Annotated in this window: 72 protein-coding genes (1 of these 72 running past the window's edge); 28 read left to right on the top strand and 44 right to left on the bottom strand. The window is 42.3% G+C overall.

Annotated features, from left to right (window positions below; all coding sequences use genetic code 11):
- From B2746_RS12045 to B2746_RS12030, 4 genes are all read right to left on the bottom strand, one after another.
- On the bottom strand, positions 1 to 761 hold a 761-nt coding region (locus tag B2746_RS12045), incomplete at its 3' end, for a hypothetical protein (RefSeq protein ID WP_290794053.1).
- Positions 762 to 871: 110 nt separating this feature from the next.
- On the bottom strand, positions 872 to 1,261 hold the full coding sequence (locus B2746_RS12040; protein ID WP_290794051.1) for a RidA family protein: 390 nt from the start codon (positions 1,259 to 1,261) through the stop codon (positions 872 to 874).
- 112 nt (positions 1,262 to 1,373) lie between these two features.
- Positions 1,374 to 1,937, bottom strand: a complete 564-nt coding sequence (locus B2746_RS12035; protein ID WP_290794049.1) for a Crp/Fnr family transcriptional regulator — start codon at positions 1,935 to 1,937, stop codon at positions 1,374 to 1,376.
- Between the two features lie 9 nt (positions 1,938 to 1,946).
- Positions 1,947 to 2,822 (bottom strand): LysR family transcriptional regulator, encoded by an 876-nt coding sequence (locus B2746_RS12030; RefSeq protein WP_290794048.1) that lies wholly within the window; start codon positions 2,820 to 2,822, stop codon positions 1,947 to 1,949.
- A gap of 88 nt (positions 2,823 to 2,910) precedes the next feature.
- Here B2746_RS12030 and B2746_RS12025 point away from each other — a divergent pair, with 88 nt between their 5' ends.
- The 4 genes from B2746_RS12025 to B2746_RS12010 all read left to right on the top strand — a co-directional run bounded on the left by B2746_RS12025 (position 2,911) and on the right by B2746_RS12010 (position 5,793).
- Positions 2,911 to 3,783 (top strand): alpha/beta fold hydrolase, encoded by an 873-nt coding sequence (locus B2746_RS12025; RefSeq protein ID WP_290794046.1) that lies wholly within the window; start codon positions 2,911 to 2,913, stop codon positions 3,781 to 3,783.
- A gap of 29 nt (positions 3,784 to 3,812) precedes the next feature.
- Complete coding sequence (locus B2746_RS12020; RefSeq protein ID WP_290794043.1) at positions 3,813 to 4,073, top strand: Crp/Fnr family transcriptional regulator; 261 nt, start codon at positions 3,813 to 3,815, stop codon at positions 4,071 to 4,073.
- Between the two features lie 436 nt (positions 4,074 to 4,509).
- Positions 4,510 to 4,794, top strand: coding sequence for a GNAT family N-acetyltransferase (locus tag B2746_RS12015; RefSeq protein ID WP_290794040.1), 285 nt, complete (start codon positions 4,510 to 4,512; stop codon positions 4,792 to 4,794).
- Positions 4,795 to 4,806: 12 nt separating this feature from the next.
- Positions 4,807 to 5,793, top strand: coding sequence for a prolyl oligopeptidase family serine peptidase (locus tag B2746_RS12010; protein ID WP_290794037.1), 987 nt, complete (start codon positions 4,807 to 4,809; stop codon positions 5,791 to 5,793).
- Here the strand turns inward: B2746_RS12010 and B2746_RS12005 are convergent.
- The 4 genes from B2746_RS12005 to B2746_RS11990 all read right to left on the bottom strand — a co-directional run bounded on the left by B2746_RS12005 (position 5,773) and on the right by B2746_RS11990 (position 10,109).
- The gene (locus B2746_RS12005; RefSeq protein ID WP_290794034.1) at positions 5,773 to 7,638 is read right to left on the bottom strand and encodes a beta-N-acetylhexosaminidase; all 1,866 of its coding nucleotides are present in this window, start codon (positions 7,636 to 7,638) and stop codon (positions 5,773 to 5,775) included. The two genes, B2746_RS12010 and B2746_RS12005, sit on opposite strands and share 21 nt — an antisense overlap.
- 1 nt (position 7,639) lies before the next feature.
- A complete protein-coding gene (locus B2746_RS12000) occupies positions 7,640 to 8,512 on the bottom strand; it encodes a helix-turn-helix domain-containing protein (RefSeq protein ID WP_290794032.1) in 873 nt (290 codons plus the stop codon).
- 14 nt (positions 8,513 to 8,526) lie between these two features.
- The gene (locus B2746_RS11995; protein WP_290794031.1) at positions 8,527 to 9,435 is read right to left on the bottom strand and encodes an alpha/beta fold hydrolase; all 909 of its coding nucleotides are present in this window, start codon (positions 9,433 to 9,435) and stop codon (positions 8,527 to 8,529) included.
- Positions 9,436 to 9,560: 125 nt separating this feature from the next.
- Positions 9,561 to 10,109: a type II toxin-antitoxin system HicA family toxin gene (locus B2746_RS11990; RefSeq protein WP_290794027.1), complete on the bottom strand. Its 549-nt coding sequence runs from the start codon at positions 10,107 to 10,109 to the stop codon at positions 9,561 to 9,563.
- A gap of 128 nt (positions 10,110 to 10,237) precedes the next feature.
- On the opposite strand from B2746_RS11990, the gene B2746_RS11985 reads away from it, so the two are divergent.
- Positions 10,238 to 10,837: a hypothetical protein gene (locus B2746_RS11985; RefSeq protein ID WP_290794024.1), complete on the top strand. Its 600-nt coding sequence runs from the start codon at positions 10,238 to 10,240 to the stop codon at positions 10,835 to 10,837.
- Between the two features lie 22 nt (positions 10,838 to 10,859).
- On the opposite strand, the gene B2746_RS11980 is transcribed toward B2746_RS11985, so the two are convergent.
- Complete coding sequence (locus B2746_RS11980; RefSeq protein WP_290794021.1) at positions 10,860 to 11,141, bottom strand: chaperone modulator CbpM; 282 nt, start codon at positions 11,139 to 11,141, stop codon at positions 10,860 to 10,862.
- Between the two features lie 7 nt (positions 11,142 to 11,148).
- Positions 11,149 to 12,033, bottom strand: a complete 885-nt coding sequence (locus B2746_RS11975) for a J domain-containing protein (RefSeq protein WP_290794018.1) — start codon at positions 12,031 to 12,033, stop codon at positions 11,149 to 11,151.
- Between the two features lie 168 nt (positions 12,034 to 12,201).
- On the opposite strand from B2746_RS11975, the gene B2746_RS11970 reads away from it, so the two are divergent.
- From B2746_RS11970 to B2746_RS11950, 5 genes are all read left to right on the top strand, one after another.
- Positions 12,202 to 12,723, top strand: a complete 522-nt coding sequence (locus B2746_RS11970) for an RNA polymerase sigma factor (RefSeq protein WP_290794016.1) — start codon at positions 12,202 to 12,204, stop codon at positions 12,721 to 12,723.
- A 92-nt stretch (positions 12,724 to 12,815) separates the two neighbouring features.
- Complete coding sequence (locus B2746_RS11965) at positions 12,816 to 13,634, top strand: FecR family protein (RefSeq protein WP_290794013.1); 819 nt, start codon at positions 12,816 to 12,818, stop codon at positions 13,632 to 13,634.
- A gap of 95 nt (positions 13,635 to 13,729) precedes the next feature.
- Positions 13,730 to 17,137 (top strand): SusC/RagA family TonB-linked outer membrane protein, encoded by a 3,408-nt coding sequence (locus B2746_RS11960; RefSeq protein WP_290794010.1) that lies wholly within the window; start codon positions 13,730 to 13,732, stop codon positions 17,135 to 17,137.
- Between the two features lie 10 nt (positions 17,138 to 17,147).
- Entirely contained in the window at positions 17,148 to 18,584 is a 1,437-nt protein-coding gene (locus tag B2746_RS11955; protein WP_290794007.1) for a SusD/RagB family nutrient-binding outer membrane lipoprotein, read from the top strand.
- Positions 18,585 to 18,594: 10 nt separating this feature from the next.
- Positions 18,595 to 20,673 (top strand): hypothetical protein, encoded by a 2,079-nt coding sequence (locus tag B2746_RS11950; RefSeq protein WP_290794005.1) that lies wholly within the window; start codon positions 18,595 to 18,597, stop codon positions 20,671 to 20,673.
- Positions 20,674 to 20,697: 24 nt separating this feature from the next.
- Here the strand turns inward: B2746_RS11950 and B2746_RS11945 are convergent, their stop codons facing one another.
- On the bottom strand, positions 20,698 to 21,249 hold the full coding sequence (locus B2746_RS11945; protein WP_290794002.1) for a dihydrofolate reductase family protein: 552 nt from the start codon (positions 21,247 to 21,249) through the stop codon (positions 20,698 to 20,700).
- Between the two features lie 65 nt (positions 21,250 to 21,314).
- A complete protein-coding gene (locus tag B2746_RS11940) occupies positions 21,315 to 21,821 on the bottom strand; it encodes a helix-turn-helix domain-containing protein (protein ID WP_290793999.1) in 507 nt (168 codons plus the stop codon).
- A gap of 19 nt (positions 21,822 to 21,840) precedes the next feature.
- Here B2746_RS11940 and B2746_RS11935 point away from each other — a divergent pair, with 19 nt between their 5' ends.
- Positions 21,841 to 22,008: a hypothetical protein gene (locus B2746_RS11935; RefSeq protein WP_290793997.1), complete on the top strand. Its 168-nt coding sequence runs from the start codon at positions 21,841 to 21,843 to the stop codon at positions 22,006 to 22,008.
- A 134-nt stretch (positions 22,009 to 22,142) separates the two neighbouring features.
- On the opposite strand, the gene B2746_RS11930 is transcribed toward B2746_RS11935, so the two are convergent.
- The 4 genes from B2746_RS11930 to B2746_RS11915 all read right to left on the bottom strand — a co-directional run bounded on the left by B2746_RS11930 (position 22,143) and on the right by B2746_RS11915 (position 31,797).
- Positions 22,143 to 24,488, bottom strand: coding sequence for a hypothetical protein (locus B2746_RS11930; RefSeq protein WP_290793995.1), 2,346 nt, complete (start codon positions 24,486 to 24,488; stop codon positions 22,143 to 22,145).
- Positions 24,489 to 24,505: 17 nt separating this feature from the next.
- Positions 24,506 to 26,770, bottom strand: a complete 2,265-nt coding sequence (locus B2746_RS11925) for a hypothetical protein (protein WP_290793992.1) — start codon at positions 26,768 to 26,770, stop codon at positions 24,506 to 24,508.
- Between the two features lie 63 nt (positions 26,771 to 26,833).
- Positions 26,834 to 28,651: a RagB/SusD family nutrient uptake outer membrane protein gene (locus B2746_RS11920; protein ID WP_290793989.1), complete on the bottom strand. Its 1,818-nt coding sequence runs from the start codon at positions 28,649 to 28,651 to the stop codon at positions 26,834 to 26,836.
- A 20-nt stretch (positions 28,652 to 28,671) separates the two neighbouring features.
- Positions 28,672 to 31,797, bottom strand: a complete 3,126-nt coding sequence (locus B2746_RS11915) for a SusC/RagA family TonB-linked outer membrane protein (RefSeq protein ID WP_290793986.1) — start codon at positions 31,795 to 31,797, stop codon at positions 28,672 to 28,674.
- A gap of 397 nt (positions 31,798 to 32,194) precedes the next feature.
- On the opposite strand from B2746_RS11915, the gene B2746_RS11910 reads away from it, so the two are divergent.
- A complete protein-coding gene (locus B2746_RS11910) occupies positions 32,195 to 32,878 on the top strand; it encodes an AraC family transcriptional regulator (protein ID WP_290793983.1) in 684 nt (227 codons plus the stop codon).
- A 7-nt stretch (positions 32,879 to 32,885) separates the two neighbouring features.
- On the opposite strand, the gene B2746_RS11905 is transcribed toward B2746_RS11910, so the two are convergent.
- From B2746_RS11905 to B2746_RS11875, 7 genes are all read right to left on the bottom strand, one after another.
- On the bottom strand, positions 32,886 to 33,272 hold the full coding sequence (locus B2746_RS11905; protein ID WP_290793981.1) for an L-rhamnose mutarotase: 387 nt from the start codon (positions 33,270 to 33,272) through the stop codon (positions 32,886 to 32,888).
- A 49-nt stretch (positions 33,273 to 33,321) separates the two neighbouring features.
- The gene (locus B2746_RS11900; protein WP_290793980.1) at positions 33,322 to 34,887 is read right to left on the bottom strand and encodes a sodium:solute symporter family transporter; all 1,566 of its coding nucleotides are present in this window, start codon (positions 34,885 to 34,887) and stop codon (positions 33,322 to 33,324) included.
- A 20-nt stretch (positions 34,888 to 34,907) separates the two neighbouring features.
- Complete coding sequence (locus tag B2746_RS11895; protein WP_290793977.1) at positions 34,908 to 36,080, bottom strand: mandelate racemase/muconate lactonizing enzyme family protein; 1,173 nt, start codon at positions 36,078 to 36,080, stop codon at positions 34,908 to 34,910.
- 1 nt (position 36,081) lies between these two features.
- Complete coding sequence (locus B2746_RS11890) at positions 36,082 to 36,999, bottom strand: aldo/keto reductase (RefSeq protein WP_290793974.1); 918 nt, start codon at positions 36,997 to 36,999, stop codon at positions 36,082 to 36,084.
- A 98-nt stretch (positions 37,000 to 37,097) separates the two neighbouring features.
- Positions 37,098 to 38,009 carry an alkaline phosphatase family protein gene (locus B2746_RS11885; RefSeq protein ID WP_290793971.1) on the bottom strand — a complete coding sequence of 304 codons (912 nt, stop codon included), beginning with the start codon at positions 38,007 to 38,009 and terminating at the stop codon, positions 37,098 to 37,100.
- 12 nt (positions 38,010 to 38,021) lie between these two features.
- Positions 38,022 to 39,257 carry an MFS transporter gene (locus tag B2746_RS11880; protein ID WP_290793968.1) on the bottom strand — a complete coding sequence of 412 codons (1,236 nt, stop codon included), beginning with the start codon at positions 39,255 to 39,257 and terminating at the stop codon, positions 38,022 to 38,024.
- A 5-nt stretch (positions 39,258 to 39,262) separates the two neighbouring features.
- On the bottom strand, positions 39,263 to 40,369 hold the full coding sequence (locus B2746_RS11875; protein ID WP_290793965.1) for a zinc-binding dehydrogenase: 1,107 nt from the start codon (positions 40,367 to 40,369) through the stop codon (positions 39,263 to 39,265).
- Positions 40,370 to 40,511: 142 nt separating this feature from the next.
- Between B2746_RS11875 and B2746_RS11870 the strand changes: the two genes are divergently transcribed.
- From B2746_RS11870 to B2746_RS11860, 3 genes are read left to right on the top strand one after another with little or no spacing between them, the layout of a single operon-like run.
- Complete coding sequence (locus B2746_RS11870; protein WP_290793962.1) at positions 40,512 to 41,117, top strand: helix-turn-helix domain-containing protein; 606 nt, start codon at positions 40,512 to 40,514, stop codon at positions 41,115 to 41,117.
- Between the two features lie 14 nt (positions 41,118 to 41,131).
- Complete coding sequence (locus B2746_RS11865) at positions 41,132 to 41,911, top strand: metallophosphoesterase family protein (RefSeq protein ID WP_290793959.1); 780 nt, start codon at positions 41,132 to 41,134, stop codon at positions 41,909 to 41,911.
- Between the two features lie 39 nt (positions 41,912 to 41,950).
- On the top strand, positions 41,951 to 42,121 hold the full coding sequence (locus B2746_RS11860) for a hypothetical protein (protein ID WP_290793956.1): 171 nt from the start codon (positions 41,951 to 41,953) through the stop codon (positions 42,119 to 42,121).
- Here B2746_RS11860 and B2746_RS11855 read toward each other — a convergent pair.
- Positions 42,118 to 43,728 (bottom strand): serine hydrolase domain-containing protein, encoded by a 1,611-nt coding sequence (locus B2746_RS11855; protein ID WP_290793955.1) that lies wholly within the window; start codon positions 43,726 to 43,728, stop codon positions 42,118 to 42,120. The two genes, B2746_RS11860 and B2746_RS11855, sit on opposite strands and share 4 nt — an antisense overlap.
- A 116-nt stretch (positions 43,729 to 43,844) precedes the next feature.
- Between B2746_RS11855 and B2746_RS11850 the strand changes: the two genes are divergently transcribed.
- On the top strand, positions 43,845 to 44,417 hold the full coding sequence (locus B2746_RS11850) for a hypothetical protein (protein ID WP_290793952.1): 573 nt from the start codon (positions 43,845 to 43,847) through the stop codon (positions 44,415 to 44,417).
- On the opposite strand, the gene B2746_RS11845 is transcribed toward B2746_RS11850, so the two are convergent.
- The 3 genes from B2746_RS11845 to B2746_RS11835 all read right to left on the bottom strand — a co-directional run bounded on the left by B2746_RS11845 (position 44,414) and on the right by B2746_RS11835 (position 48,542).
- Positions 44,414 to 44,803 (bottom strand): DUF1398 domain-containing protein, encoded by a 390-nt coding sequence (locus B2746_RS11845; protein ID WP_290793949.1) that lies wholly within the window; start codon positions 44,801 to 44,803, stop codon positions 44,414 to 44,416. The genes B2746_RS11850 and B2746_RS11845 overlap by 4 nt on opposite strands.
- Positions 44,804 to 44,952: 149 nt before the next feature.
- On the bottom strand, positions 44,953 to 47,487 hold the full coding sequence (locus B2746_RS11840; RefSeq protein ID WP_290793946.1) for an alpha/beta hydrolase-fold protein: 2,535 nt from the start codon (positions 47,485 to 47,487) through the stop codon (positions 44,953 to 44,955).
- Positions 47,488 to 47,600: 113 nt separating this feature from the next.
- The gene (locus tag B2746_RS11835) at positions 47,601 to 48,542 is read right to left on the bottom strand and encodes a hydroxypyruvate isomerase family protein (protein WP_290793943.1); all 942 of its coding nucleotides are present in this window, start codon (positions 48,540 to 48,542) and stop codon (positions 47,601 to 47,603) included.
- 53 nt (positions 48,543 to 48,595) lie between these two features.
- Here B2746_RS11835 and B2746_RS11830 point away from each other — a divergent pair, with 53 nt between their 5' ends.
- From B2746_RS11830 to B2746_RS11810, 5 genes are all read left to right on the top strand, one after another.
- Entirely contained in the window at positions 48,596 to 49,627 is a 1,032-nt protein-coding gene (locus B2746_RS11830; RefSeq protein ID WP_290793940.1) for an FAD:protein FMN transferase, read from the top strand.
- Positions 49,628 to 49,662: 35 nt separating this feature from the next.
- Entirely contained in the window at positions 49,663 to 50,625 is a 963-nt protein-coding gene (locus tag B2746_RS11825; protein WP_290793937.1) for a formylglycine-generating enzyme family protein, read from the top strand.
- A 64-nt stretch (positions 50,626 to 50,689) separates the two neighbouring features.
- On the top strand, positions 50,690 to 52,024 hold the full coding sequence (locus tag B2746_RS11820) for a Gfo/Idh/MocA family protein (protein ID WP_290793934.1): 1,335 nt from the start codon (positions 50,690 to 50,692) through the stop codon (positions 52,022 to 52,024).
- A 295-nt stretch (positions 52,025 to 52,319) separates the two neighbouring features.
- Positions 52,320 to 53,936 (top strand): amidase, encoded by a 1,617-nt coding sequence (locus B2746_RS11815; protein WP_290793931.1) that lies wholly within the window; start codon positions 52,320 to 52,322, stop codon positions 53,934 to 53,936.
- Positions 53,937 to 53,957: 21 nt separating this feature from the next.
- Entirely contained in the window at positions 53,958 to 56,456 is a 2,499-nt protein-coding gene (locus tag B2746_RS11810) for a cation-translocating P-type ATPase (RefSeq protein WP_290793930.1), read from the top strand.
- Here B2746_RS11810 and B2746_RS11805 read toward each other — a convergent pair.
- Positions 56,425 to 58,743, bottom strand: a complete 2,319-nt coding sequence (locus tag B2746_RS11805; protein WP_290793927.1) for a PAS domain S-box protein — start codon at positions 58,741 to 58,743, stop codon at positions 56,425 to 56,427. The two genes, B2746_RS11810 and B2746_RS11805, sit on opposite strands and share 32 nt — an antisense overlap.
- Before the next feature lie 102 nt (positions 58,744 to 58,845).
- Here B2746_RS11805 and B2746_RS11800 point away from each other — a divergent pair, with 102 nt between their 5' ends.
- Together B2746_RS11800 and B2746_RS11795 are read left to right on the top strand one after the other, a co-directional pair.
- Positions 58,846 to 59,403 carry a LemA family protein gene (locus B2746_RS11800; protein ID WP_290793924.1) on the top strand — a complete coding sequence of 186 codons (558 nt, stop codon included), beginning with the start codon at positions 58,846 to 58,848 and terminating at the stop codon, positions 59,401 to 59,403.
- A gap of 11 nt (positions 59,404 to 59,414) precedes the next feature.
- Positions 59,415 to 61,553, top strand: coding sequence for a DUF2207 domain-containing protein (locus B2746_RS11795; RefSeq protein WP_290793922.1), 2,139 nt, complete (start codon positions 59,415 to 59,417; stop codon positions 61,551 to 61,553).
- A gap of 17 nt (positions 61,554 to 61,570) precedes the next feature.
- On the opposite strand, the gene rluF is transcribed toward B2746_RS11795, so the two are convergent.
- From rluF to B2746_RS11735, 12 genes are all read right to left on the bottom strand, one after another.
- Entirely contained in the window at positions 61,571 to 62,563 is a 993-nt protein-coding gene (rluF, locus tag B2746_RS11790) for a 23S rRNA pseudouridine(2604) synthase RluF (protein ID WP_290793919.1), read from the bottom strand.
- A gap of 4 nt (positions 62,564 to 62,567) precedes the next feature.
- A complete protein-coding gene (gene rnr, locus B2746_RS11785) occupies positions 62,568 to 64,628 on the bottom strand; it encodes a ribonuclease R (RefSeq protein WP_290793916.1) in 2,061 nt (686 codons plus the stop codon).
- A 13-nt stretch (positions 64,629 to 64,641) separates the two neighbouring features.
- Entirely contained in the window at positions 64,642 to 65,718 is a 1,077-nt protein-coding gene (gene lpxK / locus B2746_RS11780; protein WP_290793913.1) for a tetraacyldisaccharide 4'-kinase, read from the bottom strand.
- Complete coding sequence (locus tag B2746_RS11775; RefSeq protein WP_290793911.1) at positions 65,708 to 66,280, bottom strand: 5-formyltetrahydrofolate cyclo-ligase; 573 nt, start codon at positions 66,278 to 66,280, stop codon at positions 65,708 to 65,710. Before B2746_RS11775 ends, lpxK begins: the two co-directional genes overlap by 11 nt.
- A 3-nt stretch (positions 66,281 to 66,283) precedes the next feature.
- Positions 66,284 to 66,826 (bottom strand): RsmD family RNA methyltransferase, encoded by a 543-nt coding sequence (locus B2746_RS11770; RefSeq protein WP_290793909.1) that lies wholly within the window; start codon positions 66,824 to 66,826, stop codon positions 66,284 to 66,286.
- Positions 66,814 to 67,659, bottom strand: coding sequence for a DUF3822 family protein (locus B2746_RS11765; RefSeq protein ID WP_290793906.1), 846 nt, complete (start codon positions 67,657 to 67,659; stop codon positions 66,814 to 66,816). Before B2746_RS11765 ends, B2746_RS11770 begins: the two co-directional genes overlap by 13 nt.
- 34 nt (positions 67,660 to 67,693) lie before the next feature.
- The gene (locus B2746_RS11760; protein WP_290793904.1) at positions 67,694 to 68,455 is read right to left on the bottom strand and encodes a hypothetical protein; all 762 of its coding nucleotides are present in this window, start codon (positions 68,453 to 68,455) and stop codon (positions 67,694 to 67,696) included.
- A gap of 3 nt (positions 68,456 to 68,458) precedes the next feature.
- Entirely contained in the window at positions 68,459 to 68,845 is a 387-nt protein-coding gene (locus B2746_RS11755; protein ID WP_290793902.1) for a dihydroneopterin aldolase, read from the bottom strand.
- A 36-nt stretch (positions 68,846 to 68,881) separates the two neighbouring features.
- Positions 68,882 to 69,835, bottom strand: coding sequence for a thioredoxin-disulfide reductase (trxB, locus tag B2746_RS11750; RefSeq protein WP_290793899.1), 954 nt, complete (start codon positions 69,833 to 69,835; stop codon positions 68,882 to 68,884).
- A 66-nt stretch (positions 69,836 to 69,901) separates the two neighbouring features.
- On the bottom strand, positions 69,902 to 70,753 hold the full coding sequence (locus B2746_RS11745; RefSeq protein ID WP_290793897.1) for a DUF4249 domain-containing protein: 852 nt from the start codon (positions 70,751 to 70,753) through the stop codon (positions 69,902 to 69,904).
- A gap of 163 nt (positions 70,754 to 70,916) precedes the next feature.
- Complete coding sequence (locus B2746_RS11740) at positions 70,917 to 71,774, bottom strand: sigma-70 family RNA polymerase sigma factor (protein ID WP_039132713.1); 858 nt, start codon at positions 71,772 to 71,774, stop codon at positions 70,917 to 70,919.
- Positions 71,775 to 72,010: 236 nt separating this feature from the next.
- Positions 72,011 to 73,186: an AIR synthase related protein gene (locus B2746_RS11735; protein ID WP_290793890.1), complete on the bottom strand. Its 1,176-nt coding sequence runs from the start codon at positions 73,184 to 73,186 to the stop codon at positions 72,011 to 72,013.
- Positions 73,187 to 73,393: 207 nt separating this feature from the next.
- On the opposite strand from B2746_RS11735, the gene B2746_RS11730 reads away from it, so the two are divergent.
- Positions 73,394 to 74,521: a bifunctional riboflavin kinase/FAD synthetase gene (locus tag B2746_RS11730; protein ID WP_290793887.1), complete on the top strand. Its 1,128-nt coding sequence runs from the start codon at positions 73,394 to 73,396 to the stop codon at positions 74,519 to 74,521.
- Here B2746_RS11730 and holA read toward each other — a convergent pair.
- Complete coding sequence (gene holA, locus B2746_RS11725) at positions 74,514 to 75,509, bottom strand: DNA polymerase III subunit delta (RefSeq protein ID WP_290793884.1); 996 nt, start codon at positions 75,507 to 75,509, stop codon at positions 74,514 to 74,516. The two genes, B2746_RS11730 and holA, sit on opposite strands and share 8 nt — an antisense overlap.
- A 210-nt stretch (positions 75,510 to 75,719) precedes the next feature.
- On the opposite strand from holA, the gene B2746_RS11720 reads away from it, so the two are divergent.
- Positions 75,720 to 76,694 (top strand): hypothetical protein, encoded by a 975-nt coding sequence (locus B2746_RS11720; protein WP_290793882.1) that lies wholly within the window; start codon positions 75,720 to 75,722, stop codon positions 76,692 to 76,694.
- Between the two features lie 148 nt (positions 76,695 to 76,842).
- Here B2746_RS11720 and B2746_RS11715 read toward each other — a convergent pair whose 3' ends face one another.
- Both B2746_RS11715 and B2746_RS11710 read right to left on the bottom strand, forming a co-directional pair.
- Positions 76,843 to 77,358, bottom strand: a complete 516-nt coding sequence (locus B2746_RS11715; protein WP_290793878.1) for a hypothetical protein — start codon at positions 77,356 to 77,358, stop codon at positions 76,843 to 76,845.
- A 174-nt stretch (positions 77,359 to 77,532) separates the two neighbouring features.
- Complete coding sequence (locus tag B2746_RS11710) at positions 77,533 to 81,015, bottom strand: hypothetical protein (protein ID WP_290793876.1); 3,483 nt, start codon at positions 81,013 to 81,015, stop codon at positions 77,533 to 77,535.
- A 93-nt stretch (positions 81,016 to 81,108) separates the two neighbouring features.
- Here B2746_RS11710 and B2746_RS11705 point away from each other — a divergent pair, with 93 nt between their 5' ends.
- Positions 81,109 to 81,930, top strand: a complete 822-nt coding sequence (locus B2746_RS11705; RefSeq protein WP_290793873.1) for a hypothetical protein — start codon at positions 81,109 to 81,111, stop codon at positions 81,928 to 81,930.
- Here B2746_RS11705 and B2746_RS11700 read toward each other — a convergent pair whose 3' ends face one another.
- Positions 81,931 to 83,571: an ABC-F family ATP-binding cassette domain-containing protein gene (locus tag B2746_RS11700; RefSeq protein ID WP_290793870.1), complete on the bottom strand. Its 1,641-nt coding sequence runs from the start codon at positions 83,569 to 83,571 to the stop codon at positions 81,931 to 81,933.
- A gap of 157 nt (positions 83,572 to 83,728) precedes the next feature.
- On the opposite strand from B2746_RS11700, the gene B2746_RS11695 reads away from it, so the two are divergent.
- A complete protein-coding gene (locus B2746_RS11695; protein ID WP_290793867.1) occupies positions 83,729 to 84,571 on the top strand; it encodes a hypothetical protein in 843 nt (280 codons plus the stop codon).
- 96 nt (positions 84,572 to 84,667) lie between these two features.
- Positions 84,668 to 84,886, top strand: the 5' portion of a protein-coding gene (locus tag B2746_RS11690; protein WP_290793864.1) for a YdcH family protein. It continues 18 nt past the right edge of the window; the window shows 219 of its 237 coding nt (coding positions 1–219); its start codon is at positions 84,668 to 84,670; its stop codon lies beyond the right edge, outside the window.

Genomic DNA, 84,886 nt, shown 5'->3' with positions numbered 1-84,886 from the left:
CCTCCTATCACCGAGCTGGCCTGCGGATTAAACCAGATGGCTTTATAATCGTTCCGGAAATAATGCAAACTGAATCCAAAAACATCCTGTGCTACCGGTTTGGCTTCCGTAGTATCCGTTCCGTTGGTTAAACTGCCTCCCATGGCGGGGTTAATACCTTTCAACCAACCCTGCAGGGTATAGGCATGATCCAGCCCCTGCACATTGAGCTTACCCAAAATAGTGCGGGCAAGTGGTCCATGCGCATAGTATTCATACACTGCTTCCCGCTGAGGAAAGAGCAATAACATGATGCTATCCCTTCCGCTGTACACCTGGGTGAGGCGATTCTCCGCGTCGTATTCGTAGCGGTGGTAATAGGCATCGGGTTTACCGGGCTGGTAACTGACCTGATTTACTTTACCGCTGATCAGGTCGTAGTTATACGCTATTTTTTTGTAGCGGTTATCCGGATTGGCCGGAAAATTATTCATGGCATTTTTGATACCGGCCGAAGAACCAAAATCCTGCACAATGGTATCCACATTACCCTGGATATCATAGGTATAATAAGTAGCGGAAGCCGGATTGGTTTGGGTTGCCAGATTAATGACCTGAGTATAACTAACCCGATTGCGCAGGTTTTTCTGTTTCAGGTTAGTTTGAACAAGGGAAAGCGGCAGATCATAAACCGTTTGCGTAATCTGGTTCCGGCTATTGGCCGCTGCATTTATCCAGATTTCCAGACTGGTCGTAATAGAAAAGTGTATAATGATACTCATTAACAATACTGGTATCTCTGAACTGCTTGGTGACAGTGAGGGCCAGGTCCCAATAGGCTTTCAGGAAATCAGCCAGTTTTGCTCAACGATGGCATCTTAATTGGCATCTTTCATTTTACCACAGTTGCTTCCAGTTCCACTTTCAACGTTTCAAATAAACGCGGAACCTCCAGCAGGGTGGTAACCTGTTTAATCTGGTGCTTTGCTATCCAGTCTTGAAAAATGGGAAAATGCGGCCATAACTCTTCCGTTGATGTAGTGTAAATGGTTAGCCTTGCTATACCACTGCATGCATAACCGGATGTTGTAATAACTTTTTCCAGATTAGCAATCGCCTGCAGGAGTTGCGATTTCATATCTTCTTTACTGGAGACGCCGTTTTCGTCCACTGCTGCCTGTCCCGCGCAATACAAGGTGCTGGTGGCATTTTTAATTTCTACCGCCTGCACATAACTGCGCTCATCCTGCCATTTCCATGGATTAATTATTCTTTTTTCCATTGTACTAGTTTTAGATGTGAATTTTAAATAATAGTACAAAGGTAAATTTCAATACCCGATTCATCTGTTGACAGAGCGCACTGTTATGGAGTGATCTGGATCACTCCCCTATTCAAAGAGAAATTCTGCTGAGCGTTTCTCTTGAAACACCTAAATAAGCTGCTAATTGAGCTTTCGGTACACGTTGTACTAATGTAGGGTACCGTTCAAGCAATTGACGATAGCGTTCGCTGGTATTGGAAGTAAGTGTTGATAAAATTCGCTTTTGTGCAGCTATGAATCCAAAATAGGCTTTCTCCAGAAAAAAATGCTCTATTTTGGGCAATGTTCTGCACAGGGTTTTATAACCTTCCAGCGTAATATACAAGAGATCCGTATCCTCCAAACAAATAAGCGACAGGGTGGTATGCTGCTGCGTATAGAAGGCTTCGAAATCCGACTCCCACCAATCTTCCATAGCAAATCCGATGATGTGTTCACGTGCATCTGTATCCGTATACACTAATTTTAATAATCCCTTACAGATGAAGTAATGCTTGGTTAAAGGTTCTCCTTCCTGGAACACAAACTGCCCCTTTTTGTAGGACCGCGCTGTAAAGAAAGAGGCGATCAACTCAACTTCCTCCTCTGTCAGCGGTATAATTTTCTCTATATGATTTCTTAAAGCATCAAACATCACAATAAGTTAGTCTTTTTTCTTTTTATCCGTAAAAAGGCTGAGGAATGCTTTCAATACAGGAGAGGACAAATTATCTTTCCTGTAAATCAAAATAGTTTTAATGCCCCCTATAGCGGCCGGCAGTGGAAAGGTTTTTATTTTTCTTTTGCTGTAGAATGCGGTTATTATTTGATTGGGTAAAAAACTAAACCCAATACCTGCTTCAATAAAATTTACAACGCCCTCCATGGAATTCATGGCTGTTTTATGGTAATTGGATATGCCTTTACCAGCCAGCCAGGTTTCCAAACGAGATCTGAAAAAACAACCCTGATCAAAAACGATTACTTTGAGTTGCTCCTGTTTGAGCACTGTTTCAAGGCTTCTTACCCCTGCTGGCACAACCGCAACTAGTTGTTCATCCATAATATGAATCTGTTGCAATTCATCCATATGAACTGGTGCAGGAACAAAGGCTGCATCCAATTTATAATTCAGCACGTCCGTAATCAGGTTATCGCGCATGGCAGAGGTCAGATCAAGCTCAATCGATGGAAACCGATCGGCCAACTGGTTAACCAGTCCGGGCCCCTTAAGCGCCATCGTGGTTTCCAGAAAACCGATCTTAAGCCGGCCTTTAACCGTATCCGGATTTCCAATAGTGGACCTGGCTTCTTCCAGTAAATTATTGATTTGCCGGGAATATTTTAGCAGGGTTTCTCCCGCACTGGTAAGTTCTACTTTACGGGAGCTGCGTATAAACAAGGCAGCGCCAAATTCCTCTTCAAGGCTTTTAATTCTTGCCGTTACATTTGACTGTACCGTAAACATGGCTTCTGCAGCTTTGGTGAAATTACCATGCAATGCCACTGCTTCAAACAGTTTTAAATCGGTCGTATTCATCAATCACTATTAATGATGTTTATCATTATTTCAAATCATTTACAAAGATACTAAAAGCTGATACATTTGTTTCCTAAAAGCAAAACAAATGAAAGAAGCAGTTAAAATCTTTTACCGCAAACTGAATGCGGCGGGTCACCAGCTCTTTTATCGTGAATCAGGCCCCATTGATGCCCCTGTATTATTATTGCTGCACGGGTATCCGACCTCCTCCCATATGTTTCGTAACCTGATTCCGATTCTGAATAAGCAATACCATGTAATTGCGCCCGATTTGCCCGGATTTGGTTATTCAGACGCTCCGGATAGAAAAAACTTTGAATACACCTTTGCCAATCTTACCAATGTTTTGCAGGCATTTATAGATGCACTAAAGCTGAAAAGATTTGCGGTTTATGTGTTTGATTACGGGGCACCTACCGGTTATCGGCTGATGCTTGCAAACCCTGAGAAAATTACCGGATTCATTTCTCAAAACGGAAACGCTTATACAGAAGGACTTGGTTCGGCATGGGATCCGGTAAAAAAGTATTGGGAAAGTAATTCGTTGGAGGATCGAAATGCATTAAGGGGATTTGTAACCGAGGAGGAACTCAGGTTTCAATACTATACCGGCGTACCGGATGCTGAACTGATTGCACCGGAAACCTATACGCTGGATCAATATTTTCTTGACCGACCCGACTCCGATGAAAAACAACTTGATCTGATTGGTGATTATAAAAATAATATAGCCCTGTATCCGGCATTTCAGGAATATTTTAGGAAATATCAACCCCCTGCCCTGATTGTTTGGGGAAATAAGGATCCGTATTTTTTACCCGCTGGTGCTGAAGCATATAAGAAAGATCTTCCGAATGCAAGGATCAGGTTCTATGATACCGGTCATTTTGCACTGGAAACACATGAAGAGGAAATAGGGAATGATATACTTGAATTTATGGCAGGTCTTTCAAAATAAACTAGATTTGACCATCCTTTATTGCAGGTATGCATCCCTTATTTGACTATATAAATACTTACGTTACAACTTCACTCACGGAAGAGGAGTTCAGGATTTTCAGGAGCCATTTTGTTCCGAAGAAGATCAGAAAAAAACAATACCTGTTGCAGGAAGGTGAAATCTGCCGCTACTTCGCATTTATTATAAAAGGTGCGATGCGTCAATTTTATCTGGATGATAAGGGGGTTGAACATGTAATCAATTTATACATCGAAAACTGGTGGGCTGGCGACCGGGGAAGACTGTGAAGTACTGCTTATAACCCACGAAAACACCACCAAACTCTGCAAACAGTTTCCTGCTTTCAATGAATTATTGCTAAAACTTGATGAACGAAATAATATCGCGAATCAAAAAAGGATAACTTCTTCTATTAGCATGACGGCAGAAAAAAGATACCGCTACTTTGTTGAAAGCTTCCCCTATTTTGTTGACCGCTTTCCACAACATATCATCGCTTCCTATCTTGGCATTACAAAGGATACACTCAGTAGAGTGCTTAAGAAAGCAAGGATTAAAACATAGCTATTTGTCTATGGTTTTTATCGTCATTTGTCATCGTTTCAAAGCGAGCGCCTGACCTAGTTTTGTGCTAAATAAATAAAAACGATGTCAGCTAAGCCCAAAAAAGGGATTGATGGAATTGAAGTAAAACCTTAAATTGAATCAAAGTTTTCAGAAAAAATGGAAGTACTTATTAAAGAAGACGGCAGCAAGGGGTTTGCCATGGCAAGAGAAAACAGTAAGCGGGCCGGCATAATGACCTATTCCATCACCAGTCCGGAATTGATCATCATCGACCATACGGAAGTGGAACCAGCCTTTGAAGGGAAAGGAGTAGGCAAAGTACTGCTTTACAAAATCGTTGAAATGGCCAGGGAGAAAAATATCAAAATTATTCCCCTATGTCCGTATGCAGCAAGCATGTTTAAAAAACTGGATGATATAAAGGATGTTTTAAAAGCATAAATCAATTCCACCATGAAAGGAATCCACCGGGCATTTCTTCTATTGGTTTTCTGCGCTGTTGGCCAGCAGGCAAGCAGCCAGCAAACAGCGCAGAAATTTGTACAGGAAACGCAGTACCTCTTATACCTGCCATCCAACTACGAAGCCGACACTTCTTCCAAATGGCCCCTGGTGATATTTTTACATGGTTCAGGTGAAAGCGGCACAGACCTGAACAAGGTAAAAATGCACGGTCCCCCCAAACTGGTGGAGCAGGGCAAAAGTTTCCCTTTCATCCTTGTGTCTCCGCAGGCAACCAACGGATGGCAGCCAACGGTACTGGCAGCTATGATACGTGATATCAAAACAAAGCTGCGGGTGGATCCGGATCGCGTTTATCTTACCGGATTAAGCATGGGCGGATTCGGCACCTGGGAATTAGCCATGAAATACCCGGAAGAGTTTGCAGCCATTGCCCCCATTTGCGGAGGTGGCGACACGGCTAAAATTTATCGCCTGCAGTATATGCCTGTTTGGAATTTTCACGGAGCCAAAGACAATGCCGTACCTCTCTCCGCTTCAGAAAAAATGATGAGCGCCCTGAAGCGCTATAACAAAGATGCAAAATTCACTATCTATCCGGAAGCCGGCCATGACAGCTGGACGGCAACTTATACCAACGATAGTTTTTACACCTGGCTGCTGGGTCAAAAAAGATTTAAGTTCACCGAAACAATCCAACCGGCTGCCCAACTAAAAAAATATGAGGGCGAGTTTCTAAGCAATGAAAACGATACGCTGGTGTTTTTCCTAAAAGGAGATTCACTGATGCTAAATACCCGTAAAGGAAGCAATCAGGTTATGCATATGAAAAACTACAAAGACGAGATCTTCTATTTTAATGAATCCTCTCCCGCACAAATTCGTTTTTCCAGAAACCGAAAAGGTGTGGTTGATCGCTTTATTTATGAAGGAGAGGATTTGGTGGTTTTTCCGAAGCTAAAATCCCGCAGGAACTAATACCGACTGCACACTGATTTTTCCGACGGGTTTATTGTTTTCAAAAACCACGGCTTTTACCGTTCCGGGTAAAGACAATTGAAAGGGTTCAGTATACAGTGGCGAGGATATGGTGGGCTCATTACCATCTGTGGTATATCGGATTTCAGGCTGATAACTTTGTGTACGCAGACTGATCGTTGCCGTGTTGGAAACAGTATCCAGTTCCACTTTCTGCCAAACATGTTTAGCACTGCGTGAATAGTTGATTCCAGCTTCCTCATAACGCTTATACTGCGCTTCCATTCGTTTGGTGAAATTCTCCCAATCCTTGCGGACTGCCGGTGTCCATGCCAGCTCCGCCAATGCCGCCAGTCTCGGGAATGCCATGTACTCCACTTTCTCCGGCGTATGAATAAACTCTGACCAGATATTGGCCTGTACCCCCCTGATAAATTTTCGTTCTGCCGCACTTAATTCAGCAGGTACGGGTTCGTAGGAATAAACTTTCTCCAAAGTGAGCATGCCGCCAATAGCCACCGGTTCCAGATAAGGCTCCCCCTGATAGTAATCGAAATACATGAAATCAGTGGGCGACATAACCACTGTATGTTTTTGTTTGGCGGCCTCAATGCCACCCTGAATGCCGCGCCACGACATTACCGCTGCATTGGGTGCCAATCCGCCTTCCAGAATTTCATCCCATCCAATAATATTTTTCTCTTTGGAAAGCAGAAATTTTTCAATGCGTTTGATAAAATAAGACTGCAATTCATGTTCATCTTTCAAACTGTCTGCCTGGATTCTGGCCTGACATTTCGGGCATTCTTTCCAGCGTTTTTTGGGAGCTTCATCACCACCGATATGAATCATTTTTCCGGGAAAAAGTTCTGCAACTTCGCTTAAAATGCCTTCGAGAAACTCAAAGGTCTGCTCGTTTCCGGCACAAAAGATATCATCCTGAATACCCCATTGAACGGGCATTTTAAAAGGCCCGCCGGTACAGGATAATTCAGGATAAGCTGCCAGCACTGCCAGTGTATGTCCGGGCATTTCCACTTCCGGTACTACGGTAATAAAACGTTCCGCCGCATATTGCACAATGTCGCGGATCTGTTCCTGCGTATAATATCCTCCATGCGGGGAATGGTTTATCTGGCGTTCGGGTGAATGATCGAACTGGGTACCTGCTCGCCAGGAACTGATTTCGTTGAGCTTTGGATATTTTTTGCTTTCAATACGCCATCCGTGATCTTCTGTCAGATGCCAGTGAAAGGTATTCAACTTGTGCATTGCCATGTAATCCAGGAATTTTTTGATAAAATCCACCGAATAGAAAATGCGTCCGCAATCAAGCATGGAGCCCCTCCATTCGAAACGGGGTTTATCACTGATTTGCACCAGCGGAATACTCATCATGGGCAGTTTTTTCTGAACCTCCGGTTTAATCAGCTGATACAGGGTTTGTGTGCCATAAAATAAACCGGCTGCAGTTTTTGCTTTAATGGCAACCTGGGCTTTATCAGCAGTTAGCGTATAACCTTCCTTTCCCAGAGAATCGGGCACCTGCATTATCCCGATAAAAATCATATTATACAGGGGTTGAATTGCCGGAACCACCTGTAACTGCAATCCCGATTTGGCTTTGATATAAGCAGCCAGGCGATCTGCCATTGCCACTACCTGACTATCTTTTCCGGCGTATCCGATTCGCGTGGATTCGGTGATCATATATTGTCCGGCATTTACTTTTACAGAAGAAGGCTGCGGAACCAGGGCCGTTTCTGTTGGAGCTACTGTTTGAGCGGATAACTGCAGCATTACTGCAGCTAAGACAACCATTGTCATCCAAAAATTCTTAACCATACTACCTTTTAAAATTGAGTAAGGCCGAATTTAGAAATTTACTCCGGTATCCAGAAGGGGTTTCGCCTGTTTTTTGAACAAACAGGCGACTGAAATAAGCAGGATCTTCATAGCCCAGTTCATACCCGATTTCCTTTGCTGTGAGGGTTGTATGTACCAATAGCCGCTTTGCCTCCAGCAGGATTCGGTCTTTGATTACATCGTTGGGCTGCGGCAGGTTGAGCCGTTTGAATTTATGCGTGATGGTTTTGGGTGCCATAAAGAGCAGTTCTGCATAATCGGCAACGTTGTGTTTCTGTTTGAAATGCTGGTCTACCAGAATGGTAAATTTTCTGAAGAATTCCAACTCGCTGTTTTGAGCAACCAATTCCTTATTGAGGTGTTGCCCCTTCCAGAGCCGGGTGGCCTTGATAAAAAGTTGTTTGAGATAGGTCCGCAACATTTCTTCCAGCGAAACATCTTTTAACCGAAACTCTTCCGCTATCTGCTCAAAAATATAGGATATGGAAGGAGCCAGCTGTTTATTCAAAACCACTTCCGGCATATTCTGGCTGTTATTGAAAAGCAACCCATCGCAGGCTACTTCCTTATCATGAATTTGTATACAATAAAAATCGCGGTTATAGTAAATCATGTAGCCGGTTTCCTCCCCTGCTTTTAGCAGCTCCAGGTATTGATTGGGGGCAACAAAAAACAGAGAAGGATCTTTGGTGGTGTAGGCTGCCATATCCACTTTGAGTTTATAACCGGAAGGAAGAAACAAGACTTTTATATATTGTTTGAAGGCTGCACTGTTTAACTGCTCCATCGACTCTTTTTCTACTGGCAACAAGCCCAATACCTTCAACTCACTTTGAAATAATTGATCCGTCATAATGATTTAAACTACTAACTTCTGGCAAATTTTTCCAGTTCAGTATTAAATTTCTCTGCTTCTTCCACAAAAAGCGCATGACCGCTGTTTTCAAATTTCACGATATAGGAATTCCGGATTCCTTGATGGAGTTGTTCAGCCAGCACATACGGCACCAGCTTATCCTGGGTTCCCTGGAAGATCGCTACAGGAATGGTAATTTTCGAAAGCTCGGGACGCAGATCCAAATTGCTCAGGGCAGTTATGGACTGGGTAATAGCATAAGGCCATGCCTGCAGGTTGATCGATTCCAACCATTTCTCCTGGTTTTTGGTGATACCACCTTCTTTGGCTGGGAAAGCAGCTCCAAATCCGGCAATAAGGTCCTGGCGATTGGTTTGGGTAGCTTTAATCAAACCTTCTGCATCTGCGTCCGAAACACCGTATGGATAGTCGGAACGCTGTTTCCAGGAAGGCGCTGCAGCAGCAAAGAGGGCGAGTTTACTTATATGCGCCGCCTTGTATTTGGTGATATAGTGCAATACCACTGCTCCTCCCATGGAGAACCCACCCAGGGTAGCATCTTTAATCTGAAGCTTCTCCAGCACTACTTTGATATCGTCAGAGAAAACATCGAAATTGTATTTTCCATACGGCCGGGAGGATGCTCCAAATCCGCGTAAGCTGATGCCGATCACCCGAAATCCTTTGGCGGCCAGGGACTGGTACTGGTATTCATACATGGCATCACTGAGGGGCCAGCCGTGGATCAGCACGATGGGGGTACCATCACCGATATCGGTAACATGGAGCTTCACTCCTTTCTCTACTTCAATGAATTCTGCCCGTCCGGCTGATGCTGGTACTCTTTTCCCCTGTGCATAAATTGCAGTTGTTCCGATTAGGGCGATTAATAAGCCGATTAATTTGATTCCTGTTTTCATTTTTTGATTGTTTATTTGTTTGTATTAATTCAACAATGCAAAGATGAAACAGGAACAGTCCTTCTGGAATGGATAAAGGTGGACGGGAATTGCACTTTTTTCCCTACTCCATATTTATGGGGGTATTAGACATGTTTGGAACTAAGTTTTACAGACTTTAATTTTGTTGCTAACTCCCTTATAGCAACTTCAATTTTAGCAACCTGTTCTTTTGATGGCAGCTTATGTCCTGAAGAATATTGCCTGATCAAACTTGGATTGATGCCAGCAATTTCTGCTATTTTAGATTGATTCAGAAAGTTGAATTCTTCGAAAAAAAAAGTAAGATCATAGGCATATTCAAATATCACTTCCTCCAAACTTTCAAATTCTTTTATAGAGCCACGAATTTTTGATTCAAGAGCAGAAATATTTTTTGCTGAATCAACAATCAGATTACCTTCTACAGTTACCCGCCCCCACAATTTATCGCCATCTTTTTCAATAATCAATTGGTATTTTCTTGGTTTTGACATAATATTTATTAAACTTTTTGAATTAATGTCGCCCCCGTGGATTGGCAATGTAACCTTTCCTGTTTTCACAGGATGAATCAATTGAAGATGACTTCCTTTCTGAACTTTTTTTACCCAACCATCATCCTGAAGTTGTTTTAATAATTCCTTAACTTTCATCACATTCCATTTCGCTTACACCTTGAAATTATCGTAAGCAAACATAGGTAACTTATTTGTTACCTACAAATAAATACATAAACTTGATTACTCCTACAGATTTCGCATACCAACAGACAAAAAATATAATGCAGGGAAAAGCTTCGATTCAATCGGAGTTTTTACCCCTAGCTAAATTCATTAATGAGAGTTTTAATGTCCGAACAATCAATATTCTATACGACAGAACCGAAAATGGAAATCATGCCCGCTTCAATATCTGTTTCGAAACGGAATCCGAAAAGCAGCAATTCAATTCAACTGATGGAAGCTTTAGTTTTGATCGCCTAAAGCAGAATCGGATAGCAGAAAAATATCGAGCAATAACAGGTTCAGCCGAACCGGTTTGGGTCTTTTTCAGTGCTTTTGAGCCCATAGCTAAAACAGAAGCCAATGAAAGCATTTCTTCTTCAAAAATCATCCAACTCAAAAAGGAATTAAATCATCCGGATCTTTGGGAAATTTCAAGACTCTTTGCGTATACTACCTTCTTTGTTTATACAGATGAACAACTCAAAGAATACAGTAAGAGTTCAGTTAGAAAAATTTGGGCTGACAGATATTTCGAACTCCTTGAACCCCACGATGAGTTTGGTTACTTTAATCGCGAAACCTTTTCCATTTTAATGGACAGCAAAGAAAATCTGGATAAAAATTACCAGGGTAATTGGTACTATTATTATAAATGAAGTTTCAACTGGATAGGTAAATTTATAAATTAACCGACAGCTGCTTTTTCAATTCCTGCTGTAGCTCTTGCACCCTATCGAGTAAATGTTTAATGGCTTCGATACCTGCCAGATTGATATCAAGATCATAATGCAGATGCATATATTTTTCCAGCTCCTTTAACTGGTCGTGTGTAATATAGGTTTGATCTTCGTAGGTTATCAGTTCCAGCAAACCAGAACTGCCTAATGCCTGTAAAAAAACAGACTCCACCTTGTAATGAATGCAGCATTCCTGAAGAGTAATTCTGTTTTCCTGTTCCATGGTAGTATTATTTGTTGGCTAGTTTGGCCAGTTCCTCAAATAGTTGTTTCTCTTTTTCGGAGAGTTGGGTAGGCAGTTGAACCTGCCAGCTGATATAGAGATCGCCATAACTCCCCTCCTGCTTATAAATGGGAAAGCCTTTTCCTTTTAACCGTACTTTGGTACCATTCTGGGTTTCAGGTGCCAGCTTGAGTTTAAGCTTGCCGCTCAGCGTTTCAATAACTTCTTCCCCTCCCAACAAAGCTTTGTACAAAGAAACCGGTTGATCAAGGTAGAGATCATTTCCCTTTCGTTGAAAAGCCGTATCATTTTTGATATCAAAACTTATATACAAATCTCCATTGGGACCACCATTTACACCCAGACCACCATGTCCGGCCAATTTTATTTCCTGTCCCTGTTCAATTCCTGCTGGTATGGTTATACGAATATTTTTCCCATTTATGGTAAACGTTTGTTTATGGGTTTGGTAAACCTCAGACAGGTTTAGGCTTAAGGTTGCATGAATATCCTGTCCGCGGTAGCGGGACTGCCGGCGGCTTCCACCAGTAGCCCCGCTGCCCCCAAACATGGAAGCAAAAAAATCAGAATAATCTTCTGAACCAAAATGTTGACTGCTGCCAAAAGCACCACTCTGCTGTTTTCTGGCTTCTTCAAACTGATCGGCATGTTTCCAATCGGCCCCGTATTGATCGTACTTCTTTCTTTTCTCCGGGTCGCTCAGCACTTCATTGGCTTCATTGATTTGCTGAAATAATTTTACCGCTTCCGGATTATTTGGATTGAGGTCCGGATGGTGTTTGCGAGCGAGTTTACGATAAGCTGTTCTGATTTCCTCCTCCGTAGCGGTTTTAGCTACTCCCAACACCTTGTAATAGTCTATATAACTCATCTTAAATTGGTATTAGCACCAGTATAAATTTAAACAATTGTAGTGAATACATACTTCTACTAATAGTTCAAAAGATTCTTTCGAAGCTTTTTTATTAATCATTTCATAATAACCCCTTAACGCTGCTCCACCCCATTCCTGTTAATTTAGCGGGCCAGCTAACCTGCAATGCAGCCCTTACAATCCATAGAATCAAAAGAAGATTTTACCCAACTCTTTGAGCAGTACTGGGAAGGCCTCTATGCATATACGCTTCGCTGTGTTAAACGGGAGGAAATTGCACAGGATCTGGTGCAGGATCTCTTTGCACAGGTCTGGATCAAACGAAAAAAAATAAAGGTGCAGGAAAATTGGCAACGCTATCTTTTTACGGCAATTAAAAATCGAATCACCGATTATCACCGCGCCAATAAAATACAAACCATTCCCCTGCCGGAAGAAGATCGGATTGAATATGGGAATTCCACCAGAAATGAACATCTATCCCTCCCAGAATCGCGTCTGGCATTACGTTCTGTTCAACTACTGAGTAAACAACTAACTCCTACACAGGAACTGGTATTTAAACTCTATCGTTTCCAGGGCTTCTCCATTCAGGAAATCTCCCAGCAACTTACACTCTCTGAAAACACCGTTAAATCGCATATTCAGGAGAGCACCCGAAAAATCCGCCTGCTTAGTAAGTCCTGATCCAAGGTTACCAAATTGTAAAGTCCGGATATTGTCTCATTCGATTTCTTCTGTTCTGCGTCTTTATCAATAGAGCAACTTATATCCGATTGATGCAAACAAAAGAAGAATTAAAAAATGCTATCCGGGAAGGAATTGAATCCAGGATCAAGGCACATAAAAGGAAACAGGAGCGCAAGCTATTTGCAGGTATTTCTCTTGCAGCACTTCCCTTGTTCCTGATTGCGGTTTGGCTATTAGTACCAGCCTCCGGTTCACAGGCCTCCTATTATGCCACTACCACCGGCAACTTTGATACCATTTACCTGAAAGACGGATCATGCATTACCCTTGCCGGAAATAGTGCAATAACCGTCACAGAGTCTGATACCGGATCCTTTGTCAACCTGCACCAGGGCGAATGTTTTTTTGAAATTCAAAAGCAGAAAAAACAGCCCTTTCATGTGTTCACGACTGATACTAAAACAACCGTTGTGGGTACGGCCTTCACCGTATCTAAACCGGATTCCACCAAACCCGCTGAAATCCGATTAAAAGAAGGAATCGTTCAGGTAGCTGCCTTTGATCAATCCACTATCCTGCATCCGGGCGAACGTTTTTTCTGGAGAGACAGCCAGCAATCCTTTAGTACCGATTCCATTTCAAGTGATGCAATTGGCAATTGGAATGCGGAACGAATCGTTTGGGACAAACTCAATATCCGACAGATCAAATACCAACTGGAAAACAGTTTTGCCATAAACATCCGCGCCAACGCGGAAGTGCTTGCACAAAATCATCAATACAGTCTGTCCTTTAACCGATCCATTTCTATTGAAAACCTGCTGGAAATTTTATCCGCTATTACAAGGGAAGAAAAACTGGTATTTCAACTCGACGCAAAACAGCAAGAACTTATCATAAAAAAATAAGTCGCCTGCGCTAACAGACGACTCGTTAAAAACGGATACTACCTCTGGGAAGTGGTATAGGCATCCTATTTTCTAAACTCAAATAAAATGGTTTTATGAAAGAGCACCAAAAAAGATCGTGGATTTTCTCCCGTCTGCTCCTGTATTTTATTTATTCAACACTCAGTTTTTCCTGCTTTTCACAAAGCGCCAAACTCGATCAGCGAATCAGTATCACTATTACCGATGTCGGCTTTGTACAGGCCCTTACCAAAATCAAAAAACAATATGCACTGGATTTCGCCTACCAGGTGGAAGATGTTGCCAAAGTTCAGCTGCGTGTTCCCCAATCCTTCAATAATGAAAAACTTTCCACTGTCCTAAATCGGCTGACTGCCAACAGCGGACTGCAATTCGCAGAAAAAAACTATATAATCCTGATTACCAGAAACCAGGCGCCAACCCTCAGCAAAACGGAAACCCTGCTGGAAGCCGAGGTACTGGATACGAATGGGACACCCGTTGCTGATGCTTCCATCACCAATATAACCAGCGGTGAAACTACCCGCTCCGATGAAGCCGGAAGATTTCAATTCAATCTGACAAAACTACCCGCCACCCTCCGTATTTCACATGTCAGTTTTGAAACAATTACGCTCACTATTAACCAGGCCGGGAAACAAAGCTTCACCCTCTCCGAAAAATCAGCCAATATGCAGGATGTGGTAGTAACGGCTCTGGGCCTGAGTCGGGATAAAAAACAACTGGGTTATGCCGCTCAGGATATTAAGGGCGAACAATTACAAACCGTTAAGGAAACCAATATGCTGCGCACCCTGCAGGGCAAGGTAGCCGGACTCAACATGGTGAATGCCCCAAGTGGACTAGCCAATTCCACCAGAGTGGTACTGCGCGGAGAGTCTTCTCTTAATATCAATAAAAACGAAGCCCTGATTGTAGTGGATGGTGTTCCAATTAACAATACCGTAAACGGATCCAACTCGGGTGATGTAGCTGTTGATTTTGGAACGGGTGCATCCGAAATCAATCCGGATGATATTGAATCCATCACGGTGTTAAAAGGACCCAATGCAGCAGCTTTGTATGGTTCAAGGGCAGCCAATGGGGTTCTTGTAATCAAGACTAAAATCGCGTCAAAAAACAAACAACTTGGAATCAGCATCAATTCCTCTACCAATGTGGAATCGGTTTTACGGGTGCCCGATTTTCAGAATAAATACGGTGGTGGTACCGGAGTGGGATTGAAATATTATTCATATGGTACCGGTCCGGATGGCACCAGTACTGCCAACAGCGGACATAACTGGGGCGTTGGTTTTAACGGTCAGGAATATGTGCAGTTTGGATCGCCGCTGGATGCTAATGGAAATCGCACCCGCATTCCCTGGAAAGCCCATCCTGATAATGTGCGTGATTTTTATCAGAATGGATTGGGGTTGATCAATGGTATCTCTCTGCAGAAAGCCGGTGATATCGGCGATTTCAGAATTTCCTATAATAATCTGCGACAAACGGGCATCCTTCCCAATACAGAATTAAACCGGCATACGCTAAATGTGAATAGTGGTATCAATATTGCGCCCAAATTGCGTTTACGTTCCAATATTAATTATGTAAATGCCAACAGTGATAACCTGCCGGGGGTTGGTTATGCTGCCAGCTCCCCTACCTATACCTTTATCTGGTTCGAACGAAATGCGGATATCAACTGGTTTAAAAATTACTGGTTACCCGGACAAAAAGACATCAAACAGAATTTCTATTTCACCTGGGCCGATAATCCCTATATGGTGATGCAGGAACACCTGAATACCCTCAACCGTAACCGGATTTATGGGAATATCCACCTCGATTATGATATCATGAAAAATCTTTCCCTGATGGTACGCACCGGAATTGATTATTCAGGTGATATAAGAGTGAGTCGGAAGCCGCAAAGTACGGTAACAGCACTTCGTGGCTTTCATCAGCGGGAAGACTATACCTATTTTGAACAGAATTCTGATTTTCTCCTTCGCTATAATACTGATCTTGGTACACGGGTTAAGATGAACCTCAGTGCAGGTGGAAACAACCTGCAAATGAACCGGTATAATAATCGGGTAACTGCAAGGGAACTGGTATTGCCTGGGGTATATAATCTGGGAAATGCGGCTTCCCGTCCGGAAACCGTGGAGAATACGTCTGCAAAAATGGTCAACAGTCTCTATGCAATGGCAGAATTTGATTACCAGAATTCGCTTTTCCTTCAGATAACCGGACGCAATGACTGGAGCAGCACCCTGCCCAAAGGAAATAATTCCTATTTCTATCCATCGGTTTCTTTAAGCGGTGTATTGACAGATTTATTGGGCATTCGTAACAACTGGCTGAATTACTGGAAACTCCGTGCTTCCTATGCATCTGTTGGGAATGATACGGATCCCTATAATACACGCCAATACTATGATTATAGCACCCTGCCCGGATCGGTGGTGAACCGGGCCACCCTTGCCAATGCTGCACTAAAACCTGAAATCAGTTCTTCTTTTGAAACAGGGATGGAAGCAAAATTTTTGAAAAACAGAATTGGCATTGATTTTACCTATTACAATACCACCACCCGTAACCAGATTATACAGGTACCACTGGCAACTTCAGCAGGTTATAGCGCCAAGGTGTTGAATGCAGGTAAAATCACCAATCACGGGGTTGAATTGAGTTTGCGACTGGTACCCATTGAGAAAAAACTACGTTGGGAAATCAACATGAACGGATCTGCCAATCGAAGCGAAGTAGTATCACTGTATGAAGGCATCAGTAATTATGTAATTGCTTCGCGGGGCGCTATCTCGGTAGAAGCCCGTGAAGGAGGACGCATGGGCGATATGTATGGAATCGGTCACCAGAGGACGGAGACGGGTGAAATCATTTATCGGAATGGAACCCCGCAACGAACCACTTCTCCTATTAAAATCGGCAATTATAATCCGGATTATATAGTGGGTATCATGAACAGTTTTCGATTTGCTAATTTCAATCTGAGTATTTTGTTTGATGGTAAAATTGGCGGTACTATTTATTCGCTTACCCACGCTACCGGATCGGAAGCGGGCAGTTTGGATAATACCTTACCCGGACGTGAAGAGGGTTTGATTGGCAATGGCGTTAAGTTGGATACCGATGGAAAATATGTACCCAATGATGTGCGGGTTCCGGCTTATACCTATTATCGTGATCACCTGAACCGGGTGAATGCTGAAACGAATTCCTTCGATGCCACTTATTTTAAGTTGAGGGAGCTTTCTCTTGGTTACAGTCTGCCATCAACCCTGTTGCGCAAAACGCCTTTCAAAACACTGGGAATTAATCTGGTTGGAAGAAATCTTTTCCTATTCACGAAAGTGCCCCATATCGATCCGGAAACAGCTACGTTCATCAGTTCCGGGATAATTCCGGGTTATGAAAATGCACAACTTCCTTCCACCCGATCTTATGGTGTAAATCTTACTGCAAGTTTTTAAACAAGTAATCATGCGAAACTATTTATACATTCTACTACTGGCTGTACTGGCCATTGGCTGCAAGAAATACGATAATATAAATCCGAATGTACCGGTAGAAGTGCACCCTGGTGTGGTATTACCACAGGTTCAATATAATATCAGCAATACGCTGGTGGACCAGGCATTTGAATTGAGTAATGAATTGGTACAATATACCTGCAGCAATAATTCTTTTACCGAAGTACAACGATTTAAAATATTGCCGGGTAATTCCAATCCCGTTTGGAATGGACTGTATAACCGGCTCCGGGATTTGAATGATATCATCCGGATGGCAGATCAATCCCCCGGTTTCATCAATTATAAAGCCATCGCTTTAATAATCAAGGCCCATATTTATCAGATCCTGACAGATGTTTATGGAAATATTCCATTTACGGAAGCTGGTAAAGCATTATCAGACGATATTGTAGCGCCGGTTTATGACCCACAGGTGGATGTGTACAAAGGTTTGGTGGCACTTTTGCAGGAAGCCAATAGCCTGATCGATCTACAGGCCGGTTTGCCACTGGGAGGCGACCGGATTTACAATGGAAATATGTTGCGCTGGAAAAAATTCGCCAATAGTTTGCATTTGCGGATCCTGATGCGCTCTTCCAATACCAATGATCTGCAGGCGGCTGCAGAAATCGGAAAACTGCTGAATGATCCTGCTGCCTATCCCCTTATGGAAACAAATGAGGAAAATGCACTATTCAGGTACAGTGGTGCATTACCGGATGTGTATCCACTTTCACAAACCAGGGACTTTGATTTCAAATACAAGGTCGTTAGTGCTTTTATTGTAGACACCTTAAAAAAATACAACGATAGCAGGTTGATGCAGTATACACGTCCCACAAATGCCACTGCCAATACTACCAATCCGCAATATGTTGGCTTACCCAATTCGCTCCCAATCACCGATGCCGCCAATTATAACGGAGGTTTTGACCACCAGAGTTACCTGGGTACAAGATTTCAATCAGTTACTGAGCCGGCCGTTTGGATGAGCAGCAGTGAGGTTTATTTTCTTCGTGCTGAAGCTGTGTTGAGAGGCTTTGCTACGGGCGATGCAAAGAATTTATATGAAAAAGGAATTCAGGCTTCCTTTACGCAATGGGGAGCTGTGATAGCACCTGATTTTCTACAGCAGGAAGGCATTGCCTTTACGGGCAACTTACCTCAATTGTATCTGCAAAAATTCATCAGTTTATTTTTTACCGGATTTGAAGGCTGGTCGGATTATCGGCGAACCGGCTATCCGCAATTGGTACCTGGACCAACCAATGTAAACGATGGAAAAATACCGGCAAGGATTCCTTATCCCTTACAGGAGCAAACATTAAATGCAAAAAATTATGCACAGGCCGTTGCCCAAATGGGGGGCGATGATTTGAATACAAGACTTTGGTGGCAACCTTAAATTATACTTCATGAAATCAATTAATATACTGTTCTTGATAATGCTCCTATCGGCAGCATCACAAGCCAATGATACAACCAAAATACGTCCGGCCTATCTTCAGGAATTTGAAAAATGGAACTTACAGGAACTGGTGAAAGGCGGGCGAATCGATGCGATCTGTGATATGGGAAATGGAATTGTGGTATGTGGAACAAGGCATCCAACTGCAGGACGCTTATTTATATCACGTGATTACGGAATTAGCTGGCAGCCCCTGGCCAATCTCACAGAAAGCGCCATAACCTGCATTGCATCAGCCAATGAAAAAGAATGGTATGTCTTAACCGGAAATGCCGAAGTATTTGGCACCAGGGATGCAGGAAAAACCTGGACATTGCTTAACACACTTACCACCAATAAAAACAAGGAAAAATATACCGCCAGTTATAGTATCATAGTTACTTATCATGGTACTATTCTGGTGACAGATACCGATTCAGAAGGCGGCCATATTTATCGGTCGGTTGATAAGGGAAAAACCTGGACAGATTTGGGATCAGTTTCCGGAGATGCCCTGTATCGATTTACCAAAGTAGGCAATGGAATAATTGTAAATGGCTGGCAGGGAAATGTATATAAAAGCATTGATGATGGGCAAACCTGGAATATAGCCGGAACACTGACTTCATCTGATTTATTTGCTACAGATTATTTGGGTAGTCACCGGATTCTACAAGGCGATAAAGAGGGGAATATATTTCGTAGTGATAACCTGGGTGAAGAATGGCAACAAATCGGCAAATTACCGGATGCTGCAGATGATTTTATTGATTTGGGATATGGTGCAGTGATCTATTCCACCTATACCGGAAAACGTGCGATACATGTTTCGCTGAACTATGGAACAGACTGGTTTGATATTGGCGGCCTGCCTTCGGGCGCCGAGGGTGATTGGTTAGATCATGGGATCCGGCTTGATCAGCGGGATTCCATCATTGTGCTGGCAGGAACCAGTAAAGGACATATCATCCGCAAAGCGATTTCCAGAATCTGGTTGTATGAAACCATAAACAGTTACCAGAAAAGAGAAACGGGCATTGATCCCGAGTTGCTTCGCCCGATGAAAAAAGCGGTGGTGGGAAGTCTGGTTGACTTTTCCGAATTAATGGATCCGGAGGATATTGTGGTGCATAAGAATTTTGCGTATATCCCTTGTCGCGATGGAAACAATATTGCAATCATTGATTACAAAAATCCGGCTAATCCTGTACTGGCCTATAGTTTACGCGATCCGGATATACTGGATGCTTTTAGTGTGGCTATTCACCAGGATCATTTGTATGTTGTATCTATGACCAATTGCAGCGTGAGTGTGTACAATATCAAAAATCCTTACAAACCGGTAAAAACCGGTGCCATAAAAGTAGGCGGTGAAGGTGGCTATCTGACCACCTATCGATCCGATTATACACGATTGAGAAAAATTGCCGTGTTGGGGAACTATGCTTATGTAACACATAGTTCGGAGAGCAAGTTGTACATATTGGATATTTCCGATCCGGCCGCACCTCGCATAGTTAGCAGTTTACATACCGGCGATGGAGCATTTGCGGTATTGCCGACAGAGCAGGTGGTGTATCTGGCTGGTTACGGTCCGGGTTCTTCTGTAATTGCAGTAGATGTACGGGACAAAACTAAACCACGCATAAGCAGCCAGATTTTTGACAGTACCAGATTAGCAGGAACCTGCGCTTTGGCGATAAAGGATCAAGTGTTGTATGTTGTTGCGTATTCAGCGGGTAATGTGCTCGCGGCAGATATCTCAGATCCTTTTAAACCAAAGGAGATCAGTTATTTTTCTTATCCGGGAATGAAAGGTCCAGGTAGAATTTCGATTAAAGACAATACAGCTTATGTAATCAATTCGAGTAATGATTCAATGCTTGCAATTGATATATCTGACCCAGGGGCAATGAAAGCCCGGTATTTTTTGCAGGATCCTTTAATCAAAAAAACCTATGGAATTGCGCTTGATGGGAAGCTGATTTTATTGGCAGGAAGGGATGCAAGAAGTTTTGTGGTGCTGGACGGAAGTTTGTTAAAATGATTCCATGTCAGACAATTGGACGGGTCAAGCTGACCCGTCCAATTTATATGTTAATTCAACTACCCCTGACCGAAATATTCTTGTTTCTGTTAATTCTAGTTTGATTCTATTTTCCAGGTCTTCGAATAAAGGTTTTCCACTACCCAATACAACCGGATGAACGGAGATTTTATAGATATCAATAAGTCCCAACCTGATAAAGGATTTTATCAAATTGGCCCCACCATATAGCCAGATATCTTTCCCACCCTGTTTCTTAATAGCTGCTATTCTGTTTTCGATATCTGAATGTATAAATTCTGCTTTTTTATCAGATCTGGACTGACTGGAAAAAACGAATTTGTTTTTAGTGTGGATACCTTGCCACATTATTTTTTCAGCAGGTGGAGTATTTTCATCCGGTTGAAAATTACCCCAGGCATCATAACTAACTCTTCCATAAAAAATGGTGTCAATGCTATCAATGAAGGCATCGAAATGCATATCCTCCTCCATTATGCACCAATCAATTTCACCATTGGGACCTTCAATAAACCCATCTAAACTTACGGCAAGATTCAAAATTATTTGTTTCATACTGATAGAGTTATCATCAAAATTAATACCATGTGCCTATTAATTTCTTGGAAAAAAACGACAATTTAAAGTTGAGAAGGTGAAATTCCAGTATTTCTTTTGATTTCATTGGTTAAATGAGAGCGATCATAAAACCCGCAATCAACAGCGATATCAGACAAACTACGTTTATTGGTTAAATTTCTAATCTCAGAAAGTGCTTTTTGAAATCGCACAATATTGGAATATTCCTTTGGCGACATGCCAATATGCGATTTAAAATAACGTTCTAATTGCCTTGTAGTGATGTAGTTTCTTTTAGATAGCTCGTAGATACTCAACCTTCCATTAGAATTATGAATATCAGTTATAACAGAATGGAGAGGAACATCTTTATTTCGAATCCGATCAATATAATATTGATTAAAATAACTAAATGGGGAATTGATTAATTCATCCTTGGGAAGTGAAATCGATTGTTCCAATTCAATTGTACTATTTGTCAGCTCATTCAGATCTGCATACTTATAAAAATTAGCAAATGCTGCAGGCTTAAAGCAAACTCCAAAAAAAATAGAACCTGGACTTAACAAAGTCCTTCTGGAAAAAATAATGAAAGAAATTGGCAACTGGCATGATATCTATTCCACCAGTATATTTATTGACGACGTAAATTTTGAACATAAAGAAATATATAGCAGTTTACTTAAGCAACAGGAAAGCAGGCTATTCAATAATTTATTAATTAAGGTTCGACGTATGGATTTTTTACAACCATAACAAGGTCGCATAATAGATAAATTATTCAACCGGTTTGCGAACCAAAGTGGTTCACTATTTATATAAATAAAAAATCTTTGAAATCAGTCGCGAACTGTGCTCCTGCAATAATCCTCAGGTAATGATGTCACAAATTAGGGCAATATTTTGCTGTCTGAACTGATAACATACTTACCAGACGGGTTCATTGAATCGATCCGCAGTTCAATTTCCTTACCTGGGGGAACATCAATTTTTGGCCAGTTTAAAAATGAAGTATACGATAATGGCCGAACTGCATCTTTACTGTTTTCTATAAAAAGGGAGACCCTGGCATTAAATAATGTAGGATTCTTCACAATCAGCGACCTTGCATTTTTCCCATTTTCAATAATTCTAACCTCTACATGATCAAACACTTTCACCAGTTTCTTGTCCGGCTGCACATAGATACCTGGTAACTCAATGGCCATTAGCGCTCCATTGGTTTCAGTCCAGGAGTTACGGGTATTGATATAATTCCCGATACTACTTCTTCCTTCTGCATCACTGGGTTGAATGCGTTCCATGCTACTCCCTGGTGAATTATGGGTGGTAAGATGATCCGGAGGGATATTAACCGCTTCTGCCTGAGCATGCTGAATATCGCTGATTAAATCAGCATAGATCTCCTTTCCGGTTGCCCGAAAAAGTTTAAATAAATAATCACCGGAAGCAGTACAAATTCCTGGTGCCGCGTGTTTATTCTGAATACTTGCCCAAATTGCACCAGCCATCCGGCTGCCTAATCTTCCTATCTGGCTTCCGGGAGGAAATACCGGATCATAGGAGATGGTCCAGGTGGCACAAAGCGCCGCCTGGACTTCCGCTTTTTTCAACCAGCTTTTATCACCAGTAAAATGATAGAGAGCCATCAATGATTCCAAAAAACCAAAAGCTGATTCTGAATTCGCATCCATGGAGATGTCACCGCAATCACCGCCCGTTAGCCCCTGTTTAACCACATCCCGCTCATAATAATAATTGGCTGATTCTTTTGCAACCTGCAACCACTCGGGGCGCATAAAATAGTCAGCTGCCATCGCCATTGCCCCGGGAACTAAGGCTCCGGCAGTAGAATTGTAAACTGCAATCTTTCCCGTTTCCGGAACTATGTACTGTCCAAATTCTCCGGCTTCCTTCCATGTACGGGTAAAAGCTGCTGCCAATTTTTTAGCTGCCAGTTCCCATTCCGGACGAATTTCCTTTTCATATCCCTGTGCTCTGAATAACATGAAATGTTTTAGCAACCAGAACAGTGCATCAGCATTTTTTCTTACCATAGCCTGTACCTCAGGGAATGCAGGATTCATTTTTTCGGGTCTGATTTTTCCTTCCGCTGTGATACCCCCGTAGAAATAACCACTGCTCCCCTGCAATTTAGAAACAACAAAATCCAATTCCTGTGCAACGCGGTTTCGTTCTGTATCATCCTTTAAAGCAAGCATAGGATAGGTATTAATCATTCCGCTTACCCATCCCAACTGGAAGTCTTTGCTGTTCTCCGGCAAATAATAATTACCTACTGGAAATTCTCTGAAATTATTACTGTTGATAGTTTTATAGAGGTTTGTAAGATGGCTCATTGGCAACCAGTTGCGAGGCTGATTTTGTCCGGTAAGAATTTTGCGGTGTTGCATAAACGCAGTTAGCAGATCCGGAATACTTTTGGAGGATTTTACCATCACACGAAACACCAGTTTTACCTCATCTCCGGCTTTCCAGTTAGGGGCTTTATCACCACTGGCATGAAAATCACCAAACCCTGCAGCCTTTTTTCGCATAGCCGGAGCTGTTATAGAAAACCGGCAATGATTCTTTGCTTCATTTTCAGAAATAGTCAATCCGTGATTACCAAAAACGGATTGCTGGTCTGTCAGCACCATAAAACTCTTTTGCTGACCAGGTGAATAAAAACAAAGGGCCGGGGTGGCGGTATTTCCGGTTTGCAATTCAATAACCGATGCTTTCCCTTTTTCCATCAATAATCTCGGATTATTTGAAATAGTTAGCGGTACACCCGGATTATAATACATATCTGCCGGATAATCTGGATTATACCCATTTCCAATGGACCGATAACGATTTCCATTATAAACGATTGCGGGCACCAATACATAGTTTTCGGAACTCCATGCAGAAAAATTAAAATCTACGTTTACGGCAGTTTCGTTGGAAATTCCGGACAGCAGTTTGAAACCGGCAGTTATATCCAGCATACCGGGTTGTCCTTTTACTGGAATTGCTTTCAATTGAATCTGCCAACCGGCCGGTAAATTTGGTTGCTGCTGTGTGGCAATATGTTCTTCAATCAGTTCTGTTCCCTTAAATTTTTTAATACTTACCTGAATGCTGCCATTCAGTGATTTTAAATGTTGATCAATGGAAAAAAAAGATTGTGCATACAAGTGCTGTACCATCAATAGCGAGGATACAACGAGAATTATTTTATTAAACAGCATAGAGTCTGTTGCGGTTTTTAATCGGCTGCTTTTGTTAATTGAATAGGAGCTGTTTTAGCGCCATCTACCATTTGGTACAGCAACCAACTACTTTCATTTCTACCCTGCTCCAATCGCCAGCTTTTGGAAGGATTAGCCAGTTGCGTTTTGAGCCAACGGGGGAAGGCATTGGCGGCCCTTGCATTTTCCCATGTACGGATTACAGCAAATATGGCCTCTTTTTGAGCACAGCTTTCCACCTCTTTCTGGTTCAATACCAGGCTATAGGTAGTACCTACACCAACAGAGATTGCCTGTATGTGTTCATATTCTTCCACCACAGATTTAGCACCGATTGCGAAATTTCCACCCATACCCACCGGATAAAAATTAGCATAACTTACATCCCGCAAATCTTTTCCCTGACTGGTGGTGCTTCCCCATTCACGGGTGGTGGGATCGTATAAATTTTTACCTCCGCCAACATTCCAGATACTTTGGTAATGCCAGGATCCTTCTGACAAAGTGGCGCCGGTAAAACGGATATAGGGTACTCCAATTTTTGCCCCGCGCTCAAACATTTTCCGAAAAAATCTTTTGGTTGAATAATAGCCGTGACCATTATTAAATAAAAACTCCTGTCCATCAAAATCATAATAGGCCAATCCGTTAATCTTACATACATCTGCATAATACTCTCCGATCTTATCCTGCAACTGCATATTTGGAATAACTCCATCGTATCCATAGTTGACAGTCACCTGTAATTTTAAAACAGTATCACCTATTGCATGCGCGGCTGGAGTAGTTTTCCAATAACCACGTTTCACATTTAGTAAACGGTAAGGCGGCTGATCCGAGACACCGAGATAATGAATCAGTTCCTTTCCAATTTTAATCATATTTAAGTTGGTACAATGCCCTTCCCAACTGGCAATCTCATCTAAATATTTCGGATTATCCACAATAATAATGGTATCGGTAGGGCTTATTTGCCTGGCAAGTATTCTCTTTTGCTGATAACACAAACTATCACTCGGAACCGGACTAGCATCCTGCGTACCCGGAGCAAGTGAATTGGTAATGGTTGTTCTGCCGATAATAATACCTTCAGCTTTAGCGAGGTCAGAAAATTCTTTATGTGATAAATTCCCGTTCATTCGTTTAATGGGTTTCCGATTGAAATCCATCCCATCAATAAAACCAGAATTTCCTCTATCAGGTCTCAAAAAACCCTGATCATATAAGCTGATTGCTTTAAATCCAAGTCTTTTCGTGTAAGATATAATACTGTCGTTCAGGTTTCCTGCGGCCATGGCATCAGGTGTAAACCCGGATGGATCTTTCACCCATTTCCCATTAAAAATTGGCATAGGAAGTTTTTCCGAAACAACAATAGTGCGGATTACATCCATCAATGCCAAACTGTCCGGGCTCCCATAAAATGCTACGGAAGATCCGATATAATCCACACCTGGCAGTGGTTGTACTTCAATATGATTAGGAATATTTGCCTGCATGTGTGGGATCAGTGAAAAAAATACTTCTCGTTTTTTAGACCGGTCTCTTGATTGATAGGAAATGGATATCTGACCCTTTTGATCCACTTGCGCAGCATCACCATAAAGAATCCGATACCAGGGTTCTTTATGCGCATAAAACGCAACATCGCTGATTCCATTGCCACCCAAACTGAAGACCTGCCCTTCTTTCAAACTATCGGGTAAGGGATATCGTTTGGGATCCGGTGAATGAATGATATATTGAAAAGGTGCAGCATCTCCAACCGTGGTAGCCAATCCACCCAGTGTATTATCATTTAATGCAAGCAGTCCAATTGCATAATTGACTGCCTCACTGGTGTCTCTGGCTACCCCGATAATCTCACCCATCAGGTTCGTTATATTGGTGTTATAGGCACCCCATTGAATAGCTTCAATTTCTTCTCGATTCGATAATGACAACAGCGTCAGTCGGAAATATTTTTTACGGGACTCCACTAAAACCTGTGCAATTGACCCGTTTGAATACGTTAGGGTAAACTGTTTTGATCTTGTCTGATAGGTTGCTTTTACCGGTTCATAATATTTTTTTGTGACACCATTAAAGAGCAGCATTAAAGGCGATGGTTTTTCAGACGGACTAAATTCACGTTCAGATTTAGCAGAACGATTCTTCATACTTGTAATAAAGCCCTTGCTGTTAATATGGATCTTAAAATAATCCGTTGTGAAATTCCATTGAGAAAAAACCAGCTCTGTGGTCAAAATAAAAATGATTATAAGAGATAAGCTACGTTTCATCAGATGCGTATTATTTCAGAATGAATCCCACCCGAAGGATGCCCATCGGGTGGGAGAATTTGTTTATTGAAGTGGATCGAAACTTCCACCCCATTCATTGTTCTGTTCCAGTATATTTTTAGACTGGGAAATCTGATTGGGTGGAATGGCATAAAACCAATGATTCAAATCAAAGTTAAATTTAAAGGTTTCATCTCCATCCAGGTTATCTATATAGCGGGCGGAAAACTTTGAACGAACGGATGCCGTCATAATATTGTCGGTAGGCAATGGTAATGCTTCACCGTCTTTAATAGTTATATACAAACCATGGCGTGCACCCTGGTTATTCAGGATATCATACCGCTTCCACCGGCGCAGATCTCCAAATCGCTTGTTTTCAAAAGCAAACTCAACCTGACGCTCTTTTATATAGGATTCCCGAAGATCTGCGGTGGATGTTGCAGTTATTCCATAGTTACCATCAACTCCTGCAGAGATACCTGCCCGATGGCGAATATCTTTCAGCACCTGTAGTGCTTCGTTGGTTTTACCCAATTCATTGGCAGCTTCGCCATAGTTCATCAGGAGCTCTGCAAACCTCATTTCAATCCAGTCTGTTTGCCCCTGGTTGGATAAGGCAGCTACAAGTGTTGTATCCAACCCCTTACGTTGGAAAAAACCGGTAATGCCTGCATTTCCCGGCATGGAAGAATGGATCGTACTGAGTAAATTTTCATATTTACTGTTCGCTGCATCCCATTTCCAAACATTCCAGAAACTATTTCCTTTTATGTAAACTGGGGAAACTTCATCCGGGGTTGGATAGGGTGAGCCACCAAAAAATACGGTTGAATAAAAGCGGTCATCTCTGTTGGTATAGAAATCATTCAGGAATTGCGCATTATATGCAGGGTCATTCAGTTGATCTTTATCAAACTCCAGGGCAGAACCATCCCGCTTTGGGAAAGAAAGCAAAAGGGATAATATTGGTTGATTTGCATTGGAAGCATCTTTTGTCAATGGCTCGGGCCGGATTACATTAAAATTAACCGCATGCCCGGGATGATAAAACTGATTTACCATTATGACCTCCTTATTTCTTTCCTGGTACCAGATTTTACGGAAATCGGGATGGAGGGTATGGCCTTGCGAAATACCAAAGTCAACAGCTGCTTTACAGGCATCATAAGCAGCCTGCCAGCGAGTCTGATTATTGGCTGGATTAAATAGAGGACTTGCATAGCTGAGTAGCACACGACCTTTCATTGCCATGGCAGCCACTTTTGTAATGCGGCCATAATCAATAGCCGTATTGCCATATACACCTGGTAAGAGAAGAATGGCACTATCAAGATCCTTTATAATCTGGTCAATGCATTCAGAAGTTTTATTCCTGGGTTTAAATAGCCCTTGCACATCCTTGGCATTCTGCTTATGTAATATAATCGGAACACCGCCCACATTATTGACCATGCCCCAATAGGTCCATGCTCTCCAGAACTTAGCTTCACCAATGTGCTGGTTTTTCTCCCCTTCCGTTAAAACACCGGCCGGTAAAACTTCCATTTCATCAAGAAAATAATTTACCCGATCAATAAAAGTATAATTCAGTGCGGAAGTGGTAGCATCAACTGAAATAATTCCTCGTTGATAATTACCCAAACTCTTAGCTACAGAGATACCCTCATCTGTTGCATTTCCATTAAAAGGCCAGCCGGGCATTTGTCCGCCATAAATATCATTCAGAAAAGCTTTGATCATAACCGGATCTTTCCAAACATTATCCGGAACGATCGAATTCGTATTTTCATAATCCAACCCCTTTTTACAGGAAGCAAGTAGCACTCCGGCAGCCATCAGCCAGGTTAGCATTCCTTTTATATTTATTTGCATTTTCATACTGTTACTTTTTTTACTACTTATAGCGATACATTAACACCGAAATTGAAATTTTTCATCGTCGGATAAGAGAATCCATCACCTAATTCCGGATCATAGAAATTCTTTCCAAACCTGCTGATCATGAATAAATTGGAACCGCTAAAGAATAATTTGAGCCCCTGCATTCCGATTTTATGAACGTAGCGGTCAGGTATCTGATAGCCCACATTTAATAAACGCATTCTGAGAAAACTTGAATTTTCCAACCAAAAACTGCTTTCAGAATTGGTTACCCACTGTGTACCGTCATTAATAGAATATCGTTTTGGCAAGCTTCCAGTAGGATTTTGCTCAGACCAGCCATTAGTATACCAATTACGCCACATACGGTTCCATTCCACGTTGCCGGTTACCAGGTTATTAACATATCGGAACTGATTAAAATTTCCGCTGAATGTAGCATCTATGGAAAAGCCTTTCCATTCCAAGCCCAGGTTCAGGCCAACTGAAATCGGATTATTTTTTTTCTTTAGTGTTGTTATATCCCAGTTATCAATTATACCATCCGGTTTTCCATCCAAACCGCTTAAGTCTTTGTAGATAAGCTGCCCCAATGCAGGGGAAACACCGTTCCACTTATAAGTTGGATTGGCAGCCAATAATTTATCAAGATCTGCCTGCGTCCTTATCATACCGTCTACCTCATAACCTGTAATTCGCGTGGTTGAATTGCCCGGATTTTTTTGCCATGGATAGGTGATATTCTGATCCTGTATTACATAATTGGCATTTCCATAGGCCAGATTTACATTGGTATAATAATTAAGCTGACCGGAATTGTTTCTATATCCTATCATTGCTTCAATTCCACTTGCTTTGATCTCTCCATAATTGGAGGCAGGAATGGATCTGCTAAAAGTGGGTGGAACGGAATTAATCCGGCTACCCAGAATATCATAGGTTCTCGTTTTATAATATTCCAGACTTGCTGTAAAATGCTGAAGGAAATTAATATCCACTCCAATATTATAATTCATGGATTTTTCCCAGGTTAAATTAGTATTAACGAGAGAGCCATAGGTAATACCCGGATTCGTTACTCCGTTAGTTCCGAAGAAAGCTGAATTGGCTGAGGAATAGGATTGCAACCATTGCCATCCGCCAATGCCATCGTTACCAACCAATCCGGCAGAAGCGCGTAATTTCAATAATTCTACATTTTTCACCTTACTGAAAAAATTTTCTTTGGAAATAATCCATCCTGCAGATGCTGAAGGAAAGAATCCCCATCGCTGGTCAGGCGAAAAATTCATGGATCCATCATATCGATATGCGAAACTCGTCATGTATTTATTATCATAATCATAAAAAAACTGACCAACCCAGGATTTTCTACCGGTAATAAATTCGGGGGTTCCATTGGCATAACTATCCAGACGATCGCCACTGGCTGCCCACCACTGATCGGTTAAATAAACAGGAAAACTTTCACGTCCGGCAAAAATGCCACCACCTTTTGCTTCGGCTTTTTCATAAATCAACCAGCTTTTTATATTATGAACAGAATTGAAGGTTCGGTCATAGCTTATTTGAAAATTTAACTGATAATCATTGCTCCATCCATAATCTTCTCTTATAAAACTTCTACCCACCTGAGAGGATCTTTTGAGCGTAATCAGATCATTGTCATCCGTACTGATCTGATGGAGTCCGGTTTTTTTCATTACCCACATGTTATATTGTTTCATGTAGGATTTACTTCGGTTATTGGTATAGGATTTATTAAACTGGGCAGAAGCACTTAATCCTTTAATAGCCGGAATCCGATAGGTAGCCTGAAGGTTAAGAATTGGTTTGATTGCATTTCCCTTAATATACCCACCATCTCCGCGAACCTCTGCTCCAACATTTCCGATCCAGCCATAATCGATCGGGTTACCACCGTCGGTCCACACTGGCTGATCTGGTTGCCAGAGCAATTGCTTTCGATAAATTCCTTGTATATCACCTATGGATGTATTCGTTGGCGAATACGTAAGATTATTGTTCACCGTTAGTCCGGCAAACAGACTTAAATTTTTAGTCAGGTCTGCTGTAATATTAGCGCGAAGATTATACTTATCATAGGTCAGGTTTTTCATGAATGCACCCTGTTTGATATAGGAGCCTCCAACAAAATATTTGATTTTGTCTCCACCACCGGAAATCCCCAGATTATGAGCTGTTGTTGAAGGATCTTTCCATACAGCATCCAGCTGGTCATAGCCCCATCCATTGTTGATACCCCGGAAATATTCAAGATCATCCTCCGTCCATTTCCACCCGGCAGGATCAGAAGTTGGATTGATTCTATTATACAATTCACCGGTTTCCACCGCACTGGTCAACTCCGCATTTTTCCCTCGTTTTTCAAAACCGGTGCTGAAGGAATAGTTGATCTGTGGTTTTCCGGATTTACCCCGGCGTGTTGTTACAACAATTACACCACCTGCTGCTCTTGATCCATAAACTGCTGAAGAGGCCGCATCTTTAAGTACTGAAATGTTTTCTATATCATTTGGACTAAGGTTATTGAAATCACCTGCACCGCTTACTTTTCCATCGATCACAAATAATACATTCTGCGCATTAAACGAAGTTCCAACCCTTACACTTATACCGGGCTGTGTTCCAGGAATTCCATTTGGCGTACCTACCCGAACTCCGGCCATTTGCCCGGCAAGAAGATTACCTAATGATGTAGTTGGGGTATTACGGCGGGGTTCATCCATCTTCATAGTTACCACGGAACCCGTCAGTAATTCCCGCTTTTGTGTTCCATATCCTACCACAACCAATTCCTCCATACTACCATCCTTCCTGGTTAATTCAATTAGTAAAGGGAGGTTTCCTGCGGTAAATTTTCCAGTCTGAAATCCAACCATAGAAACAGACAGTCGGGCATTTTTTGGTACACTAATTTCAAATCTTCCATCTGCATCTGAAAGTATTGTTGTATTCGTACCATCAACAACAATAGTAGCTCCCTGTAATGGAGCCTGGTCTTCGGAAGCAACTACACGGCCTGTAATTTTTACATTTCCCTGTGCCAAAGCGGCAAGAGAAAGAAGCGTAAAACAGCCGATACAGATTGCAGTAAATAGCAATTTCGTTAGTTTACTCATAAATAAATAGTTAGAATTTGGCTAAAATGAACCTTGTCTTAAGGGAATAATTAAGTACCCTAAAATTTGTTAAATAAACCAACTGCCCCAACAATGAAATTGACTAGGTTTGATGCTATTTTTGCAGGATTAATTTTTTTATAAAAACCGATGTATTATCAGTATCTTTTCAAAACCAGTTTCAAAAAGCCATAACTGAGCAATGCAATTCATATACGAAAACTTCACTTTCCCTCCTGATCAATCTTTCACAATTCGATCTGAATTTTTAGAAATTAAAAAATATCAGTCTTTTCGCTGCCATGTTAATTATGAGATAGCATTATTAGAAAACTGCAGCGGAAAGCGATTCATTGGTGATCACATAGCAGATTTTGAAGGAACTGAATTAGTACTGATGGCTAGTTATCTTCCCCATTGCTGGCAATACTATCAAACCATTGATGAGCATGCTCCTGCTCACGCAATAATTATTCATTTTTTTCCCAATTTTCTGGGAGATGAAATCTATTGCAAACCGGAAGCCAAACATCTGAAGCAATTGTTTGCGGATGCAGCAAATGGAATCTTATTCTCCGGTGAAACGATTATCAAAGCCAAAATGATCATGCAGCAAATGTTGTATGAAAAAGGGCTTATCAGAGCGGCATTACTTTTACAGTTATTGGATTTAATGGCAGGTTCACCTACAGCTCATCAGTTAAGTTCACCTGGCTGCAACATAATTGAAAGTTCCAATGAAGCGAATAATATTAATAATGTTTTTGAATACATTTTCAAGAATTTCAGAAATAATATTACACTGGAGGAAGTAGCAGCTATCATACCAATGTCTTCCTCTGCATTTTGTCGTTTCTTCAAATCCAAAACAGGACGTACACTGACTGCCTTTATCAAAGAATTACGGATTGGCCATGCATCCAAGCTATTATTGGAACATACGCACAATGTATCTGAAGCCTGCTATAACAGTGGCTACAATAATATTTCCAACTTCAATAAGCATTTTAAAGAAACCCATGGAATATCACCCAAGCAATTTTTAAAACGCTATCAGATGTCAGATACAGATGAAATTTAATAATGAATCAATCCGGGTTTTTAAACGAATAAAATTCATTTACTTCCACCCACTTCTGTCCTTTTTCTGTTCCAGGTATGCCTATTTGATAATTTTCCATCAACCGATTCCATTCTGCACATCGTTTATCACTTGATTCTGCCAATTTACCCATTTCACCCAAATCAGCGTCAATGGGAACAGTAACGGTCATTACAACCACATGTTGGTACCTGAATAGTTTTATTTCGCGATATCCTGCTTTTTTAAACCCGGCTTCCACTTCAGGCCAGATATTTTTATGATACTCGAGGTATTCGGCTAATTTTTTATTGTCCGGATGAATCATTACCACAAATAGATGTTGTTCTTCCTTTATCTCCTTACAGGAGATAATAGTTAAAATTAACAGCATACAGAACAGGTACCTCATCGTAGATATTTTTGATATTATTATTCTCCTCTTATCTAAAGTTCCAATAAATAAACAACATGAATAGTCCTAGCAATATCCATCCCAACCAAACCATTCTCAATTCTTTTCCATTTGTTTTGTCAGTTTCAAGCAGGGTAGGTAATGATGTAGGAATAAGGGCAGGTTTGTATACCATAGATACAAAAACAGCTACCGTCAATAATCCAACAAAAAGATAAACAGATAAAATCAGAAAATGTGGCCAGAAGCCTGCATAGGGAAGATTTAACACATTACAAATACCGACCAGCAAACAAATCAACCCTCCCCCATACAATACAAATTCTGCTGCTGTACTATTCATTCTTTTCCAAAGAATACCTGTTATAAACACCACTGAAAGAGGGGGTGCCAGAATAGAAACCATACCCTGACTTAATTCAAAAAAACCTTTCCCTGATCTGGAAAAAAGAAAAGCAATACCAATTGCTAACAGACCAGCTACCACAGTAATCCATTTACCTATACGAATTCTTGCTTTATCATCCAATTCCCAAATTCTGCCCGCAATATCTAATGTAAAAACAGTACTGAAAGAATTCAATCCGGATGAAACCGTATCTATTAATGCAGCAATAATTGCAGCAAGGCATAACCCTAATAATCCGGCTGGCATCAAATTCGTCACCAGTGTTATATAGGCATTATCTTCCTGTGCCAGATCCCTGTATAACACATAACACATCATTCCTGGAAATATAAAGATCAGCGGCATAATTATTTTTAGTACTGCCAGCAACAAAGCACCGAATTGACCTTCTTTCAAATTTTTTGCCGCCAGTACTTTCTGTACAATAGTTTGATCTGCACACCAGTAATAAATGGCAACTACAGGATAACCGGTAATGATAGCTATCCAGGAATATTGAGGATCTGAAGCCGGTCTGAATAATTTCCAGTAATCATCCGGAACGGCAGTTACAAAACGGTCGATACCACCAATTTGTTTCAACGCAAGCCACGACAAAATGATAGAGGAAACTATAATTATGACCGATTGAAAAATACCGGTTCGAACCACCGCTTTTAATCCGCCTACAGCAGTAAAACTTGTTGCTATAATGGTTACCACAATCACAGAATACATCAATGGCCAGCCAAAAATCTGGGAGATGATTAAGCCGCCTGCGTACAATGCACTACCCAACCAAACCAGCAGAATGGAAATTAAACTGTATATAGTAAGAAAATTATAACAGCGATTTCCGAACCTCAGTTTTAGAAACTGTGGCATTGTACTGATTTTTGTAGCGAGGTAATGTGGCAGAAAAAACATAGCCAGGATAAGAAGAAATATCCAGGCCAGCCATTCAAAATTACTTCCTACCACACCATGCGAAAATCCTATACCGGCAAAACCTATTAACATCATTGGTCCGGCGTTTGCGCTGAACAAACTCAACCCAATTTGCCACCACCGTAACATTCTGCCACCAAGAAAAATATCGGCATTACTCTTTGCAGACTTTCTGTTCAGATAGAATCCGATCAATAGTAGCAGTATTATATAAACTACCAATACGATAAAATCCAATGTCGAAAGTGTAATTTTCATCAGTTGTTTCTTTAAGCCTGTTACATATTAACTACCGGAGAATATTTCATAACATTGTCTTTACTCCAGATTCGATGCACTATAATTTTCCTGTTATTACTCCAATAATCCCAATCAATTCGTATGGGCAGTCCCTCTACTTCAGGAAAAATATATTTTCCATTTTTCCAATCAGGTTTGACCATAAAATATTCTTCGAGACCAAACATGATGGAATACAGGTATTCAACAGGACATTTTTCAGGAGCAGTGGCAAGGAAAGAGGCTGTATACAGGGAATAACCGCCTGAAGAAAAATCGATACCCTGTTTTACTGCCAGATCACGCACTTCTTTCCATTCCTGAATACCACCTAAATGTGTAGGTACTGGCTGCAGGTGTTTAACTCCGGCATTAACAAGAGCGGGAAACATTTTTCCGGACCGTTCAGATTCGCCATAAGCAATTTTTGTATTGGATTGTTTGCAAAGTTCTTCTATGTCTGCATAGGCAGCGGAGTGTATGGGCTCTTCCAACCAGGCGATATCAAGGTCAGACACTTTGTTTAAAAATTCAATCGACTGGCTTAATGTCCATATCTGATTGGCATCCACAGCCAGTGCTACCTGATTTCCGATTAAGCTTCTGACAAACTTTATCCGCTCAACGTCTTTTACCATGTCAGTTCCGAAATTACGGCCGATTTTCATTTTAACGCAATCTGCACCTGCATCCAGAAATTTCCCGATTTCTTCTTCCAGTTCCTTGAAACTGTAATTGGTTCCTCCCCCACTTCCATACATTCTTGCCCAGTTTCTGTCTGCGTTTAAAAATTTATACATCGGCAGCCCCTTCCTGCGGGCCGCGAGATCATATAGTGCCAGATCCAACTGACCCAGTAATGCAGCCGCCTGCCCTCTGAATCCCTCATTTCGAATCGACCAATACAACAATTTGAATAATTCTTTATAAGGCAACCCATCGTTATAAAATAATATCGGAAATAAACATTTTTCTAAAATGTTTATATAGGTATTAAATATTGGTGCTTCACCAATATTTCCATCTTCATCTTCAATTGTAAGGATAGACAGACCAAATTTATTAAAAGGTCCCATAGTTGCATCCTGAAAGGGAGTAACAGTAGGAACGGGTTCAAGTACTCTTAATTGTACACGTTGGATAGAAAAGGTTTCCAGGTCGATTTGATGCATTTTAAATCTTGTTATTTTTTGCTTCATTAATTCTTTTCAGCAAGTTCTGGTATAGGGTGGATGGTAGTGGCCCCTGCATTATTGCGGTCAGGGTTTCTTCCAGTTCCTGTTGATTGGAAGGTCCAAGTACGATTTTAATGGGAAAGGGAATATTCTGTAAAAAGCGAAATCCGAGTGAGGTAAGTGATAGCTGATTCTCGTCCGCTACCTTTTGCAGTTTTAGTGCAGCATCCACTGCCTGCTGATTCAGCCAGTTTGGACAGGTTTCTGTAAACTCCTGAAATCGCCGGCCCAGCAATCCCATATACAGAGGACTGGCGGCCCAATACTCAGTGTTAGTGTTCAGGCATTCTGGAAGCGTTGATGTCAATGCATCCGTACAGCAGGCATTCAGGCGATTGTATTCCATTACAATATCAAAAACCCCGTCGTTCAGGTATTTTGAGAAGGAGGATGGATAGTTTCCACCCAGTCCAATTTTTCTTGCATAGCCGCGCTTCTTAAATGCCTGCATTTCATTTACAGCTGCTTCTACCTGATGGATTGGAATAGCAGCCGGTTCATGCAGGAAAAGCACATCAAGTACAGAACACCCTAGTTGAACCAGGCTGTTTTCAACACTTACAACCATACTGCCGGGAGTATAATCATATATTCCCTGATCCGAGGCATAACTTTTTAGACGACCAACTTTGGTACTGACTAAAGGAGGCTTCCCTTTCCATCTCCGGAGGGCTTCACCTGTAAATGCTTCACCATCACCGTAGGCGGGTGCTGTATCTATATAGGAAATTCCGCTTGCAAGTGCACTCAGAATAGTTCGAACAGAGGATTCGGGATCGGTCGAACCCCATACCCCACCAAGGCCGGCCGTACCCAATACATAGGAACCCAATTGGCAGGAATCTCTTTCGGTCATAGTCATTTAGCTTGCAATTACTCTCTGCCATAAAGCTAATTTTTTTAATGTATCGGCCTGCAAGGATGTTGCCCATTACTTGTGTTATTTTGCCCGGATTATTTTTTCCAGGGAATTTTTCCTGTCCAGGATTCCGGGAGCTTTTTTATTCCAAACAATTTTGCAAGTACTACAGCTGTATTTTTATTGCTATTGTAAAAGATTGAAGAACTAATATGCTTAATTTTTGGTCCGGTCAGTGCCCAGGGCACCAGCATTTCGTCCATACTCAGGCCACCATGTCCATTTGCCGGATGCCCACCATGGTCGGTGATAAACAGGAAATAAGTATCCTCCAACAAACCGATCTTTTTTAACCCGGACACAAAGCGCCCCAAGGCAGCATCTGCTTCTTCCAGCGCCTGTATATATTCAGGCGACATCCACTTATGGTTATGCCCCGCATGATCTGTATGCACACTGTATAGAAATATCAATTGCGGATTATTCTGCTTTGTTTGAATAAAATCAATGGCTCTCTGGTAACTGCTGTCGTATCCGTCATTTTGTTCAAAAAATACATCATCCAGGTATTTCTGATTAAATGGTTTGATCAGATTCGCCCAGTTATAATAAAAAGCCGTTTGAACGCCAGGCACCTGGTCTTTCACCACTTTAAAAATGGAAGGAAAATAACCATCCGCATCGGTTTCAATTGCCTTCAGTGTATGTTTGTTCAGGTTCCATTCATTGGAGGTTACACCATGTTCTTCTGGTCCGGCTCCGGTCAGGTGACTTGTCCAGTTGGGCATGGTAACCGATGGCATGACGGGTCTTGTGGTAAGTGATAAAATCCCGCTGGAAAATAAGGTATCAAGATTTGGGTGCCTTGCTTTTTGATACCCCGGAACACTATAGCCATCCAATCCAATTACAACAATCCTTTTGTTTTTCTTTTGTGAAAAAGCGGAACTGAAGCCAAACAAAAAGAGAAATACATAAACAGGTAACTGAATTGATTTCCTGAACATATAATTATTATTTTAGGTTGTATAAGCTGGTTTATGCCGAACCAATAATATGGTTACGGAACTAATAAATGAAATTGCAGCAATGAGCAGAAAGAGAATGGAGGAAGATGCTGTATAATCAAGAAAACGTCCAATAATAGGCTCGCCCAGGGCAGCAAATAAATAGGCAGCAGTATTCATCACTCCAATGCCTGTTCCTGCATTCTCATTGCCAAGTAAATCAGGACATAAGGGCCAGAAATTGGATTGTGGGCCATATACAAAAAACCCAGCCAGTAAAAACAAGCCGGCTATCCAGCCAGTCTCTGTGATGGGCATACTAAAAATCAACAGACAAACCAGTGCACAACTGAACATACCCAGACTAATGGTCCAGACCCGGTTGCCGTAAAAGAACCGGTCTGAAATAAACCCGAAACTAAAGGCCCCGATGGCCATCCCGATTGGTAATAAGAGACTGATCCAAACCAGTTCGGGTTGCGCTTTATAGGAATCGCCCAATACATAAATGGGTAACCAGAATAGTAGTCCATATCGCGCCATACTTTGAAACCCGATAGATAAACAGGCCAGCATAAAAGATCTGTTGCGTAAAACGATCCTATAGCGGGCTTTCCAGCTTAAAACCGGACTATCCTCTTTGCTTAGATCTACCTCTTTTTCTTCCAGCCCTTTATCACGCGGATGGTTAATCGAAAAAAAAGCATACACAATCAATGAAACAAAAAGAAATGTCACCGGCCATCGAAAAAGTGATCGCCAATCATTACCGTGCACCAGCAGGATGGATAAAAAATAAGTAAGTACTGAGGATGATGCAGCTGCCATGGTGTACAATCCAAATACGAATCCGTGTTTATGACGGGGCCACCAGTTGACAAGGATTCTTCCTCCGGGTGCCCAAGCCATAGATTGAAAATAGCCGTTTAGAGCCCAGAGGATTAGGATAAGGGTATAACTGGAAGAAAAACTGATTAGCAAATTGACAGCAACAGATAGCAGGCCACCTGTTACCACCATATGCCGGGGACTCCAGCGATCTGCCAGATTCCCATTGATAAATTGGCCAACTGCATAACCAATCAACATGCTGAAACTGATCCAGCCAATTTTTTCATAGGCAATTCCCAAATCGGTTGCCAATAACTTCGATGCCCAACCGAAATTATGCCGACCCGTATAAAAGAACAGGTAACATAACATAGTTAAGGCAAGCATGCGCAATTGGTACCTGATTTTCTTTTCCATGGCAATTATAATCGGATCCCCACGCGCAGTGGTTTATTTTTCACTGCAAATTGAAATGCCTGTTCCACCTCCTGAAGACTGAATTCTTTTGCAACAGCTTTTTCAAATGGATAACGGTACCAGTTTTCTTTCAAGAATGACAGCGCATTTCGGAAATCATCGTAATTATAGTTGTGCAAACCCTTTATGGTAAGTAGGTTACGGATTATTTTTTCGGGATTTACAGGTAAACATCTCGATTTAAAAACAGCTCCAACCCAAACAGCCATTCCTCCAATAGCAAGCGTCTCCAACCCAAGTTCCATTGCTTCCGGAGATCCGCTCATATCGAAAACGAGATCCACCGCTTTACGGGGCAGATCCGTTTTAATTTCCTGTACCAGCAGACTATAATCACCCCTGCTATTGTATAATTTATCCACTCCGAAATGAAGAGAATCTTCCAGCCGCTCAATAGAAATATCCACTGCCCCAATCCATTCCGCACCAGCTTTCCGACACATGGCAGCACAGGTTATTCCCAGATGCCCCATTCCTGTAATAAGCACTGATTTACCTTTTATATTACCCGCCATACGTAAGGCTCCTGCAACGGTGGCCACCGAACAGTTTATGGTTGCAGCAACAGGCAGTGGCATGCCTTCCGGAATCCGTAGAATGCCCGTATTCGCTTTTAGTATACAATATTCAGCAAGTCCCCCATGAAAGGCATCTCCATCTTGCACCAATGCATGTCCATATTTAAAAAGTTCGTTTCCTTTTTGTGGAATCCCTGCAATTGAATTCGGAGAATCTGGGTTACTCGAAAATATCGACCAGGTGATGATATCGCCCACGGTTAAATTGTCTCCATTGAGATCAAGTGCCGGATGTGCAGGATCGATGGCCTGGATTACCCCTACTATTTCATGTCCCAATACAGTTGGACAGGTTTCCTGCCGTAGTCCGCAATAAGTGTGCAAATCACTGCCACATAAAGTTGTATATAGATTTCGGATCAACAGCTCAGCGGGTTGTAAGGGGGGTACAGCATGTCTGGCTAATTCCAGTTCCTGTCCCGTACCATGAAAAATAGCCAGTTGTCCCAGAAGCCCTGTAGTAGGTTGATTCATACAAATTGCAATCGATGGTTAAGTTTTCCTTTAGTGAAATTATATTTCCTGAGGATAAATTTAGTCTGCAAACCATTATCAAAATATTAATTCAATGAAATTATTTTTCCTCACAGGAAATTTTTCTGCTTAGATTAGTGGAATGGAAGAGGATAAAATGGAAACAGATCAACTGTCTTATTATAAAATCGGCGGGCTGATTCGTCAATACCGTAAGGAGCGGGATTTAAAACTATTGGATTTATCGACCCTGACAGGAATTAAATCTGCACTTCTTTCGAAGATTGAAAATGGAAGAATGTTACCAACCATCCCTACCTTATTTACCATTATCCAGAAATTGGGTATCCAGCCGGAAGTATTTTTTGCGCAATTGAATGCTGATAAAAAATTTCCCGGTTATCTGTTTTTACCAAAAGAAACCTATACTTCCTACGAAAAGGAAGAGGGAGCAACCGGATTTCACTATTTTTCGATACTGGAACATTCCGCCGAAGGTGGTGCCTTTCAGATTTCGCTGTTGCAATTGGATCCCGGCGCTGCCCGCCCACAGGTAACAACAGCCGCATTTGAATTTATTTATGTATTAAATGGCCAACTTAAATACCAGCTTGAAGACAAACAATTTGATATGAAAACCGGTGATTCTATTTTCTTCGACGGTAATATAGCCCATGTACCGCTGAATGAATCCGGTGCTCCGGTGCAATTATTGGTATTGTATTTATTCAATGAAAATCTTCGGTAAATCCTTGCAAGTTTATGTCAACAACCTTTTCCCGCCGGAACTTCCTTTCTACCAGTCTGATGGCTGGTATAGCACTCTCGATTCCCGATGCAGCCAGAGCAGCTACTGAATCACTTCGGTCATTTGTACGAATTGGGTTAATTACAGATCTTCATCAGGACATCATGCATGATGGGTCACAACGCCTCTATTCCTTTCTTGCCAGCATGAAAAAACAGGCGCCTGATGCGCTTTTTCAATTGGGCGATTTCGCTTATCCGGCTGAAAAAAATAAAGGGGTTATTGAAGCATTTCGCAATGCGCATGACTATACCTATCATGTGATCGGTAATCATGATACAGATTCAGGACATACCAAAGAGCAATGCCTGCAGGTTTGGGATATGCCTGCCCGTTACTATTCAGCTGAAATAAAAGGAATCCGTTTTATTGTATTGGATGGAAACGATACCGGATCGCCCACGCATAAGGGTGGATATCCTGCCTTTATAAATCAGGAGCAAAGCAACTGGCTGGATGAGGAGCTGAAAAAATCCAGTCAGCCGGCGATTATAGTTTCACATCAGCCATTAGCCGGACCAATGGCAGTAGACAATTCGAAAGATATTCAGGCTATCCTCAGCCGGCATAAAGAAAGGGTACTGCTATCCATCAATGGCCACACCCATATTGATGGTGTTTATTATGAAGATGGCATGCCCTATGTTCATATCAATTCAGCCTCCTATTTCTGGGTGGGGGGAGATTTTAAACATGAAAGCTATGATACGGATATTCACCTGCAGTACCCCTGAATTGCGAGTACCTGTCCATATGAATCAGCCTTGTTTACGATGCTTGGAATAGACCCCACTAATTATCAGATTCGAATCGATGGAAAAAAGAGTCGCTGGAAAGGCCCCTCTCCCGCAGAATTGGGATTCTCCAAAAAATACGGCATTGATTTAGGTGATGCCATCTCACCAACTATTAGTAAAAGAAAATTTAAACGGGAAACGAGTTAACTTCTTTCAAACCAGATTCGTCTGGCTCTCCCGACTGAAATGTAGAATCCTTTTATTGAACCATTCTTATTCCGAATGAAACGGATCGTTGATTCGGAGCTTTCAAATCCATCTTTATACGTGGGGTTATGAATGAGTGGTGCATTGGGTTCTTTAATGAATTGCAGGTTGGTTTCGCCTGCTTTTAATTTAATTATAGTATTGGCTTCCTCACTTTCATACATCCCTTCGTATTGTTTCAATTGCGAAGGGTTCAGAACTGCAGGAGGTTCCTTAAAAAACTGCACCGTATCAACAGGCGGACCGGTAACTGAACGAATCAATCCGTTTTTCAGGAACAGGATTTTATACCCGTTTGCATAAAGGCTACGATCGGAGCCCTGAAGTATTGGATTTTTACCTGGCAGAATCAGCATACTATCCGTTGCTTGTATGAAAATTGCTTCATCCGAACGGCTATCCCGATACCAGCCTTCCAACTTTTTTTGTTCTTGTGGCACTGCTTTGAAAACTGGTAAAGGAGAAGGTTTGGGCGATGATGTTGGTGGAATAAACAGTGCTGCAATTTTTTCTGCTATTTGTCCGGGTGAAAACCCACTGGTATTGGATAAAATCGCAATTGACAATCGCTGTTGTGGAAAATAATCCAGATTCGCCCGATACCCGGCAGTAGCACCACTGTGTGTCACGAGGTGCTCACCATTAAATCGGGTGATGCGCAATCCCGCTGCATAGGGATGACTGGTTCCATTTCTAAACTGTCCCAGTTTCAATTGATGATTCAGCAAGGCAGGTCCGCCTAATTTACCCGCATGCATAAACGCAGCCCATTTTACCAGATCGGAAGGAGTCGTTAATAGCCCGCCGTTTCCATGTGCATCTTCAAATGGCATGGAAGTTTTGAGCAACATGGGCGTCTGCTGATACGCAATAGCCCGGTTCTTTACAATTTGCCGGTAATCATTGCGCCAACTGGTATGTGACATGCCAGCCGGAATAAAGATCCGCTGTTTGCAAAAAGCAGCAAAACTGGTTTTGGCAACCCGCTCTACAATAATGGCCATCAGGTTATAATTGCTGTTGCTGTAGATGTATTCGGTTCCTGGTGGATTATTCAGCGCTTTCTGCCGGCAGATAATCTGCAGAGCATGTGCATTGGTATGTGCTCTCGAACCCCGCCCCCAGCCTTCCACTTCGGCAACGGAGCCCCAATCACGCAGCCCACTTTGGTGATGGATGAGGTCGTAAATGGTAATGACTGATTCATAATTGGGTAGTTCCGGAATATATTTACGGACATCCTCCATCACATTCAGTTTACCATCCTGTTCAAGTAATAAAATAGCAGCAGCCGTAAACTGTTTCGAAACCGAACCGGCTTCAAAAATGGTGGAGGTATCATTGGCAATACCATGTTCCAGATCGGCAGAACCTACGGCAGTAGCATACAATAACTGACCGTTTCGGCTAATCGCTACCGATACCCCCGGAAGATTGGGATGGGTCCAGGGCTGGAGGATGACGTTAATTTTCCGGATGGTGTCAGAAAAGTTAGATTGAGCTATTAATTGTATTGGCAAAAAAACTAATAGAAGCAGCAATTTCATGGAATAAATCTACAACATCTGAATTGAACATAAACAGGTCCTGAATGCTTCATTTTTTCGGCATTTTTGCGCTTTTACCGGCGTTAATTTATATTTTGATACTATAACAAAATCACATGGCCTTTAGCTCGCTTCTACTAATTGCAATTATTTCTGTCATTTTTCTCTTCATTCTGCTTGTTTCAGTTAAACCTCTTCTATTTTCAAAGAATAGAATTATAGTTATTCTTTCATGCTTATTTTTAGCAGGAATAATTGTATTTGCATTCTCCGGAATTCAGAAATTAAGTCGTGATCTTGGGAGAATTATTAAAAATACCGGCCCCAAATCACCTGAAACCATTTATTCAATTTTATTTGAAAACCCAATAGAAAATTGCGTAACCACTATAAATTTAAAAGATCAGGTACTGCCAATTATTGATTGTTGCATCTGGATGGAAATCAAGCTATGCCCTGAAGAATTGGAACGAATTTTAAAAATTAAAAAATATGAGGCTTCCATTTACAGCAATGCAGATTCAGTAAATTTCAACAACTCATTTACCGAAAAACCTGCCTGGTGGAAACCTCAGAACATTGGAGATTCTTTTTTAAAATTCACATTCAGAAAAGATCAAAACCACGTACAAACAATATTTTCAGGTAAAGATAGTACGCATATTTTTATCTGCGATCTGGCAAACTAGTGCGGAATTTCTTCCACCAACACCACTTTTCCTGATTTGGAAAAATAGGTGCAGGTCATCTTATCCATTGCTATTTTCCATTTATCAATACCGAAATTGGCACACATTTTTATGAAGGTCAGAAAATCCGTTTTACCCTGCTGATGTGCGAATAGTTCAGCTTTAAATTGCTCCAGGCTGGGCATATCAGCAATCTCCATCGCCTCATATTTGGCCGGAACCTTTGCAGTTAAGTTATCCGCGCCAAAAAGATCTATATGTCCGTCTGTTACATACGTTGTATAATGAGTAACACCCATTGCCTTGATCTCTTTGATATAGGATGGAAAGTCGGCACCGGATTTTACTTTGGAATGGGCTGTTTTGATTTGTTCTAAGGTAAACATGTAGTATTTTTTTAGATTGATAAATGAAAGCAGAGCAAAGATCTATCATCCACCCAGGCTGGAATTGTAAAAAATCGTTTTTCTGAAAACAGCAACTGCCGCCCAAGACCATCAGTCGGGGCGGCAGTTAATGGTAAATTCCTTCTTTCCTATAACTTCCAGTCCAGATCAAAAAATCCGGTCAGCTTTAAATGCTTCGCACCTTCTTTCAGCATGTCGAAACTAAAAATCATATAATCCGGGAAACCACTGGCACCCGCAAAATACTGGTTGGCATAAGCTGCCTGATTCCCTTTCATTCCCGTTCCGGTTAACACCGCTACAGAAGCTTTGGATGAATTTTTTAAGGGCCATACGAAATAGGTAGCCAGATCCTCACCTTCCCAACGCTGATTGCCTGCAGTTATCAGATCCCGCTCCACCTGAATCGGACAATCTGCCAACAATAAAGGCCAGGCTGCATTGGTTGTTTTATTTCCAATCAGGATCACACCACGGTCATTGTATTTTTCTAATGAATATTCTTTATCAGTAATAATATCAACGGCACCATTTCCACGGTAATACCAGGTTTCTGCATCATAGCGGGCTTTGTTCCAGTTCCAGGCTGTTTCTTCTTTATTGCCTATCGTTCCTACAACATAAACCATCCGGTGGTTAAACGCTTCTTTCAAAGTTCCATAGCGGTGCGGACCTTTTTGATCAGCTGTTGGAGCTGTACCTTTCTGCCAGCCTCCTGCAGCTTTCTGAATTACCAGCTTTTCGTTTGGTGTGGCTACAATATGTTTTACAGTAGCCATACTGTCCAGTTTGATTTCAACCGTACTGCCTACAGAGAAATCGGACAGATCAAGTTCAAGCAGGTGAATATTTTTTGTGTTTCCTTCAATCAGGCCTTTTGAACGATTTCGATTCAATTGCATCCGGCTGTATTCCAGAATCTCCTGTTGCTGCAGGATGCTGGCCCAACGGGAACTGGCCGATATACCCGGATGTGCAGTAGTGAAATCAATGCTGCTCACACTGCTGTCCGGTAGGCGCTGATGCCACTGAAAATAATCGAAAAGCGGCTTCCAATCCACACTGTGATCACCAAACCAATGACTGCCCCCCGGATATTCATAATGGACAAAATCAGGCTGAAATCCGCCCAGAATTTCCCGCATCTGGCGCGCATATCGTACCGGAACTGTTCGGTCATCATCGCCATGAAAAATATATACTCCATGGTGTTTGTAATTGGTTGCCAGTTTGATTACATCACTCTGATTGCTGGAACGCAACAACCTTTGTTCAAATAAATTACCGCTGGAATCGGGAATTAATCCGTCTGCTGATCCATAACCTTTCATAGTTGGGTATCCGGCGCATGGTGCAATAGCAGCCCATTTATCGGGATAAGTGGCACCAAGGAACCAGGTTCCATGTCCGCCCATGGAGTGCCCTGTCAGATAAATTTTGGACGGATCGGGCCGAAAACGTGCTTTCGCTATATTCAACACTTCCATCGCATCCAACCGTCCCCAGTCCTCCCAATTAAATCCACGCGGACGGCGATTGGTTGCTGCAACCAGGGTCCCCCAGTCTTTCGACTTGTAGGCCCTTGCCTGGCTGATGGCTTCCACTCCGGCTCCGTGTACAGAAAGAAATAAGGCGTTTTTCCCCGGCTCCCAATAGCTACCCGGTGTTTGCGGACGAACAGAATAATATTGCAGACTGCCATCCATTTCACTGGTAAATGTGCTGCTATATGCTTCACCCGGGCCCATCACTTCCATAGGAAAAGATCGCTGATCAATGATGGATTTGCCCTGCAACAAATTAAGTGTTCCGGTATAGGTGCCTTTTGTTGTCAGCGTAGTTCCATCCAGTACAAAAGCAACTTTTCGGCTACTCATGGCAGGTATATCAGGCAATACAGTTTCCTGACTGTTTCCACCTACAATTGCCTGAATCCGCAGTCCCTTCAATGGCTTGTTTTCGGTATTTACTACTACAACAGCCCCTTCCTGCTTGCCGGTTTGAACACCCGGAACAATATGCGGAAGAGTCATATCTTCTCCCTGCAATTGAACCGGTTTAGAAGGAAACAAAAGGCTTGCTATAGCGGAAGATCCTCTTAAATAAAATTCATTTAATCCTTTCCCCAGTTGAACAGGTATATACAGGAATCCCATATTATAAGGATCACCCGTATGCATTTCACCATTGATCAGCACACTGCTATTTCCTTTCACAGACAATATTGCAGTTTGTGCTTTGGGTGATTGATAACTTAAATAAATAATCCGGCTTCCCCAGGACAAACCGCCCCTGGTGGCACCGGCTCGCACACCCGGGCCAGCAGGTGCTCCTCCCAATGCGCGCCCCCGTTTTGGTCTTAATCTGCCTGTACTATCCAAATCCATTGATTCCCATATAATCGGTTGTCCGTTTTCGTTAGTGCCAGCAGTTAATCCTTCTTTAGGCGCCGCCAAGGCTTTACTGAAATAGAGGTAGGCCAGTTCATCACTATATACCGCTTCTCTGCCATACCGCGATGGAAAAGGAGCAATCAATCCATTCGTGAAAAAATGTGATGATTTGATGTGATTGAAAGAAGCTGGATCTTCTTGTGTTTGTGCAAAAAGGTGCTGTGTTCCTACAATAGTAGAAACAGCCAATAGAATGGTAAAAAATTTCACGAGCCTTATTTTTAAAACGAGAAAGAATGTTTCGCCTTCAATTTAGTTAATTCTGCTTCAAAAGGCTCTCCTTACAAGATAAGCTGGTTAATTTTGAATCAGTTTTTGCAGCATTACATGAAATTATCCGCATCGCGATAGGCCTTAATCAATGCCAGCTCGCCTTCTTTTCCTGCGCCAACTTTACCATGCTCCATACCTAAAATTCCTTTGTACCCTTTGGAATGGATATGTTTGAAAATATTGCGGTAATTCATTTCACCGGTACCTGGTTCATTCCTCCCCGGATTATCCCCAATCTGGAAATAGGGTGTCTCCGACCAGGTACGATCAATATTTTTAATAATATCTCCTTCATTCCGCTGCATATGGTACATATCGAACAAAAACTTACAGGCCGGACTGTTAACAGCCCTGCAGATCATGTAGGTCTGATTGGTATATCGAAGGAATAAATCGGGATTATCACTCAGCGCTTCCAGTACCATCGATAATCCATGGGGAGCCAGAATATCAGATGCAATGCGCAATGCATCAATTACATTGGCTGTTTGCATATCAAGCGAAAGACTACGATCATAATTCCCCGGAACCACCGTCATCCATTTGGCTCCGCAGCGTTTGGCTACCTCAATTGCTTCCAAACAATCTTTTTTCATCCGGTCGATATGCTCTTTTTTGCCGGTTGTCAGGGAGGTTTTCCAATGCCAACTGTCCGATGTTATAACAAAAACCCCCATCCGCATTCCCAGTTTGGCCAGTGTTTCACCAATTTTTTTCTGTTGATCTACGGTCCGGCTCATCATTCCATTGTCCTCAATGGAGCGGAAACCCATACTATGCCCGAATTTGATCTGCTCAATAAAATCCTTGCCGGCATGATTGGCAAACATGCCATCATGAAAGGCATAATCCAGGTTAAATGGTGTTGAATTAAGAGTGCTGGTATCGGTTTTTGAACCACCGGCGGCGAGGGCTCCGGAACCGGTTAAAACACCACCTGCGAGAGCCGATCCGGCCAATAAAGACTGTCGAACAAAATTTCTTCTTTGCATGGAAAACAATTTGATGACTAAATTTACCGGAATCCCGATCAAAAAAAACCAAATTGATTCAAAAGTTAATTTTTTCCCTGCTCCTGTTAATCGTTGGGTATCACAGCTATGCTCAACCGAAACGATTTGAGTACGTAGAAAATAAGATGGCATCGCCCTTTACCATTATTCTCTATCATGAAGATAGCAGTAAGGCCAATCGACTGGCAAGAGAAAGTTTTCTGCTGGTTGACAGTCTGGCTGCCATTTTCACTGATTATGAGGACAGCAGTGAGTTGAATAAATTCTGCGCCACGGCTTCTTTTACTGCGGAATATACCCCGCTTTCCGCCCCTTTATTTGACATCCTGCTCAAAAGCAAACAAGCCTGGCAGATCAGCAAAGGAAGTTTTGATATCTCCATTGGTCGCTTGACCAAACTTTGGCGGCAGGCAAGAAAAACAGATCAATGGCCTGCTGCTGACAGCGTAAAGAAAGCTACTGATCAAACCGGGATGAAATACCTGCTGCTGGATCCCAAAACCCAAAGCGGACGATTACTCAAACCCGGTATCCAGCTTGATTTAGGAGGAATTGCCCAAGGGTATATAGGCGATCAGGTAATGCGTTTTCTTCAATCACAGGGCATCACAACCGCCCTTTTGGATGTAAGTGGCGATATTATTGCCCGCGGACATCCACCTGGTAAGAAAGGCTGGGTGGTAGCTATCAATACCCCTCATCACGAAGAAGAATGGTTACACGAACATTTATATCTGCAGGATCATTCGGTTACTACATCCGGCGATCTTTATCAGTATTTTGAACACGAAGGCAAGCGATATTCACATATAATCAATCCTAAAACAGGATATGGAATTACCACCAGAAAATCAGTAACTGTGATTGCAAAAGATGCAGTGGTGGCGGATTGGCTGACTAAAGCCGTTAGTTTGTTATCGCACAAAAAGGCAAAAAAACTGGCAAAAAAACTGGGTGCAGAATTCCTTGTTGCGGAAATTGAAATGGATGAGCTGAGTTTTCGGCATTCAAAAGGATTTACCAATTTTATGAAAACGTTTGCGTCAGAAGAAGAAGCACATTAACCGTAGATTTGATAGCTTAGCCTTTTTAGAACAACATGAAACTATTCCAATTAACCATCCTGCTGCTTGGTACAAGTACCCTGTCTTTAGCTCAGGAAACCAAGTCAGACTTTTCCGCTTACAAACAATCCATACCCGGCTCCCCACTTGAACTGGCCATGGTTCCGATTCCTGCCGGTAGTTTTACCATGGGTAGTCCTGAGGCCGAAAAAAACAGAAAACCCGATGAAGGTCCGCAGCAAAAAGTTCAGCTATCCGCATTTTGGATGTCAAGTTTTGAATTAAGCAGGGATATTTTCGATGTCTATTTCAAAGATGCCAATACAACACAGAATTCCAAGGTAGATGCCGTTACCAGGCCAAGTGCCCAGTACATCGATCTTACCTGGGGAATGGGCAAGGAAGGTGGCTTTCCGGTCAATTCCATGTCGCAGCATACTGCCCTCATGTTTTGCCGCTGGCTCTATGATAAAACCGGTGTATTTTATCGATTGCCAACTGAAGCAGAATGGGAATACGCCTGTAAAGCCGGATCAACTACAGCCTATTATTATGGCGATGATCCCAAACAACTAGGAGACTATGCCTGGTATAAAGCAAACAGTAAAAACAAGTTCCAGAAAAGCGGACAAAAAAAACCCAATGCATGGGGGCTTTATGATATGTTGGGGAATGTGAGTGAATGGACACTGGATCATTACCAGGAAAACCGGCTGGCTGAACTTACCGGTGAACCAAAAGATCCGAGGGTAGCGGTAAACCCGGTTAAATATCCAAAAGTTTTAAAAGGTGGCGGTTATATAGATGAAGAGGCCACACTTCGTTGCTCCAATCGCCAGAAATCGGATCCTTCCTGGAATAAGCGGGATCCGCAGATTCCGAAAAGCAAATGGTGGCTGACCGATGCCGCTTCTGTGGGCATTCGCGTGGTTCGTCCTCGGCACCAACCATCCAAAGAAGAGGCCGATGCCTTTTTCAAGGAAATATTAGGCAACTAATAGATAAAATTTTAGCATAAAAAGCAAATTAAACCAACTACTTTCAACACTCTAAACTTCTGATATGATCAACGATGCTTCCAATGAGGCGGGCAAAAGCCGCCGCGATTTTGTAAAAAATTCAGGATTGCTGGCTGGCGGACTGATGGCCGCTCCCCTGCTTTCCCAGGCTAATTTCTTCTCTGGCTCATCCGACGTTATTAAAGTGGCACTGGTAGGATGTGGTGGACGTGGTACCGGCGCTGCAATTCAGGCACTGCTCAGCAAGCAAAATGTTAAGCTGGTAGCAATGGCTGATGCCTTCCGCGATAACCTGGATAATTCCCTGAAAGCCATTATGGGTGAAGCTGCGGAAAATCCTGAATTAAAAGATAAAATCGATGTGGCGGAAGACCGCAAATTCAGCGGGTTCGATGGCTATCTGAAAGCCATCCCTTTTGCTGATGTGGTGATTCTTGCAACACCTCCGGGTTTCCGTCCGATTCATTTTGAAGAAGCAATCAAACAGAACAAACATGTGTTCATGGAAAAACCGGTTGCAGTTGATCCTGCAGGTGTTCAGAAAGTACTGGCTGCCGCAGCTATAGCCAAACAGAAAAAACTGAATGTAGTGGTCGGGCTGCAACGTCATTACCAGAATTCCTATCGGGAATTATATAAAAGAAAAGACCTGATTGGAGATATCACATCAGCTCAGGCATGGTGGAACAATGATGGAGTTTGGGTACGCGAACGTAAACCCGGACAAACAGAAATGGAATACCAAATGCGGAACTGGTATTATTTCAACTGGCTTTGTGGAGATCATATCAATGAACAGCATATTCACAATATTGATGTAATCAACTGGTTCAAAGGTGGCTATCCGGTGAAAGCCCAGGGTATGGGTGGCCGACAGGTGCGTACCGGAAAGGAGCATGGTGAAATATTTGACCACCATTATGTTGAATTTACCTATGCAGATGGTTCTATCTTAAACAGCCAGTGCCGCCATATTGTAGGTACCATGGCAAGAGTAGATGAATTGCTGATTGGCACCAAGGGTAGAATTGCCTGTGGTGCAGGATCAATTACTGATCAGAAAGGAAAACAACTCTACAAATTCGATAACAAAACAGAAAACAATCCTTATCAGACCGAACACGACGAATTGTTTGCCGCCATTGCAAAAGGCCAATATAAATTTGCCGATGCAGAGAATGGAGCTAAAAGCACCATGACCGCTATTCTTGGAAGAATGGCCACATACAGTGGACAGGTAATTGAATGGGATAAAGCTATCAATAGCGGGTTGGATATTATGCCAAAAGAATTTAGTTTTTCTGCGGCACCTCCGATTGTTCCCAATGCAGACGGGTTCTATCCGATTGCCATACCGGGAAAAACAAAATACGTTTAAGCGTACACGTTCTATTTTTTAAAATACAAAGCCCCTGCATCTTAAGCTGCAGGGGCTTTTTGTATAGTTCAAAAAAAGTTGTTCAAAAGATGGGGGCAGTATAGACATACACCCCGTTTTTAAATCCAATATCCTATGAAAAACTATAAAGTAGTATTCAATATCCGTACCACTGGTGGTTAGTAGGTAAGATTGAAAAGTTTTTCGGGTATCCAGAGGAACCAACTCCCCAAATTGCGCAAAAGTCTACACAAAATAGCTTAAATAAGTTCCAGATTCAGTACATTCAGTTACTATGAATCGTCGCAACTTCTTAAAAAATTCCAGCCTGGCTGGTTTTTCAATCACTGCAGGAAGTCTGGTAGCCTGCCAGACAAGTCCTGCAAAAGAAATCAGTTCGAATGAAGAAAATACAGACTCCTTTGAATTGGAAGAATGGACCATTCCACAATTTCAAAAAGCCATGGAGAATGGCCGGTATACTTCTGCAGCCATCACGCAATTATACCTGGATCGTATCATTGCAATTGACAGAAAGGGGCCGGCATTAAACTCGGTCATTGAAATCAATCCGGATGCTATTTCCATTGCAAAATCACTCGATAAAGAGAGGGAGGACGGAAAAGTGCGTGGACCCTTACATGGTATTCCGGTTTTGATTAAAGACAATATCGATACCGCTGATAAAATGCAAACCACGGCTGGAGCACTTGCATTAGAAGGTAATATCGCTACCAGAGATGCATTCATCGTAAAACAATTGCGCGACGCAGGAGCAGTATTGCTGGGTAAAACAAATTTATCGGAATGGGCCAATTTCAGATCCGGCAGATCCTGCTCGGGTTGGAGCAGTAGAGGCGGTCAAACAAAAAGTGCCTATTTATTAACCCATAATCCATGTGGATCCAGTGCTGGATCAGGTGTAGCGGCATCCGCCAATTTATGTGCAATTGCCATTGGAACAGAAACTGATGGATCCATTACCTGCCCCTCCTCCGTAGCAGCCCTGGCAGGCTTAAAACCTACTGTTGGTTTATGGAGCAGATCAGGAATTATTCCGATATCACATACCCAGGATACCGCTGGCCCAATGTGCAGATCAGTAACGGATGTGGCGATCACTTTATCAGCATTAACTGCAACGGATAAAAACGATCCTGCATCAATGGCTGCTACTGGCAAAGCAGATCCTGATTATACCAAATACCTCGATAAAAAAGCACTGGCAGGGAAGCGGATTGGAATAGAGAAAAAACCACAAGGTGATAATCATTACCTGCATGCATTGCAGAACAAATGCAAAGAACTCCTGGTTGCCCAAGGCGCCACGGTTATTGAAATTGAATACCTTGATAAAATAAACGAACTCGGAAAGCACGAATATAATGTCCTGAAATACGAATTTAAAGATGGTGTAAATAAATACCTTTCGCAGGCTAATGCAAAAGTAAAAACGCTTGCGGAAGTAATCGCCTTTAATAAAGCAAATGAAGACAAAGCCATGCCTTTTTTTAAGCAGGATACACTCGAGGCATGTGAGGCACTAGGCGGCCTGGACAGCTCTGAATACAAAGCAGCGCTCGAATCTTCGTTTACAGGTTCCCGCAAGATCCTGGATGAAGTGATGAATACAAATCAGCTGGATGCAATTGCCGGATTAACCATGGGGCCATCCTGTGCAATAGATCGCTGGTATGGAGATCGCTGGGGTGATGTATCCTTAACATCGCCCGCAGCAATAGCTGGTTATCCGCATATTACAGTTCCTGCCGGAGAAGTGTATGCATTACCAGTTGGTTTTTCTTTTTTCGGTACCGCTTTTTCAGAACCGGTTTTAATAGGGTTGGCCTATTCTTTTGAACAGGCAAATCCAGCCCGTAAAAAACCGGCTTTTGTTGCCAGTATTCAGTAATATTTACAAAGCCCCTACAATATGCCAAATCCATCATCGTCTTCATTTACCGGACTAAGTATGGAAGAAGTGGCAATTGCAAGGGCAACCCATGGCTGGAATGAATCGTATCATAAAAAAGAAGCACCTTTTTGGAGAGCATTGAAAAACCTGGTAAAGGAACCTATGTTTTTGCTTTTACTGGCTGCTGCTATATTGTATTTCATAAGTGGACAAACTAATGAAGGTGTATTCATGGGTTTTGCAATAATACTGGTAAGTACTATTTCAATCTATCAGGATGCGAGAAGCAGGCATGCATTGGATGCATTGAAAAAACTGACGGAACCGGTTGCCCGGGTGATTAGGGCCGGAACAGAAATCAATATTCCTTCACGAGAACTCGTACCAGGAGATTTGTTTATTGTGGAAGAAGGTGGGTTGATTCCGGCAGATGGAAAAATTATCCAGGCAAATGACTGTAGTGTAAATGAATCTATACTAACTGGTGAATCCTTTACCGTTTCCAAAGAAGTGAATAGCCCTCTCAACCTATTGTTCCAGGGAACTTTCGTAACGGGTGGACTCGCCATCGCAGAAGTAACCGCAATTGGTCAACAGACGAAGTTGGGGCAGATCGGAAAGCAGATGGCAAGCATGAAAGAGGAGCAAACGCCTCTTCAGAAACAGATCGCCTCCTTTGTAAAGAAAATGGCATTAGCTGGCATACTGGTATTCCTGGTGGTTTGGCTGATTCATTACCTGAAAACGCGCCTGTTATTGGATAGTTTATTGAAAGCACTCACGCTGGCCATGAGCATATTGCCGGAAGAAATACCGGTTGCATTTACCACCTTTATGGCATTGGGTGCCTGGCGGCTCCTGCAAATGGGTATCATTGTAAAACAAACCACAACAGTAGAGGCACTTGGATCAGCTTCTGTTATCTGCACGGATAAAACAGGAACGCTGACAGAAAATAAAATGAGTCTGGCAGCAGTCTATAGTGGGCCTGATAAATCAAAAGACGCTGAACTTATAAGGGTGGCTATGTTTGCCAGCGAGCCCATCCCTTTTGATCCAATGGAAAAAGCCCTTCACGAAGCCTATGCAGCTTCAGTACAAAAAGATGAGCGGCCAGTTTTTCAAATGGAAAAAGAATATCCTCTGGGAGGAAAACCTCCTATGATGACACATATTTTCAGAGCCACGGATGGCCGGCGCGTCATAGCTGCCAAAGGAGCTCCGGAAGCCATTTTTGCAGTATCAAATATGGACAAGATGCCTCTGAATATGGCTGAGAACCTTGTGCAGGAGTTCGCCTCAAAAGGCTATCGGGTACTTGCCGTTGCAGAAGCTGATTTTCCGGAAAATGCAACCAACTACCCTGAACAGCAACAGCAATTCACCTTCCGTTTACTTGGATTGGTAGCATTTTATGATCCTCCCAAACCGGAAATTTCCAATGTAATAAATGCATTTTACGAAGCGGGAATAAAGGTTAAAATATTAACCGGTGATAATGCCCTTACCACTCAGGCTATTGCCCGTGAAATCGGATTTCGAGGAAGCGATACCGTTATAGAAGGTGCGGAACTGATGAACCTGACACCACCTGAATTAACTAAACAGATAGACAAACACCAGGTTTTTGCGAGAATGTTTCCTGAAGCAAAACTGACTATTATTGAAAACCTGAAAAGCAGGAATGAAGTGGTTGCCATGACGGGTGATGGAGTGAATGATGGACCCGCTTTGAAAGCTGCCCATATCGGAATTGCCATGGGTGATAAAGGTTCGGAACTTGCTAAGAAAGCCGCTTCATTGGTATTAACAGACGATGATTTGGGTAAGATGGTAGACGCTGTTGGCATGGGTCGAAAGATTTATTCCAACCTGAAAAAAGCCATCCGTTATATAATATCAATACATATTCCTATTATACTGACAGTATTTTTACCACTGGCTTTAGGATGGATTTATCCTTCTATTTTTACGCCGGTCCATGTTATCTTTCTGGAATTGATAATGGGACCAACCTGTTCGATCATTTATGAAAACGAACCAATGGAAGCAGGTACCATGCAGGCTCCTCCCCGTCCTTTTCAGGCTACATTTTTTAGCTGGCGGGAACTAAGTGTAAGCATTTTTCAAGGACTGGTTATTACTGCTGCATGTTTGGGAATGTATCAGTATGCTGTTGGTTCCGGATCAGATGAAGATGGAGTACGCACCATGGTATTTCTCACCCTTATTACAGCCAATATTTTTCTAACCCTTGTTAACCGGTCCTTTCACTATACTATTTTTACCACCATCCGGTATCCAAATAAACTTGTTCCGATTATTATATTGATAACCCTGGCAATAACCCTCTTACTTCTATTGATTCCCTCCTTTCGGAGTTTTTTTGGATTCAGTGAACTTGATATCCACTATTACCTGGTTAGCCTGCTTGCCGGATCCTTGTCTGTATTGTGGATGGAACCGGTAAAAGCATACTTACTTCTTAGGAAGAAAAATCAGGTAAATAAATCCTGAAGCTTGCTCCCTGTCCGGTTTCCCCCTGCGCACTTATATATCCCTGATGATTATCGACAATTTTTTTACAAATCGCGAGACCAATTCCTGTTCCGGGGAAGGATTCCTTACCATGAAGTCGTTGGAAAACCTGAAATATTTTTTCCCGATAAGAGTTGTCGAAACCAATTCCATTGTCTTCCACATCAATTTGGTGGTAGGCCCAGGCAGGATTCAATTCCGGCTCCACGACACTTCCTGGTTCCCATCTTTTATATCGGATCTGTATCACCGAATTTTTAGATAGATCAGAAAATTTGATAGCATTACTAAGCAGGTTAGTAAATAATTGCTCCATCTGGAATGGGATGGCCCATATAATCGGCAGGGGATCCAGATCCAACTGTATTTTTCTCTGTTCAAGGCCATCATCCAATTGCTGCACAATGGTATTGACCATATAACCCAGGTCGGTTCTGGCAAAATGGTTATCCATTTTATTTACACGGGAATACGAAAGTAGATCCAGAACCAGTTGTTGCATTCGTTCCGCCGTTGAACGTAGGCGTTGCAGAATCTCCGCACCTTTTTCTGACAAACGGCTTTTCTCCAGTTCAGCAACAAGCGATGCAAAGGTTTGTATTTTACGGAGTGGTTCCTGCAAATCATGACTGGCCACATAAGCAAATTGTGCCAGTTCCGTATTTGAATTGATCAGCGCTTCATTGGAGTTTTTTAATTCCTGTGTCCTTTCTTCCACCTGTAATTCCAGTTCATCAGTAAATACTTTATGTTCGTGGATATCCGTGCTGCTGCCCACCCACATTTCTATTTGCCCCTCTTCGTTATATTGCGGTACAGCCCTGCTTAATTGCCACCGATAAACACCATCATGCCGGCGAAACCGATGCTCAAATAAAAACGGTTCGCCTGTTTGAATGGAGGCCATCCAGTATTTTATATTTTCTTCCCTGTCATCCGGATGAACAATTTCAAGCCAGCCCACTTTGTCTAATTCTTCTGCGTTATATCCTGAATATTCATGCACTGATTTATTAAAGTAATAAAGATTTCCTTCTGCATCACTGATCCATACCATGGCTGGCAGCGTATCAGCCAGTGTACGAAATTTCTGCTCACTTGTCCGCAGAGCAAGCATCGTTGATTTCTCTTCAGTAATATCAAGTATAGTTCCGGTAAGCCGGATGGGCTTTCCTTCCTGATCAAATTGTACCTTTCCCCAGGCTTTCAGCCAATGTAATTCCTTTTCCTTACGATAAACCCTGAATTCGTACTCCAATACACCGGTTTTAAGAGATCGTTCGTGGGCTTGCTTTCTTATTGTTAAATCATCCGGATGGATTCGGGATACGAGGTCATTGCGACCTACCGGTGCATCGGGATCCACACCAAATATTTCAAGAAATCCTCTGGAATAATACATTTCATTCGTCAGCAGATCTACCTCATAATTACCCATGCCGGTAGCATTGATGGCCATTTGTAACCGTTCTTCAGCTTCTTTGGCCAACCGCTTTGCCTTTACCGTTTCAGTTACATCATAAGCACTAATCATCACCCCGGAAACTGCAGAATTGATATCTTCTCTTAAGGGAGTATATTCTATGTCAATATAAAATATTTGTCGGCCGTCCTTTGCATCAACATATGCTTCTACTTCTTTATCCCGATAGACTTCTCCGTTTTCCATAACCTGCCTGATTAAATCCGGAAATGCCTGTCCGGCTAATTCTGGAAATACCGCTACCAGTTTTTTACCCTCTACCTCCTGCGTAGTGCGTCTCCAGAAACGGGTAAGCATGGAGGTATTGGCCATTTCAATGATCATTTCAGGACCCCGAATTATAGCCATGGCAATAGGTGACTCCATCACCATTTTTCGAAAATTCTTTTCTCTTTGCTCAAGTTGCTGCCTTGATAGAACCAGTTCTGTGACTTCAGACGCAATTACAATTATTCCGACAATTTCACTCTCCTCATTTCTAAGGGGCTGATAAATCAGATTAAAAAAGCCCGTTTGCGACTTACCGGCCCTTTCCAGCTTTACCTCAAAATCAGTTGCGGTAAAGGGATTTCCGGTTTTCAGGACGTTTAACAAAATAGGTTCAACCTGCTCCTTAACTTCAGGCAGTATTTCAAAAAGTGGTTTCCCAATTATTGCATCTGATGGTTTATCGATTAATTCCAGGTACGCATCATTGGCCATTTCCACAATGAAATCGCTTCCCATAAGTATGCACAATCCAACCGGGGCCTGTTTAGCTATTTCCTGAAAAGTTTTCCGCATGTTTAACAACCGTGTTTTTGCAATAATACCAGTTCCCTGATATGTTTAATCTTTTTTAGAAAATTTCCTGAAAAACCGTAGTATTATATATAAAATTAATCCATGTCAATCGCATACCTGCTTCTGATCCTGTTTATTTTACTGGCTGTTGTATTGATTTTTTTGTATAACCGACTGGTTAAACAACGTTTACTTGTACGGGAAGGATGGAGTGGAATCGGCACCTTCCTGCAGCAAAGAAACGACCTGATCCCTAACCTGGTTGAAACGGTTAAGGGATATGCGCTCCATGAAAGCAGCACCCTGACCGATGTAATTAAATGGCGCAATCAACTCCAGACAAGCAATACGCCTGGTGAACAGATAAAAGCCAGCAATCAGCTCAATTCAGCACTTGCTAATTTTTTTGCATTGGCAGAGGACTATCCCGACCTGAAAGCAAACCAAAATTTTCTTCAATTGCAACAGGATCTGAAAGAAATAGAAACCAGCCTCAATCAAAGCCGCAGGTACTATAATGCCACGGTCAGAACCTTTAATTCTTCCGTTGAAGTATTTCCTAGTAACCTGGTTGCCGGAATTTTCAACTTTAAAACTGAACCATTTTTTGAAGAATCATCCGAGAGCAGGGAAGTTCCTTCTGTTCGATTTGGATCCTAACCTTATTGCCTATGCACTATTTTAAATCAGTTTGCCTGCTTATTTTTTGTTGTATTATAAGCATATGCTCCTGGTCGCAGGAACCTTTTTTAATTACCGAAAATGCTGCCCGTTTTCTATCTCCGGCAAAGCTGGACTCCGTTACAGCATCTGCCCTCCGATCTGCAGCTCAAAAGAATCAAATTGGTCCGGCAATTTTCTCAGAGCGATATGCTGCTTACCGGCCACGTATAGCCGAATTGATAAAATCATTTGTGCTGTTTTCCTATCGGGTACTGGATAAAAAAACGGAATCTAAGAATCCGGAACCCGGATCTCCTGCATTTACTGCGATTCAACAGCAATACCTGCAACCCGTTCAGGAAGCACTGACCCGAATTATTGCCACTCCGGCATCCGTTTATCCTTTATTGGAAGGCGATGAATCTGACCGCGTGATCCGTTTCCATTCAGAGCTGAACATACTTGCTTCAGGAGAAATTCAGGTAACGGAAACCATTAAAATCTATAACGGAGAAGGCGGTACACTTTCCGAAAATGATGATATTAAAAGAGGAATTGTTCGCGATTTCCCTACCAAGTACCAGCATAAAGACGGTTACTGGGTGCATACCGGTTTCAACCTAAAATCCGTAACAAAGGATGGAAAGGAAGAGCCCTACAGTACGCAGTCCCTTGATAATGGAACAAGAATTCAGATCGGCGATGCAGATATACTACTGCCAAAAGGGATTTTTATATACCAGCTTGTTTACACCACCAACCGCCAATTGATCTTCCATTCCGATCGCGATGAATTGTATTGGAATGTAAATGGCAATGGATGGGTATTCCGCTTCGATACGGTAAGTGCCTCCCTTCATTTTCCTGAAAAGGCAAAAATTGCTGCTGCTAAATGTTATACCGGGTTATTTGGCTCTACAGATCAATTCTGTACGGCAACAGCAACCGGCGGAAACAGTATTGAGTTTCAAACCATCCATGGACTCAATAGTTATGAAGGCCTGACAATTGCAGCCGATATTCAAAAAGGTATTTTGATTGCTCCGGGCAGTACAGCCAATTTCCTTAATTTTCTTCGTGCCAACTGGCTGGTACCCGTTTTACTGCTGATTATTATTATTGTCTTTTTTTATAACTGGAGAAGCTGGAACAAAAAAGGCCGTGATCCAAAAAAAGGAGTCATCTATCCACAATTTGAACCACCCGCCAACTATCGGCCCGCTGATCTCGGATACCTTTATCAACAACAATATGGTAGTCATCTGTTCGTAGCCAGCCTGGTGGATGCCGCGGTACATAAAAAACTGGAAATTGAAGTGAATAAAGGAAGCAGCTGGTTTTCCGGAACAGAATACCAGTTCAACAAACCTACTTCCGTAGCTAAAACGTCCAATGCCTCCCTGGTGAATCATTTTGGCTTTGATGTAGCTGCATTATATGGCCTCAAATTAAAACCGGGAACCTATAACAGCACCTTAAAATCCCTTTACACCTCTCTTGAAACAAGGCTAAAAAACCAGTTTCAGATCCAGCAAACCAAGGGCTATTCCAACAGCGGATACTTTTCACTGAATCGCGGTTATTTGTTTTTAGGAAGTTTCTTACTGGTCGCTGCTTTTGCAGCAAGTATCATCTTTCTCATCATGAACTTCACCGTTCCTCTTGGAATTTTTGCTGCAATTTGCCTATTGACTCTTTTAGTGATGCAAATTGTTTTTTACAGAATAATGCCTGCTTATTCGGAGAAAGGACGGGAAATTGCCGATCATATTGAAGGCTTTCGCTTATACCTCGATCAAACCGAAAAAAGGGTCTTTGAAACCCTTACTCCGCCCGAAAAAACATTGGAACTCTTTGAACGATACCTGCCCTATGCCATTGCGTTAAAAGTAGAAAACTCCTGGGCCAATCAATTTGATGAGATTCTCAATAAAGCATTGGAAAGCGGGTATCAGCCAGCTTATTTTCATGCAGGTAGGGGCTTTGCTCGAAATCTCCAGTTTGCTGATCTTACCCGGGGTGTTTCATCGGGTTTATCCAGTACCATTTCTTCCTCCTCCACACCGCCCAGCAGTAGCAGCGGCGGTAGCCGTGGAGGTGGTTCAAGTGGTGGTGGCGGTGGCGGCGGCGGCGGCGGCGGCTGGTAATGGGATCGAACTGCGATTTAACGCTGTCTCCCTTTTTCCTTGAAGGCTCTGTAAGAGCCTTTTTTTGCAGGCTCTCTTGAAGCTGCTTTGGCTTCTTCCTGCGAACTGTCTTTCTTTGGACCCTTGTAAGCTCCTCCGGTTTTCTTTTTTGCCGCGGGCATACCTTTAATTTTTGCCTTAATTCCGGATTTATACTTGATATCAGGCTTAGACTCAACTTTCGGTTTGTCTTCTTCCTTTATTCTGAACGCTATTTTCGGAGGCTGTACCTTTCGTTTATTTTTTACTGGAGCAGCCGACGATTCTTCAATTGCTTCTTTCAGTTTTTCAATTTCCACTTCACTCAGGTAACGCCATTTTCCGGTTGCCAGGGTACTGAGTTGCAGGTGCATGATACGCACTCTTTTCAAGGCGGTAACTTCATAACCCAGCTCTTCACACATACGGCGGATCTGTCGGTTAAGCCCCTGCGTTAGGATGATGGTAAAACTCTGCTTACCCGTAACCCGAACCTTACAGGGAAGTGTAACCGTACCCAGCATTGGAATGCCCGCTTCCATTTTTTCTACAAAACCCTGCGCTATGGGTTTATGCACCCGAACCTGGTATTCTTTTTCGTGGGAATTTCCCGCGCGCAACACCTTATTTACGATATCGCCATCATTGGTCAGCAGAATCAATCCTTCTGAATCCTTATCCAAACGGCCAATGGGAAAAATCCGTTTTGGGTAATTTAGAAAAGAAATAATATTTCCCTGCACATGTTCTTCAGTTGTAGTAGTGATTCCCATTGGTTTATTCAACAGGAGATAAACCGGTTTCTCTTTGTGCTTGCGGGTAATCAGGCTGCCATCCACTTCCACTTCATCGCCGGGCTTGAAGCGATTGCCCAGTTTGGCGGGTCGCCCATTCAATAATACCCTTCCCGTTTTAATTAACTCATCGGCTTCCCTGCGAGAACAATAGCCGGTATCACTGATAAACTTGTTTATACTAATGGATTCTTCCAATGCCTTATTTTTTCTTTTTTGATTTTTTTGCCGCGGATTTTTTTGTGTCCGGTTTCTTAGTGGTGGCTTTTCTTGCTGCAGCTGTTCCACCTTCTTCTTTTATGGCTGTACTAATTACCCACTCATAATCCAGTTGTCGTTTTTCCAAATTGGCTGCCACCACCTTAATACGAACCTTATCTCCCATTCGGAAGGTTCTGCCCGATCGCCGTCCGGCCAGCATATAATCTGTTTCCACATGCCTGAAATCATCATAGTCCGATAAGCTTACAATACTTACCAGTCCCTCACATTTATGTTCCACCGTTTCAACCCAGAAACCAAAGGAGGAAACGCCACTGATTACTCCATCAAATTCTTCCCCCAGAAAATTCATCAGGTATTCTACCTGCTTGTATTTATTGGAAGCGCGTTCTGCATCCATGGCAGCACGTTCCCGCTCACTGCAGTGTTTGCATTTTTCTTCCATTTTTTTATCGGGAAGAAATTTTTCATCCAGCACTTCCTGCAAAACCCGGTGCACCAATACATCCGGGTAACGACGGATAGGCGAAGTAAAATGCGCATAATGTTCGAATCCCAATCCGTAGTGTCCGATATTTTTGGTGGTGTACACCGCTTTAGCCATGGTACGGATTCCCAATTGCTCCAGCACATGCTGTTCCGGCTTTCCTTTTACATCCAGTAATAACTGGTTAAAAGAAGCGGCAATGCGTTCGGGTGATTTGGTATCAAATCCATGTCCGAATTTTCTGGCGAAGGCAGCAAATGGAGTCAGCTTTTCTTCATCCGGCTGGTCGTGTACCCGATAAGGGAAGGGAAGCGTTTTTTTATTCACTTCAATTTTGCTGACATATTCCGCCACCGTCCTATTAGCCAGCAACATAAATTCCTCAATCAATTGATGTGCTTCCTTACTCTCTTTGATCATGATACCAATCGGCTTGCGGTTTTCATCAAGTTTAAAGCGGACTTCCTGCGAGGAGAAATTAATCGCACCTTTCTTAAACCGTTGTTTACGGAAACGTTGTGCGAATTTATTCAGCAATAAAATTTCTTCCTTATATAATCCATCTTCCGATTCAATAATCTCCTGCACTTCTTCATAGGTGAAGCGATGATCAGAATGGATAACGGTTCTTCCCAGCCAGAAATCTTTCACATCTCCGCGGGCATTCATTTGGAAAATCGCAGAAAAGGTGAGTTTATCTTCATGCGGACGCAGGGAACAAAGCTCATTAGAAATCCGTTCCGGCAACATGGGGTTCACCCGATCCGGCAAATAAACGGATGTAGCCCGCTTATAAGCCTCCTTATCCAACTCCGTATCCTGCTCCACATAATGGCTTACATCGGCAATATGTACCCCGATTTCATATCCTCCTTTCACAGAACGGAAAGAAATGGCATCATCAAAATCCTTGGCATCTACAGGATCGATGGTAAAGGTCAACACCTTCCGAACATCTTTTCTACGATCGATTTCTTTTTTATCAATCGTATCGGGAATTCGTGCAGTTTCTTCCAGCACATCTTCAGGAAAAGCCATCGGGAAACCATTTTCCAGAATAATTTCTTTCATGGCCAGGTCATTTGGCTCCTGCTCTTCCAATAACTCAACTACTTCTCCAACCGGTTTTTTATTATTGGACCATTCAATAATTTTAACCACAGCACGTGCACCATTTGCGGCACCCTGTAGTTTTTCAAGAGGTATATAAATATCCGGCATAGGCTTATCACTTTCCGGAATAAAAAAGGCGAAGGTTTTGCTCAGTTCCAGCTTCCCCATAAATAGTTGCTGCTTACGATCTACCACTTCGGTTACGATTCCCTGCAGGCGGCCCCCTCCTCTTCCGGAAGATCGCATCACCTGCACCCGAACCCGGTCGCCATGCATGGCAGTATTAAAATCATTGGGCCGAACCAGGATATCCTGCTCCATTCCCTCCACAATCACGAATCCCATTCCACTACGGGTAATATCCATCCGACCAACCGGAAGCGCATTGTCTGCGCCAGCTGGTTTTTGCTTTTTTTTAGTTTGTTTCTTTTTACTCATCATTTCACTTTTTCGGTTAAGCAGAAGCAGAAAACTGTCTGCTAAATGTACCGATAATCGATTTAAAGCGGTCCATCTTATTAAATAAAAAGACCATTTCTATAGGAAGTACATACAGCGACCAGGCTGCCAAATCCTGCTGAAACTTCATCAACCGAACTGCATCTTTTTCAGTTGTCAATATTATTTTTTTATTTCCACCCAGCTGACTAAACCGGCGTTCGATTTCTTTTATATCATCGATGGTGAAAATATGGTGATCACTGAACACCATTTGTTCATAACTCGCTACCTTTTCCGATAGCAGGCGTTTTAAAGGTTTTGGATTGGCGATGCCGGTTACCAGCAACACTTCCATATTCGCCTCCAGTTTCCGTTCCTGCCGGCTCACCAATTGATAGGGGCTGCCATAGGAGATACTGGCAAAAAAAAGTTCCTGCCGGGGGGCTGGTTCTAATTCCTTTTCAATTTCTTTTGCCTGCTGCTCACTCAGATTAGCCGGACATTTGGTTACTACAATAATATCCGCACGCTCCGCACTTCTTTTTTCATCCCGCAGATCACCGGTTGGCAGGTACCAGTCGCGGGAGTATAAATTACTGTAATCGGTTAAGACAATATTCAGGCCAGCCTTTATTGCACGGTGCTGAAAGGCATCATCCAGCACAATTAATTCCGTTTCCGGCCGATCATGCAGCAAAAGCGGAACAGCTACTACCCTTTCCTCCCCCACAGCCACTGAAACATGCGGAAATTTCAGATGAAACTGCATGGGTTCATCGCCGATTTCCAGTGCTGTTGTTTCCGCATTAGCCAATGCATACCCGCTGGTTTTTCGTTTGTATCCCCGGCTAAGGGTAGCCATTTTCAGCTCCTTTCCAAATTGCCGGAGCAACCATTCCACCATAGGCGATTTACCGGTTCCACCTGCCGCAATATTACCTACGCATACAATGGGAATATTAAAACTGGCACTCTTCAACACCTTCCAATCATAGAGTTTGTTTCTCAGAAAAATGGCCACCCAATACAGTAGGGAAAACGGAAACAACAACATCCGCAAAGGCTTCAGCAGGGGAAAATTAAAATTCATAGAATGCATCCGGGGTTAAACAACCATTTAAAGGCAGATCAAACTGATCCAATCCGGGCAGCGCCTCTAACGGTTCAAAGTAACTGATTCCCAGTTTATAACAATCTGAAGGCACATTAGTTAGAAACCGGTCATAATACCCTTTCCCATAGCCCAGGCGATACCCTTTTTTATCAAATGCCAGCAGGGGAACCAATACCAGATGCAGATCGGCCGGATCAATCACCTGTCCTTCCACCGGTTCTGCAATACCGTATTTATTTTTCCTGTAATCTGTTTCTTCATTTACCAGCAGGGCTTCCATTTCAGGTTTACCGGGATGAATAACCGGATATGCCAGTTGCAGCATCGGAATTCGGAACTCCATAAAATCGGTCAGCAAAAAGGTATTGGGTTCTGCTTTCTCTTTTAACGGCCAGTAAGACAACACGGTTTCCAACTGATCGGGCCATTGCCATTGTTGAAAGTGTATCAGGATCAGGTCATCCCGTCGGCTCCTCTCCTTTTCTGAAAGTGCCAATCTTCGATTGAGGAAATCAATTCTGCACTCCGCTTTTGTCATGGCTCAGCGATTGATAAAAAAAGAAAACACAGTAGTTCCATAATTACGTTCCTGAACAAACCAGGTATAACCCTGATAATTGTTTCGTGGCGTATGTTCCAGCACAAACATACCGCCTGGTTTCAGCAATTCTTTTTCCACCACTTTTTTGGGCAACTCATCAATAGTGGTCAAAGCATACGGCGGACCAGCAAATATAAAATCATATTGATCGGTACAACTTTCCATGTATTTAAATACCTCCATACGCACCACCCGAATGCTTTCTTCCATTCCCAATTCCTTCACTGTTTTGGAAATGAACGCATGCATGGTTGGATCTTTTTCAACAATCACCTGCTCTATTGCGCCACGGGAGCCCAATTCATAACTGATGCTTCCCGTTCCACCAAAGAGATCGAGGGTTTTGGCGCCTTCAAATTCAATATTGTTTTGAAGAATATTAAATAACCCTTCTTTGGCTATATCAGTTGTAGGCCTGGTATAAGGCATATTGGTTGGAGGCTGAATTCTTCTGCCACCCAGTTTTCCGCTTATGATACGCATAATCCTGCCTGAATAAGTGGGGTAAAAAAATGAGCATTCATTCCCTGCAATTGCCGGTCGTTCAATTGAATGCCGTCCGGCATCGGGCTCAAAGCCAGATTGCCCAGGTATTTATAGAGATCAAGGTAAAGCGCACTGGAAGTTTCCATCCAGCCCGACCATTCAACCTTTGTCGATTCCGGAGCAAGCCCGAATTGTTGTAAAACCGACAGAACCAGGTAACTGACATCATCCGGAGTTTGGTAATCCAACTGCTGGAAAAACTTCCAGCCAGTATGATGCAATGCCATAAAAATCCGGTGCTGATCAATTACCAGATATAAAATCCCTTCTTCCGGATGATTCCGTTTATTAAGTTCCTGCATCCAGGTGGTTAGCTGGTGCGTATGGGTTGCATTGGAATGAAGATCGGCCATCGCAGAATAAACGGAACTGGGCATACGAAATACCGTATAATGTTCTCCGTTTAAATGTAGGTCTGTTAACATAGTGCCTTTGAACAGATCACCAAATTGGCAATCCAGCCACTCCTTTCCATTATCATTTCCATACAAAGCAGATGGGATAAGCGTCACCTGTTGCGACTGATATAAAACATGTACTTTTTTCCATTGACGGATCCAGTCTTTTTTATCCATTATCCAATCCTTCAATGAAATAGAGGCATCTTCCTCATTTATTTCAAACTGATAAATTTCCAGCAGCAGCGGCTGCCTGTTTTCATCAAGTCCGAGCAAACGGATTCCCTCACCGCTCAATTGAACCAGGAGGTGTTTGTCAGACAGATCAGAGAGCTCTTCCAACGCAATACTATAATTGGTAGTATAAGACATAACAAGTGCTGCAATAATACGGTATTCCCAATAATCAGGCCGCCAGTTTGTGCAGCAGTTTTTTTCCTGCTGCCTTAACTTTTACGTCGTCCTCCATCTTTGCAGGTAATGTTTGCATTTTTTTAAGCAGGCCGATGGCTTTGGCCCGTTGATCCAACTGGTGATATGCCCGGGCCAGTTCGAAATAATTGAGGATAAAGGAAGGGTTGAGTGCCATGCTTTTTTCATACGCTTTGGCTGCCAGATCAAAGCTTGCATCGGGGAAGGCGCCATAAAATAACTTCACCGCTCCTCTTTTAAAACTGCCCAGATCCGAGATTTCATAATACCACCGCCCCAATACATGGTAAGGACGAAAATCATTGGGATTTATCTGTATCGCTTTATCTGCGTGGTATTTGATCTTCTTTATTGATTCCACCAATTCTTTACCCGAACTCATCAATGCCACCCTTCCCAGGGAAACTGCCATTGTAAAATGAGCATCTCCTGAATTGGGATAGAGTTGCAATGCTTTACTGGCAAATTGATTTGCTTTTTTATAATAGGCATCCCGTTTCGCCTTTTCAGCTTCCAGCCTGTTCCCCAGCCGATCTGCCAGCAAACTTGCTTTAAATAAAGCGGTATGATTGGCCGGCTCTACTTCCAACACCCGGAGGTATTGCTGATAAGCCAACTGATCATTCAGTGCCTTTTCAAACTCATCGGCTTTTTTTATAAGCTGCTCAGTTTCCTGCGCCAAACACGCTGAAATCAATCCGGAATAAAAAGCAAGCAGAAGAAATAATCGTTTCATGAACTAATCAAAACTACGGGTCAAACTGATGCCCACCTTTCCATTAAACTGATGGATCGGCGCATTTAGTTTATAAATACTGATCGTGATTTTGACAATATTACCGAATTGATGATGAATTTTATGAATTATTGAGTCAGCAATTTCTTCCAGCAAAGGGGTTGGGATAGCCATTCTTTTCTGAACAATTATAAACAAGTCTTCATAGCTGATCAGGTGTTTGAGACTGTCATATCTGTCTTTTTTGACAACATAATGTACATCGAGATTCACTTCAAAATCATTCCCGGTTTGTTCTTCTCCGGGAAAAAGTCCATGGAAACCATGGAAAACCAGTTGGTGCAGGTGAACGGTTAACATAACAAATTTGGCGGCTTTACTTGCCGCCAAATTATCAATTATGCGATAGACTCCAGTATTATTTTTTTAAACGTGTCCTGCTGCAGAGAGAAAACGCTCTGCATCAAGGGCTGCCATACAGCCACTTCCGGCGGCAGTAACCGCCTGACGATAAATTTTATCCTGCACATCACCAGCGGCAAAAACCCCTTCCACGCTGGTTTTGGAGGTTCCGGGAACGGTTTTTATATACCCGGCTTCATCCATTTCCAGCCAACCTTTAAAAATATCTGAGTTGGGCTGGTGGCCGATGGCAACAAAAAAACCGTTTAGGGCGATTTCTGTCTTTTCACCGGTCAGTATATTTTTAATGCGGACTCCTTCCACCTTCTTATCACCCAGAATCTCATCGGTTTCAGTATTCCAGTAAATGGTAATATTCGGTGTTGCTTTAACGCGATCCTGCATCACTTTGGAAGCTTTCATTCCATCCTCCCCTTTTCTAACGATCATGTGTACCCGCGTTGTCAATTTGGACAGATAGAGTGCTTCTTCACAGGCCGTATCACCGGCACCAACAATTGCCACTTCCTTTCCTTTAAAAAAGAATCCATCACATACGGCACAGGCACTTACACCAAACCCATTCAGCTTTTGTTCGCTTTCGATACCCAGCCATTTTGCAGATGCGCCTGTTGCTATGATGACAGAATCTGCAGTGATCGTTTTTTCCTCATCAATTACAACTGTAAAAGGACGTTTTGAAAAATCCACACTGGTAGCCAATCCATAGCGGATATCGGCGCCCATACGTTTGGCCTGTTTTTCAAAATCCTCCATCATTTCAGGTCCCTGGATTCCCTGGGCATAACCCGGATAGTTTTCCACTTCTGTAGTGATGGTTAATTGCCCGCCAGGCTGAATCCCCTGGTATAAAACCGGGTTCAAAGCGGCGCGGGACGCATATATTGCGGCAGTGTATCCAGCCGGACCAGAGCCAATTATTAAACTGTGTACGTGTTCGGTTGATTTATTATCCATACGGGTCTATTAAAGTTTAGAGCCTGCAAATTTACATTCAAATTTGTTAATTCAATGTGAGTGAAATCACTTGGGGATAACGAGTGTATCATACTGTACTGAGTAACCGCCGAAATACCCCAGGGCACCGCCTTTAATATTACTTAACACCCTGGTTGGGTTGGCAAACGGACTACCTATGGAGCCATAATTGTATTCCATGGTTCTCCAGAAATCGAAACAGGCTTTATCGATATTGGTAAATTTAAGGATAACGGTATCTCCCCTGTCAAAGAAGGAATAGGTTTCAAAATCAATTTCTTCATTCCGATTGATGCCTTTTTCCACTTCAATATCATAAGCACTTCCATCAACGATCTGATCGTCGAATACTGAATTTAATCCGGGATTGAAGGGGCCTCCATTGGTTGAGTTAAAAAAACGGATATAGTTTCCAAATCCGGGGGGATCTGTTACCCTGGCCATCATCACCACTTTATTGGTATCCGGATTATTGATGGACGGCCTCCACCAGAGTGAATCAACTGTTTTTCTATGGAAAGGTATAGTTGTATTGGCGGTATAGATTTTTCCTTCTACGGTAATTTCCAGAGAATAGGATGTTCCTTCCTCTCCGATAAATGCTGTTGCAAGATTAGAGGAGTCCGTTGAATAATAATAAATAGTTCCCGCCGGTGTTGGAATTCCATATTCTTTCAACTGGTGGGTTTTTGTTCCATTGGATACACGCACAACGGCATTTCGCACAAAGGAGCCCGTTAGTATTTCGGGATTGATTTCGCTAAAAAAATCCAGGCTGCGGGATAGGAAGAAAAGCGGAGCTGTTCCGGTTTCGATGGTGCCTTCCACCACCAGTTTAGTTTCCTGTTTGTCCAGGTCAAACCGGACAGATTTTTCGCAGGATATAAGTCCTGTCAAAAGAATAAGGTAAAGAAAAATGATCCGCATAGGGTCCATACAACAAAACATGTGAGAAAAGGTTAAAAAAAAGGCCATCTCCTGGTTAAGAGACGGCCACTATTTTACGCTTTCCCGGGAATTCACCATTCACCTTTCACCTTTCACCTTTCACCTTTCACCATTATCCCAGATACGCTTTCAGTGCATTGCTATAGCGGGCCTTTTGCAGGCGCTTGATGGCTCTTTCTTTGATTTGGCGGATACGCTCTTTGGTAAGATCGTATTTCTGTCCAATTTGCTCAATGGTTACTCCATTTTCACCATCCAGGCCAAAATAAGCGTTAACAATTTCCGCTTCACGGGGACTCAAAGATTTCAATACCCGCCGAATTTCATTCCGGAGAGAATCCTGCATAACGTCTTCGTCGGTATCGTCACTTCCTTCCAGCAAATCACCCATTGCAACATCTTCGGCTTCGTGAACGGGTGCATCGAGTGAAGTGTGACGGGTATTACTTTGAAAAATATTATTGATTTCAGTTTCGCTCATTTCCAGGATTTCAGCGAGCTCTTCAGTTGAAGGCTCCCGCTCATGTTCCTGTTCGAATGCCATATAAGCTTTATTGGCTTTGTTATAGGTTCCGATCTTGTTCTGAGGCAAACGAACCAGACGACCCTGCTCAGCCAAAGCCTGAAGAATGGACTGACGAATCCACCATACGGCATAGGAGATAAATTTAAAACCCTTGGTTTCATCAAAACGTTGTGCGGCTTTGATCAGACCAAGATTTCCTTCATTGATCAGGTCACTCAGGGAAAGACCCTGGTGTTGGTATTGCTTTGCCACAGATACCACGAAACGAAGGTTCGCCTGAACCAGCTTGTCCAGGGCTCTCTGATCACCCATTTTAATCCGCTGGGCGAGGGTTGTTTCCTCTTCCGGGGTAATCATGGAGATTTTAGAGATTTCCTGCAAATACTTTTCTACCGCCTGGGAGTCGCGGTTGGTAATCTGTGTAGCAATTTTTAGCTGCCTCATGCCTGTCTATTAATTTAATGAATAACGCTCATATGACGCTTACGGTTCGCCAATAGTTGTATAACTACCAGTTAAAGATAGGCGAAAATGGTCCAGAACTGTCTGCAAAGATAACTACTGCTTGCTAGAAATCATAGCTTTTGTGGATAATTATCTGCTTATCAAGGCTAAAGGAGGAACTGTGTCCAGGCTCAAATGCAGGCTGGGCGTACCGCAACGGTTTGCGGTAAGTTCGTTTAATAGTGAACGATAGAGCCATCCGGACTGTGAAGAACTAATTCCTTTTTGCCGGATGCTTCCACCCTTCCCACGATATTTCCTCCCAGTCCGAGTGCTTTTCCAGCTGCAATCAGTTGGTCAGCAGCAGCTTCTGTGGTAAAAACTTCCAAACGATGACCCATGTTAAAGACCTGGTACATTTCCCGCCAGTCGCTGCCGGAGGCATTTTTAAGTAGATCAAAAACTACGGGAGGCTCAAAAAGATTGTCTTTGATTATCCGGAAAGGCTCCGGCAGGTATTTAAGACATTTTGTTTGTCCGCCGCCGCTGCAATGAACCAGTCCATGAATAGCACCGAAATATTCCTCCAGCAATACTTTCATGAGGGGTGCGTAGGTGCGGGTCGGACTTAACAACAGGTGACCGATATCGGTTGTTGGGAAACCGGCCACTTCAACCGCATCTGTAAGGTGATTGGGACCGATATAAACAACTTCTTCCGGTAAACCGGTATCAAAGGACTCCGGAAACTGGCTGGCATAGTCTTTATGCAGGGCATCATGACGGGCACTGGTAAGTCCGTTACTGCCGATTCCGCTGTTATATGTTTTTTCGTAATTGGATTGCCCGGCGCTTGCAAATCCGACAATTACATCGCCAGCTTTGATTAAATCATTGGTAATCAGTTTATTTTTGGGCCAGCGGGCGGTCATCGTTCCATTTACGGCGATAGATCGGACCACATCACCAACATCTGCGGTTTCTCCACCCAGGTAATGGATACCCACCCCGTAGGTTTTCATTTCATCAAAAAACTCCTGTGTTCCGGATATGATGGCTTCCAATACTTCGCCCGGAATAAGTCGTTTATTGCGGTCAATGGTGGAGGAAAAAAGCAGATTATCATGAATGCCTACACAAAGCAGGTCATCAATATTCATAACGATGGCATCCTGAGCAATTCCTTTCCAAACATCGAGGTTGCCGGTTTCTTTCCAGTAAAGAAAAGCCAGAATACTTTTGGTGCCGGCACCATCCGCATGCATGAGGTTTACCCAATCGGCATCATTTCCAAGATAATCAGGGTAGATTTTGCAAAATGCGTGCGCATAGAGCCCCTGATCCAATTTTTCCGTTGCTTTATGAACTTCTTCCTTTTGTGCAGATACACCTCTTTTTGAATACAAACTCATGATTGCGATTTCGAACTGCGAAGGTGGGGAAAAAAGGTGAAAGGTGAAAGATGAAAGGTGAAAAGAGAGAGGTGAGAGGTGAGAGGTGAAAAAAACGAAATGTTTTATACGACTCTAAGAATATACTCGACTGTATGAAAAACAGCATATTAGATAAAATACCGGATTGATTTCCTTGTTCTTTCTATTCTGTTTCTAATTGTTTCTATGCTGTTTTTAAGTGGTTGGATATCTTATGTTCGCTTTAGCATCGCCCTTCCGATAGCCTTACAACTTCCCCCTACTTTTATCCTTTCCCTTCTCCCTCCTCCCTTCTCCTTTTCTCCTTTTCTCCTTTCACCTTTCACCTTTCACCTTTCACTTTTCACTATTTTTGCCCTCCCTATGCAGGTACATCGTAATATTGAACAACTTCCCTTATTTCAAAATGCCATACTCACGATTGGTACTTTTGACGGCGTTCATTTGGGACATGGGTCCATTATTGAGCAAATGAAAAGTTTGGCAAAAGAAGTTAACGGAGAAACCGTTATCCTAACTTTTCACCCGCATCCGAGAAGGATTGTCGGCAAAGAATTACAACCGGTCCTGTTATTGAACAGTATGGCTGAAAAAATTAAGCTGCTGGAGGCAGCAGGGATTGATCACCTGGTAGTGGTACCATTTACCCCTGAATTTGCTGCTCAATCTCCGAAAGCTTATGTAGAGGAATTCCTCATCCAAAATTTTCATCCGCACACCGTTATTATTGGATATGATCATCGTTTTGGTCAAAACAGAGAAGGCGATTTCAAGCTGTTAGAAACCTATGCAGCAGAACAGGCCTTCGGTTTGGTGGAAATCCCCGGCAAACTGCTGGAAGAAGCTACGATCAGTTCCACCAGAATCCGGCAGGCATTACTTCAGGGTGATATCGAGCTCGCAGGCAACCTGCTTGGTTATGATTATTTTTTTGAAGGGCTGGTTGTCAAAGGCAATCAATTGGGCCGGACATTGGGTTACCCAACTGCCAATCTCCAATTGATTGACAATGAAAAACTGATTCCGGCGAATGGAGTTTATGCAGTTACCGTGTCCTTTCCAAACAAAACACTAAGCGATCCTGAACACCTGAATGGCATGATGAATATTGGCGTGCGGCCAACGGTTGATGGTCTCAGCCGGGTTATTGAGGTGAATATCTTTGATTTCAAAAAAGATATTTATGGTGAAACCATTTGTGTTACGCTTAAAAAATGGTTGCGGGCTGAGCAGAAATTCAATGGGCTGGATGCTTTGAAAGAACAATTGGGCAAAGATAAAATTGCCAGTATACAGGCACTTGGCCTTACATAATTTTCACCAACAATTCTTTCAGCAAACCACTATCAGATGTTCCGCTGTCGTTTATTCCGATAGACCGAAGGTTATATTGATGAAGCAGTAAAAGAATCCGTTCAATACCATCATAGCCATAGCGCTGAGAACACTGAATATAATCCTTTACAAAAAAGGGGGAAGTTCCAATGGTGGATGCAATCAGTTTTTCATCCGAACTATGCACCCCGAAAATCATAAATACTTTACTGAAATAATTATAAAGAGCCGGCAGAATCATTTGAATGGGCCCAGCTTTGGGATTGCTTTCAAAATACTGAACGATCCGGATTGCTTTGGGTAAATCTTTTCTGGCAATGGCTTCCTGCAATTCAAACACATTAAATTCTTTGCTGACACCAATGAATTTTTCAATATCATCTTCCGTTATATTGGTTCGGGTTCCAAGATTGATTAACAATTTATCAATTTCGTTTTCGATCCTGCTCAAATCATTTCCAATATGATCCACCAAAAGAAGACAGGCTTTTTGCTGAATGGTATAACCTTTGGACTGCACCAATTTTTCTGCCCAGGCAGGTAATTGGTTTTCGTACATTTTTTTGGTTTGAACCAACTCGGTTTTATCTTTCAACAGTTTGGCGAGCTTGCTGCGGCCATCCACTTTTTTTTCCTTGTGGCCAACAACGAGAATGGTGGAAGACAGCGGATGACTGATATAGTGTTCCAATTTATCCAGATCTTTCATTTGCTGTGCTTCTTTTATAAGCACCACCTGTTTGTCTGAAAACATGGGGTATTTCATGCAGGCATTAACAACATCTGCCCAGTTTGCTTCCCTTCCGTAAAAAACAGTAAGGTTAAATCCGGCTTCAGCTTCCGATAAAAGCTGGTGTTCTGCCACCTGCATCACCTTATCAATGTAATAATCTTCTTCGCCTTCCAGCCAATAAACAGGTTTGAATTGTTTTTTCTTCCAGTCTGCCAGGATCTTATCTACGGACATGCTTTTGATTTCAGGTTTGCAATAATAATTGAAAGCTGGGAAAAAAAGCGGAAATTGCGGTGCAGCCTGCTTTCCCACCCCCTGAATACTGCTTAATTTTACCCTCTTATTTTTTTTGGCACGGTTTTCGAAAGGGCTTTCATAGCATTCACTTAAAAACCTTTATAAACCTGATTTATAACCATTTCTAAATTCGAAAAACAATACATAATGAGCACATCAAACTATCCATCAGCCACCCCAACTCAAGAACCTAAAAAAGATTATAAGGGCTTGATCATCGCGTTACTGGCAGCAGGTCTGCTTGGAACCTGGGGTTATTTGTTATGGAACAATAACAAAAACGAACAAACAATTCAGCAAAAAGAAGCAACCATTGCACAGGTTACAGATGAAAAAACGGAGCTGCAGCGTAATTTTGATGCATCTCTCGCCCGGCTTGATTCAGTTACCGGTTTCAACAATCAACTTGAAGGTAAACTGACCGATAAAAACAGTGAAATTTCTAAACTGAAAACGCAGATTCGCAGCATTCTTAATAAAAGCAATGCGAGTGCTGCTGAATTGAAAAAAGCAAAATCACTGATTGCAGAAATGAATGAGAAAGTAGCTAACCTGGAACAGGAAGTTGCCCGTCTGACCGCTGAGAACACTCAGTTGAATACTGACCTCGGTTCAGAAAGACAAAAAACTACCCAGCTTAGCACGGATTTGGCAACCACCACTTCAGCCAAGCAGGAACTGGAGAAAACGGTAGACATCGCTTCTACGCTGAATGCATACAATATTGCAATCACTCCCATCAATGAGAAAAATAGCGGTAAAGAAAAAGTTACTACTTCCGCTAAGCGTGTAGACAAACTGGTTATCTCCTTTGATGTTGACAACCGTATTGCTCCCGCTGGAAGTGCAGAAGTTTATGTAGTTGTAATCGGACCTGATGGTAAGCCAGTATCTCAGGAAAGCCTGGGTTCAGGTAACTTTACAACCCGTGAAGATGGTGACAAACCTTTCACTGCAAAAGTTCCGGTTAAAATAGAAACAGGTAAGAAAACGCCAGTTGAGTTCGCATGGAAATCTACCAACGACTTCCAGCGTGGTAACTACAAAATTGAAATCTACCATAATGGTTTCAAAATTGGTGAAGGAACCCGCGAACTGAAAAAAGGTGGCCTGTTCGGTTAATATCTAATTATTACACCCAATAAAGCATGAAGATTACCGTCTGCCTTTGGCAGACGGTTTTTTTTTTACCCGTCGGGTGACACCCGGCGGGTAAAAAAAACCGCCTCAATGACTTGAGACGGCCAATTTGTTATAGAATTAAATTCGATTACCGGAAGGTATAACGGGCAGAGATACCGAAATTATCTCCACGAAAACTGCGGTATTTGTAACCATCTCCGTCGAATGGATCAACCACACCAATTGTTGGCCGAACGTCTGCAGAAAGGTTCAAGGGAATTTTTTCGAATTTGTAATCAATACCGCCGGTTGGAAACACGCCTAAACCAAATCCTTTCAGTCCATCATAATCCGAAAAAGAATTATAGGCAGTTAAACCACCACCAACATACCAACGAAGTCCGGGTACGGGCTTAATGGGAAAATGATGCTGGTATGCAGCACTGAAAGCTACCGTTACCCAATCAATTCCACCACCTTTGTATCCGCGGAATCCCAGGTTAAATTCCAATGCACCTGGTTCAGTAATATGGGTTTTGTAAGACCCGGAAATAAGATCGTAATAACCTCCGATTCTTCCTCCAATTGCACTTGTGTAACTACTCTGCGCATTTGCACTCATAATGCCAATTGCCATAGCAAAGGATAAAAGTACTTTTTTCATATCAGGGATTTTATTTGGGTGCAAATTACAACAAAGGATCTAAACAATATTCTGCTGCATTGAAATGTCTATGAACGGTTTGTATCAGCCCACCAACTGCTGCTATTCATGAATGTTAGATGTATCCATACCCTTGTGTTGTATACACCCAATTCTTATGTATTTACGGGCTAATTATAATATCGCACGTAAGGCTGCCCGTCCAATATGGATAACCCGGTTATCGCCCGGTTTACGGCCTTCATATTGAATATTCATCTCCAGGTTTTTTCCTAATCGTTTTGTTAAATCGAGCGACCATTGAAGATTCTTGCCGGGTTGAAGGCCGTCCAGCATGATATAACTCACCGTTGAGTTGGTTGGAAAGGGATATTTAATTGTGGTATAGGTAAACTTACCCTGCAAGGATGCATTTTGTAGCAAATTATATTTGACATCCGTATTTATTGCATGGGAATTCAATGTTTCAGAAACGCCCAGATCATTTCTTTTTTTCTGAAAACGGTAACCTCCGGTAATTCTGAAATTAGCGCCTTTGGTAAAGCTCAATTTTGGTTCCAGAGAATGTTGTTTTACTGCATAATTTCGATTGTCGAATTTTTCATTGCCGGTAGTTAAATCCGTTTCGCCGGTTTTGCCGATTAACTCCAATGTATAACGTTTGGCAATATTCATCCGGCTGCGTATACTCCATTCCTGCTGAGCGCGACTTTCCAATCCATAGGTTAGTAATATTTTTGCATTGTTTCTGATATTACTTATATCAAAACCCCATCGAGAACTGAAGCGGTTAAACGCCATACTATTAATCCACACACTGGTTAAACTGATCAGTGTACTATCTACCAGTTTGTTATTAAACGGATTAAACTGAATAGAACCATCCGCCAATTGTTTTCTGAATAATTGAAGGGAGGATTGCAGATTAAAACGGGTCAGTAATTTTTTCATTCCTTTTGAAGAAGCCGGATCCAGAACCGCTCTGGGATTTATCGCCATACTATAGTTAAAGCTATTGTAAGCAGCTTTTACAAATTCATTGGTTGGTGTGAATATGCGAATATATTGTGCCTGATCCTGAAACAATGCAATTTCAAATTCATTCAATTGTTGCACTCCATCATTATTGTAATCGAACCAGGCATATTCTCCCTGTCCGGCTGGTACTTCCAAAAATGCAAAATCCCGTTTCTGTTCCTGCCCTGCTCCTAATTCGTAGAGAATATTTCCAGTAACCAATCCTTTCCATTCATTGATCATATATTCAACACGGCCAAGCACGGTTTTATCTGATTCAGCATTCGTACTTGTTTTTTGAAAAACCTCTAAAGTACGGTAGGTGGCATTTACACGCAACTGATGTGCAGCACTCGACATCAATTCACCGGTTAGCGTGAAGTTCTGGCTTCGATCTGTACGCACCAGTCCTTTTCCAATTGGCAATTGATCACTGCGCGTGTAATAACTTAATCCCCATTTATTGGCTTTCTGTTCGTTTGATTTGAGGTAAACCTTTACAATATCAAAGGAAAAACTATAGGGTGTAATGGTATCAGTTGTTTTATTCCGGGCTTCATTGTGTTCCAGTTCATAGCTGAAACCAAGTGTATAATTGCGTAAACTTGAAAAATTTTTGGCAATATTAAAGGAGGGACGCAAAAAAAAGCCTTTATCCTGCAGGCTTGAAGATTGCGTATAATTGAATTGATTATTGAAGGTCCATCCTTTTACTATTTGCTGGTGAAGCAAACTATTTCTTGCTCCGTTGAACCCATCACTCCGATTGTATCCGGTGAACTGGTATCGTAATTTGCTGGAAGCTGCATTATTCAATTCCAATCCTGCTGCATACATGGTTTCATCAGCAGGTTGAACAAGAAGTGGCAATCCCCAATCGCGTGAAAATTCAACATTTCTCAAACGTTCCAGAGGTTTAAAACTTTTTTCTACCCATTCGAAGGAACCATCACCCTGTAAATTCAGTGTTTTATTTAGCTTCTCAATATGTTTAAACTGCAGGCGGCCGGCAAAGCCTTTATCATTTCCTTTCTGCCTGTTGGAATAGGTATTGATATCATAATTACTCATACCAATATCCGCACTGACCGTTGTCTTTCCACTTACCATATAGTCTGCACCGAAGGTTAGTACCTGTTGTTTTTTAGGGGTTACCAATAATGCTGCAGCTTCGTATCTTCCCTGTGGAATTCCATTTAATGGCTCCACCCAGCGAAATACTTTTCCATTTGCTGCATTCAGATCAGGAAGGTAGTTGCCTCTTCCCTGCCCAACGTCTACAAAACTTAAATTGAACCGGGCACTATCGGGATTGGTGGAATACATATAAATGGAATCAGGTACACCATTTACAAGCACTTCAATTTTTTTATACAAAATTTTCCCGGGAGAAAAAGTATCAATGGAAGCAACCGGGTAAAAAGCGGACTGCACACTGTCTCCAATTAATCCCAGAAATTGTTTCTGTTGCGGATCAAGGGTTTGATTAATTGGTGAATTCTTTGCATCGTTATTGGAAAAAGCAGCCATTCTTACCCGGAATCTTTTCCCAATATCCGTTTCATTGGATAAATAGAGATTGGTGTTCAGATAATTTCGGTCGGCATATTCAAACTCTACCTGTATCCTTCGATCCTTACTGATCATACGCCGGGGAGTGAAGGTAATTTCGGCTGTATTGTAATTGATTACATAATCGCGATCCTCTCCTCTTTGCAATAATTCACCATCCAGGTAAACCCGCTCAGTTCCCGCAAGCACTACAAAATATAATTCGTTATTGGAGCCGGTAAGACGATAAGGGCCCTGATTACCTTCCTGTCCATCAAATATATTTCTGGTAAATTTCCCTTTGGCTATGGAGCCGCTGAACATGGTTCTGTTGACTACATTATTACCGAAAGAACTGGTATTTTCAAATGCCCCACCCTGCAGTCGTTTATAAAAATTCAGAAAATAATTCCGGTTTTGCCGGATATCAATATCACCCAAACTCAGCTGCCATCCTTTCTTTTTGAATTGCAGAAAAATGCGGTCAAACTCATTGAGTTGTTGTGTGGTGCCGTCAGGTTGAATGGGGATATTATTATCTGTGATCGCTGCTGCAATTTCAATACTATCTCCCAAAAAGCCGTTGATCTGCAGGTTCAGATTAGAGGTTACCACGGCATCCTGGGCATTTCCGAAGGAAATACCCCTTCCAAAACTTCCACTGTAATTGATATTTCCGAAATTGAAAAACTCCTCCTCATTTCTACCGGGATTTCCCATGCTTCGAATAGTTTGCTGGGATACATAGGTGTTCAACAAACTATCAAAATTCAATTCCTGTTTCACTTTATTGAGGCGGGAGGAGAATGTTCTCCAGGTAACCAGCACGGAATCGAAAGGAGGTAAACTTTTGAATTCGATGGTAGCATTTAGCCAGTCCACCGTGTACAAACTATCGGAAATGCCGGTGATGCGAAAGGTTCCCGGCACAATAGTCATAGTATCCAGCTGCAGTTTTCCCTGTTTTACAGGTATCAGTGCCTTCCGTAAATTGGAAGATTTAAGTGGTTTCAGGGGTGAAGGTGCCTGTGCCAGGAGTAACTGTCCCCACAATACGATCATCAACAATATCAGCAGTTGTTTTCCCAATCGGCCCGGTTTCCACTTAAAGCGATAAAATTAACTGATTATTGCCCAATAATCCCCATGCAGCGCTCCTATTGCGATACTTGTCAATCTGGAATGAAAATCAACCATACCAACGCACTTACCATGCTGGTTCTTGCCGTACTTTCCATGAGCTCCTGCACCACACGCGATATCTTTCGCAGTCCTTATACCAATCAGCAAAACAGCTACCATGTTATACCTGTTTTATCCGATGAAAAGAAAACGGCCAACTACCTGACTGCCAGTGCTACACTGGGAGGTGCCAATGATTTTTTGACGGACGATCTTTATATTTTTCAGGGTAAATGGCATGTGAGTCATCAGTTTGGCTCCAATCTTCAAGGGTATTTTGGGTTGCATGGAAGCGCGGGGATTTATGATATTTCAAGTTCTGCCTACCATACGCTGGAATATGATCCGGTTACGGGTGAACCGATTGAATTTGATGGTCCAAAAGGTAACAAGTTTACGGGGTCATTCGGTTCCACAGCAGGACTTGCTTTGGTGGTTCCACTGGGAACCAGGGTGGAATGGCGGGTTATTGGGGTAGAATCCAGTTTCGGCCGCGAATTTGGCGATTATTATAAAGTCCGCCTGGCATTGCCCGACTCTGTAATTGATATCTCCGACCGGCGAAATACCCATCTTACGCTGGGAGGCTTTACTGAATGGGTTTTTAAGCCAAGGAACCCTGATATCCGGATTGGTTATCAGCTTGGGATTGGCTCCTCTCTGCACCGCCTAAGAAACGAAGTGGATAATTTTTACAATTTCACTCCTTTCTACATCAATAATACCTTTCATTTTACCGTACGGAGAACCACCGGAATAGTGAGATTTTCAGCCGGTAATTATTATGGCGCTGCACAAATGGGTATCAGTTACCGGCTTTAATTAAGCCGGAACCGATTCACCATACATTTCTGCTTTCAATTTTTTAACGCGCTCATCTTCCAGGTATTCATCAAAACTCATGAGGCGATCGATGATGCCATTTGGAGTAAGCTCGATGATTCGATTAGCCACCGTTTGCATGAAGGTATGGTCATGCGATGTAAGCAGAACGATTCCGGAAAAATTCTGACAGCCTTCGTTGAAGCTTTGAATACTTTCCAGATCAAGGTGATTGGTTGGCTGATCCAGCATGATGAGGTTGGGGTTTTGCAACATCATGCGACTCAACATACAGCGAACTTTTTCACCACCGCTCAGTACGTTTGTTTTTTTCATGATATCATCGCCGCTGAACAACATTTTACCAAGAAAACCACGCAGAAAAGGCTCATCCGCATCGGTTACATGCGCAGGAACATATTGACGGAGCCACTCAAGCAGAGACAATCCATTGGTGAAAAATTCATTGTTTTCTATCGGCAGATAAGCGCTGGTAATAGTAGTTCCCCATTCAAAACTTCCTTTATCTGCCTTGCGCAGATTATTGATAATCTCAAAAAAGGCAGTTACAGCCAGGGGATCTTTACTTAGAAACGCGATTTTATCGTTCTTGTTTACACTGAAACTTACATTGTCAAAAAGTACCCGACCATCTACGGATGCACTTAATTTCTCCACATTGAGAATCTGGTTTCCAACTTCACGAAGGGGCTGGAATATGATTCCCGGATAGCGACGGTTGGATGGTTCAATTTCTTCAATGGTAAGTTTTTCAAGGGCTTTTTTCCTGCTGGTAGCCTGTTTTGATTTGGATGCATTGGCACTGAATCGGGCAATGAAGTCCATCAGGGCTGCACGTTTCTCCTCTGTTTTCTTATTCTTATCATTTATCTGGCGGCTCATCAACTGAGAGCTTTCGTACCAGAAAGTATAGTTACCGGTAAAAATCTTGATTTTCTGACGATCCACATCCGCTACATGGGTACAAACTGCATCCAGAAAGTGACGATCGTGTGATACCACCAACACGATATTTTCATAATCTGCCAGAAAATTTTCCAGCCAGCTGATGGTTTCAATATCCAGTCCGTTGGTGGGCTCATCCAGCAGAAGAATATCCGGGTTTCCAAAAATAGCCTGGGCCAACAGCACCCGAACTTTCAGGTTACCAGGAATATCTTTTAAAAGGCTTTGGTGGAAGGTTTCCGGAACACCCAACTCACTTAACATACTACCGGCATCACTTTCGGCTGTATAACCGCCCATTTCTCCAAATTCACCTTCCAGTTCACCGGCGCGCATGCCATCTTCCTCAGAAAAATCCTCTTTTGCATAAATAGCATCCCGCTCCTGCATCACCTGCCACATTTTCTGATGCCCCATCAATACGGTATTCAGAACCGATACATCATCATAGGCAAAATGGTTTTGTTTCAATACGGCCATCCGTTCTCCCAGGGTAATTGTTACCGATCCCTTGCTGGGTTCAATTTCGCCCGACAGGATTTTCAGGAATGTTGATTTTCCTGCTCCGTTTGCTCCAATAACCCCATAACAATTCCCTTTATGGAAGTTGAGATTTACCTCATCAAACAATACGCGTTTACCAAACGATAGTGTAACATTATTAACTGAAATCATGTGTATAGCTCCTTTTCGAGGCGCAAAGGTAAGGAAAAACGGGGAAGGGTGATAGGTGATGGGTGAGAGTTTGCCATTCGTCGAATGCTGGCGGTTATTGGTCGAAAGAAATGCATAAACTAAGTGTAATGTTTAGATATTGCCTTGATTTTTATCAATGAAACCCATTAACCTGATATTTGCCAGTTCCGTACTATTGGGACTGATTGCCGTTCTACTGGTATGCACCTGCTTTCGGAATAAGCGGATTTGTTGCAGGTTACTGGCGACCTACTTTCTGGTATTTACATTTTTCTCTATATATAGTATTCTTATAGAAACAGGATGGATTATTAATTGGCCCTATTTAATTGGTCTTAATCTGCCACTGTATTTTTTTCCATCAGCACTTGGCTATTTATACGTCCGGTCAATTACAACCAGCCAGCCATTCAACCTTCGAACAGATTGGTGGCAATTCGCACCTGCCCTTGTTTGTCTGATTGATTTGCTACCCTTTTATCTGGTTGGAAGGGATGAAAAACAAGCCCAAATCAGCCAATTGTTAAATGGAGAAACTCATTCTCTCTATACAACGGGAAGCCTGACCAGCTTTGAATTTTATCTTCCTGCATTATTAATTTTAGGACTCTGGCATCTATTGGCCATATTCAGTTTGCTCACTCGTTTTAAATCAGCTCTTGACAGAAACCAGCAACTAATGAGCCGCCAGGCTATCTCCAAACCGAAAAGCTCAACCCTAGGCAATGCGATTCCGGTAAATTATTGTCTGGAAACGACCTCTCAGAAAGAATTATTTAAGTGGTTGGGAATTTTTACGGCATTGTACACCATCTTCTGGTTAACCAATAGTATTGATTTTATTAGTTCCGCAGAGTACAGGGAGAATTCCTTTGCTCCTTTCCGAAATATTGGAACCGCTGTCACGCTGATCTTATCCGTTGTATTATTTTTTCTGAATACAACACCCTATGTCCAGAATTCCCGAAATAATAAATGATTTGCAGCCTTACCTGATTAAACTCAGCTGAACATCTTATCCGGATCATACATCATCTCTGCCACTTATTAGAACTTAGACTCCTAAACAGATTGTATGGATAAGCATTTTTTTTTGAATGAATTCCCTGAATGGAAAGATAAAATTCAAGCGCTAAAAGCAACCGATGCGCATTTTAAAAGGCTCTATGACGAGTACAACGAAACAAACCATGCCGTTGAGAAAATTGAAAATGGTATCGAACCTGCTGACGACCAGCACCTCAATACACTTCGCCTGAAAAGGGTACAATTGAAAGATGAACTGTTTGAGAAA

Source organism: Flavihumibacter sp. UBA7668 (genome assembly GCF_002483205.1).
Classification (GTDB): Bacteria; Bacteroidota; Bacteroidia; order Chitinophagales; family Chitinophagaceae; genus Flavihumibacter.
Note: the sequence above shows the minus strand (reverse complement) of the source record. Positions and strands in the feature narration are given on the sequence as shown.

Bases quoted from the DNA above. Each gene is read 5' to 3' on its own strand.
- B2746_RS12040 (WP_290794051.1), bottom strand. From the start codon at position 1,261: ATGGAAAAAAGAATAATTAATCCATGGAAATGGCAGGATGAGCGCAGT.
- B2746_RS12035 (WP_290794049.1), bottom strand. From the start codon at position 1,937: ATGTTTGATGCTTTAAGAAATCATATAGAGAAAATTATACCGCTGACA.
- B2746_RS12030 (WP_290794048.1), bottom strand. From the start codon at position 2,822: ATGAATACGACCGATTTAAAACTGTTTGAAGCAGTGGCATTGCATGGT.
- B2746_RS12025 (WP_290794046.1), top strand. From the start codon at position 2,911: ATGAAAGAAGCAGTTAAAATCTTTTACCGCAAACTGAATGCGGCGGGT.
- B2746_RS12020 (WP_290794043.1), top strand. From the start codon at position 3,813: ATGCATCCCTTATTTGACTATATAAATACTTACGTTACAACTTCACTC.
- B2746_RS12015 (WP_290794040.1), top strand. From the start codon at position 4,510: ATGGAAGTACTTATTAAAGAAGACGGCAGCAAGGGGTTTGCCATGGCA.
- B2746_RS12010 (WP_290794037.1), top strand. From the start codon at position 4,807: ATGAAAGGAATCCACCGGGCATTTCTTCTATTGGTTTTCTGCGCTGTT.
- B2746_RS12005 (WP_290794034.1), bottom strand. From the start codon at position 7,638: ATGGTTAAGAATTTTTGGATGACAATGGTTGTCTTAGCTGCAGTAATG.
- B2746_RS12000 (WP_290794032.1), bottom strand. From the start codon at position 8,512: ATGACGGATCAATTATTTCAAAGTGAGTTGAAGGTATTGGGCTTGTTG.
- B2746_RS11995 (WP_290794031.1), bottom strand. From the start codon at position 9,435: ATGAAAACAGGAATCAAATTAATCGGCTTATTAATCGCCCTAATCGGA.
- B2746_RS11990 (WP_290794027.1), bottom strand. From the start codon at position 10,109: ATGAAAGTTAAGGAATTATTAAAACAACTTCAGGATGATGGTTGGGTA.
- B2746_RS11985 (WP_290794024.1), top strand. From the start codon at position 10,238: ATGCAGGGAAAAGCTTCGATTCAATCGGAGTTTTTACCCCTAGCTAAA.
- B2746_RS11980 (WP_290794021.1), bottom strand. From the start codon at position 11,141: ATGGAACAGGAAAACAGAATTACTCTTCAGGAATGCTGCATTCATTAC.
- B2746_RS11975 (WP_290794018.1), bottom strand. From the start codon at position 12,033: ATGAGTTATATAGACTATTACAAGGTGTTGGGAGTAGCTAAAACCGCT.
- B2746_RS11970 (WP_290794016.1), top strand. From the start codon at position 12,202: ATGCAGCCCTTACAATCCATAGAATCAAAAGAAGATTTTACCCAACTC.
- B2746_RS11965 (WP_290794013.1), top strand. From the start codon at position 12,816: ATGCAAACAAAAGAAGAATTAAAAAATGCTATCCGGGAAGGAATTGAA.
- B2746_RS11960 (WP_290794010.1), top strand. From the start codon at position 13,730: ATGAAAGAGCACCAAAAAAGATCGTGGATTTTCTCCCGTCTGCTCCTG.
- B2746_RS11955 (WP_290794007.1), top strand. From the start codon at position 17,148: ATGCGAAACTATTTATACATTCTACTACTGGCTGTACTGGCCATTGGC.
- B2746_RS11950 (WP_290794005.1), top strand. From the start codon at position 18,595: ATGAAATCAATTAATATACTGTTCTTGATAATGCTCCTATCGGCAGCA.
- B2746_RS11945 (WP_290794002.1), bottom strand. From the start codon at position 21,249: ATGAAACAAATAATTTTGAATCTTGCCGTAAGTTTAGATGGGTTTATT.
- B2746_RS11935 (WP_290793997.1), top strand. From the start codon at position 21,841: ATGAAAGAAATTGGCAACTGGCATGATATCTATTCCACCAGTATATTT.
- B2746_RS11930 (WP_290793995.1), bottom strand. From the start codon at position 24,488: ATGCTGTTTAATAAAATAATTCTCGTTGTATCCTCGCTATTGATGGTA.
- B2746_RS11925 (WP_290793992.1), bottom strand. From the start codon at position 26,770: ATGAAACGTAGCTTATCTCTTATAATCATTTTTATTTTGACCACAGAG.
- B2746_RS11920 (WP_290793989.1), bottom strand. From the start codon at position 28,651: ATGAAAATGCAAATAAATATAAAAGGAATGCTAACCTGGCTGATGGCT.
- B2746_RS11915 (WP_290793986.1), bottom strand. From the start codon at position 31,797: ATGAGTAAACTAACGAAATTGCTATTTACTGCAATCTGTATCGGCTGT.
- B2746_RS11910 (WP_290793983.1), top strand. From the start codon at position 32,195: ATGGCTAGTTATCTTCCCCATTGCTGGCAATACTATCAAACCATTGAT.
- B2746_RS11905 (WP_290793981.1), bottom strand. From the start codon at position 33,272: ATGCTGTTAATTTTAACTATTATCTCCTGTAAGGAGATAAAGGAAGAA.
- B2746_RS11900 (WP_290793980.1), bottom strand. From the start codon at position 34,887: ATGAAAATTACACTTTCGACATTGGATTTTATCGTATTGGTAGTTTAT.
- B2746_RS11895 (WP_290793977.1), bottom strand. From the start codon at position 36,080: ATGCATCAAATCGACCTGGAAACCTTTTCTATCCAACGTGTACAATTA.
- B2746_RS11890 (WP_290793974.1), bottom strand. From the start codon at position 36,999: ATGACCGAAAGAGATTCCTGCCAATTGGGTTCCTATGTATTGGGTACG.
- B2746_RS11885 (WP_290793971.1), bottom strand. From the start codon at position 38,009: ATGTTCAGGAAATCAATTCAGTTACCTGTTTATGTATTTCTCTTTTTG.
- B2746_RS11880 (WP_290793968.1), bottom strand. From the start codon at position 39,257: ATGGAAAAGAAAATCAGGTACCAATTGCGCATGCTTGCCTTAACTATG.
- B2746_RS11875 (WP_290793965.1), bottom strand. From the start codon at position 40,369: ATGAATCAACCTACTACAGGGCTTCTGGGACAACTGGCTATTTTTCAT.
- B2746_RS11870 (WP_290793962.1), top strand. From the start codon at position 40,512: ATGGAAGAGGATAAAATGGAAACAGATCAACTGTCTTATTATAAAATC.
- B2746_RS11865 (WP_290793959.1), top strand. From the start codon at position 41,132: ATGTCAACAACCTTTTCCCGCCGGAACTTCCTTTCTACCAGTCTGATG.
- B2746_RS11860 (WP_290793956.1), top strand. From the start codon at position 41,951: ATGCTTGGAATAGACCCCACTAATTATCAGATTCGAATCGATGGAAAA.
- B2746_RS11855 (WP_290793955.1), bottom strand. From the start codon at position 43,728: ATGAAATTGCTGCTTCTATTAGTTTTTTTGCCAATACAATTAATAGCT.
- B2746_RS11850 (WP_290793952.1), top strand. From the start codon at position 43,845: ATGGCCTTTAGCTCGCTTCTACTAATTGCAATTATTTCTGTCATTTTT.
- B2746_RS11845 (WP_290793949.1), bottom strand. From the start codon at position 44,803: ATGTTTACCTTAGAACAAATCAAAACAGCCCATTCCAAAGTAAAATCC.
- B2746_RS11835 (WP_290793943.1), bottom strand. From the start codon at position 48,542: ATGCAAAGAAGAAATTTTGTTCGACAGTCTTTATTGGCCGGATCGGCT.
- B2746_RS11825 (WP_290793937.1), top strand. From the start codon at position 49,663: ATGAAACTATTCCAATTAACCATCCTGCTGCTTGGTACAAGTACCCTG.
- B2746_RS11820 (WP_290793934.1), top strand. From the start codon at position 50,690: ATGATCAACGATGCTTCCAATGAGGCGGGCAAAAGCCGCCGCGATTTT.
- B2746_RS11815 (WP_290793931.1), top strand. From the start codon at position 52,320: ATGAATCGTCGCAACTTCTTAAAAAATTCCAGCCTGGCTGGTTTTTCA.
- B2746_RS11810 (WP_290793930.1), top strand. From the start codon at position 53,958: ATGCCAAATCCATCATCGTCTTCATTTACCGGACTAAGTATGGAAGAA.
- B2746_RS11805 (WP_290793927.1), bottom strand. From the start codon at position 58,743: ATGCGGAAAACTTTTCAGGAAATAGCTAAACAGGCCCCGGTTGGATTG.
- B2746_RS11800 (WP_290793924.1), top strand. From the start codon at position 58,846: ATGTCAATCGCATACCTGCTTCTGATCCTGTTTATTTTACTGGCTGTT.
- B2746_RS11795 (WP_290793922.1), top strand. From the start codon at position 59,415: ATGCACTATTTTAAATCAGTTTGCCTGCTTATTTTTTGTTGTATTATA.
- rnr (WP_290793916.1), bottom strand. From the start codon at position 64,628: ATGATGAGTAAAAAGAAACAAACTAAAAAAAAGCAAAAACCAGCTGGC.
- lpxK (WP_290793913.1), bottom strand. From the start codon at position 65,718: ATGAATTTTAATTTTCCCCTGCTGAAGCCTTTGCGGATGTTGTTGTTT.
- B2746_RS11775 (WP_290793911.1), bottom strand. From the start codon at position 66,280: ATGACAAAAGCGGAGTGCAGAATTGATTTCCTCAATCGAAGATTGGCA.
- B2746_RS11770 (WP_290793909.1), bottom strand. From the start codon at position 66,826: ATGCGTATCATAAGCGGAAAACTGGGTGGCAGAAGAATTCAGCCTCCA.
- B2746_RS11765 (WP_290793906.1), bottom strand. From the start codon at position 67,659: ATGTCTTATACTACCAATTATAGTATTGCGTTGGAAGAGCTCTCTGAT.
- B2746_RS11760 (WP_290793904.1), bottom strand. From the start codon at position 68,455: ATGAAACGATTATTTCTTCTGCTTGCTTTTTATTCCGGATTGATTTCA.
- trxB (WP_290793899.1), bottom strand. From the start codon at position 69,835: ATGGATAATAAATCAACCGAACACGTACACAGTTTAATAATTGGCTCT.
- B2746_RS11740 (WP_039132713.1), bottom strand. From the start codon at position 71,774: ATGAGGCAGCTAAAAATTGCTACACAGATTACCAACCGCGACTCCCAG.
- B2746_RS11735 (WP_290793890.1), bottom strand. From the start codon at position 73,186: ATGAGTTTGTATTCAAAAAGAGGTGTATCTGCACAAAAGGAAGAAGTT.
- B2746_RS11730 (WP_290793887.1), top strand. From the start codon at position 73,394: ATGCTGTTTTTAAGTGGTTGGATATCTTATGTTCGCTTTAGCATCGCC.
- holA (WP_290793884.1), bottom strand. From the start codon at position 75,509: ATGTCCGTAGATAAGATCCTGGCAGACTGGAAGAAAAAACAATTCAAA.
- B2746_RS11720 (WP_290793882.1), top strand. From the start codon at position 75,720: ATGAGCACATCAAACTATCCATCAGCCACCCCAACTCAAGAACCTAAA.
- B2746_RS11715 (WP_290793878.1), bottom strand. From the start codon at position 77,358: ATGAAAAAAGTACTTTTATCCTTTGCTATGGCAATTGGCATTATGAGT.
- B2746_RS11705 (WP_290793873.1), top strand. From the start codon at position 81,109: ATGAAAATCAACCATACCAACGCACTTACCATGCTGGTTCTTGCCGTA.
- B2746_RS11700 (WP_290793870.1), bottom strand. From the start codon at position 83,571: ATGATTTCAGTTAATAATGTTACACTATCGTTTGGTAAACGCGTATTG.
- B2746_RS11695 (WP_290793867.1), top strand. From the start codon at position 83,729: ATGAAACCCATTAACCTGATATTTGCCAGTTCCGTACTATTGGGACTG.